Annotated in this window: 96 protein-coding genes and 1 pseudogene (1 of these 97 cut by a window edge); 49 read left to right on the forward strand and 48 right to left on the reverse strand. The window is 67.9% G+C overall.

Annotated features, from left to right (window positions below):
* The first annotated feature begins 100 nt into the window (after window positions 1-100).
* Window positions 101-1195: a replication protein RepA gene (locus tag CNE_RS18115; protein WP_013951727.1), complete on the forward strand. Its 1095-nt coding sequence runs from the start codon at window positions 101-103 to the stop codon at window positions 1193-1195.
* A 178-nt stretch (window positions 1196-1373) separates the two neighbouring features.
* Here the strand turns inward: CNE_RS18115 and CNE_RS18120 are convergent, their stop codons facing one another.
* Entirely contained in the window at window positions 1374-1577 is a 204-nt protein-coding gene (locus CNE_RS18120) for a cold-shock protein (RefSeq protein WP_006159056.1), read from the reverse strand.
* Between the two features lie 389 nt (window positions 1578-1966).
* Here CNE_RS18120 and CNE_RS18125 point away from each other — a divergent pair, with 389 nt between their 5' ends.
* Both CNE_RS18125 and CNE_RS18130 read left to right on the forward strand, forming a co-directional pair.
* Window positions 1967-2614 (forward strand): AAA family ATPase, encoded by a 648-nt coding sequence (locus CNE_RS18125; protein WP_226797974.1) that lies wholly within the window; start codon window positions 1967-1969, stop codon window positions 2612-2614.
* Window positions 2615-2616: 2 nt separating this feature from the next.
* Entirely contained in the window at window positions 2617-3630 is a 1014-nt protein-coding gene (locus CNE_RS18130; protein ID WP_013951728.1) for a ParB/RepB/Spo0J family partition protein, read from the forward strand.
* Between the two features lie 51 nt (window positions 3631-3681).
* Here the strand turns inward: CNE_RS18130 and CNE_RS18135 are convergent, their stop codons facing one another.
* Window positions 3682-5265 carry a phage integrase family protein gene (locus CNE_RS18135; protein WP_041228492.1) on the reverse strand — a complete coding sequence of 528 codons (1584 nt, stop codon included), beginning with the start codon at window positions 5263-5265 and terminating at the stop codon, window positions 3682-3684.
* Between the two features lie 499 nt (window positions 5266-5764).
* Here CNE_RS18135 and CNE_RS18140 point away from each other — a divergent pair, with 499 nt between their 5' ends.
* From CNE_RS18140 to CNE_RS18165, 6 genes are all read left to right on the forward strand, one after another.
* Window positions 5765-6622 (forward strand): helix-turn-helix transcriptional regulator, encoded by an 858-nt coding sequence (locus CNE_RS18140; RefSeq protein WP_013951730.1) that lies wholly within the window; start codon window positions 5765-5767, stop codon window positions 6620-6622.
* Between the two features lie 283 nt (window positions 6623-6905).
* Window positions 6906-7364, forward strand: coding sequence for a response regulator transcription factor (locus CNE_RS18145; protein WP_013951731.1), 459 nt, complete (start codon window positions 6906-6908; stop codon window positions 7362-7364).
* Between the two features lie 123 nt (window positions 7365-7487).
* The gene (locus CNE_RS18150) at window positions 7488-7802 is read left to right on the forward strand and encodes a hypothetical protein (RefSeq protein WP_013951732.1); all 315 of its coding nucleotides are present in this window, start codon (window positions 7488-7490) and stop codon (window positions 7800-7802) included.
* Between the two features lie 664 nt (window positions 7803-8466).
* Window positions 8467-9432, forward strand: coding sequence for a DUF1839 family protein (locus CNE_RS18155; protein ID WP_013951733.1), 966 nt, complete (start codon window positions 8467-8469; stop codon window positions 9430-9432).
* Window positions 9433-9942: 510 nt separating this feature from the next.
* The gene (locus CNE_RS18160) at window positions 9943-10665 is read left to right on the forward strand and encodes a Crp/Fnr family transcriptional regulator (protein ID WP_013951734.1); all 723 of its coding nucleotides are present in this window, start codon (window positions 9943-9945) and stop codon (window positions 10663-10665) included.
* 78 nt (window positions 10666-10743) lie between these two features.
* Window positions 10744-13179 (forward strand): polysaccharide biosynthesis tyrosine autokinase, encoded by a 2436-nt coding sequence (locus CNE_RS18165; RefSeq protein WP_013951735.1) that lies wholly within the window; start codon window positions 10744-10746, stop codon window positions 13177-13179.
* Between the two features lie 120 nt (window positions 13180-13299).
* Here CNE_RS18165 and CNE_RS18170 read toward each other — a convergent pair whose 3' ends face one another.
* From CNE_RS18170 to CNE_RS18185, 4 genes are all read right to left on the reverse strand, one after another.
* Window positions 13300-14922: a right-handed parallel beta-helix repeat-containing protein gene (locus CNE_RS18170; RefSeq protein ID WP_238553108.1), complete on the reverse strand. Its 1623-nt coding sequence runs from the start codon at window positions 14920-14922 to the stop codon at window positions 13300-13302.
* Between the two features lie 171 nt (window positions 14923-15093).
* A complete protein-coding gene (locus tag CNE_RS18175; RefSeq protein WP_013951737.1) occupies window positions 15094-17325 on the reverse strand; it encodes a polysaccharide biosynthesis tyrosine autokinase in 2232 nt (743 codons plus the stop codon).
* On the reverse strand, window positions 17322-17795 hold the full coding sequence (locus CNE_RS18180) for a low molecular weight protein-tyrosine-phosphatase (protein WP_013951738.1): 474 nt from the start codon (window positions 17793-17795) through the stop codon (window positions 17322-17324). Before CNE_RS18180 ends, CNE_RS18175 begins: the two co-directional genes overlap by 4 nt.
* Window positions 17796-17806: 11 nt before the next feature.
* Window positions 17807-18973 (reverse strand): polysaccharide biosynthesis/export family protein, encoded by a 1167-nt coding sequence (locus CNE_RS18185; protein ID WP_013951739.1) that lies wholly within the window; start codon window positions 18971-18973, stop codon window positions 17807-17809.
* Window positions 18974-19624: 651 nt separating this feature from the next.
* On the opposite strand from CNE_RS18185, the gene CNE_RS18190 reads away from it, so the two are divergent.
* Together CNE_RS18190 and CNE_RS18195 are read left to right on the forward strand one after the other, a co-directional pair.
* Complete coding sequence (locus CNE_RS18190; protein WP_013951740.1) at window positions 19625-20878, forward strand: oligosaccharide flippase family protein; 1254 nt, start codon at window positions 19625-19627, stop codon at window positions 20876-20878.
* 47 nt (window positions 20879-20925) lie between these two features.
* Window positions 20926-22107 carry a hypothetical protein gene (locus CNE_RS18195; RefSeq protein WP_013951741.1) on the forward strand — a complete coding sequence of 394 codons (1182 nt, stop codon included), beginning with the start codon at window positions 20926-20928 and terminating at the stop codon, window positions 22105-22107.
* A 135-nt stretch (window positions 22108-22242) separates the two neighbouring features.
* On the opposite strand, the gene CNE_RS18200 is transcribed toward CNE_RS18195, so the two are convergent.
* The 3 genes from CNE_RS18200 to CNE_RS18210 all read right to left on the reverse strand — a co-directional run bounded on the left by CNE_RS18200 (window position 22243) and on the right by CNE_RS18210 (window position 26064).
* Entirely contained in the window at window positions 22243-23406 is a 1164-nt protein-coding gene (locus CNE_RS18200) for an acyltransferase family protein (RefSeq protein ID WP_013951742.1), read from the reverse strand.
* Window positions 23407-23539: 133 nt separating this feature from the next.
* Window positions 23540-24856, reverse strand: coding sequence for an NAD(P)-binding domain-containing protein (locus CNE_RS18205; protein WP_013951743.1), 1317 nt, complete (start codon window positions 24854-24856; stop codon window positions 23540-23542).
* Entirely contained in the window at window positions 24853-26064 is a 1212-nt protein-coding gene (locus CNE_RS18210) for a carboxylate--amine ligase (RefSeq protein ID WP_013951744.1), read from the reverse strand. The genes CNE_RS18205 and CNE_RS18210 overlap by 4 nt, the downstream gene beginning before the upstream one ends.
* 465 nt (window positions 26065-26529) lie before the next feature.
* On the opposite strand from CNE_RS18210, the gene CNE_RS18215 reads away from it, so the two are divergent.
* Window positions 26530-28080 (forward strand): glucosamine inositolphosphorylceramide transferase family protein, encoded by a 1551-nt coding sequence (locus CNE_RS18215; RefSeq protein WP_238553109.1) that lies wholly within the window; start codon window positions 26530-26532, stop codon window positions 28078-28080.
* Here CNE_RS18215 and CNE_RS18220 read toward each other — a convergent pair.
* The 6 genes from CNE_RS18220 to CNE_RS18245 form a co-directional block, all read right to left on the reverse strand.
* Window positions 28043-29161 carry a glycosyltransferase family 4 protein gene (locus CNE_RS18220; RefSeq protein WP_013951746.1) on the reverse strand — a complete coding sequence of 373 codons (1119 nt, stop codon included), beginning with the start codon at window positions 29159-29161 and terminating at the stop codon, window positions 28043-28045. The genes CNE_RS18215 and CNE_RS18220 overlap by 38 nt on opposite strands.
* A complete protein-coding gene (gene asnB / locus CNE_RS18225; RefSeq protein ID WP_013951747.1) occupies window positions 29149-31143 on the reverse strand; it encodes an asparagine synthase (glutamine-hydrolyzing) in 1995 nt (664 codons plus the stop codon). Before asnB ends, CNE_RS18220 begins: the two co-directional genes overlap by 13 nt.
* A 19-nt stretch (window positions 31144-31162) precedes the next feature.
* The gene (locus tag CNE_RS18230; protein WP_013951748.1) at window positions 31163-32248 is read right to left on the reverse strand and encodes an NAD-dependent epimerase/dehydratase family protein; all 1086 of its coding nucleotides are present in this window, start codon (window positions 32246-32248) and stop codon (window positions 31163-31165) included.
* 60 nt (window positions 32249-32308) lie between these two features.
* Entirely contained in the window at window positions 32309-33586 is a 1278-nt protein-coding gene (locus CNE_RS18235) for a nucleotide sugar dehydrogenase (protein ID WP_041228496.1), read from the reverse strand.
* 149 nt (window positions 33587-33735) lie between these two features.
* Entirely contained in the window at window positions 33736-34899 is a 1164-nt protein-coding gene (locus CNE_RS18240) for a glycosyltransferase family 4 protein (RefSeq protein WP_041228497.1), read from the reverse strand.
* Complete coding sequence (locus tag CNE_RS18245) at window positions 34877-36052, reverse strand: glycosyltransferase (protein ID WP_013951751.1); 1176 nt, start codon at window positions 36050-36052, stop codon at window positions 34877-34879. The genes CNE_RS18240 and CNE_RS18245 overlap by 23 nt, the downstream gene beginning before the upstream one ends.
* Window positions 36053-36270: 218 nt before the next feature.
* Here CNE_RS18245 and CNE_RS18250 point away from each other — a divergent pair, with 218 nt between their 5' ends.
* Genes CNE_RS18250 through CNE_RS18270 form a run of 5 tightly spaced genes read left to right on the forward strand, consistent with a single transcriptional unit; the run spans window position 36271 to window position 40940 of the window.
* On the forward strand, window positions 36271-36870 hold the full coding sequence (locus CNE_RS18250) for a sugar transferase (protein WP_013951752.1): 600 nt from the start codon (window positions 36271-36273) through the stop codon (window positions 36868-36870).
* A 47-nt stretch (window positions 36871-36917) separates the two neighbouring features.
* Window positions 36918-38102, forward strand: coding sequence for a DegT/DnrJ/EryC1/StrS family aminotransferase (locus CNE_RS18255; protein WP_013951753.1), 1185 nt, complete (start codon window positions 36918-36920; stop codon window positions 38100-38102).
* Window positions 38102-38854 carry a phosphatase gene (locus CNE_RS18260; protein ID WP_013951754.1) on the forward strand — a complete coding sequence of 251 codons (753 nt, stop codon included), beginning with the start codon at window positions 38102-38104 and terminating at the stop codon, window positions 38852-38854. The genes CNE_RS18255 and CNE_RS18260 overlap by 1 nt, the downstream gene beginning before the upstream one ends.
* Window positions 38851-39918 carry a hypothetical protein gene (locus CNE_RS18265; protein WP_013951755.1) on the forward strand — a complete coding sequence of 356 codons (1068 nt, stop codon included), beginning with the start codon at window positions 38851-38853 and terminating at the stop codon, window positions 39916-39918. The genes CNE_RS18260 and CNE_RS18265 overlap by 4 nt, the downstream gene beginning before the upstream one ends.
* The gene (locus CNE_RS18270) at window positions 39915-40940 is read left to right on the forward strand and encodes a GNAT family N-acetyltransferase (protein ID WP_013951756.1); all 1026 of its coding nucleotides are present in this window, start codon (window positions 39915-39917) and stop codon (window positions 40938-40940) included. The genes CNE_RS18265 and CNE_RS18270 overlap by 4 nt, the downstream gene beginning before the upstream one ends.
* A gap of 90 nt (window positions 40941-41030) precedes the next feature.
* Here the strand turns inward: CNE_RS18270 and CNE_RS18275 are convergent, their stop codons facing one another.
* The 5 genes from CNE_RS18275 to CNE_RS42735 all read right to left on the reverse strand — a co-directional run bounded on the left by CNE_RS18275 (window position 41031) and on the right by CNE_RS42735 (window position 46758).
* A complete protein-coding gene (locus CNE_RS18275; RefSeq protein ID WP_013951757.1) occupies window positions 41031-43100 on the reverse strand; it encodes a polysaccharide biosynthesis protein in 2070 nt (689 codons plus the stop codon).
* Between the two features lie 495 nt (window positions 43101-43595).
* On the reverse strand, window positions 43596-44525 hold the full coding sequence (locus tag CNE_RS18285) for a glycosyltransferase family 2 protein (protein ID WP_013951758.1): 930 nt from the start codon (window positions 44523-44525) through the stop codon (window positions 43596-43598).
* Window positions 44526-44603: 78 nt separating this feature from the next.
* Entirely contained in the window at window positions 44604-45560 is a 957-nt protein-coding gene (locus tag CNE_RS18290) for a LuxR C-terminal-related transcriptional regulator (protein WP_013951759.1), read from the reverse strand.
* Window positions 45561-46278: 718 nt separating this feature from the next.
* Window positions 46279-46596, reverse strand: a complete 318-nt coding sequence (locus CNE_RS18295) for a YXWGXW repeat-containing protein (protein WP_013951760.1) — start codon at window positions 46594-46596, stop codon at window positions 46279-46281.
* A 39-nt stretch (window positions 46597-46635) separates the two neighbouring features.
* The gene (locus tag CNE_RS42735; RefSeq protein ID WP_013951761.1) at window positions 46636-46758 is read right to left on the reverse strand and encodes a hypothetical protein; all 123 of its coding nucleotides are present in this window, start codon (window positions 46756-46758) and stop codon (window positions 46636-46638) included.
* A gap of 497 nt (window positions 46759-47255) precedes the next feature.
* Between CNE_RS42735 and CNE_RS41720 the strand changes: the two genes are divergently transcribed.
* Both CNE_RS41720 and cynS read left to right on the forward strand, forming a co-directional pair.
* Complete coding sequence (locus CNE_RS41720) at window positions 47256-47393, forward strand: hypothetical protein (RefSeq protein WP_013951762.1); 138 nt, start codon at window positions 47256-47258, stop codon at window positions 47391-47393.
* Between the two features lie 88 nt (window positions 47394-47481).
* Window positions 47482-47925 (forward strand): cyanase, encoded by a 444-nt coding sequence (cynS, locus tag CNE_RS18305; RefSeq protein ID WP_041228499.1) that lies wholly within the window; start codon window positions 47482-47484, stop codon window positions 47923-47925.
* Here cynS and CNE_RS18310 read toward each other — a convergent pair.
* Together CNE_RS18310 and CNE_RS18315 are read right to left on the reverse strand one after the other, a co-directional pair.
* A complete protein-coding gene (locus CNE_RS18310) occupies window positions 47919-49181 on the reverse strand; it encodes a cyanate transporter (RefSeq protein ID WP_013951764.1) in 1263 nt (420 codons plus the stop codon). The two genes, cynS and CNE_RS18310, sit on opposite strands and share 7 nt — an antisense overlap.
* Window positions 49174-49632 carry a nucleoside deaminase gene (locus CNE_RS18315; protein WP_080569576.1) on the reverse strand — a complete coding sequence of 153 codons (459 nt, stop codon included), beginning with the start codon at window positions 49630-49632 and terminating at the stop codon, window positions 49174-49176. The genes CNE_RS18310 and CNE_RS18315 overlap by 8 nt, the downstream gene beginning before the upstream one ends.
* A 178-nt stretch (window positions 49633-49810) precedes the next feature.
* Here CNE_RS18315 and CNE_RS18320 point away from each other — a divergent pair, with 178 nt between their 5' ends.
* The gene (locus CNE_RS18320; protein ID WP_041228764.1) at window positions 49811-50713 is read left to right on the forward strand and encodes a LysR family transcriptional regulator; all 903 of its coding nucleotides are present in this window, start codon (window positions 49811-49813) and stop codon (window positions 50711-50713) included.
* Here CNE_RS18320 and CNE_RS18325 read toward each other — a convergent pair.
* Window positions 50692-50880: a hypothetical protein gene (locus tag CNE_RS18325; RefSeq protein WP_041228500.1), complete on the reverse strand. Its 189-nt coding sequence runs from the start codon at window positions 50878-50880 to the stop codon at window positions 50692-50694. The genes CNE_RS18320 and CNE_RS18325 overlap by 22 nt on opposite strands.
* Before the next feature lie 296 nt (window positions 50881-51176).
* Between CNE_RS18325 and CNE_RS18330 the strand changes: the two genes are divergently transcribed.
* Window positions 51177-51872, forward strand: coding sequence for a phosphoribosyltransferase (locus CNE_RS18330; protein ID WP_013951768.1), 696 nt, complete (start codon window positions 51177-51179; stop codon window positions 51870-51872).
* Window positions 51873-51879: 7 nt separating this feature from the next.
* Here the strand turns inward: CNE_RS18330 and CNE_RS18335 are convergent, their stop codons facing one another.
* The 4 genes from CNE_RS18335 to CNE_RS18350 form a co-directional block, all read right to left on the reverse strand.
* Window positions 51880-52401, reverse strand: a complete 522-nt coding sequence (locus tag CNE_RS18335) for a LeuD/DmdB family oxidoreductase small subunit (RefSeq protein ID WP_013951769.1) — start codon at window positions 52399-52401, stop codon at window positions 51880-51882.
* Window positions 52402-52448: 47 nt separating this feature from the next.
* Entirely contained in the window at window positions 52449-53735 is a 1287-nt protein-coding gene (locus tag CNE_RS18340; protein WP_013951770.1) for a 3-isopropylmalate dehydratase large subunit, read from the reverse strand.
* Window positions 53732-54772 (reverse strand): tripartite tricarboxylate transporter substrate binding protein, encoded by a 1041-nt coding sequence (locus CNE_RS18345; protein ID WP_013951771.1) that lies wholly within the window; start codon window positions 54770-54772, stop codon window positions 53732-53734. The genes CNE_RS18340 and CNE_RS18345 overlap by 4 nt, the downstream gene beginning before the upstream one ends.
* A gap of 110 nt (window positions 54773-54882) precedes the next feature.
* A complete protein-coding gene (locus tag CNE_RS18350) occupies window positions 54883-55668 on the reverse strand; it encodes a GntR family transcriptional regulator (RefSeq protein ID WP_013951772.1) in 786 nt (261 codons plus the stop codon).
* Window positions 55669-56380: 712 nt separating this feature from the next.
* On the opposite strand from CNE_RS18350, the gene CNE_RS41555 reads away from it, so the two are divergent.
* The 8 genes from CNE_RS41555 to CNE_RS18390 all read left to right on the forward strand — a co-directional run bounded on the left by CNE_RS41555 (window position 56381) and on the right by CNE_RS18390 (window position 64467).
* Window positions 56381-57808 carry a hypothetical protein gene (locus CNE_RS41555; protein ID WP_013951773.1) on the forward strand — a complete coding sequence of 476 codons (1428 nt, stop codon included), beginning with the start codon at window positions 56381-56383 and terminating at the stop codon, window positions 57806-57808.
* 200 nt (window positions 57809-58008) lie between these two features.
* A complete protein-coding gene (locus CNE_RS18360; RefSeq protein ID WP_013951774.1) occupies window positions 58009-58404 on the forward strand; it encodes a hypothetical protein in 396 nt (131 codons plus the stop codon).
* Window positions 58404-59102: a C39 family peptidase gene (locus CNE_RS18365; protein ID WP_041228501.1), complete on the forward strand. Its 699-nt coding sequence runs from the start codon at window positions 58404-58406 to the stop codon at window positions 59100-59102. Before CNE_RS18360 ends, CNE_RS18365 begins: the two co-directional genes overlap by 1 nt.
* 10 nt (window positions 59103-59112) lie before the next feature.
* Window positions 59113-59976 carry a hypothetical protein gene (locus CNE_RS18370; protein WP_013951776.1) on the forward strand — a complete coding sequence of 288 codons (864 nt, stop codon included), beginning with the start codon at window positions 59113-59115 and terminating at the stop codon, window positions 59974-59976.
* A gap of 85 nt (window positions 59977-60061) precedes the next feature.
* Window positions 60062-61501, forward strand: coding sequence for an acetate kinase (locus CNE_RS18375; protein ID WP_013951777.1), 1440 nt, complete (start codon window positions 60062-60064; stop codon window positions 61499-61501).
* A gap of 215 nt (window positions 61502-61716) precedes the next feature.
* Window positions 61717-62229: a hypothetical protein gene (locus tag CNE_RS18380; protein ID WP_013951778.1), complete on the forward strand. Its 513-nt coding sequence runs from the start codon at window positions 61717-61719 to the stop codon at window positions 62227-62229.
* Window positions 62230-62502: 273 nt separating this feature from the next.
* Complete coding sequence (locus CNE_RS18385; protein ID WP_013951779.1) at window positions 62503-63639, forward strand: ABC transporter substrate-binding protein; 1137 nt, start codon at window positions 62503-62505, stop codon at window positions 63637-63639.
* Between the two features lie 36 nt (window positions 63640-63675).
* A complete protein-coding gene (locus tag CNE_RS18390; protein WP_013951780.1) occupies window positions 63676-64467 on the forward strand; it encodes an SDR family oxidoreductase in 792 nt (263 codons plus the stop codon).
* Between the two features lie 55 nt (window positions 64468-64522).
* On the opposite strand, the gene CNE_RS18395 is transcribed toward CNE_RS18390, so the two are convergent.
* Entirely contained in the window at window positions 64523-65428 is a 906-nt protein-coding gene (locus CNE_RS18395) for a LysR family transcriptional regulator (protein ID WP_013951781.1), read from the reverse strand.
* Between the two features lie 114 nt (window positions 65429-65542).
* Between CNE_RS18395 and CNE_RS18400 the strand changes: the two genes are divergently transcribed.
* From CNE_RS18400 to CNE_RS18420, 5 genes are all read left to right on the forward strand, one after another.
* Complete coding sequence (locus tag CNE_RS18400; RefSeq protein WP_013951782.1) at window positions 65543-66904, forward strand: acyclic terpene utilization AtuA family protein; 1362 nt, start codon at window positions 65543-65545, stop codon at window positions 66902-66904.
* 12 nt (window positions 66905-66916) lie between these two features.
* Window positions 66917-67270: an AtuA-related protein gene (locus CNE_RS18405; RefSeq protein WP_013951783.1), complete on the forward strand. Its 354-nt coding sequence runs from the start codon at window positions 66917-66919 to the stop codon at window positions 67268-67270.
* A gap of 42 nt (window positions 67271-67312) precedes the next feature.
* On the forward strand, window positions 67313-68278 hold the full coding sequence (locus tag CNE_RS18410) for a Bug family tripartite tricarboxylate transporter substrate binding protein (protein WP_013951784.1): 966 nt from the start codon (window positions 67313-67315) through the stop codon (window positions 68276-68278).
* 186 nt (window positions 68279-68464) lie between these two features.
* On the forward strand, window positions 68465-69511 hold the full coding sequence (locus CNE_RS18415) for an MBL fold metallo-hydrolase (protein WP_041228502.1): 1047 nt from the start codon (window positions 68465-68467) through the stop codon (window positions 69509-69511).
* Between the two features lie 97 nt (window positions 69512-69608).
* A complete protein-coding gene (locus CNE_RS18420) occupies window positions 69609-70373 on the forward strand; it encodes an NADPH-dependent F420 reductase (RefSeq protein ID WP_013951786.1) in 765 nt (254 codons plus the stop codon).
* A gap of 25 nt (window positions 70374-70398) precedes the next feature.
* Here the strand turns inward: CNE_RS18420 and CNE_RS18425 are convergent, their stop codons facing one another.
* A complete protein-coding gene (locus CNE_RS18425; protein ID WP_010814084.1) occupies window positions 70399-70788 on the reverse strand; it encodes a GNAT family N-acetyltransferase in 390 nt (129 codons plus the stop codon).
* A gap of 187 nt (window positions 70789-70975) precedes the next feature.
* On the opposite strand from CNE_RS18425, the gene CNE_RS18430 reads away from it, so the two are divergent.
* Window positions 70976-72463, forward strand: a complete 1488-nt coding sequence (locus CNE_RS18430) for an AMP nucleosidase (RefSeq protein ID WP_011616336.1) — start codon at window positions 70976-70978, stop codon at window positions 72461-72463.
* Between the two features lie 77 nt (window positions 72464-72540).
* Here CNE_RS18430 and CNE_RS18435 read toward each other — a convergent pair whose 3' ends face one another.
* Together CNE_RS18435 and leuA are read right to left on the reverse strand one after the other, a co-directional pair.
* Window positions 72541-73185: an OmpW/AlkL family protein gene (locus CNE_RS18435; RefSeq protein WP_013951787.1), complete on the reverse strand. Its 645-nt coding sequence runs from the start codon at window positions 73183-73185 to the stop codon at window positions 72541-72543.
* A 343-nt stretch (window positions 73186-73528) separates the two neighbouring features.
* On the reverse strand, window positions 73529-75226 hold the full coding sequence (leuA, locus tag CNE_RS18440; RefSeq protein WP_013951788.1) for a 2-isopropylmalate synthase: 1698 nt from the start codon (window positions 75224-75226) through the stop codon (window positions 73529-73531).
* Window positions 75227-75820: 594 nt separating this feature from the next.
* Between leuA and CNE_RS18445 the strand changes: the two genes are divergently transcribed.
* Window positions 75821-77179 (forward strand): hypothetical protein, encoded by a 1359-nt coding sequence (locus CNE_RS18445; protein WP_063712347.1) that lies wholly within the window; start codon window positions 75821-75823, stop codon window positions 77177-77179.
* A 389-nt stretch (window positions 77180-77568) separates the two neighbouring features.
* On the opposite strand, the gene CNE_RS18450 is transcribed toward CNE_RS18445, so the two are convergent.
* The 4 genes from CNE_RS18450 to CNE_RS18465 all read right to left on the reverse strand — a co-directional run bounded on the left by CNE_RS18450 (window position 77569) and on the right by CNE_RS18465 (window position 81481).
* Window positions 77569-77886 carry a DUF6587 family protein gene (locus CNE_RS18450; RefSeq protein ID WP_013951790.1) on the reverse strand — a complete coding sequence of 106 codons (318 nt, stop codon included), beginning with the start codon at window positions 77884-77886 and terminating at the stop codon, window positions 77569-77571.
* A 14-nt stretch (window positions 77887-77900) separates the two neighbouring features.
* The gene (gene feoB, locus CNE_RS18455; protein WP_013951791.1) at window positions 77901-79757 is read right to left on the reverse strand and encodes a ferrous iron transport protein B; all 1857 of its coding nucleotides are present in this window, start codon (window positions 79755-79757) and stop codon (window positions 77901-77903) included.
* A gap of 15 nt (window positions 79758-79772) precedes the next feature.
* The gene (locus CNE_RS18460) at window positions 79773-80087 is read right to left on the reverse strand and encodes a FeoA family protein (protein ID WP_041228503.1); all 315 of its coding nucleotides are present in this window, start codon (window positions 80085-80087) and stop codon (window positions 79773-79775) included.
* Window positions 80088-80560: 473 nt separating this feature from the next.
* The gene (locus CNE_RS18465) at window positions 80561-81481 is read right to left on the reverse strand and encodes a LysR substrate-binding domain-containing protein (RefSeq protein ID WP_013951793.1); all 921 of its coding nucleotides are present in this window, start codon (window positions 81479-81481) and stop codon (window positions 80561-80563) included.
* Window positions 81482-81601: 120 nt separating this feature from the next.
* On the opposite strand from CNE_RS18465, the pseudogene CNE_RS18470 reads away from it, so the two are divergent.
* From CNE_RS18470 to CNE_RS18480, 3 genes and pseudogenes are all read left to right on the forward strand, one after another.
* A pseudogene (locus CNE_RS18470) lies at window positions 81602-83397 on the forward strand (acyl-CoA dehydrogenase family protein).
* 81 nt (window positions 83398-83478) lie between these two features.
* Window positions 83479-84453: a Bug family tripartite tricarboxylate transporter substrate binding protein gene (locus CNE_RS18475; RefSeq protein WP_013951795.1), complete on the forward strand. Its 975-nt coding sequence runs from the start codon at window positions 83479-83481 to the stop codon at window positions 84451-84453.
* Window positions 84454-84473: 20 nt separating this feature from the next.
* A complete protein-coding gene (locus CNE_RS18480; protein ID WP_013951796.1) occupies window positions 84474-85595 on the forward strand; it encodes a CaiB/BaiF CoA transferase family protein in 1122 nt (373 codons plus the stop codon).
* Between the two features lie 74 nt (window positions 85596-85669).
* Here the strand turns inward: CNE_RS18480 and CNE_RS18485 are convergent, their stop codons facing one another.
* The 4 genes from CNE_RS18485 to CNE_RS18500 form a co-directional block, all read right to left on the reverse strand.
* Entirely contained in the window at window positions 85670-87370 is a 1701-nt protein-coding gene (locus CNE_RS18485; protein WP_013951797.1) for a lactate permease LctP family transporter, read from the reverse strand.
* Window positions 87371-87437: 67 nt separating this feature from the next.
* Window positions 87438-88883 carry a LutB/LldF family L-lactate oxidation iron-sulfur protein gene (locus CNE_RS18490; protein WP_013951798.1) on the reverse strand — a complete coding sequence of 482 codons (1446 nt, stop codon included), beginning with the start codon at window positions 88881-88883 and terminating at the stop codon, window positions 87438-87440.
* Window positions 88880-89581 carry a LutC/YkgG family protein gene (locus CNE_RS18495; protein ID WP_013951799.1) on the reverse strand — a complete coding sequence of 234 codons (702 nt, stop codon included), beginning with the start codon at window positions 89579-89581 and terminating at the stop codon, window positions 88880-88882. Before CNE_RS18495 ends, CNE_RS18490 begins: the two co-directional genes overlap by 4 nt.
* Window positions 89578-90360 (reverse strand): (Fe-S)-binding protein, encoded by a 783-nt coding sequence (locus CNE_RS18500; protein WP_013951800.1) that lies wholly within the window; start codon window positions 90358-90360, stop codon window positions 89578-89580. The genes CNE_RS18495 and CNE_RS18500 overlap by 4 nt, the downstream gene beginning before the upstream one ends.
* A gap of 126 nt (window positions 90361-90486) precedes the next feature.
* Between CNE_RS18500 and CNE_RS18505 the strand changes: the two genes are divergently transcribed.
* Window positions 90487-91212, forward strand: coding sequence for a FadR/GntR family transcriptional regulator (locus tag CNE_RS18505; protein ID WP_013951801.1), 726 nt, complete (start codon window positions 90487-90489; stop codon window positions 91210-91212).
* A 46-nt stretch (window positions 91213-91258) separates the two neighbouring features.
* Here the strand turns inward: CNE_RS18505 and CNE_RS18510 are convergent, their stop codons facing one another.
* On the reverse strand, window positions 91259-92296 hold the full coding sequence (locus tag CNE_RS18510) for an AI-2E family transporter (protein WP_013951802.1): 1038 nt from the start codon (window positions 92294-92296) through the stop codon (window positions 91259-91261).
* A 203-nt stretch (window positions 92297-92499) separates the two neighbouring features.
* Between CNE_RS18510 and CNE_RS18515 the strand changes: the two genes are divergently transcribed.
* Complete coding sequence (locus CNE_RS18515; RefSeq protein WP_013951803.1) at window positions 92500-93882, forward strand: ethanolamine ammonia-lyase subunit EutB; 1383 nt, start codon at window positions 92500-92502, stop codon at window positions 93880-93882.
* A 10-nt stretch (window positions 93883-93892) separates the two neighbouring features.
* A complete protein-coding gene (gene eutC / locus CNE_RS18520; RefSeq protein ID WP_013951804.1) occupies window positions 93893-94678 on the forward strand; it encodes an ethanolamine ammonia-lyase subunit EutC in 786 nt (261 codons plus the stop codon).
* A 96-nt stretch (window positions 94679-94774) separates the two neighbouring features.
* On the opposite strand, the gene CNE_RS18525 is transcribed toward eutC, so the two are convergent.
* The 4 genes from CNE_RS18525 to CNE_RS18540 all read right to left on the reverse strand — a co-directional run bounded on the left by CNE_RS18525 (window position 94775) and on the right by CNE_RS18540 (window position 99264).
* A complete protein-coding gene (locus CNE_RS18525; RefSeq protein ID WP_013951805.1) occupies window positions 94775-95248 on the reverse strand; it encodes an aminoacyl-tRNA deacylase in 474 nt (157 codons plus the stop codon).
* Window positions 95249-95704: 456 nt separating this feature from the next.
* Window positions 95705-96841 (reverse strand): IS110 family RNA-guided transposase, encoded by a 1137-nt coding sequence (locus CNE_RS18530; RefSeq protein ID WP_013951806.1) that lies wholly within the window; start codon window positions 96839-96841, stop codon window positions 95705-95707.
* Window positions 96842-96922: 81 nt separating this feature from the next.
* Window positions 96923-97858 carry a LysR family transcriptional regulator gene (locus tag CNE_RS18535; protein ID WP_013951807.1) on the reverse strand — a complete coding sequence of 312 codons (936 nt, stop codon included), beginning with the start codon at window positions 97856-97858 and terminating at the stop codon, window positions 96923-96925.
* 92 nt (window positions 97859-97950) lie between these two features.
* On the reverse strand, window positions 97951-99264 hold the full coding sequence (locus tag CNE_RS18540) for an MFS family transporter (protein WP_013951808.1): 1314 nt from the start codon (window positions 99262-99264) through the stop codon (window positions 97951-97953).
* Window positions 99265-99711: 447 nt separating this feature from the next.
* Between CNE_RS18540 and CNE_RS18545 the strand changes: the two genes are divergently transcribed.
* Complete coding sequence (locus CNE_RS18545) at window positions 99712-100029, forward strand: hypothetical protein (protein ID WP_228772747.1); 318 nt, start codon at window positions 99712-99714, stop codon at window positions 100027-100029.
* Window positions 100030-100075: 46 nt separating this feature from the next.
* On the opposite strand, the gene CNE_RS18550 is transcribed toward CNE_RS18545, so the two are convergent.
* Window positions 100076-100825, reverse strand: a complete 750-nt coding sequence (locus CNE_RS18550) for an SDR family oxidoreductase (RefSeq protein WP_013951810.1) — start codon at window positions 100823-100825, stop codon at window positions 100076-100078.
* A 262-nt stretch (window positions 100826-101087) separates the two neighbouring features.
* Between CNE_RS18550 and CNE_RS18555 the strand changes: the two genes are divergently transcribed.
* Complete coding sequence (locus CNE_RS18555; RefSeq protein WP_013951811.1) at window positions 101088-101858, forward strand: ferredoxin--NADP reductase; 771 nt, start codon at window positions 101088-101090, stop codon at window positions 101856-101858.
* Window positions 101859-101919: 61 nt separating this feature from the next.
* On the opposite strand, the gene fumC is transcribed toward CNE_RS18555, so the two are convergent.
* On the reverse strand, window positions 101920-103326 hold the full coding sequence (gene fumC, locus CNE_RS18560) for a class II fumarate hydratase (RefSeq protein WP_013951812.1): 1407 nt from the start codon (window positions 103324-103326) through the stop codon (window positions 101920-101922).
* A 134-nt stretch (window positions 103327-103460) separates the two neighbouring features.
* On the opposite strand from fumC, the gene CNE_RS18565 reads away from it, so the two are divergent.
* The gene (locus CNE_RS18565) at window positions 103461-104351 is read left to right on the forward strand and encodes a LysR family transcriptional regulator (protein ID WP_041228504.1); all 891 of its coding nucleotides are present in this window, start codon (window positions 103461-103463) and stop codon (window positions 104349-104351) included.
* On the opposite strand, the gene CNE_RS18570 is transcribed toward CNE_RS18565, so the two are convergent.
* A complete protein-coding gene (locus CNE_RS18570) occupies window positions 104348-104698 on the reverse strand; it encodes a four-helix bundle copper-binding protein (protein WP_013951814.1) in 351 nt (116 codons plus the stop codon). The two genes, CNE_RS18565 and CNE_RS18570, sit on opposite strands and share 4 nt — an antisense overlap.
* Before the next feature lie 323 nt (window positions 104699-105021).
* On the opposite strand from CNE_RS18570, the gene CNE_RS18575 reads away from it, so the two are divergent.
* Complete coding sequence (locus CNE_RS18575) at window positions 105022-105396, forward strand: hypothetical protein (protein ID WP_010814047.1); 375 nt, start codon at window positions 105022-105024, stop codon at window positions 105394-105396.
* Between the two features lie 18 nt (window positions 105397-105414).
* Here the strand turns inward: CNE_RS18575 and CNE_RS18580 are convergent, their stop codons facing one another.
* Complete coding sequence (locus CNE_RS18580) at window positions 105415-107406, reverse strand: sensor domain-containing diguanylate cyclase (protein WP_041228505.1); 1992 nt, start codon at window positions 107404-107406, stop codon at window positions 105415-105417.
* Between the two features lie 393 nt (window positions 107407-107799).
* Between CNE_RS18580 and CNE_RS18585 the strand changes: the two genes are divergently transcribed.
* The 3 genes from CNE_RS18585 to CNE_RS18595 all read left to right on the forward strand — a co-directional run.
* Window positions 107800-111045 (forward strand): bifunctional diguanylate cyclase/phosphodiesterase, encoded by a 3246-nt coding sequence (locus tag CNE_RS18585; protein WP_013951816.1) that lies wholly within the window; start codon window positions 107800-107802, stop codon window positions 111043-111045.
* 167 nt (window positions 111046-111212) lie between these two features.
* On the forward strand, window positions 111213-112307 hold the full coding sequence (locus CNE_RS18590) for a putative 2-aminoethylphosphonate ABC transporter ATP-binding protein (RefSeq protein ID WP_013951817.1): 1095 nt from the start codon (window positions 111213-111215) through the stop codon (window positions 112305-112307).
* A protein-coding gene (locus CNE_RS18595; protein WP_013951818.1) for a putative 2-aminoethylphosphonate ABC transporter permease subunit crosses the window boundary here: on the forward strand, window positions 112304-113533 show its 5' portion. Its footprint extends 501 nt past the window's final position; 1230 of the gene's 1731 nt are visible here — the first part of the coding sequence; its start codon is at window positions 112304-112306; its stop codon lies beyond the right edge, outside the window. Before CNE_RS18590 ends, CNE_RS18595 begins: the two co-directional genes overlap by 4 nt.

Genomic DNA, 113533 nt, shown 5'->3' on the forward strand with positions numbered 1-113533 from the left:
CAGAAAACAGGCGAGCAGGGCAAAGGCTTTGCGTACCTGTTTCTGCGTGACAACCTTTGCGGCTTCGAGTACAAAGGCGGGTAATCTGAAGCTCGCCAATATGCCCATCAAACGCTCCCCGGCCACCACGGGGGATCGACGCGTCCTCGACCTGGACGCCGAACCCTCCCGCATCATTGTTCCCGGCAACGAGAACAACCTGGTTCCGTCCGAGAAATTCCAGCGTCTGTTCGACGAAGCGCAGGCCATGGAGCGTGAAGACGCCTGGCAAAGCGGCGAAGTCGGCTTCCTGAGCCGCGCCAGCGTTCAGGTGACGCTGCCCTACCGCGCGCCCAAGGGCGCGCCGCCGGTATGGACCCGCACCAGCGGCAATATCTCGCTGATGATCCAGCCTGGCTACTTCACGCAGCAACGCTCCGAGCGTGCCGCCAACGGCCGCCAGAAGCTGGTGTCCGAGACCGTTTCGCTGGGCTACCCCTATGGCTCCTATCCGCGGCTGATGCTGGCCTGGATCGGCAAGGAGATCATGGCGAAGAAAAAGCGCGGCGAATTCACCGGCACGGTAGAGGACCGGCGCATTTCGCTGGGCAATTCGCTGTCCGAGTTCATGTACAACCTCGGTATTCCGATGGCCACCGGCGGCAAGCGCGGCACCATGACGCTGGTGCGACAGCAGATGATCCGCCTGTTCTCGGCCACCATTGCCATCGTGCAGAACAAGTCGACGCCGAGCCAGAACCAGAACCCCAACCACGAGCCGCTGTCGATCGACCGGGTGGGCTACCTGCTGGCCGACCAACTGTCGACCTGGTGGGACCCGATGCAGCCCGGCCAGGGGTCCATGTTCGAGAGCTTCGTGGTGCTGTCCGAGCCGTTCTTCAACGAGCTGGTCAACCGTCCGGTGCCGGTGGACATGCGCGCCCTGAAAGCGCTGAAGCAGTCGCCGTTCGCGCTGGACGTGTATTCGTGGCTGACCTATCGCTTCTTTACGATCCAGCGCCGCACGGAAATCCCGTGGGAAGCACTGCAGATGCAGTTCGGCACCGAGACCGAAAGCGAGCGCAAGTTCCGCGCGCTGTTCCGCAAAGCCCTGAAGGATGTGCTGGTGGTGTACCCCGGTGCCAAGGTCGATGCGGATTCGTCCAAGGCACTGATCCTGCAGCCCTCCCGGACCAGCGTACGCAAGCTGGGCTGATCTCCTGACTACCGGCCCGGGCCGCGCCCGCCATTGCGCGCGCTCTCGGGACGGCAGCAGCGGAAGGCGTCCACCATGCCCGCCCCCCTGAATGCAGAAAAGGCAAGCATTGAACGCTTGCCTTTTTTGGTTTGCCCGCCGCGGACGGGTCCGCAACGGGCGGGTCAGCCGAGGCTGGTCAGGCCGGCTTGATTGCCGAAGCCTGCAGGCCCTTCGGGCCTTGCTTGACTTCAAACGTCACGCGCTGCCCATCCTTCAGGGTCTTGAAGCCCGAGCCCTGGATTTCCGAGAAGTGCGCGAACAGGTCTGCACCACCGTCGTCCGGGGTAATGAAGCCAAAGCCCTTGGTCTCGTTGAACCACTTGACCGTACCGGTTGCCATAGGAATTTCCTTTTCGAAGCAAGTTCTTGTACACAACGCAAACAACCGTTCAAGCACGTTGAGTTCTCGTAGATACCGAACGGAAGCCGACGAGGTTGACACGACTTGACTCGACTGTAGCGCGCATCATAACCACTTTGGATTGCGGTGTCATGTGCGGCGTAATGCGCACTACAGATACTTTAGGCACATTCCGACCTGCTTTTCAAGCAATTTTACGGTCCGGCCTGATTCCGGCTGCCAAATGGCGGCCGGTGCTCCCAGTGGCGGTAACATATATTTTGTAAATTTGAAAAACGGTTGAAGCATCACCTGGTTTTGGCTACAGTTGCGCCTTAAGAATCAACCGCGCTTTCAGCGCTGAAAGAGAGGTCGCAGTGCCAGCCAAAATCATCACAGTCTTTAACCAGAAAGGCGGTTGCGGCAAGACCACGGTCAGCATGCACCTTGCCGGCACGCTCGGCCTGCGCGGCGCCCGCTCGATGCTGGTCGACATGGACGAGCAAGGCACCGCCACCCGATGGGCGGCGCAGGCCAGCGACGAGCGGCCTTTCCCGGCTTCCGTGATCGGCCTGGCGCCCTCGGGCGGCGCCATGCACCGCGAGGTCCGCAAGTTCGTCCAGGATTATGACTATATCGTCGTGGATTGCCCGCCGGCGGTGCATTCGGCAGCGCCATCGAGCGCGCTGCTGATTTCCGATCTTGCCATTATCCCGGTGGTGCCTTCGCCGCCGGATCTGTGGGCGGCGGTAGCGGCCAAGACGCTGGCGCAACACGCCCAGGTCCAGAATGAATCCTTGCTGATCCGCGTGATGGCCAATATGGTCCAGCGCCGCGTCTCGATCGCGCGCCAGGCTATTGAAATCCTTGGCGACGACGGCGACGTACCGTTGTTGAATTCGATGATTGGGTCGCGCTCGGCATTCCGGGAATGCCAGGCGATCGGCTGCACCGTGCATGGCGTTGCCGGCGCACGTGAGGCGGTGCAGGAGGTCGACATGATGGTCGACGAAATACTGTCTTTGATTGAGCACTAGGCATGGCTACCAAACTGAAGAGCCTTAAGGCTGGCATGCTGGCCGGCATGGCGGCCGAAAAGAACCGCAACGAAACGCTGGACCGCTTCGCACGCGCGGAAGCGGCCATTTCCCAGCATCCGAACGGCTTGCTGCAGGGCAGGGGAGCCGATGGCACGCCCGTTTTCAGCGCTGAAAGTCTCGGCGAAGCCGCCAAGGGCCGGCAGCTGATCAGAATCCCGCTGGCGCAACTGCACGACAATCCCCTCAACGCTCGGCGCCTCTACGATCCGGCCGTGGTGCAGGAGCGGGCGGCATCCATCGCCACGCACGGCCAGAAGACACCCGGCCTGGCCGCGCCCGACCCGGCGCGCTCCGGCCATTACATCCTGATCGACGGTCATTACCGCAAGCGAGCCCTGGCCTCCGCCGGCAAGCTCGAGATGGAATGTTTTGTCGAAGACGACCTGAGCGACCTGGACTTCTACCGGCTGTCGTTCATGCTCAACGAGCAACGCTCGGACCAGTCGGCGCTGGACAATGCGATCGCCTGGCGCCAGCTGCTGGACGAGGGCAAGGTCCAGAAGGAAGAGGAAATTTGCGAGCTGACCGGCATCTCGGCCGGCACCGTGAACAAGACGCTGGCGCTGCTGCGCCTGCCCGAGTCCGTGCTGGGCGTGATGCGCGAGCGCCCGAGCGCGATCGGCATCGCCGCGGGCTATGAGCTGACGCTCTACTGCAAGCTGGCGGGCGAGGAGCGCACGCGCGACCTGGCGGCGCGCATCATCAATGACGGCCTGTCGAGCCGCGAGGTTGAAGCCATCCGCAAGCATGCGCAGGAGGGCAAGGCGCGTAAGGTCAAGGAAATCAGCCGGCAATACAAGATCCGGACCGACAGCGGCCAGTTGCTGGGCACCATCAAGGAATGGGACTCGGGACGCGTGATGCTGGACGTGCAGCTGAGCGACCGCAGTGCCCGCGAGGCGCTGGTCGAGGCCCTGAAGGCCCGCTTCGGGCTGGACAAGACGCTGCTCTGAGCCGGACAGGCAAGTCATGATGCTGCGGCGGCAGTACTGCCGCCGCAGAGCTCAGGCCAGCAGGTCGCGCGGCGACCGCGCTCCAAACTCCGGATCACAGGTCTTGCGGTAGCGCTCAAGCATGCTGGACAGCAGGGCGTGAAGGCCGCGCACCGAGTAGCCGGCCTGGGGCAATGCCGCCAGCTTGCGCTGCGCGCGCCGGGTCGGCGGCGCGGCGGGTGGAGCGATCAGCGAGGCGTCTTCGGTGCCCGCGCCATCCCACTGGAGATTGCGGTCACGCCAATGCCGGGCCAGTGCGTGCTGCGTGGCCGGGCCAAAGCCAGGCGTTCCGTCTGGCGCAGCGCTTCCCATACCGTCTTCCCGGCTCCGCACAGGCGGCTGCTTCGGGGCCAGTGAACGCCGCGTGACCGAGGTCAGCCGGTCCAGGCTGAGCCGGTGTTCCCGCAACAGCAGGATTGCCGCATGGGCCGTCCGGTAGCGCTGGCCATCGCCGTCGCCTCCCCGGCGTTCCAGCCATGACAGGAAGGGGGCCAGGCTGGCTGCGGGAACCTGCGTGGCGTCCGGCCGCGCCGCCGCAGTTGCCGCCATTGCTTCGGTACCGTCCGAGACCTGCGCTGGCCAGAGCGCTGCGCCGGGGTACCCGTTGGCATGCATCCAGCGGAAGAGGGCGGCCAGCACCCGCATGCTGTGCCGCACGCTTGCCGGACTAAGCGGGCCGGTGAACGGACGCCATGCGGCCAGGTGGCGCGGTGCGCGCGGTCCGCACCAGCGGCTGGCCGGTTCGGGCTGTGCCAGGAAGCCCAGGTAGGCCCGGCGGTCGTCCAGATCGAGCTGGGACAGGCCCTTGCGACGCTCCAGCGCTGCCCAGAGCAGCAAGCGTTCCGCCTCCTTGCGGTAGGCCGAAAACGTGCTGCCGCTGTCGCCGGCGGCATCGCGCAGCCAGGCCTGGACCACGTCCAGGCCCTGGCTGTACGGGCAACTGGCGTCAAGGTCCAACGCGGGCGACGCGGTCATCCATTCGAGCGGCAACGGCTGGCGCATCCCTGGCCCCAGCCCGCCTTGCTCGACCAAAGTGCGGTTGCCGATATGCGCGCCCAGCAGCGGCTTGCCGTCCGGGTCCCGGAAGGCGGCGCGGTTCTCGCTGAGCCAGCGGTTGACGGCCGCGCCGGCCAGCGCGCCAATGCGCGGGACGGCTCGCCACCAAGCGCCGCCGCGTTGGTTCGCGAGCGCTAAAAGAGTATTAAGCGTCACAATTTCGGCTTTGCGCAGGCGCCGGGCCAAAGCCGGAGCAAACCACAACTCTACGCCATGCTGGGGGCGCGGCGCCGCCGTGCCCAGCCGTTCGAGCTCGGCCAGCGCGTCCACCCGGCGGTCCATGCCGCGGTTGGAGCGGCCGGGGCCGGCCAGCAGCAGTTCGGCCAGGTCTCCCCGGCCATGCAGGTGCGCAAGCTGGACCATCCGGTCGCGCAGGGCAAGCAGGATCCGCAGTGAAGACTCGGCCCCGTCTTCGTCGTCATCGGTTTCGTCGGCCAGGTAGCGGGGCACCACCATGGCCGCCGGCATGCCCTGGACATAGGCGCGCACCGCCGCAAATTCGCTGCGGGTGAGGCTGACCGTCATCATTCCAGGAATCATGGGCATGTATGCGCTGAATGGCTAACTTCTTGATTTATAAGGCACTTGAAGCGAGCGAGAATTCATCCGCCCCAAAATGCATAGCGAAATACAATGCCGATAATTTTATGCGTGTTTTCACTGGAAAGTCATCCCCGCTGGCCTTGTGCGATCCGTATGCTGGCGTCAGGCAGTGCTCGGGGAAAACCCGCCGCAGCGCACCATCACCTTGCATTCGCCCTACGCGTTTCATATGCTGCAGGTCAGGAGTTATAAATACTTAGATCAGACTTCAGTCGCATCTAAGACTGTTTCTACATAAGCGTGTTAACACGCAAAACGGGGCGATCCGGTATCTCCACGGGAAGGACGGACCTGCAGCCAGACGGGAAGGCTGCAAGGCGGTCTGGAGCGATGGCGGATCGTATGGAACTGCAACCGCAAGATAGCGGAGCATTTCCGACAAGCAAGCGCGGATTGTCGCAGGGTCCGTACTTGCCGCAATAATAAGAGAGCGGCCATGGCCACCATCCTCTTGATCGAGCCTCACCCCCTCCTGCGCCTGGGTCTGCGCCATCTGCTGGCCCAAGCACACATTCCTGGTGACCTGATCGATATCGATCCCCTCGCCCCTGTCGATTCGGATTTGTGGCTGTACGATGCCGACCTGCTGATCTATGGTCTGCCTGCCGACCACGCCGGCGGCTGGACCATGCTGGAGGACCTGTGCCAGCGGCTACGCCCGCAGCGCGTGCTGGTCCTGAGCGATCAGGCGGCACCATCGCTGCCGGATGCGGGCTTGCCTGACCCGGTGCGCGGTTGCGTGGCCAAGAGCTGCAGCGCGGATGCGCTCGATGCGGCGGTGCGGCTGGTGCTGGCCGGCGGCGAGTGTTTCCCGGCGCGTGCCCAGGGCAGCCACGCCTGGCAACCGGAACTCGAAGCCGGCCATGCCCCGGTGGCAGGCAGCGCAGGGCAGGGCGAGGCCCGGGTTGTGGCGCTGCGCGCAGGCATCGGCGAAGCCGTGCTCGACCACGCGGTGCCCGCGCCCCAGCGCCATTTCCAGGCGCATGCGACGTACCACGAAACCCCGTCGGCCGGCGCGCACCTGCTGAACATCACCGAACGTCAGTATGAAGTGCTTGCGCTGCTGGCGCGGGGCTATCCCATCAAGACGGTCAGCCGCATGCTGAATATCTCGGTGGCCACCGCGAAGACGCATGCCTGCACGCTGTACCAGCGCCTGCACGTGCGCAACAAAGGCGAAGCCGTCTACGTTGCCCTGCAGAAGGGTGCCACGCTCAACTGGGCCGGGCCCGCCACGCCCGCCAATCCGGTGACCCGCGTGCCGGCGCCCGACCACACCTGCCAGGCTGCATGACTGGTGGCGGCGCGGGGTTCCAAGGGGGGCAGGCGCGGATCAGCGCGTGGCGCCAGAGCGCTCCGGGCCGGCCGCGCCTCATCCATATTGCGCGCGGCTCTCGGCCAAAAGCATGAGGCAATGGCGGCGGCGGCTTGCTACCTTGTGATGAAAGGCATCTGCAGACACTTTTGCCGGCGGCCGGCGCTGCTCTGATGCCCTGCAAGGCGGGCCGCGCCGCGGCCCGGATCCCGACCGGGTGGCAAGCGCATCTGCGGCCCGGGTCCGCTGCCAGACCGAGTCAATGCCGACCTACCTCATCGCCAGCAATGAAATGATGTGCCGTGTCCTGGCGCGTCGCCTGAACGCACTGGACGTGCCACAGCCGATCACGTGGCGCACGCCGCAGTGGCTGCATGAATCCATGAGCGCATCGACGCAGGCCTCGTCATCGGAGCCGTCGCCGGACCCGGCCGATATTGCGCTGATCGACTGCAGCGCGCTGGAGGGCGACCCGCGTGCGTTGCTGGACCAGCTGCAGGCACGCCTGGCGCCACGGCGCTGGCTGGTGCTGTCCGATCGCCTCGATGCCACGCTGATGCTGCATGCCGCGCTGCTCGGTGCCAGCGGGTGTCTCCTGCTGCCGGCTCCGCTCGAACTGGTCTGCGCAGCCACCGCGCTGGTCTGGGCCGGCGGCCAGTGCTTTCCGCGCATGGCGCTGTCACTGACGGGCGCCAACGGGACGACCGCCTCCCTCCTTTGAGCGAGCAGACCTACATCCACCGGAGGAGTGCGCATCGCACCCGATTGCCTATGCTTGATTCGCCCGGAGGCAGAAGCCAGCCCAGTTTGCAGGCAGGCCGCCCCGGGGAAGTAAGGGGGTCATATGGAGGCCGGACTGGAATTCCTCGTCGTTCGCGGCTTTGCTGTGCGCGAAGGCAGAGGCAAGTGGGCGTGCTGCTTTGAGATCAGGCTGGCTGCCAGCCTGGACGATGGTTGCCACGCGGGTGCCAATGAGGGCAGCGATGAGCCGCTGCTCTACCGCGGTGAGCTGCACGGGCGTCAGTTTGACTGCGAGCTGGCCGCCGCCGACGCGGCCCGCGCGGCCGGCGAGCGCGAAGCGCGTCTGCGTGTGGAAAGCCTGAGGGCGCTGATCATTGCTCAGCATCGGCATCGCGTGCCGCCGCCACTCGTAGCCTGAGCCTGCAGGCATCCCGCGAGCATCATGCACAGTGGCACCCGGCGGCCTCGCCGGGTGCCACTGTGCCATTCCCTTCGTGATCGCGCAGCTAGTGTCCTGTTCCGTAGATCGCTTACCAAAATGAAATCGTCCAGTTGGCCGTCAGGCTAGGCGCGAGGAGGCGCCATAGCCGTAGCCATGGCAACGACGAGCAACGACGCATGGCGGGCAACTGGGCGATTTCATGGCAAGGTATTTGCGGAACAGGACACTAGCCGGCGAGCCAAAAAAGAAGCCCGCCGACCGGGGGACCATGCGGGCTTTGAAGGCGTGCGGGCCATACTGCCCGCCCACACGTCTCCTTGACGATAACCAATCGGCTCGCCCTCCTCCATCAACCAGAAGCACCATGCGCGCATATTTGCGGCTGAGTGCCCCTGAACTGCCTGCCTGTTTGTGCGCCGTCCAACAGACTGGCCTGAACTGCGCGCGCCAAGATCGCCATTACGGCCAATGGCAGCAAGAATCTGGCTCGGGTTCAGGGGGAGACGGAAATGACTGATGTCAGCGCTCGGCCTGCCGTATCGCACGTGAGGCACGCGCGCGGGCCCGGCATGGGCCGTCCGTACCCGCTCATGAAACGGCAGGGCAGGCGCGGAGGTCACTAGTGCACGGCGACACCAGGATGCGTGGACGGGGCGGACCGGGGTTGCGCGGCGGCAATCCGGTGTGGTCGCACGTCAACTGCCATATCGACCTTTGGATCGAACTGCTGCACGGGCTGGACCTGCCGCCGGTCGCGGCACTGGCCTGCGCGGTGCGGCAGGACTTCGAGGCCGACCACTTCACGCAGTGCCGCTTTCCGGATGCCGACCTGGAGCGGCTGTACGGCCTCACCGTGCACGCGCTGGCGTTCTACGACTCACTCGAGTCGCACGTCGCGGCACAGACCTCGCGCGGCCATATCGTCGTGATGGAGCTGGACAGCAGCCAGCTGCCGCCACCGCGCGGCGCCGGCTACCTGCGCCATTGCACGCCCACCTGCATTGCCATCGATGTGCTGATCCCGGAGGCCGGCGCGGTCGGCTACTACCACTCCGACGGCTACCACACCGCGACCGGCGAGGACTACGCCGCCATCATTCGCCTGGCACCGGGCGTGCGCAGTGCCGAGGCGCTCCCCTTCATGCATGCCGACGTGGTCCGCCGCAACGGGCACCCGCACGCTGCCGAGACGCTGCTCGAGGCCTCGCTGGCATTGCTGCGCTTTCACCTGAGCAACCGTCCGCGCGAGAACCCCGTCACCCTGTTTCGCGCGGTGTTTCCCCAGCATCTCGAGCGGCTGATGGCGCGCGGCGAGCCGGGCTTTCACCACTACGCGTCGGGCGTGCTGCGCCAGCTGGGCGCCAATTTCGAGCTGCTGGCGCGCTACCTGCGCTGGCTGGTGATGCACGGGCAGGAGGTGCCTGAGAAGGCGGCGCAAGCCTGCTACACCATGGCATCGGAGGCGATGGTGATGCAGTTCCGCCTGATGCGCGCGGTCATCAGCCGCAAGCCGGACCCTTGTGAAGACTGCCTGGACCAGCTCGAAGCCTCATACCTGGCCAGTGTGCCGTTGCTGGCCGCGCATTTCGGCGAGTTCACGCCATGAGCCGGCTGATCGAGCCTGCGGCGGGCAACCGGTGGCCTGCGTGCCGCCTCTGGCGCGCGGCACAGAACCGGTTTGATCCGGCGCCGGCGGCAACCCGGTGCATCCGCCTTTTGCACGATAGCCCGCATCTCATGCCGACAGCGGAGGGCATGCCATGTATCGAGCCTTGCGTGCCTGCCGTGGCTGACTAGCCCGGAACTGCTTCCAGCCGCGGGGCCGCCTCGCCTCGCGCGGCGGCGGCAGACATCGCAGCCGCCGCGGGCGCATGGTGCCTTTGTCAGCGCCCGCTTCACTCTCGCCTTTCCGTCCAACCTCCCGATGGATGACCGTTTCCCAGCCGTTCGCCTACTGTCGGAGCGCGCTGCCATGACGCTAAATAGAGGCACTGGCTTGCAAAGAGCGCCGCATCTGGGTCGGTGGCGCAGCCAGCCGGTTCTCGGATAGCAGTCATGCCGAGCCAGGCCGGCAGAGCGTTGTTCCCGCACACGGGATTGGACAGGGGGTACGAAAATGATTACGCATCGATCGGATCTGCATGTCAATCACCTGCTCAGCGCACTGCCGCGCGGCGAGTGGGAGACGCTGGCGCAGCACTTCGAGCTGGTCCGTCTGCGCGCCGGTGAACTCCTGACTGATTCCGGCCAACGCATCGTCCACGTCTATTTCCCGACCACCGCGGTGGTGTCGCTGCTGTCGCTGCTCGAGGACGGCGCGACGGTCGAGATTGCCGCGGTCGGCAACGAAGGGCTGGTCGGCATCCCCGTGGTCACCGGCGGCGACACCATGCCAAGCCGGGTGGAGGTGCGCAGCCCCGGCATGGCCTATCGCATTCCCGCCCGCCTGCTGCGCGGCGAGCTGCCGCGCCTGCCCACGCTGCAGCGCGTGACGCTGTTGTACGTGCAGGCCATGCTTACGCAGATCGCACAGACCGCGGCCTGCAACCGCCACCACTCCCTGAACAAGCAACTGTGCCGCTGGCTGCTGCTTGCCATCGACCGGCTCAGCTCCAATGAGCTGGTGATCACCCAGCAGGTCATCGCCAACATGCTCGGCGTGCGCCGCGAAGGCGTGACCGAAGCAGCCGGCAAGCTGGAAGACCTGGGCCTGATCCACCACAGCCGCGGCCATATCACCGTGCTCGACCGCTGTGGGCTGGAGAAGCATTCTTGCGAGTGCTACAAGCTCGTCAAGCGCGAGTATGACCGCCTGCTGCCCGCGCTGGCCAGCGCCTGAGCGGCACGCTCCGGCGCGCGTGGCCTGCGAAGCGCGGCGTGCATACGCCGCGCCGATCCCATTTGAGGAGCTGTACTCGTGAGCAGACTGTCATATGCCGGTGGCCCGGCAGAGAGCGCCACCCCGCGCCGTGATGCCCAGCCGGGCGTCACGCAGGCGCGCGCGCTGATGGACCACCTCGGCTGGATCGCCGCGGCTGGCGTGGCCGGTGCGGCCGCAGGCTTGCTGGTGGCGCTGTCGGCGCCGCCGCAGTATCGCGCGCAGGCACTGGTGCAGGTCGAGGGGCGCGATGGCGGCATGCGCAGCGTCGCCCAGATGCAGGGCCCGGCGGCCTTCGACGCGGGCCTGCTCAAGAGCCGCGCCGTGGTCGGTCCGGTGGTGGAGCGGCTGCGGCTCGATATCACCGCGCAGCCGCTGCGTGCGCCGCTGGTGGGCGCGCTGGTCCAGCGCTTTTCCACACCCGGCCAGCCGCGCGGCACCTGGCCCGCCAGCCTGGGCTATGCCTGGGGGGGCGAGCGCCTGGTGATCGCCAGCATGACCGTGCCCGAGGCGCTGGTAGACCAGCAGCTCACGCTCGAGGTGCGCGGCGAGGGCCGCTACCGCCTGAGCCAGCAGGACACCGTGCTGCTCGAAGGGCAGGCCGGCGAGACCGCGATGGCCAACGGCATTGTGCTGCGCGTGGACAAGATCGAGGCCGGGCCCGGTACGCGCTTCCAGCTCACGCGGCACGACCTGGCCCGTACCGCCGAGTCCGTGCGCCGCGGGCTCACGGTGGAAAGCGAACGCAGCGAAACCGTGGCGAGCCTGGGCGGCGCGGCCGACCCCCTGACCGCGCCGGGCGGCACCGTACGCGTGAGCTGGGAATACCCGGACCGCCAGCTTGCCGCCCAACTCGTCAACGGGGTGACGCGCGCCTATATCGACGGCCAGACCGACAAGCGCCGCCAGGACGCGGCCGGCACGCTCGCGTTCCTGTCGGGCGAGCTGCCGCGCGTGCAGAGCGAACTCACGCGCGCCGAAGAGGCGCTCACGCGCTACCGCGCGCGCACGGGTTCGCTGCAGCCCAGCCGCGACGCGCAGTCGTTCCTCAGCAACAGCATGGAGTACCAGCGCCAGATCGCAGCGCTCAGGCTTGAGCGCACGCGGCTGCTCCAGCGCTTCACGCCCGAGGCCAACGAGGTCCGCACCGTTGACAGCCAGATCCAGCAGATGACTCGCGAGCGCGCGGAGATCGACGCGCGCATGCAGACCCTGTCGGCCTCAGAGCGCGAATCGGTGGCGCTCACGCGCGACGTCAAGGTGGCCGAGGACATGTACATGTCCTTGCGCAGCAAGGTCGAGCAGCTGTCGCTGATGCTGTCCGACAGCTCCACCCAGATGCGCGTGGTCGATGCCGCAATCGCGCCGGTCACACCGGTCGGTCTCGGCGCGTGGCCGTTCGCTTCCGCCGGCGCCTTGCTCGGCCTGTGCCTGGGCGTGGCCGCGGTCAACCTGCGCCAGCGCATGCGCCCGTCGGTAGCCAGCGCCGCCGATGCCGAAGAGCGCCTGGGCATGGCCATGCTGGGCGATATCGCCTTCAGCAACGAGCAGACCGAGCTGGAACGGCTGGTCGATGCCAAGCGCCGCCTGGGCATCGCCTCCGGCTTTGTGCTGCCGCCCAATGTGCGCCTCGGCTGGCCCGACTCTGTCACCAGCGTGATCGACGCCGCCACGGCGGCCGCCCCCGAGGACGAGCGCGCGCGCGCCGAACGGCTGCTGCGCCAGGGCCTGCACGACCAGTTCCTGCTGGCGCGGCGCGCCCCGCATTCGCTCGCCGTGGAAGGCCTGCGCACGCTGCGGGCGGCGCTGCATTTCGCGTTGCGTGATGCGCCCAACTGCGTGGTTGCGGTGACCAGCCCCGCCGCCGCCGCCGGCAAGACTTTCGCCGCGGTCAACCTGGCGGTGCTGTTCGCTGAAGCCGGCCAGCGCGTGCTGCTTGTCGACGCGGACCTGCGCCGCGGCCGCGTGGCGGACTGGTTCGACCTGCCTGCCGAACCGGGGCTGGCAGAAGTGCTTGCGGGCCGCAGCGCGATCGCCGACGCGGTCAAGCCGAGCGTGGTCAACGGCCTGTTCCTGCTCAGCCGCGGCGCGGTGCCTGCGAATCCGTCCGAGCTGCTGATGCTGCCCGCGCTGGCTGAATCCCTGCGGCTGTGCGCGGGGCGCTTCGACCTGGTGCTGGTGGACACGCCGCCAGTGATGGCGGTGGCCGATGCCACGCTGGTGGCCAACCTGGCCGGTTCCACGCTGGTGGTGGTGCGCGCCGATGTCACGGCGACGGCGCAGGTCGACGAAACACTCAAGCGCCTGGCGCATGCCAATGCGCGGCTGGCCGGCGGCATCCTCAACGGTGTTATGCCCCGGCGCAGCAACCGGGCGGACTTCAACACCATCAATCCCTATCTGGGCATGCCCCTGCCGCCGCCACAGCTCAGGCATCCGGCGCTGGCAAAGTCAGAAGCGCCCGGGCAATCCTGAGCGGCAGGACGTCGGCCGTACCCATTTCTGCGTGCGGTCCGTTAGTGTCCTGCCGCAGGAATGGGCCGCGGCGGCAACGCGATGGCGTGCAAGTCAGGTCAGCGCGCCGGCGCGAGGCCGCTATGGCGCGAGCAGGATATGGGCACCAACGACGTTGTTTGCAGCATCGGCACCGGCGCCCACCTTGATGGTGTAGTTGCCACCGCTCAGGTCCGTCGTGATCGAGTTGTTCATGAACGTGGCTGCCTTGATGATGCCGACCACCGATCTGGAGCCGAAGTTCTTGTGCGGATAGGAAAGCTTGTTGCCTGAGAAGCTGGCAACCCCGGCCCTGATATTGGGAAAATCGTCGCGGTAGTCAGGCCCGTGCGTGCTGATGAAGGTGTTGTTCTCGATCACGACGCTTGCCCCCGCATCGGCCGCCTGGAGCCCGACGCCACTGCTCCTGATGGTGTTTCCCCTGACGATCGTATTCACTGCCTTCATGTCGCCAATGCCTTCCGAGAAAGAGGGATAAACACCGCCGTCGATGGTATCGATCTGATTGTTTTCAATGACGGCTCCGGGCGCCGACAGGATGATCACGTAAGGGTGCTTGTTCCCGGCCCGGCCGACGAATTCCGAATTCCGGATGGTGACGTTCTCGGTGTTGCGGCCATTGTCGCCGCCGACGAACTGCGAGCCTTTGTTGTTCACGAAGCGGCAGGCATCGAAGACCATGTCTCCGGTTCTTGCGGTCACGCCGTCGGCCGGCGTCCCGTCTGGCTCGATATCCACCCCGGCGGCGGGCGCGTGGGTAGGGTAGGCCCCGTCGGTCAGGCCCGTGTTGCGGAATGAGGAGTTTGTGATGCGGAAGGATCTTGCCTGCATGATGCTCATGCCCTGACGGGCATTGTTGTACGAATCCACCGCGTGGATGGTGCCATTGAGATCGGCGGTGAAGTCGCCGCCGATGAACAGGCCATCGCAGGCAAAGTGATGGATCTTCAGGTGGCTGAGTTCATAGTTGGAACTCGCGTGCGTCTGGATGCCGAAGGAAGGCGTTTCACTCAGGGGCTTGCCATTCGCCGAGGGCGGCCGCGACAGCTTGTCGACGTTGCCGTTGAGCTCCAGGCCCGAGATCCTGAAGTTGCTGGCGTTCCTGATCTCGAACCCGAGCTGGTGCCTGGCCGAATACCATGATCGGCCAGAGAAGTGGTCGTTGGTGATGGTGAAGTTCCCCTTGAAGGAAACCACGGACCCGGTGCAGCCGATCAGGCTGAAGTTGCTGGCTTTCAGCAGCCGGATATTCTGGTTATGGTTCGTCCAGGGACCGCGGGTGACGGCGTAGCGATCGATGTAGTAGGTGCCCTTGGGGAAATATACGATCTGGCGCCTGGTAAACCGTTGATTGGAAATATCCGCCGCCATCATCTGGAAGGCCAGATATTCATCCGTGACGCCATCTCCCCTGGCCCCGTAGGAGGTGATGGACCTCACGGTGGCGCCGGGATAAGCCTGTTTCTCGGCGCTCAGGAGGGGGCAGGGATCCGCGCGTCCGGAAGGCTTCGTGGCCGCGGCGTCTGCCGCGCCTGCGCCCGATGGGTTGCCGGAACCTTGCCGGGTCTCATTCGCACTCCCGCTTGTCGCCCGGGATCCGGCCTGCGCGTAGCTCGGAAGCAGCAGGAACGAAGAACAGGCGACAGCGGAGACTGACGGCCAGAGGCGCTTCGATTTCTTTCGCTTGTGCGGAGCAGACATCATGTCCCCCTGAATGACCGCTGGCTGACCCGGCGGTATTTGCCAGTAGCTGTCACGACTTCACATGGCAAGCCCTCCGGTCCGGTAGCGGACGGAGGGCTTGCATGCCGGCGATAGTCCGGAGTCCTACGTATTTCTACTTCCTTGGTCGTGGTCAATGCCGGCTGAGCTTCCTCAGGCCCGCTTTGGCGGCTTGGCGCTGTACTCGCCAAGGTAACGGTATTTGCCGAAGTAGTAATGCGCCCGGTACCAGCGCCCCTCGATGCGCAGGCCGTTGAGCAGCACACCCTTGACGTCCGCCCCGCTCTGTTTGAGGGCCCGATACGATGCCTGCAGTTCGTTCACGGTGGTCTTCTCGGCGAGCGCCACCAGGAAGACCGCCGCGGCCTTGCCCGCCAGGATGCCGGCGTCGGTGGCGGCCAGGATGGGCGGGGTGTCGATCAGGACCAGGTCGTAGCGCTTGGTGAGTGTGTCGAGCAAGTTCTCCATGGCGGGGCTGAGCAGGACATCCGCCGCATGCGGCGGCTCGCTCCCGGTCGAGATGAAGTCCAGGCCGGGCGCGACCTCTCTCTGCACGACCTGTTCGAACGGCGCGCCCAGCAACAGTTCAGTGAGCCCGGGCGTGCGCTGGGCGCCAAAGCGGCGATGCAGCGATCCGCGCCGCAGGTCGGCGTCAATCAGCAGCACACGCCGGCCGCTGGCGGCGATCGCCGAGAAGTTCGCGCAGATAAAGGACTTGCCGACGCCGGGCGCCGGACCCGTGATGACCACGGTCCGGTTCTTGTTGCCGGCCAGCGCGAACTGCAGGGCGGTGCGGAAACTGCGCAGCGTCTCCACGGCGGGATCGTCCGGCTGCTCGCGTACCAGCAAGCCGCCACCGCTTGCGGCGTCCCGCGTCTGCGCTTCCTGCGGGGCGAAGGGGATCGTGGTGTAGACCACCAGGCCCGTCCTGCGCTCGATCTCGTCGGCGTCCGCGACGCCGCCGTTGAAGGCATGGCGCAGCACCACCGCAGCGAGGCCGGCGATCAGGCCGAGCACGACCGCCAGCGTGGCAATCACCTCGCGGTTCGGGCGGATCGGGCCGAGCGGCACTTCCGCCGCGTCGACCAGGCGCGAGTTGCCCACCTTGCTGGCCTTCATCAGCCTGAGCTGCTGCACATCGTTCAGCAGGGACTGCAGCATTTCGGTGCTGACCTTTACGTCGCGCATCAGGCGCAGCACGTTCTGCTCGACGTCAGGCAGCTTCTGGATGCGGCCCGCCAGGCCGTTGATCTGGGCGTTGACGCTGGCGATCTGGGCGTCGATCAGGGAAATGACAGGGTGGTTGGGCATGAAGCGCGCGTCCAGCTCCTGCCGCTTCTGCCGAAGCTCTTGCAGCTTGGTCTGGAGCTGGACCGACTGGTTCAGCATCAGTTTGGATTCCTCGGGCAGGTCAACCGTGCCGCGCTGGTTGCGCATGGCGTTGTAGCGGTTCTCTGAGGTCTCGACCTGCTGCTTGAGCTGAGGCATTTGCTGTTCCAGGAAGGCCAGCGACTTCTCCGCTTCGGCAGCCTTGCGCAGCACGTTCTGTTCGACATAGGCGTTGCCGATCTCGTTGAGCGTGGCCGCCACCATCGCAGGGTCGTCGCCTTCCAGCGAGATGCCGATCACGCCGCTTTGCCTGCCGCGCTCGGTGATCACGAGCTTGCCCTGCAGGCGTGCGATGGCGGTGCTGCGTGGCAGCCGGCGCAGTTCGAACCTGGCGCCGGGGCGTGCGTCGAGCTGGCTCACCAGCAGGCGGACGGCGCCGGCCGGCGTGGCGATCGACAGGGGCGCGCCGACCTTGCCGCTGGCCCTGGCGTCGCCGCCATTGAACGACACCGAATAACCGCCGTTGCCGGTCGCGGTCAGGTCGATCCTGCGGTCTTCCATCGATTCCGGCACCTCCAGCTCCTTGACCGCAATCGATTCGCTGCCCCAGGCATAGCCACCCCAGCCGAACAGGCCCGGGTTGGACAGTTCGCGCTTGAAGTGCGCGATGGTCTGCCCGATCAACGGAAAGTAGCGCGGCTGCGCCTCGACATCCAGATGCAGGGATGCCACGGCCTTGCCCACCACCATGCGCGAACGCAGCAGCTCCATTTCCGCCGTAGCCGCCGGCTTGATGTCCAGCACCGGCGATATCGACGTGGCCAGCTTGCTGGCACCTCCGCCATTGCTCTCTTCCACCTGGACCACGATGTCGGTGCGGTAGACCGGCGAGGCCACCATGGCGTAGAGCAGGCCCAGCGTGACGACGAAGATGGCGACGCCGCAGAACGTCCAACGGTAGCGGACCAGAATGTCGAGGTAGGCGGTCAGGTCGACAGACTTGTCCTGGTCTGCGGCTTCTTCGATCGCGTCATCTCGGTTGGTTATCGTTCTCATGTCGCCTCCCTGTGGCTGTCAATCGACGCAATGGCGTGTTCCTGTTCCAGTTGCGACGACCAGGACAAGATTCCCTGCTTGATCATCTCCAGGACAATGCTGAACATCTGCTGCGAACTGCCGTACGGGTCGGGCACGTCGAGATCCATGCCTTCGCAAAGCCGGAACGTCTTGCCGCGCGACTGCGGGAAGCGCTGTTCGAGCGCTTCCCGCTGGAGGCTCTCCATGACCAGTACCAGGTCGGCGGATTCCACCAGGACGCTATCGACCGCGCGTGCCCGGTGGCCGGCGAGGTCGCAGCCCTCGTGGGCCAGCAAGCGCACGGCGCGCGGATCGGCCGCGGCGCCGACAGGCGGCGCGAGTCCGGCCGACGTCACGTCGAAACCGGGCAGGGCGCGGTTGAGCAGCACTGCCGCCATCGGGCTGCGGCAGATATTGCCGAGGCAGACAACGAGGATGGTTCTGGGCATGCCTGTTTCACTCACTTGATCCCTGCCGCAGTGCCGATCAGCGACGTGGACGGCAGCAGCAGGCTCATCACGCGGCTCCAGCGAACCAGGTCGCGGGCGTCGACATAGACCACGTCTTTCGGCTCCAGCTCAAAGCCTTCGGCAATGGCCAGCGCCGCCGGCGAAGTGCCGTCCAGGTGGAACACCGAGGGTTCGCCGTTGGGCGCTTTGCGGATGACGAAGATCTGCTCCGCGTTGGCCGTGCCCGGGTTCACGCCACCGGCGTCACCGAGCGCCTCGTTCAGCGTCATGCGGCCATTGCGCATCAGCAGCGATGTCGGTTTCCCCACCTCGCCGGTCACGAAGATCTTGTTGTCCTCGCGCTGCTCCACGCGCACGATGTCACCGGAGCGCAGCATGATGCGGGCCGGATCGGTGCCCCTTGCCAGCAAGGCCGGGATATTGACGTACCAGCTGCGCTCGCCGCGCGTCACGCGTATGCGGCTGTTGTCGCCGGTCAGGTTCAGCACGCCGCCGGCACGGTTGAGCGCCTCGACCAGCGTCATCGGCGCATCGTCGATGGCGAGCATGCCGGGCGTACGCACTTCGCCGTCGACATAGACGCGCTGGCTGCGGAAGCCCAGCACGCGCACGGTCATTTGTGGATTGCGCACCACGCGGGAGAGGATGCGGGCGGTTTCGTCGCGCACCTGGTTGGCGGTCTTGCCAGCGACCTTGAGCGAGCCGGCATAGGGAAACTGGATGTCTCCCTGTGCGCTCACCACGTAGCCGGGCAGGTTGGAGCCACCGGTCGATGCGGGAATTTCGAAGCTCGCGCCGGGGCTGTAGGTCTGGGTCGGGAAGACCAGTTCGGGGTGGTCCCAGACCACCACTGAAATGATGTCGCCCGGGCCGATCCGGTAAGGCTGCGCCGGGGCATACAGCTCTTCGACGCGCTCATTGGCGGGCTTGATCTTGTGGCGCAGTTGGCGCACCAGATCGAGCGTGATCGGCGTCACGGTGGTGGTCGCGTTGGGCCCGACCGCCTTGACCGGTGCGTTGCTGTCGAAAACCATGCCGGGGGAGGCGGCGCATGCCGTCAGCAGTGCACTGGCCAGGAGAGGCAGCAGCGACGCCGCAGGGCCGCGGCGCCGCGGCTGGTTGGAGCGCTGGATGGCACAGCTGTAGATTGATCTCACGGCGATCTCCTCGCGAAGCGGGCAGGCAACCAGGCCGGTACTTCACCCACGATGCATTAATCGTAGGAATGCCGGCTGAAAGTCTCGGTGCGCTGACACACATTGCTTTCAAGCGAGAGCTCCGACTACGGCACGACCGAAAGCAGCACGGCACGGACGGCGGTTCCCCTCCTCCATCAGGAGGAGACGGCCATCTGGATGATGGTGCCGCCACGGCCAGGCTGTAGTCTGCGGGAACACACAGCCGGCACGGCTGCATGTCTGGTCAGCGAATGGAGCATAGGCCACGGCCATGGGGGCAGCCCTGACGGGGCGCCCCGCAGTGTGCGGGGGGCAACAGTGAGCGCGGTTGCTGGGGGGCAGAATACTTAGAATCGGTGCAAGCGCCCGGTCAACCGGGTGGCAGCGCCAGGCGCAGCCGCGGCGACTGAGGTTCAGTGCCGGGAGGCGTCATCAGAACGAAGCGGAGACGGTCCTGGCAAGGCGCGCGGCCCCGGACAGCAACAGTTGTACGGCAGGATCGCGCAACGAAGCCAGCGTGTTTTTGATAGGGGTTCCAACGAAGACCGGCAAGACTGGCAGGTGCGCGCGGCACATCCGGCGGCCCTGCCGGCAACGACTTTTCCGATCTTCTTTCCGGAGAGACCTGGCATGCAAATGCAGATCGCCCGCAATGTATTCTGGCTGGTCTTCGAGCGTGGCCTGCAGGTGGTGTTCGGCATCGTGAGCGTGGCCATGATCGCACGCGCCGTCGGCCCCGAAGGCTTTGCCGAGTTCCAGTACGCTCAGTCGCTGGTGCTGATTGCATCGGCGGTCGCCCTGATCTGTGGCAATGAAGTGGTCATCCCGCGCCTGGTTGCGGACCAGGCGCCGGCCGCGCAACACCGGCTGCTGGCCCATGTATTCGGGCTGCGCGAGATTGCCGCCGTGGTGGGCTACCTGCTGCTTGTGGTGGTCGTGGCAATGACGGAAGACGACGAGGTCATTGTCGTGATCGTTTTCATCACCGGCATCCCCATGCTGTTCCGCGAACCCTTCGGCGCGGTCCGGACCTGGCTGCAGGCGCGTACCGACAGCCGCCCTGCCGTGATCTTCAGCATGGTCGGCCTCGCCTTCCGGATGATTGCGGTCTCCGGGCTCTACCTGGCAGGCACGGACTCCGCGCCGGTCTTTGCCTGGGTGGTGGCGGTGGAGTCGCTGTTGTTTGCCGTGCTGCACGCCCGCTACTACCGCAAGCGCAGCCCCCGCGTGGCGGTCGAGCTTGACTGGTCTCTTGCCAGGAAGCTGTTGCGCGACGGCACGGTGTTCTGGGCGAGCATGATCCTGATGCTCTGCGCCAAGCGCATCGATCAACTCCTGCTCAAGCCGCACATTTCCCTGTTCGAGCTTGGTGGCTATGCCGCCTCCATGCAGGTCCTGGACAACTTCATGATGCTCAGCGCGATCGTCGCGAGCTCGGTGGCGCCGTTGATGATCTACGCGCAGCCGACCTTGACGCTGGTACGGCGCAATGTGCTGTACGTCGTCGCCGGCATGGTCTTCATGGGGGTCGCGGGAGGCGCAGTGTTGGCTTACTGCGCGCCCTGGATCATCGCCCTGATCTACGGCGATCACTATGATGCCGCGGCCAGCCTGCTGCGGCTTTCCGCGATGGCATCCGGGCTGGTGTTCGCTGATGCGGCCCTGTCGCTGCTGGTGATCTACCTGCGCAAGCCGAACTGGCTGGTGGAGAAATGGCTGCTGGTGCTGGGCACCATGATCCTGGTGGATCTGATCGCGATCCCCATCCACGGTGCCCGGGGCGCCGTCTATGGCTATATCGCAGGCAATTTGGTAGCGGTGATTGCCGGCATCGGCTTCTTCATCCGCTCCCGTGAGCCGGTCGCAATGGAGCAGGCGGTGTGACCGGCTGGCGCGCCTGAGGCGGCCAACTCTTGCTTGGGGTTTCGACCATGGAATACGCATCTTCCGCGTGGCATGTCATCAGCGCGACGCTCGTGCTGATGCTGGGCGCACCCGTGGCGGTGAGCATGGGCCGCAAGTTCGGCACCCGGCCGAAATGGGGGCTGTTTCTCTATGTCTGGCACACCATTTTCTGCATCTTCTACGCCAAGCTGGTGATGGAGAGCGGCGGAGACGCCGCGGACTACTTCGAGGCGTCGCTGGCACCGTCACCCGAGTTTGGCATCGGCACGCGCGGCGTGAGCTACTTCACGCATATCTTTTCCATCTACCTCGGCTTCTCGTACGTGGGGGTGTTCTTTGTCTTCAACATCTTCGGGACGATCGGCCTGCTGGCGTTTGACGCGGTGCTGCGCACGGTGACACAGGACAGGAGCCGATTCCTGCGCAGGCTGGCCGTGGTGATCGTGCTGCTGCCGTCGATCAGCTTCTGGAGCGCCGCCATCGGCAAGGATTCGGTCGCCTTCATGGCCACCAGCCTTGCGCTATGGGCAAGCATGTCCATGCCGCGCCGCAGCTGGCTCATGATCATCGCCATCGCCTGCATGTTCCTGATGCGGCCGCACATCGCGGCGATCATGATCCTGTCGCTCGCTGCCTCAATGGTGTTCTCGGCGAAGGTCCCCTGGAAGTGGCGGGCCGCGCTGGTCAGCGTGGCATTGGCCGCCTCCGCGGCTATCGTGCCGTTCACCATCCAGTACGCCGGCCTGGAGATGCCGGCGGACGGCGATTCCATCGAGACCTATGTCGAAAAACGCCAGGGCTACAACCAGCATGGCGGGGGCGGCATCGACATCGGCAGCATGTCGCTGCCGATGCAGCTCTTCACCTATGTCTTCCGGCCCCTGCCGTACGAGGCAAACGGCATCTTCGGCCTGGCGGCGTCGCTGGACAACGTGGTGCTGCTGGTGCTCGCGGTGCTCGGTGTGTGGGGGATGATTCGCCGGCGAGGCGATCGCGTGGTACTGAGGAACGCGGCGTTTCTCTGGATCTACAGCGCCGGCACCTGGCTGATCCTGGCGCCGATGACGGCGAACCTGGGCATCTCCGTGCGGCAGAAGTGGATGTTCGTGCCGATGCTGGTCTGCCTGCTGATCTGCAATGTCAGGGAAAGGCAGGTCAGGCGCCGGGCTTCGGCCGCTGAGTACCAGCCGCTCGGTACCAGCCGCTGAGTTTCAGCCGCTGAGTTTCAGCCGCTGAGTTTCAGCCGCTGAGTTTCAGCCGCTTGCCGCCACGTCGGCCCGCCTGGCCATCACCATCATCCGCCGCCCACGCAACAATCCGCGCAGATGGGCGGCGTTGCCCCCTTACCCAGCCCTTGATCCAGTGCTCCGTGCGCGCCTGCCTTGCTGATCTGAGGCGGCTGCGTACTCCCTGTCTCGCGAATCAGTGGGTCGCTCTGATACCTCCACCGGCTTTGCCCTGGCACCAAAGCGGCGATTGATATAAATCCGCATCGGCTTCTCGACGACGAAATGCAGCAGGATGGCGATGCCGACCGTCAACGCCAGCAGCAACGCTGCCTGCGCTACCCCCGGCAGGGCGGCAAGGCTCGCCATCTTGCCCCGCGCGAAGGCGAACATGTATTGCGGAATGCGCTGCACGATATAAATGCAGTAGGAGACCTCGCCGAGGAAGACGAGGCTGCGCAGCGACAGCACGCGGGTAAGAGCATCCTTTTCGTAGGAGAGGAAGAACACCAGCCCGGCCGCGCCGGCGACGAACAGGACATCCAGCCCCAGTCCGACGCCGAGCACGCAGACAGCCAGCGACAGCATGCCGCCAGCGGCGAAACCGTTGTGGCGCGGCATCGCTTCGCGCAGCCGGCAGAGCAGCACCCCCAGCAGGAATTCCGGAACCAGCCGTGCCACGCCGCCGCTCAGCGACAGATGGTCGGGCGCGGTGGCTTCCACTGCCGCGAGGGCCGCCAGGGCCAGGCAGCCGGCCATGGCGATGCGGGCCTTGTTCAGGCGTGGCGCTGCCAGCAGGAACAGCGGGAAGAAGACATAGGCAAACCATTCGGCGCTGACCGACCAGCCGACGTCATTCCACCCGCTCGGCCCGGCGTACTGCCACGCGCCCAGCATCAGCGCTTCCGGCACGAAGCTGGACAAGGTGTAGTTGCCCGTGCCGACGGTGTGCGTATGCAGGCCCAGGTCGCGGACGATCACAGCAAGCGCGAAGGCGAGCAGGCAGAAGAGGTAGACCGGGTAGATGCGGGCGATCCGCGCCACGATGAACTTTTTCCACTGCAGCTGCTGCCCCGGCGCCGGATCGTAGTTGTAGGCGAGGATGAAGCCGCTCAGGATAAAGAAGCCGTCGACGCCCAGGTAGCCATGATCGAAGTACGTGCTGGTGAAGCCGATGTTGAAGAGCATGGCGTCCTGCTCGTAGACATGGAAATAGTGCCTGCACAATACCCATAGGGCCAGGAACAGCCGCAGGCTGGTGAGTGGCTTGAATTGTTGCATCGAACGCTCCCGTTTCTGTCAATGCCGAAGCCGGCTGGTGGCCGGTCTGATAGTCGTGGGTCTGCGCCTGTTGCTTCCGTCACCGCCGCACGCCGGCCTCGGCTGGCGATGTACCGCCTGCAGGCGCAGAGTGCTAATCGGCGGGGCTTTTCGCCTCCTGGAACGCCGCCGCCGGAGGATGCGGCAAGACCCCGGTGCGGCTCTCGGCCAGGGGCTGCGGCACGGCGGGCGCATCGAAGGCACGGCTGCCGCCTTCCGCGGCGTGGCACCGGCTGATATGCCGCGCGATGCGGGGCGCGGCATACTTGGCGCCATAGACAAAGCGCAGTACCGGCCCAAAGCTCAGCGCCGACGCCGGTCCGGTGATATAGAGTCCCGGCATGGCGGATTCGAAGTTGCGCGACACGTCCGACCAGCCATCGACGAGCGACAGCGCGCTGACGATTTCCGGCGACAGGAAGGCATGCCTGGCCAGGTCGACCTTGAACCCGGTGGCGGCGACGACGTGGTCGCCGGTGATGGTTGCCGGTCCGTTCTCACCGCTTACCTCCAGCACCACCTCGTCGTTGCGGATCGCGACGTGCCGGACCGTGGTGTTCATCCGGAGCTCGATCTTGCCGGCCACCCGGTCACGCAGCCACCACGCCCCGGAGGGGCCGAACGAGGCCTCGGCGATGCGCTTGCGCGTTCGCTGCCCGACACCCCGGAACAGGTACGGGAACTCAGACAGGACATAGGGATACCAGCCCTGGGCCAGCCCGCCCTCGGGACGCAGCATGCGCGACAGCAGGCTGCGTCCGACCTCCGGATCTTCGTTCCAGGAAATGATGCCGCCCCGGACCAGCACACGGACATGGGCGCCCAGTTCGTTGAACAGTGCCGCCAGGCCAAGCGCCGACTGCCCGCCGCCGACGATCACGATGCGCTTGCCCCGGGCCCATGCCAGGTTGCCGATCTCACCTGAGTGCAGCACATGCGGCCTGGGCAGCCCCTGCAGCACCTTCGGCGTCTGCTCGAACCCCTTGAGCCCGAGGGCGACCACCACGCGCCGTGCGGCCAGGGCGCTCCCGTCGCTCAGGGACAGGAGGAAGCCGTCGTCCTGGCGGCGCAACTCCGTGACGTCCACCGGGCGGACGTGGCCAACGAGCTGCGACTGGAACCAGAGCCCGTACTCGACAAACCGTTCAAGCGGCAGGCGCATGCCGATGGGGGCATAGGGCAGGTGCATGAGGCGGCAGTAATCCTCCAGCCGGTAGCCGGCGTGGGGCGCGTACAAGTCGGAGGCGAAGGCCTCCGATCGCATCAGCATCCCGGGCGGCATGAAATTGCGCCAGGCCAGCATGGGTTCCCCCAGCACCTGGTGGGGCACGCCGGCGTCGCTGAGGTGGGCCGAGATCGACAGTCCATACGGGCCAGCCCCGATAATCGCAGTGTCTGTGGTCGAGATCATTGCTGTTCCTGTTGGACCTGGTCGCGGCGCGTGGAAGGAAACCAGCCGCTCCAGTGCAGCAGGAAGCGGTCGAGCGGCATGCTCAGGCAGTAGTGTTGGATGGCAGGCAGCGGGTCATCCCAACGGAAATAACCGTCGAAAATTCGCGCGCCGTGGGGCATCAGGCTGCGCGGCGCGGAACGGAGGAAGGTCGCGCGCCAGACCGCGCCGCCGGGCGGGGGCGTGGCCGCCGGCAGGTCGGGCAGGCCCAGTTCATGCCGGTAGGCCGCCAGCGGGATATTGACCCCGCACAGCGTGGCGATCTCCTCCTGCCAGTCGATCCGCCCGACGGTCGGCTCGATCATCACGAAGCGCCGGTGGATCTCGTCCCACTTGTATTCCATGCTGCCCATGCCGTAGAAGCTGGCGCGCTCGGCGAAGGCCAGCGTGATCGGCTCCAGTTCCTCGCTGGCTTCGGGGGCCGCAACGCAGACGGCGGTGCTGCCGATTTCCGGCGGCCAGCAGGCGAGCTTCCTGCCCGTGAACACCGCCGCGGCCTTGCCATCCATGCCGCGGTAGAAGAGCGTGAAATGGATATTGCTCTGCGGGCCTTCGATCCATTCCTGCGCTACGATGCCGCCAGGGGTGCGCAGCATGGCGCGGGCGTGGGCTTGTCCCTCGGCAAGCGATTGCACGCGGATTGCGCGCTCCTTGTCCCCGGTCAGGGCCTGGCGCTTGTCGTCGGGCTTGATCACGGCGGGATAGCGCAGGCCGGACAGCAGGGGCACGTCGAGTTGTCCGTTCATGATGACCGTGCGCGGCACCGGGAAGCCGTTCTCTTCGGCAAAGCAATGGAAGGCCGACTTGCTGCTGAGCATGCGCACGCCTTGCGCCGGCGGCACGCAGAACCGGAACCATTCCGACAGCTCATCCCGGTTTTCCGAGACGCTGTGCACGGCATCCTCGTCGGTCAGGAACAGGACGGGCCGCTGGCCGAGACGCCGGGCCAGCGCAATCAGGTCTTCGGTGAATTCGCGCCCGACCAGGCTTCGAATGATGTGCCGGCGCGCATGGCGGGACCAGGACGCCGGCGTGGTGTGCCCGGTGTCTGCCAGGAGGACGGGAATCCCCTTGCCCGCCAATGACCGCACTAATCCAAGCCCGCCGAGTTCGCCGCCGACGACTACCGCCGCGGTTGTCTCTGCCGGATCCAGCGTGCTTTTCATCATGATTTCCGGGAAGTGTTAGGCGCTGCACTGAGGCCGGAAGGGGCCAGAAAAAGGGCAGGAAGGGGGTGCCTGGCGAGGTCCGCACGGTCTGCCCGTCGCGTCGATACCGGTGCCCGGCATGCGCACAAGTCGACGAATGCAATCTAGATCGATGCACATGGCTTATCCGTACGAGGACACACACACCGTTTGAAACATCCAGCACGGTCCTGCCGTCCTGTCGACACGGGTGCCGGCAATGCGCACCGGGTCGGCACTGGCAAGCTACCGCGACGCAAACGGGTGATCCGTACGGGGGCACACACATGCCGGCTTTTCCAACACTCGCGCACGGCAGCCGGCGTCACCACAGGCCGGCTACCTACCGAAGGATGATTGCGGCTCCGCCCTAAGGCTAATGTCGGGGCGCTGCATCCCGGCGCCAAATACCAGGAGCCATTGCACCCGATCGCCAGGGAGGAAGACATGTCCTGTCTGTTGCCAGAGACCGCCGCGCGGGAGAGCCTGGTCATCATGGTCACTACAACCGAGCCCGCAGGCTGGGAGCGGTTGGTGGTGCAGCGTCTGCAAGCCTCGGGCACGTGCCGAGTGGTCGAGCGCGCGCTTGGCGCCATGAACGCGCTGGAGGAAGCGAGCGGCACTGCCGATCGGGCGAAGGCGCTGCAGGCGGGCGGGCCGGTGACCGCCATCGTCGACCTGACCGGCAGGCTCGATACCGGCTGGAGCCGCCACGCCGCAGAGGGCGTGTGGCGCCTGTGCGACGCGCGCGGCCTTGCCCCGGGCGACCCGCACCACGGCCTGGAGACCCACGCCAGCGGTGCCGGCATCCGCCTGCACCTGGTGGCCTGGACGCCCTCGCATGCGGTCATGGTCGATACCGCGTCCGGCTATGCCGAACCCTGCGAGAAGGTTCGCCCCGAACGGCTTGCCGTCATGGGTGCGTCGCTGCTTGACGGCGCCCTGCGCGAGATCCGCGCCCTGGGTGGACTGTCGGGGCGCCAGGCGTGGACGGGGTGCCATGGCCGCGTGCCGGCATGGCGGCGCCTGCTCTGGCGCCTGCGCGCCCTCGGCAGTCACGCCATCATCCAGCTCAAGGGATTCGTGCTGGTGGAGGAATGGATGGTGGGCATCGTCGAGATGGCGTTTGCCGACGCCGTGCGCGCGCAGCGCCTGCCGGTGCGCTGGCTCGGCACTCGCATGCCGTCGTACTGCTGGGCCGATCCTTTCGGCGTGCCCGGCAGTCCGGACGAGATCTATTGCGAGGAAGTCGACTTGCGGCAGAACATTGGCCGCATCGTCAGGCTCAAGCTGGACGCGCACGAGGCGCCGTCCAGCGCGGGACAGGTCGATCTCGGGCTGCCGGGGCACCTGTCGTTCCCGTATCTGTTTCGCCATGACGGGGCGCTGTACTGCGTGGCGGAGTCTTCGCAGAGCCGGCGCTGCGTGCTGAACCGGCAGGAGGAAGGCGGGCGCTGGCAGCAGGTCGCGGTGCTGCTGGAGGACGTGGCCGCGGTCGACCCGACCATCTTCGCGCATGAAGGCCGTTTCTGGCTGTTGTACACCGACGTCGCGATGGGGCAGTTCGACAACGTATGCCTGTGCTATGCGGATAACCTGCTCGGCCCCTGGCAGCCGCACCCGCAGAACCCGGTCAAGTTCGACCACGGCTCGGCGCGCGCGGCCGGCTCGGTCATGCGGGAAGCAGACGGGCTGCTGCGCGTGGCGCAGGTCTGCAAGACCGCCTACGGGCAGGCCATCGCCGTCAACCGCATCGTGCACTGCACGCCCGAGTTCTATCGGGAGGAGACGGTGGGGGTCATCAGCCCGGCGGGGGATCGTGTCAACCCGCACGGCTTGCACACCTTGTCGGCGTGGGGCGGGCGCGTCGTGGTGGACGGCAAGCGCCATGGTTTCAATGGCGGCGTGCTGTGGCACAGGATCGTGTCGCGCGCCGCCCGCGCCTTGCGCCTGCCGCTGCCTACTCGAAACCCATCTCGCGCAGCATCACGGCGTTGACCTTGCGCACGTCGTACTTGGACTCGGCGATCTGGCGCGAGCGCTGGCCCATGCGCACGACTTGCTCCCAGTCCTCGATCAGCTGCATCATGGCCTGCTCCAGCGCGCCCACGGACTTGACCGGCACCAGCAGGCCGTTGTCGCCGTCAACCACCGTCTCGCGGCAGCCTGGCGCATCGGTGGTGATGATGGGACGGCCCATCGCCATGGCTTCCAGCACAGAGCGCGGCGTGCCTTCACCGTAGGAAGGCAGCACGTAGACGTTGCAGCCGGCAATGGCGGGGCGCACGTCGGACAGGCGGCCGAGGAAGTCGACGGTTCCGTCCGCGACCCATGCGTCCAGCTCGTCCTGGGCGATGGCGTCGGGGCTGGCATCGATCCAGCCCACCAGGCTGAAGCGCGCACCGGCGCCCCGCGCCCGGATTCTTCGCGCGGCCTCGGCATACTCGCGCACGCCCTTGTCGCCCAGCAGGCGGGCGATCAGCAGGAAGCGCGGGCCGTCGTCGGGCAGGGGCGCGACCTCGAAGCTCGCCACGTCCACGCCGGAACCATTGACAATGCACGAACGCTTGCCGGCCGGCAGGATTTCCGCGCGGCGGAACAGCGCCTCGTCATCGGGATTCTGGAAAAAGGTCGTATGGGCGCGGCTGAGCGCCAGCGCGTAGAGCCGCTGCACCACCGCGCGCAGCCGGCTTCTGCCGCTGTCCTCGCGAAAGGCATAGCCCAGCCCGGTGATCAGCGCGAAGCGGCGCGGCACGCGCGCCAGCCAGCCCGCCAGCATGCCGTAGATCACCGGCTTGATGGTGTAGCTCATCACGCAGGCGGGCCTGACCCGCCGCATCAGCCGATGCAGGGCGAGCAGCGTGCGCGCGTCGGCCAGCGGGTTCATCCCGGTACGCTGGAGCGGGACGTGATGCACGACCACGCCACGCGATTCCAGCGCGGCGCGCACCTGGTGCCCCGCTGGCAGGTCGGGCGCGGCGATATGCACCTCCAGGCCCTTTTGCTGCAGCGCTGCGATGAGCGGGCCGCGAAACGCGATCAGTGACTCGGCATAGCTGGCGATCATCAGGAAACGCATGCGGGACTCCTTTCCTGTGCGGTCTGGTGCGCGAGCCATGCCTGGAACATCAGCACGCACCAGAGCTGATGCTGCCAGTTGCGCCGCCCGGAAAGATGCTCGGCCCAGCGCTTGCGTATCGGCTCCGGGTTCAGGTAGCCCTCGCGCCGCAGGCGCCGGGGATCGATCAGGTCCTCGGCCCAGTCGCGCAGCGGCCCGCGCAGCCACGCGTCGATCGGAATGCCGAAGCCCATCTTGGGCCGCTCGATCAGCGTGCGCGGCACATAGCGGTCCAGCACCTGGCGCAGCACCCATTTGGTGGTATAGCCCCGTGCTTCCCTGCGCAACTTGTACGCCAGCGGCAGGCGCCACGCGAATTCGACCACGCGGTGGTCGAGGAACGGTATGCGGGTCTCAAGGCTGTGATGCATGGCTGCGCGGTCGACCTTGGCCAGGATGTCGTTGGGCAGGTAGCTCAGCATGTCCAGCGCCATCATCCGCTCCACGTCGGTCAAGGCGCTGAAGGCCTGCGCGCTGCCGTCCAGCACCGTGGCCGCCTCCGCGCCGCCGACGACGAGCATCTCCGGGTGGGGCCAGTGGGACACCATGCCGCGGTACAGCTCGGCCGACGAGCGCGCCGCCATGACGCCGGCGCCCTTGTGGATCTTCTCGCCCACATTGGCCCAGCGCGAGGCGACGGGGAACGCAGCTGCGATCCGGTTGATGCGGTCTGGCGGGCATCGTGTCAGGCTCCATGCCGCAGCTGCCCGTAGCGGGGCGGGAATGCGCGAGAGCCGGGGCCACAACTCGGCCGTGATCTGGTAGCGGTTATAGCCGCCGAACAGTTCGTCGCCCGCGTCGCCGGAAAGCGAAACGGTGACATGCCGCCGCGCCAGCTCGCTGACCAGCAGCGTCGGAATCTGCGAAGAGTCGGCGAATGGTTCGTCGTAGATCCGGGGCAGGCCGGGGATGACCGCCATCGCATGTTCGGGCGTGACGTACAGCTCGGTATGGCTCGTGCCAAGATGCCGCGCCACCGCCTTCGCGTGTGGGGCTTCGCTGTAGTCGGAATTATGAAAGCCAATGGAGAAGGTGCGGATAGGCTGCGACGATTGCGACTGCATCAATGCCACCACCGTCGAGGAATCGATCCCGCCGGACAGGAAGGCACCGAGCGGGACGTCCGCCATCATCTGGCGGCTTACCGCATCACGCAACAGCATCTCCAGCTGGTCCACGGCTTCGTCCGGGCTCCCGGCGAAAGGATGCTGAACGCCGTCAAGCGCGGCCTCGGCACCGGACCAGTAGGGCCGCAGCACGGGCTCAGGCGCCCCCAGCGAGACCGTCAGCAGATGCGCCGGCGGCAGCTTGGCGACATTGTGGTAGATCGAATGGCTGCCGCTCACATTGTTGTGGCGCATATACAGGCACAGCGCGTCGCGGTTGATGCGGCCCTCGAACGCCGGGTGCGGGCGCAGCGCCTTGAGTTCCGACCCGAACAGGAAGGCACGGCCCCTGCCGGTTGCCTGCCAGCCGTAGTAGAGCGGCTTTTCGCCGAGCCGGTCGCGCGCCAGTGTCAGCGTGCAGGTCCGCCGGTCCCACAGCGCAAACGCAAACATGCCCACGGCGCGCCGGACCGTGGCCTCGGCGCCCCAGGCGTCGATGCCGGCAAGCAGCGTTTCGGTGTCGGAGTGGCCGCGCCACCGGGGCGCGACGCCGGCACGCTCCAGCTCGGCGCGGATGTCCAGGTGGTTGTAGATCTCGCCGTTGAAGGCAATGACATGGCGGCCGCTGGCGGCGGTCATGGGCTGGTGTCCGGCCGCGGACAGATCGACGATCGCCAGGCGGCGGTGGGCCAGCCCGAACGGCTGGTCCGGATCGCACCAGGTGTCGCCATGGTCCGGTCCGCGGTGGCGGATCTGGTTGGCCATGTCGGCGAGCAAGTCCGCCCGGTCGGCGAGGGTGGCGGGCAAGCCGCCAAGAAATCCTGCAAATCCGCACATGGCTATGTCCCGGTTGTGCTCAGGCGTTCAGTGCCTGCTGCATCTGCACGTACCAAGGCATCGCCTCAGCCAGCCCGTCGCGGACGCGGTGGGTGGGCAGGTATCCCAGCAGGCGTTGTGCCTTGCCGATGTCGGCCTGGCTGTGGCGCACGTCTCCGGCCCGGAAGCCGCGATAGACCGGCTCGGTGCCGGCGGCGACGCCGTAGGGCCGCAGCCCGTCGCGAAGCAGCTCGAACAATGTGGCCAACGTGGTGCGGTCGCCGACCGCCACGTTGTAGACCTGGCTGTCCCCCTCGCAGTGGTCGCTGGCGGCGGCGAGCAGGTTGGCCTGCACGGCGTTCGCGACGTAGCAGAAATCGCGGCTGGTTTCTCCGTCGCCGTTGATGTAGACGGCCTCGTGCCGTAGCAGGGCTGCGATCCATTTGGGAATCACCGCCGCATAGGCACCATTGGGATCCTGGCGCGGCCCGAACACGTTGAAGTAGCGCAGCCCAGTGGCATGCACGCCGTAGCATCGGTGGAAGACGTCGGCATACAGCTCGTTGGCGTACTTGGTGACCGCGTAGGGGCTCAGCGGCTTGCCGATGCGGTCTTCCACTTTCGGCAGGCCCGGGTGGTCGCCGTAGGTGCTGCTGCTCGCCGCATAGACGAAGGTACTGACCTGCGCGTCGCGGGCGGCGACCAGCAGGTTCAGGAATCCGCTGATATTGACGCTGTGAGTCGCGATTGGGTCTTCCAGGCTGCGCGGCACGGAGCCGAGTGCCGCCTGGTGCAGCACGAAGTCCACCGGGTACAGGCCGTTGGCTGCGCCCTCGCGCCCGGGCGCGCAAAAGCGCATGGCGCTGCGGCAGTGCTCGAGGTTGCGGATATCGCCTTCGATAAAGCGGAAATTGGCCCACTGCCGCGGCGACACCAGCGCCTCGACCTCGATGAGGTTGCGGCGGTGCCCGGTGGAGAAGTTGTCCAGGCCGACCACGCGCTGGTCGAGGCGCAACAGCGTTTCCAGCAGGTTGCTGCCGATGAATCCGGCGACGCCGGTGACAAGCCACGTGCGCGGCGTGGCGGCCAGGCGGGCCTTGAGGTGCGCGTAGGCGTTCTCTTGCATGGGGACGGTGGTTCCGTTGCGCCGCTTCCGGCGGGTTTTCCGTGCGTGACCGCAAGGCGGCTACAGGCGTGCGTCGATTTCGCTCCTCGGCAGGATGCCCTTGACGTCGAACAGCACCGCATGCGCCTTGCCGAGGGCCTTGATCGCCCGCACGCCCATGGTGACGAACTGGTGGTGCGCGACCGCCAGCACGATGGCGTCGTACTGGTCGTTGCGCGGGGCCTCGCGCAGGCAGGACAGGCCGTATTCGTGCTCGGCGTCTTCGATATTGATCCACGGGTCGTAGACATCGACCTGAGCGTTGTAGCTGCGCAGCGTGGTCACGATGTCCACGGCCTTGGTGTTGCGCACGTCCGGGCAGTTCTCCTTGAACGTCAGGCCGAGCACCAGCACGCGGCTGTCGAGCACCGGAATGCCCCGGCGCAGCATCAGCTTCACCACCTCGTCGGCAACGTGGATCGCCATCTTGTCGTTGATGCGCCGGCCTGCCAGGATGACCTGCGGGTGATAGCCGACCTCCTGCGCCTTGTGCGTCAGATAGTAGGGATCGACCCCGATGCAGTGCCCGCCGACCAGGCCCGGGCGGAACGGCAGGAAATTCCACTTGGTGCCGGCGGCCCGCAGCACTTCGAGCGTGTCGATGCCCAGCTTGTGGAACAGCAGGCTGAGTTCGTTCATCAGCGCGATGTTGACATCGCGCTGGGTGTTCTCGATGACCTTGGCCGCCTCCGCCACGCGGATGCTGCTGGCGCGGTGCGTGCCGGCCACGATGATCCTGCCGTAGAGCTTGTCGATGGCCTCGCTCGCCTCGGGCGTGCTGCCGCTGGTGACCTTGCGGATATCCGGCAGCCGGTGCTCCTTGTCGCCGGGGTTGATGCGCTCCGGGCTGTAGCCGCAGAAGAAGTCCACGTTGAACTTCAGGCCGCTGTGCCTCTCCAGCACCGGCACGCAGATTTCCTCGGTGGCGCCCGGGTAGACGGTCGATTCGTAGATCACCACGGCGCCCGGCGCCATCGCCCTGCCCACGGTCTCGCTCGCCAGGATCAGCGGCGTCAGGTCGGGGCGCTTGGCCCGGTCCACCGGTGTGGGCACGGTCACGATAAAGACCTGGCAGTCCCTCAGCGCTTCGGGATCGTTGCTGTAGCGCAGGTGGTGCGCGCTGCGCAGCTCGTCCGGGCTGACCTCCAGCGTGGCGTCGTGGCCGGCGCGCAGTGCTTCGATGCGTGCGGCATTGACGTCGAAGCCCAGCACGGGCTGCTGCTTGCCGAACTCCACCGCGAGCGGCAGGCCGACATAGCCCAGCCCTATGATGGCGACTTGTGCGTGACTGAGTTCCATGACCGTGATCTTCCGAGTAGTCGAGCCTGTCGTCGTCGGCATGGAAAGGCAGACTCGTTGAAATTATCGTGCGCGGGCGGCGTGCCGTGCGCGGCGGTTCGTGTCTTGACGTACACAAGCCCGCAGCCGTGCGGCAGTGGTGGCCCGCGTCATGCCATGCCGATTTCGCTGGTGGTGGTTTCTCCGGATGTGCCGGACAGCAGGCGTTCCCAGTGCGTGCCGATTTCGCCCGGCGTGAACCTTTGTGCGTGACGGCGGCCCGCTTCGGACAGGCGGGCCGCCAGTTCGGGACTGGTGATGACCGCCGCGATCCCACGCGCCAGCGCGGCGGGGTCGTCGACCGGACTGAGCTGGGCGTTTTCTCCGTGAGTGAGCATGGCCTTCACCCCGGTCTCGCAGTTGGTGGCGACCACCGGCAGGCCATATGCCATCGCCTCCAGCAACACCAGCGAAAAGCCTTCAAAGCGGGAACTGAGGCACAAGAGAGAGGCGTCGCGGTACACCGACTCGATATCGCTGCGTGCCGGTTCGATGTGTACGCAGTCCTGCAGGCAGAGCCGGTCGCGCAGCTGTGTCAGGGATTCGAGCAACTCGCCGTTGCCCACGATCCGCAGCCGCCAGTCCGGAAACGTCGTGGCGATGGGCACCCACGCTTGCAGCAGCACGTCGAAGCCTTTGACGTCGGCCAGGCGCCCCACGGCAACAGCGGTGCGGGACGTGCGCGCAGCCGGCTCGGCGGGGATGGGGAAGGTCAGGATATTGGGGATGACGTCGATATTGGTGCAATGCAGGCTGCGTACCCATTTCTCGCGGTCCAGCTCGGTCAGCACCACGATCCGCTCGCAGGTGCGTGCGGCGAGGCGGCGCGCGATGCTGCGCAGCGGCAGGCCCAGGTCCTGGTCGAAGTTGCAATGCTCCCAGGCAATGCGGCGCATGCCCAGCCCCAGGCATGCCGGCAGGGTGAACAGCGTCAGCAAGGGGTCGACTTCCACCAGCACCGCAATCTTGTGCTGCCGGAGGTAGCGCCGCAGGCGCGCGATGGTGGGCAGGAATTGCGAACGGAAGGAAGGGCGCCGATCGAACAGGGCGTCGTGCCGGACCGCCGGATCGAGCCGGAAGCAGCTGCGGGGATCGCACAGGCTGAGGATGTGGATGTCGTGGCCGCGCCGCGCCAGCTCGTTCGCCACCGTGGCGGCCATGCGCTCGGCCCCGCCGAATACGTTCAGCGTGCCGGTCAGGAAGCAGATCGCCGGCGCCTCCGTCGCGTCGGCGTCCTGGTGCCGGCCCGGGCTACTGGTAGCGCGCGGCCGCATCGGTGGCCTCCACGTGTGGCGCCGCGCCGGCGCTGGCGAGCCTTGCATACAGGCGCAGCCACTCGCGGGCAATGACCTCGATGTTGAATGCCGCCGCGATATGCTGGTGCCGCGCCGCTTCGTCGACAGGCTCACCGCGCCCGTGCGCGACCGCGTCGCGAATGGCGCGCGCCAATGCCGCGGTATCGCCACGAGGGACCAGGGTGCCGATGGTGCCGAGCATGGCCGGGACGCCCGAGGCATCCGTGGCGACCACCGGGCATCCGCACGCCAGCGCTTCGCCCACGACCAGCGGCATCCCTTCGATCAGGGACGACAGCACGAACAGATCCGCCGCATTCAGCAGCGCCGGCACGTCCGCCCGCTGGCCCAGCAGACGCACGCGCCCGCTCAGCCCGTGCTGTGCGATGCGCTGCGCCAGGGCATCGCGCAGCGGCCCGTCGCCAGCGATCATCAGCACCGTGCCGGGCCCGGGGCACGCCTGCGCGAAGGCATCGATGAGGTCGGCCTGGGCCTTGTCCGGCACCAGCCGGCCAACGTTGAGGACGAACCGGTCGCCCGGGCCCAGGCCGAGCCCGGCACGGGTGGCGGCGCGCTGTTCAGCGCTGGGCCGGTAGCGGGTGGTATCGAAGCCGTTGGGCATGTAGATGATGCGCGTCTCGGGGGCCGCCCGCACCTCGATCATGCGCTGCCGGCCTTCGTTGCTGACCTGGGTGGTGAGATCGGCCCAGCGGTCGGTGAGGCGGTACGCCAGCATGCGCCAGGTGCCGCCCTCCATGTAGTTGTGCGCCGTGCAGATCGTGGCGGGGACCGGGCACACGCGTGTCAGCAGGCGCGCGACCAGGTTGGCGTGAACCAAGTGGGCATGGATGACGTCGGGGCGCCAGCGCAGCACGAACCGCCGGACCTGCATGAGGGTGGCCAGCAATGCCAGCGGGGTCTTGCGTATCGCCAGCATCAGGGTCTCGACGCCTTCCGGAAGCTTCACCTCGCAGCCCGGCATCAGGCTGATCACTGAGACCGCGTGTCCCAGCGACAGGTACTGGCGCGCGAGCGCGGCCACCTGCTGTTCCGCGCCCCCCATCTGCAGGCAGGTGATGAGCAGGGTGATCCGCATTGGCCCGGCTGGCTTTCCGGATTGGCTCTGGTCCATCCTGTCTCCTCGGCATGGTTGATGCGGTCCCAGGCACGCTACCGCTGCCGGAGCGCGGCATCTGTTCGGCGTCGAACGCAGGCGCTTGCCCCCTGCGCCATGACGGCCGGCGAGGTTCTGTGGTGTACGACACGTTCCCGCGCGCTCGGGTGGTTCACAGGGGCGGGCGAATCGGATTTCATATCTCCTGTACATGGCACAGGCGGCGGGAATCGATCATGAAGCGCGTTCTGGATGTTGTCCTCACGTCGGTGGCGCTGGTGGTGCTGGCGCTGCCCTTGCTGGTCGTGATGGGGCTGGTTCGCTGGAAGCTTGGCGGTCCGGTCTTCTTCCGGCAGACGCGGGCAGGCCTCGATGGCAAGCCCTTCGAAGTCATCAAGTTCCGCACCATGACGGATGAGCGCGGTCCCGATGGCGAACTGCTGCCCGACGCGCAACGGATCACGCCGTTCGGCTGGATGATCCGGCGCACCAGCATCGACGAACTGCCGGAGCTCTGGTGCGTCCTGAAGGGCGAGATGAGCCTGGTCGGGCCGCGCCCGCTGCCCACGTTCTACCTGCCCCTCTACTCGCCAGAACAGGCGCGGCGGCTGCTGGTCCTGCCGGGCATCACGGGCTGGGCGCAGGTCAACGGGCGCAATTCGCTGAGCTGGGAGGAGAAGTTCCGGCTGGACGTCTGGTACGTGGATCACCAGTCGTTCTGGCTCGATCTCAGGATCCTGTGGCGAACCATCGGCACGGTGCTGGCCAAGGAAGACATCAGTGCCGCCGGCGAAGTCTCGGCGACCCGCTTCTGCGGGAGCAAGGAGGCGCCATAGACGCCATGGGCGCCGTGGCCCGCACCGCAACCCTTGGGGAATTGCCAATGCTCGATACCGGATTCTCGCCCTGGCCCAGCTTCAGCCGCGAAGAGGCGCAGGCAGTGCAGCGCGTGCTGCTCTCGAACCGTGTCAACTACTGGACCGGCACCGAGTGCCGCGACTTCGAAAAGGAGTTCGCGGCATGGTGCGGCGCCGAGTACGCCGTCACCCTGGCGAACGGAACGCTGGCGCTCGATGTGGCGCTGCATGCGCTGGACATCGGGCCGGGCGACGAGGTGGTCGTCGCGCCCCGCACCTTCCTGGCCAGCGTTTCGTGCGTCGTCAATGCGGGGGCGAAGCCGGTGTTCGCGGACGTCGATCCGGACAGCGGCAACCTCAGCGCCCACACCATCGCGGCCGCGCTGACGCCGCGCACGCGCGCCGTCATCTGCGTGCACCTGGCCGGTATGCCGTGCGACATGGACCCCATCATGGCGCTGGCGCGCGAGCACGGCTTCAAGGTGATCGAGGACTGCGCGCAGGCGCACGGCGCCGTCTACAAGGGACGCATGGTCGGCACCATCGGCCATATCGGGGCCTGGTCCTTCTGCCAGGACAAGATCATGACCACAGGGGGCGAGGGAGGCATGGTCACCACCGACGATCGCGAGCTGTGGTCGCACATGTGGTCATACAAGGATCACGGCAAGAGCTGGGAGGCCATGCATGGCCGCGCGCATCCACCAGGCTTCCGCTGGGTCCACGACGCCTTCGGCACCAACTGGCGCATGACCGAGATGCAGGCCGCGATCGGCCGCATCCAGTTGCGGCGCATGGCTGACTGGCACGAACGGCGCACCGCCAACGCCATGGCGCTGGCAGATGCGCTTGGTGCTTGCGATGCCCTGCACGTGCCGCTGCCGCCCGCCGGGATCGAGCATGCCTGGTACAAGTTCTATGCGTTCGTGCAGCCCAGGGGCCTCGCCGAGGGCTGGAGCCGCGACAGCATCATGGCTGCCATCAATGCCGCCGGCGTGCCCTGTTATGCGGGCATCTGTGCCGAGGTCTACCTCGAGAAGGCCTTCGACGGCACCGGATTGCGCCCGCCTGCACGGCTGCCGGCAGCGCGCGCGCTGGGCGAGACCAGCCTGATGTTCCTTGTGCATCCCACGCTCACGGATGATGAAGTGCGCATGACCGGGCAGGTGGTGCGCAGCGTGATGCAACAGGCAACGCGCGTGGCGGCTTGATGGCGACTTTCCTGTGGAACCACTACCTCTATTTCGGCGAAAGCCGCGTGGCATTGCCGCTGGTGGCCTGGGTCGCGGTCTGCTTCGTCGTGGCCGGGCAAGGCTGGCGCGCGCTGCGCTGGGCGGTATCGTTCGGCGTCGGCGGCGCATTGCTGATAGCGGCCAAGTCCGCGTTCAGCTACGCCGGCTGGTCCCTTCCGACCATCGGCGTCTACAGCGTCAGCGGGCACGCCATGCTGACCGCAGCGGTATACCCGGTGCTGCTGATGCTGCTGGGTTCCGTGCTGGGCAGGCAGATGGCATGGCTCGGACTGGCGACTGGGGTGGGGCTGGCCTTGTTCATGCCCGTGGTGCTGGTGACGGATTTTCACCATACGATCGGTGAGTCGCTCATCGGGCTGGGGGTCGGGTTTGCCGTTGCCGGGGTGACCCTGTGGCGCTGGCGGCCGGTTGGCTTTCTGCACGTCGGCGCGGCCGTTGCATTGCTGGTGCCGGTGGCGCTGCTGTTCGACCCGCGCGACGCCGTCGAAGACTTGCAGGGCGCGTTGCGAAGCCGCGTCATGCTCTGGACGGGAGCGACCGGCGAATACTGGCGCAGCATCGACCCGGATCCGGCAACGGGAAGGCGGGTCATCTCCGTCGGGTTTTGGAGTGAGAGAGACACGTCAGGGCAGGTCCCCCATCGGCGCCGGCATCACAGCGCATGGCCGTCGTATGAAGTTCTCATTGAGCGCGCTGGACGGCACCCATGAAATCTGCCACGGAATTCGGCTCATTCTTCCCGCTCGACCCCGCCGTCCCCCTGGGCGGTGAGGCCTGGCTGCGCCCGGGCGACCTGCTGACCGGCACCGGCCGCGATGCGCTGCGCGCGATGGTGGCGCACGGGCGCTCGCACGGATGGCGGCGGCTCTATGCGCCCAGCTACTACTGCCATGCGGTGCTGGACGACATCGCCCGCGACATCGACGTGCGCATGTATCTGCATGCTCCGTTCGGCGGCCCGGCGCAGCTTGCGCTGGGCGACGACGAGGCCGCGATCGTTCCGGAATACTTTGGCCTGCAGGCCGAGGTGGAGGTGCAGGGCGGCAGCGTCCTGCTCGACCGCTCCCACGACCTGCTCGCCACCTGGTCCTACGCGCGGGCGCCGGACTATGTGTTTGCGTCGCTGCGCAAGACCCTGCCGGTGCCCGACGGGGGACTGGTGCGGCCGCCGCCCGGGCAGCCGTTTGCACGTTCGCTTGCGCCCACGCCGGCACATGTGCGCGCCGCCGCCAGCATGGCCGCAGCCATGGCGATGAAGGCGGCGTACCTGGCCGGCGCGCAGGTCGCCAAGGCGGCCTACCTGGCGCTGGCCGCCGAGGCCGAGGGCAATCTGCGCAGCGATGCCGAAATCTCCGGGCCATCGGCGCTGACGCGCGTGCTGGCGCCGGCCGTCGATCTTGGCTGGATGCGGCAGCGGCGGCAGGAGAACCTGGCGCTGCTGGCCCGCTGTTTCGCCGGCCCGCACGCCGCCCTGCCCGCCGGCATGCAATGGCGGGAAACGCCGGCCTTTGGCATCCTGCTGTGCGCCGATGCGCCGCAGCGCGAGCGCGTCCGGCAACGGCTGATCGGCGCGGATGTCTATCCGGCGGTGCTCTGGCCCATGACCTGGCCCGGCGTCCCCGAGGACAACCACCGCCTGTGCGGGCGCATACTGGTCCTTCATGCCGACTACCGCTACGGCCTGCACGACATCGGGCGCCTCGGCGAGATCATCTTGCAGATCGCCGCCAGCATTGCCGCAAATCCCGATACTTCCGACGAGGACCGACGATGATGAAGATCAATCTGCTGGAGACCTCCAGCGCCGAGTGGCTCGACGTGCTGCAGCGTTGCCGGCACGACAGCCACCATATGCCGGGATGGCTGCGGGCGGCGCAACATGAAGGCAGTGGCAAGGCGTTTGCCATCCACGTCATGGATGACGGCCATGAACTGTTCGTGCCGCTGCTGAACCGCGACATCAACGGCAAGGACTGGGATGCAAGTTCGCCCTACGGGTTTGCCGGCCCGCTCGTCAGCGACGACGCGCCGGACGCGTTCATTGACACCGCCTTGTCCGAGGCCCTGGAACTGCTGCGCGGGCGCGGCTGTGTTTCATGCTTCATCCGGCTGAATCCGATTGTCAACGCGCCATGGCGCAGCGCCGTCGGCACGCTGATCGATCATGGCATGACGATCTCGATCGACCTCTCCAAGAGCGAGGCCGAGCATTGGCACGACACCTCGCACGGGCACAGGCTGGAGATCTCCAAGGCCATGCGCGCGGGGGTCACGGTGCGGCTGGACGAGACGCTGGAAACGCTGCCGCATTTCATCCGTCTCTACAACGCGTCGATGGACCGGCTGCGTGCTTCCGACTACTACTTCTTCGACGACGCTTACCACTACACCCTGGCCCGGGAGCTCGGCGACCGGCTGCGGCTGTTCGTGGCGGAGGAGGATGGCGTCATCATCGGCGGGGCGACCGTCACGGTGTCTGACGGCACCGGCATTCTGCAGGGCCACTTGATGGGTATCGACGCACGCTACCGGCACCGTCAGCCCAGCAAGATCATGCTGCACGCTATCCGGCAGTGGGGACGGGAGCAGGGCCACCGCTATTACCACCTCGGCGGTGGCCTCGGCGGCTCGGCCGAGGATTCGCTGTTCCGCTTCAAGCGCGGGTTTTCGCCGGACACCCATGTATTCCGCACGCAGCGGGTGGTAGTGGATCCCGGCAAGTACCTGGCGCTGTGCGACGGCACGCCCTCGGTGCTTGAGGATCTGAGCGGATACTTCCCTGCCTATCGACGGTAGGCCCGGCAGGGCCGGGGCACGGATGACGAACGACAGCCGCCCTTTGAGGCGGCTGTCGTGTCTGGCAAGCAGCGCTCGGGGGATGGCGAATCAGAGCTTGCCCGGGCTCGAGAGCGACACCGGCTTCGCTTCGCTGGCCAGCTCGGGCTGGCCCAGCGCGTGGGACGCGACCCGGCGCAGCACGACCTGGCGCGGCACCCTGGCGTCGTCCGGCGTGTCCTGGATGGCCTGGCCGCTTTCGGCGGGCACGGCGGCAGGCACCGGCTTGCGGCTGGCGTCGTCGAGCGAGGTATACGGGGCGTATTCCGGCACGATCGCCTGCACCATCGTCTGGATCTTCAGTTCGTCGCGGGCGTCGCAGGCCGCGTAGAGCCGGGTCAGCATCTCCCGCAGCTCCGCCTCCTCCAGGCTTGGCTCCTGGGAGCACATGATGCGTTCGTGGTCGCTGGGCGTGACATTGCCGCCGATCAGCAGCTCCTCGTAGAGCTTCTCGCCCGGGCGCAGGCCGACGAACTTGACCTCGATGTCCCCGTTCGGGTTCTTGGGGGTGCGCTCCACCAGCCCGGCCATCTCGATCATGGTCCGGGCCAGATCCACGATCCGCACCGGCTGCCCCATGTCCAGCACGAACACCTCGCCGCCGCGGGCCATCGCGCCCGCCTGGATCACCAGCTGCGAGGCTTCGGGGATCAGCATGAAGAAGCGGATGACATCGGGGTGTGTGATCGTGATCGGCCCGCCCGCTTCAATCTGGCTGCGAAACAGGGGAACCACGGAGCCGGAAGACCCCAGCACATTGCCGAAGCGGACCATCGCGAAGACCGTGCGGGTGCCGGGCCGTGCCGCCGCGGCCTGGAAGATCAGCTCCGCGATGCGCTTGCTCGCGCCCATCACGTTGGTGGGGCGGACGGCCTTGTCGGTCGAGATCAGCACACAGGTCTGCACGCCGAAGCGGTCAGCCATGTTGGCGATGGTGAGCGAGCCCAGTACGTTGTTGCGAATGCCCTCGGGCATGTTGCTCTCGACCAGGGGCACGTGCTTGTAGGCCGCGGCGTGATAGATGGTATCGACCTGCTGGCCCTGCATGGCGGCGGCCACGGCATTGGCGTCGCACACCGAGCCGATGCGCGCCAGCAATGGCACCCCGGGGAAGTTCCGGCGCAGGTCCTGCTCCACCATGTACAGCGCCCATTCGGAATGGTCGAACAGGATCAGCTTGCGCGGCTGCTGCGTGGCAACCTGGCGGCACAGCTCGCTGCCGATGGAGCCGCCCGCGCCGGTCACCATGACGACCTTGCGGTGCGTGCACTTGGCGAACAGCGCCTCGCGCGGCGGCACGGCTGGCCGGCCAAGCAGGTCCTCGACCTTGACCTCGCGGATCGACTGCATGGTGATCTTGCGGTCCACCAGCTCGAGCAGCGTGGGCAGGGTGCGCACGCTCACGGCGTATCGATGCAGCTTGTCCAGGATGCGCTTGCGCCGGTCCGGCGACAGCGAAGGCACCGCCAGCACCACTTCGTCGATGCCCAGCCGCTGCAGCTGCTCCCGCATGCGCGAGGTATGGAACACCGGCAGGTCGGTGAAGGTGTGGTTGTCCAGCGAAAGGTCGTCGTCGAAGAAGCACACGGCCTCATGGTCGACGCTGGCGCGCATGGCGTTGGCGAGCTGGAAGCCGGCCTCGCCGGCGCCAAAGATGCCCACGCGCCGGGTCGGGCGCCCGCGGGCGCTGCGCCACAGCTCAGTGCGCCGCAGCATGGCGCGGATCAGGAAGCGCGAGATCACGACGTAGGCGAAGGCGATGAACCAGTAGATCAGCAGGCCGGCGCGCGGCAGCCGGCTGTCATTCATGAGAAAGGACACGGCGTAGGTCAGCCCGACCATGGCTGCCATGCTGATGCCGGCGGCCCACAGCACCTTGAGGTCGATGTAGCGCAGCACGGTCCGGTACAGGCCGCTGAACGAAAACACCGGGATCGTGCACGCCGCGATGAACAGCGGCGGCAGCAGGCCGTACTGGACGATCAGCTCCTGATTGCCGGAGCGCAGCAGCAGGGCCAGCGCGAAGCACAGGGGCAGGGCCAGCAGGTCGACCGTCATCATCAGCACGATCTTCTGGCGGCGCGAAAGGGATAGCAGGCGCAGGGAGCGCGGGGCTGTCATGCCCGGAACTCCTGCAACACCACCGCTGCCATTGTCACTGCTACCCGCATGGCCCACAGGCTCTGGCTGGCGGGAACCGCTCGATGCATCCATATCGGTGTGTCCATTGCACGGCTCTTCTGCCCGGAAGGCGCCGGCGTCAGCCTGCGACTGGCTGTGATGCCATGGGTCGCCGTGGGTTCACGCATCACCGTGTGCCGGCGTGAATCCGCTTTCCTGCAAAGCTATCGTTTCTGCGTGGTGTGGCGCAATCGGGCTACGTGCGCTGCCGAACGTGGAATGGCGATGGGCCAGGGCACGCAGAAACGGGTACGCATGCCATTGCCGCCAGCTGGTGTCGTCATCGATCGCGCCATGGCAGGCTGGCGCAGAGGGAGCACGGGGAAAGGGCGTTATTGCCGCGGCGCAGGCGCTGCAATGCGGGTACGTGCGTTGCAGCACAGGCGCTGGCGAGGGAGCGCAGAAATGGGTACGCTCCCCGGGCCTGCGTGGCGGTCAGTCGCGCGGCAGTGGCGCGCTGAGGCCGGTCCCTGACCCCTGGCGCCCGGCTGGTCGCGGGCCGCGTAGCAGCTGCCACAGGCAAGTCGCCGTGTCATAGAAGGTGCCGGCGCCGCGCAGGCCGGCTGCGCGCAGGTGGTGCGCAAGGTCGTGCGGCAGGGCCAACAGCAGGAACAATGCCGTCTTCAGCGGGTGCTCCGGGCCATGGTCATAGCGCCGGCAGGCCACATACAGCCGTGAGGCGTCGCTGGCGGGGCACGGCCGGTCGGCCGACACCGATGGCAGGCGCTGGTTGACTGCGCTCGGGACCATCTCAATGCGGTAGCCGAATTCCTGCACCGCGCGTGCGGCCAGTTCCAGGTCGTCGTAGCCGACGGCAAGGTGCTCGTCGAACGACAGGTTCTCGAACAGCTCGCGCGGGAACACCGCGCTGTGCAACAGCACCGAGCACAGGCGCTCGCCGCGGCGGTAGTCCAGTGTCGGGTAGCCCAGGAACGCCGGCTTGCGCGGAGCGCCGCGCCGCCCCTGGCAGACCTCGGTCCCGGTCAGGATGAGCGGCGTCGCGCAGCCGGCGGTGGCCCGCCGGAGATGGTCGTCGGCTACGGACTCGGTCATCTGCTGCAGGAAGGTTGCGCCCAGCAGGGTCTGGTCATCCAGGAACAGTACGTGCGAGCCGGTGGCCGCGCGCAGGGCGCGGTTGCGGTTGGCGGCCCTGGAGCGGCGCGGGCCTTCCAGGTAGGTGATGTCCGGATAGTCCCGGCGCATCATCTCGCGCGTGTCGTAGCCGCTGCTGTCGTCGGTGACGATGAGCTGGTGCGGCGGCATGGTGGAATCAGCGACCGATTGCAGCGTGTGCCGCAGCTGCTCGGGATGGTCGCACGTGGAGATGCACACCGAAACGGTGGGCAGGAAAGAGCTTGCCGGCATGGTGACCCCTCCAATGTTCGGCAGATGGCAGACGCCTGCGCCGGCCCGTCTGGTGCGGGCGCGGCGCAGGGTCCTGAATTACAGCACCGGGCTGGCGGCCTGGAACGCGGCGTCGCTGGTGCGGGATGCAACCACCGGGCGCGCGTTGCTGCCGCGCGTGAGGCGTTCATCGCCGCTGACCCACTCGAGCGTCGCGCCACGCTGCAGGGCGGCATAGACGGCCTCGCCCTTGTTGCGTACCTTCAGGCGCTGGTACAGCGTGCAGGCGTGGCTCTTGACCGTGGCCACCGAGATATTGAGCATGCGGCTGACGGTCTTGATCGGGTAGCCGCGTGCCAGCAGCACCAGCACCTCGTACTGGCGCGGCGTGATCTTCAGCATTTCGGCTTCGTCGTAGCTGGGCTCTTCCTCGACCAGCGGCGCTGGGCTGGTGGAAGCCGGGGCCGACAGCGGCTGCCCCGGCCGCAGGCAGGTGAGGTCGCGCACCGCCACGGTGGTGCGCGCGGCTCCGGGCGTGCCGGCGCATGCCACCAGCGACAGTTGCTCGCCTGTGAGCGCGTGCGCAGGGTTCAGCGGCAGCGGCGCGGCCGAGGCCAGCGACTGCACCGCCGGCATGGCCGAGCGCGACGCCGACGGCATGGAGCCGGTCTCGGCCGAGAACAGCAGCCCCTGCACGCCTGACACCGCCAGCCGGATGGCCGCCTCGATCACCGCAAGCGAAGCGGATTTCGGCAGGCAGCCGCATACGCCGCGTGCGCTGTCCGCGTTGGGCACATGCAATGGCAAGATGTCCGCCAGGATCAGGATGCGGTGCGGCGACAGGGCTTCGCGGGCCTGTTCGAGTTGCGGCCAGCCAGACCCCACATCGGCGGGCATGCCGAATACCAGCAGGTCGGCATTGTGGTGCCGGGAATCCAGCCTGGCGATGTCCGCAGGCGCAATGGCGGCAACCTGGGCGGACTCCTGGATGTTCTCGAGCATCTGCAGCAGCCCGAGCCGGAGCAGTGGATGCTCCTCGATCAGCAACGCATTCATTGTCTTCACTCCCCGTTACTCGGGAGCGGACTGCGGGGCGCTTTGCGTATGGAGGGGCATTGCAGGACAGCAGTCACCCGCGGCGACTGGCTGCTTGTCTGACCCCCATGCTTCCATGCTCCCGCAGTCCCGTTCTTCTGGATGGAACTTGTCGGCGGCTGGAAGGTTGACCCGAACCCGGACCCGAAAGATTCTCGCTCCTAAATCGGCTTAAATTCATCTTATGGGCTGGTTGAATGGAATGCAAGCAGGCCGGTCTGGGACGAGTAGGGGTGGGAATGAAAGGACATACATAATCCTTTCAAAAATCACCCAAATGCGCCGGTCCAGGTTCCGCAAACGCCGCGCTGGCGCGGGGTCCAGGAGGTTTCATGGATGTGACATCCGGATTTAATTTGGTTGCAGCACTGAAACAGATAGCATTATTGACACCCCTCGTAAGTAGTGTTCTTAACCCCATCGTGGGGTATCGGTAATATATCTGCGGCGGATTGCTCCAATCATGAAACGCCGCTTTCATATGTGTTTTCGAAATAGGCCTGCCTGATTTTCAGGCAGGTCGGGCGCATGGCCTAATGCTTCTGGATGAGAGACGTCTCCCACCTCGGGATGAGCCCTGCGGCGTCGGCTGCACCGGCCTGCACCGGGCTTGCCACCGCCTGCCGGGAGGGCAGGGCGGCGGGCCCGGGGCCGGCCGGCAGGTCCGCCCGCGGAGGCGTCAGCGGGCCCAGTGGCCGGGGCGCATGACCCAGCCGTGCGGGCCGCGCACCCAGCGCTCGGGCACATAGCGGTAGCCTGGACGCTGCGCCTGCCAGTAGCCGCCACGCCAGTCGTAGCGCCCGCCGGTGGCGGCCCAGTGGCCCGGCACCCAGACCTGGCCGCGGCGCGCGGCGGGGTGCGGTTCATAGCGCGGCGGCGGGGGCGGATGGCCATAGCCGTGGGCGACCACCACCGGCTGGGCCTCGGCGGGGGCGGTCAGTCCGAAGACGCCGCTCGTGGCGAGGACGGCTGCGGCAAGCAGGAGCTGGCGTTTCATGTGGATTCTCCTTGGGGCGGTTGGAAGTGGCTGGATCGATCAATAGCGGTCGTAGTGGTGGTAGCGCGGCGGCGGCCCGCCGCGCGGTGGCACTACGATGCAGGCGGACAGCAGTGCGGCCGTGGTGGACAGCAGCACCACCAGCGAGAGGGCGCGTTTCATATGGACTCCTGGCGGGTTCGCGTTGGACACGGCTTCAATGTAGCGAGCCGGCCCCGCACTGCGCGCTTGCACTTGTAAGGCTGTCTCACATGGGCTTGTCCCGCTGGCGCAGGCCTGCGCCGAGCGCGCGGCATCCCGGAAGCCCTTGCGTATCAAGGCATTGCGCGCATGGCGGCAGGCCCATGGCGTGGTGTTCGCGTGCCGGGTCGGAGGTAATGTGACGTTACACCGGAAATAATTCTCGCAAGGCAATGGGCCCCGGCGCGGGCGTTGCACGCTTTGTGGGCGGCCTGGCTGGGCACGCAGAAACGGGTACGCCGCGATGGTGCGCGATGCCTCGGCATGGCCCGGTGAAGGGCGTACTGGTAGCGTCACGGCGCCATCGTGGTGCCGTCACGGGACTTCAGGCGCGCATTTCAGTGGGGCGGAAATGGCATGAAGCTTGCGCCATGGGCTATACCAGTCGGAAGTGGCCTCGTGTGCTTGAAGGAGGCGTCATGCCGGTCATGCTCATCGTGCTTGCCCTGCAATGGCTGCAGGGGTTGTCGCCGCCCGCCGCGGCGTTGTTCGCGCTGCCTCAGGAGATGGCGCCCGTGGACGCCGCGGCCATCATCGAACCCGCGCTGACACGCTGACATGGGCTGACGCCGGGGTGGTATGACCACCCTGCCGCCGTGGCAGTCCGAGTGGTTCCATCCAACCTACCACTGTCATGGAGTCAGCATGAACCGCAGCGACGTCACCGACCTCATCATCGAAGCCAAGGTCACCCGCGGCATTACCTGGGCGCAGGTGGCCGAGCGCGTCGGCCGCAGCAAGGAATGGACAACCGCGGCGTGCCTGGGCCAGATGGCATTCGACGCCGCCGGCGCGCGCGCGGTGATGGAGGCGTTCGGGCTGCCGCCCGAGGCCGAGCCCTGGCTGCGCGAGGTGCCGTACAAGGGCTCGCTGCCGACGCAGGTGCCGGCCGATCCGCTGATCTACCGCTTCTACGAACTCATCAGCGTGTACGGCACCACGTTCAAGGCGCTGATCCATGAAGAGTTTGGCGACGGCATCATGAGCGCGATCGACTTCCGCATGGACCTGCAGCGCGAGCCCGATCCCAACGGGGACCGGGTGCGCATCGAGATGTCGGGCAAGTTCCTGCCCTACAAGACTTACTGAGGGGCGACTGCGCGCACGGGCGGCAGCGCAAAGGACACGTCATAGCGCGCCGGGTCCAGGCGCATGGTCAGCACGCCCACCAGCGCGGCGCAGGCCAGGTGGTACCACCAGCCGGCGGCGAAGTCGCCGGTGCGTTCGTGCAGCATGGCGGTGATCCAGGGCGCCAGCGACGCCAGCAGGAAGCCGCCGCCCTGCATCAGGGCGCTCAGCGCGCCGGCGCTGTCGGGGTCCGGCAGGTGGTCCAGCGCCACCACCAGGTACAAGGCAAAGCAGCCGCCCAGGCCGGCGCCGCCGATCACGGCCCACGCGTGCGGCGCGGCGTCGGGCCACAGCGCCAGTCCGCCGAAGCCCGCCACCTGCATGGCCAGCGCCAGCGCCATCCAGGCGCGGCGGTCCAGGCTGCGTGCGGCCAGCACCGGCAGCAGCAGTGCCGCGGCGGCCTGCGCCACCGCCATCAGCGCCACCAGCGACCCGCTCGCCGAAGCGCTCCAGCCGTGGTCCTGGTAGAACGGCGCAAGCCACGCCACCAGCGACGCATAGCCGCCGTTCATGACGCCAAAGCAAGCCATCAGCAGCCAGGTGCGCGGACGCCGCAACAGCGCGCGAGTTGCCCCCGCCGGGCGGCTTGCCGGTACCCCGGGGCCGCGCGCCGCGGCGCGCGGCAGCGCCACCCAGGCCAGCGCCAAGGCTGCCAGCGCGGGCATGGCCCACAGCGCCAGCGCATCGCGCCAGCTGCCGGCCAGCGCCGTCACGTAGGGCGACAGCTGCGCGCCGAGCGCGCCGCCGCCCATCAGTGCGGCGGAGTACAGCCCCATCACCGGCGCCACGCGCCCCGGGAATTCCTGCTTGACCAGGCCCGGGCAGGCGGCCTGCACCACGGCCACGCCCAGCCCGCACAGCGCGGCCGAGGCGATCAGCCAGGTGCCGTCCGCCACGCCCAGCCGCAGCGCACAGCCGGCACCCAGCAAGGCCAGCGCGCCCAGCACCGCAGCGCGCGCACCCAGCCGTTCGCGGATGGCCGGCCCGAAGAAGGCGCCCACGCCCATCAGCAGCATCGGCAGCAAGGTCAGCCAGGCCATGCCCTGGTAGCTGAGGCCGGTGCCGGTGCGGATGGCCGGGGCCAGCGGCCCCACCGCGGTCAGGAACGGCCGCAGGTTCAGGCCGATGCCGGCGACCGCGGCCAGCACCAGCCAGCGCGGGGTGGTGCGGATGTTGCGGACCGCGCTGCCGTTGGCGCCGCGCGCGCCCTCAGCCACGGGGCGCGCGCGGGCCGTAGAGCTGCGCCGCAGAGAGATCGACCGGCACCCGCGTGAGCGGCAGTGGCGGCGAGTTCAGCGACAGGCGCAGCGCCTGGTAGGCGGCGTCGCTCGACATGCCGTAGGGCGCCGCATCTTGGTTGTCGAAGGCGTAGTAGACCGCCTGCACGCCGGCCATGGTCATCGCCGCCAGACACATCGGGCAGGGGTGGCCGCTGGCGTAGATCACGCTGCCGCGCAGGTCGGGACGGCCCAGCTTGCGTGCGGCGGCGCGCACCGCCTCCATCTCGGCATGGGTGGTGGGGTCGTGGCTGTGGACGATGTCGTTGACGCCGGTGGCGACGGCCTCGCCGTCGAGCACCAGCACCGCGCCGAAGGGGCGCGCGCCACGGTCACGGTTGGCCGCTGCAAGGCGAATCGCCTCGCGCATGAATTCCTGGTGAGTGGTCATGGTTGGCAAAGAAGTGAGTGCATGCTCTCGAACAGGGCGGCATGGGTCTTTGAGGGGCGTTCCCGGCGGCTGCAGGGCGCGGGCCGGGGCAGCGTGCCAACTGTACGCGGGGGCTTGGTAATTGGGAAATTAAATGATGAAATCGCCGGCAGTGGAAAAATCAATGGATAAACCGGCCATGCACGACCCTCGCCTCGATCCCGTGCTGCTGCAGAGCTTTGTCGCGGTGGCGGAAAGCGGCAGTTTTACCCGCGCCGCGCAGCGCGTGCACCTGACCCAGTCTACGGTCAGCCAGCAGGTGCGCCGGCTGGAAGACCAGCTCGGCTGCGTGCTGCTGGACCGCGGCGGCCGCTATGTCACCACCACGCCCGAGGGCGAGCGCCTGCTGGGCTACGCGCGCCGCCTCCAGCAGCTGATGGCCGAGGCGGTGGGGCAGCTGCGCCAGAGCGCTGGCCAGGGCGAGATCCGCATCGGCGTGCCCGAGGACTTTGCTGCGCGGCCGCTGACGCCGGTGCTGGCCGGGTTTGCCGATGACTGGCCGGGCATGCGGCTGGAGGTGACCAGCGGCATGAGCCATGAGCTGTGGCAGCGCTTCCAGGACCGGGAACTGGACTTGGTGCTGGTCAAGCAGCGGGTTGGGCAGGCGCCGGGGCTGGCCAGCTGGCCCGAGCCCCTGTGCTGGTTCGACAGCCGCGGCCGCCCGGCGGTGGCGCGCGACCCGGTACCGCTGGTGGCGTTTCCGGTGGGCGGGCTGTACCGCGGCGAGATGACGCACGCGCTCGACGCCGGCGGACGGCGCTGGCGCGTGGCTTTTGTCAGTGCCAGCCTGGCCAGCATCCTGGCCGCGGTGGCCGACGGCCTGGGCGTGACGCTGCTGCCGCGGCGCCTGGCCACGGCCCAGCACCAGGTGCTGGAGGACGACGGCTGGCCCGCCGCGGTGCCCGACGTCGAGCTCAGCCTGCACGCGCAGCCGGATCTGCCGGCTGCGGCGCGCGACATGGCCGCACGGCTGGCCGCGCTATGCGAGACCGTGATGGGACCGGGCGAGCCGCCCGCGGATCAGCCGAAGAACTCGTTGTAGTAGCGGGTGCAGGTGCCGGCCGGGCGGAAGGTGTAGGGCAGCTCGGCCATTGCCGCGGCTTCCAGCGAGCCGAACGGGATGTCGGGCGCGGCCAGGGGGCCGGCTTCGGGGGCGGATTGGTGGTCGGGGCGCGCAAGCTGGGCGCGGGGGTTGGATGGCGAAGTCATGTCAGGCTCATTCTCAAGGGCCGGGCACTGCACCCGGAAATTGCGGATCGGCGTTGTCAACGCGTGCAGCCATCCTAATGCTGCAGCGCGGCGCAGTCAGCCACCCCAGCCTGAACACACTGTTGCGCAATCGGGCCCAATCGGGGCGACTTGCCCGGCGTTGCCCGCGCCTGGGTGCCGCCGGCGACTTGTGCCAACGCCTTGCGCGGCAGGGTCTATATTTGGCTGAGGGTTGCCTGCGCCGCTTGCCTTGCGGCCAGCGCGGCCCGAGTGCCGCCGACCTTTCGGAGCGTGCCATGTCGATGCCACCATGCTTTGCCGATCGCCGCGAGGCTGGCCTGTACCTGGGCCGCCGCCTGGCTGAGCTGGGTTTCGGCGCCGCACAACTGGGCCAGCCCGCGCTGGTGCTGGCGCTGCCGCGCGGCGGGGTGCCGGTCGCGTTCGAGGTGGTGCGCGCGCTCGACGCGCAGCTGGATGTGCTGCTGGTGCGCAAGATCGGCGCTGCCGGCTATCCCGAGCTGGCGCTGGGCGCGGTGGTGGAGGGCGATGCCGGCGGCGGCGGCCCGCACACGGTGGTCAATAACGATCCCTGGGCGCGGCGCGCCGTGGAAAGCGGCAGCTTCGATGCCGAGCGCGGCCGCCAGCTCGACGAGATCGCGCGGCGCCAGCAGCGCTATCGCGGCGGTGCGCCGGTGCCGGCGCGCGCCGGGCGCACGGTGATCGTGGTCGATGACGGCGTGGCCACCGGCGCCACCATGCGCGCCGCGCTTGAAAGCGTGCGCATGGCCGGGGCGGCGCGCGTGGTGGCGGCCACGCCGGTGGGGTCGGGGGAGGGGCTGGCTAGCCTGTCGGCCGCGGCCGACGAGGTGATCTGCCTGAACACGCCACCCAGTTTCGGCGCGGTTGGCGCGTTCTACCTGGATTTCTCCCAGACCAGCGACGAAGAGGCGCTGGCCCTGCTGCGCGCGGCGGCGGCGCCGCCTGCGCGCTGAGGTTCGCTCAGCCCTGGTCCGCCTGGCCCTTGCCCAGGCGCGCCTTCAGGTGCGGCACCAGCCCGCCGGCGGCCAGGATCGCGCGCAGGAAGTCAGGGATGGGCTCGCACGCGACCAGGCTGCCGTCGTCCAGGCGCAGTTGTGCCGACGCCAGGTCCAGCACCGCGTGCGCGCCGTCGGCCAGGCGGCTGGTGTCGGCGCAGACCAGCACCGGCAGGCCCAGGTTGATGGCATTGCGATAGAACAGCCCGCCGAAGGACTGCGCCACCACGGCGCCCACGCCCAGTTCGCGCAGTGCCTGGGGCGCCTGCTCGCGCGAGGAGCCGATGCCGAAGTTGGCACCCGCCACCAGCACGTCGCCGGCGCGCACGCTGCCGGGAAACTCCGGGCGCAGCGAGGCCAGGCAATGCCGGGCCAGCACCGGCAGTGGCGATTTCATCAGCACGGCGGGGGCCATGGCATCGGTGTCGATGTTGTCGCCGAAGCGCCAGAGGCGGCCAGCGGGGGCGGGGGCGATAGCAGAGGTCATGCAAGAAGTCTGTCCCGCCAGGCGGGCACGAAGTCAGGCCCGCAGCGTTACTCCAGCAGGGTGCGGGGATCGGTAATGCGGCCGGTGACGGCGCTGGCGGCCACGGTCATCGGCGAGCCCAGCCACACGGCGCTGCCGACGTCGCCCATGCGCCCGGAGAAATTGCGCGCCGTCGACGCAATCGCGCGGCTGCCCGCCGGGAAGCGCGCCGCGCCATAGCCGGCGCAGGCGCCGCAGGCGTTGGGAAGCAACGTGGCGCCGGCGTCAGTCAGGATGCCAAGCGTGCCCTCCTGCTCGGCCAGCAGCTGGTCGCGGCGCGAGGCCGGCGCCACCTGCAGGGTCACGCCCGCGGCCACGTGGCGCCCGCGCAGCACGCGCGCGGCCATGCGCAGGTCTTCCAGTTTGGCGCCGGTGCAGGCACCCAGGTAGGCGATCTGCACGGGCTCGCCGGCGGCCTGGCCTACCGGCGCGCTGTTGGCCGGGGAGTGCGGCGCCGCCACCTGCGGCACCAGTGCCGCGGCGTCGAAGCGGTGGGTGGCCAGCACCGGCGCGTCGGGGTCGGTGCGCCAGTGGGCCAGGTCGATCGCGGCCAGCGTCTGTGCCGGCACGCCGGCCTCGGCCAGCCAGCCGAGCGTGACCGCATCGGGGGCCACCAGGCCGGTCTGCGCGCCGAGCTCGGCGCTCATATTGGCCAGCGTCATGCGCTCCTGCATCGGCAGCGCGGCGACGGCGCTGCCGGTGTACTCCAGCGCCTCGTAGCGGCCGCCGCCCATGCCGAGCGTGGCGCACAGGAACAGCATCATGTCCTTGGCGCAGACGCCCGGTGCAAGCTGGCCGTCCCATTGCAGCCGGATGGTATGGGGCACGCGCAGCCAGATCTCGCCGGTGGCCAGCACGCCGGCCATCTCGGTCGCGCCCACGCCGAACATATAGGCGCCGAAGGCGCCGCCGGTGGGGCTGTGGCTGTCGCCGCCAACAATCAGGCGGCCCGGCAGCACATGGCCGCGCTCGGGCAGCACCACATGGCAGATGCCTTCGGCGTCGATGAAGTGGGCGCCGGACTGGCGCGTCCAGTCGCGCGTGAACCGCAGGATCGACTCGGCCTGGGCATCGCCGCCCGGCACGAAATGGTCGGTCACCACCACGTAGCGCGACGGGTCCCACACGCCGGTGCCAAGCTCCTGCAATAGCGGCGCCACGCGGCGCGGGCCGCTGGAGTCGTGCGACATCGCCAGGTCGACCCGGCAGATCACCACCGTGCCGATCTCTGCATGCGCCAGCCCGGCGGCGCGCGCCACCAGCTTCTGCGCCAGCGTGGCGGGGGTGTGGCTCATTCCGGCGAGGCTCCCGAGTACTTGACCACGGCGGCCCAGCGCTTGACGTCCTGCTTCACGAATGCGGCGAAGGCTTCGGGCGTCGTGCCCATCGGCTGCGCGCCGTCGTTCTCCAGGCGCTTGCGCACCGCAGGTGTTTCCAGCCCCTTGCGCGCGGCCTGGTACAGCGCCTGGGTGACGTCGTGCGGCATGCCGGCCGGACCGAACAGGCCGAACCATGCGCTCGACTCGAATCCCTTCACGGTGGCGCCGATCGGCGCCGCGCCCGGGAACTGCGGCAGCGGCGCGGGGCTGGTCACCCCCAGCACCTTGAGCTTGCCCGCGCGCACGTGCGGCAGCACGTTGATGGTGCTGGCGAACATCAGGTCGCACTGGCCCGCCAGCACGTCGGTGAGCGCGGGCGCGGTGCCCTTGTACGGAATATTGACGATGTAGGTGCCGGTCATCATCTTGAACATGTCGCCAGCCATGTGCAGCGACGAGCCCACCGAGCCGATGGCAAAGTTCAGCTTGCCCGGTTCGGAACGCGCCAGGCGGATCAGCTCGGGCACGTTGCTGGCCGCCAGCTTCGGCGTGGCCACCAGCACGCTCGGCACGGTGGCCACCAGCGTGATCGGGGTGAAGTCCTGCACCGGGTCGAACGGCAGCTTCTTGTACAGCGTGGCGTTGATGGTGTGGCTGGTGAAGCTCATCAGCAGTGTGCTGCCGTCCGGCGCGCTCTTGGCGACCAGGTCGGCGGCGATATTGCCGCCGGCGCCGGGGCGGTTCTCGACCACCACCGGCTGGCCCAGCTCCTGGGACATTTCCTGGGCGATGGTGCGCGCCAGCGTGTCGGTGGTGCCGCCGGCGGGCGCGCCCACCAGGATCCGGATCGGCTTGCCGCCTGCCACCTGAGGATGCCCCTGGGCGGCGGCGGACAGCGGCAGGGCCAGCGCGCACGCTGCCAGGCTGGCCATGGCCAGGCGCTGCACCGCGGCGCGGCGGGGGATCGAAGGCGAACGGGTCGGGCTGGACGGGACCAGGCGGAACACTGGCATGGCAACGGCTCCTCGCTTGATGTGATCAGAGATGCGCAGTATCGCCCGGAACGTTACGTGGCGCATCCCTGGCAGCGCCGCCCGCGGGAAATCGGCGGCGGTCCGCGGGGTCAGTCGCGCAGGCCCGGGCGGGTTTCGCTTTCCACCCAGACGTTGGCGCTGTCCACGCCGGCCGGCGACAACTCCATCCGGTATTCATAGCGGTCCGGGCGGTACTGGCCGAGCAGCAGTTGCACCGGGCGCCCGGCCGCGTCCTTGACCACGCGGCGCACCGCCAGCAGCGCGCCGCCTACGGGCACGTCAAGCAGCGGCGCCACCACCACGTCGGCCAGGCGCGCTGACAGCACCTGGGTGGCACGGCCCAGCTTCACGCCGCCGGCCTCCAGCAGGCGCAGCACCGGCCGCTCTTCCAGGGACTGGCGCGTGATCGGCCGGCCCAGGTCGGCGGGCAGGTAGACCGTGATATGCGACAGCGGCCGGTTGCGGTAGTGGCGCACGCGCACGATCTTCACCACCGGATCGCCCGGCTCGATCTGCAGCGATTCGGCCACATCGGGCGTGGCATGGACTTCGTCGATCGAGATCACCTTCACCGACGTCTTCTGGCCCATGTCGATGATGTTGTCGAGCAGGCTGGTGCCGCGTTCCTCGCCGGCCGCCGCCGCCGGGCGTACCGGATGCGGATTGACGAAGGTGCCAAGCCCGCGGTGGCGGCGCACCAGTCCCTCCTGCACCAGGCGGTCGAACACGCGCCGCATGGTCACGCGCGAGGCGTGGAACTGCTTGGCCAGGTCGATCTCGCCCGGCAAGGGGCCCTGGCCGAAGCGGCCTTCCACGATCTGCTGGCGCAATACGACGTAAATCTGGTGATACAGGGGAACGACGGCTTCACTCATGGTTTCCCTTGCGGAGAGATGACAAGTCTGTAATGCCTCTAATGTACTTTAAATCAGACATAGAGCCTAGCATGGATAGCCGCAGTGGCGCTTGCGGAACAACGTCGCCGGCGCAGTGTTGCGGCGATGCATCCCGTCTCCGCCAAGGCCCCTTGGCTGATTGCGCCAGTGCGGGTGAAGTCGGTTCGGCGCCGCTGCATGCGTTGCAGGGCGGACCAGGCCGGCGCGGCGGACCGGGCTTGTGCCGGGCGGCGAGAACATGACATCGGGGCGGCGCTGCTGCAATGTGGGATGCCTGACACGGGCGGCGGTGACGGCACCCTCGGTGTCGTGTTTCAGTCCCGATACGTACGGTCGCGCCTCGGGCAAATCCTGACTGCCTGCATAAGGCACTGAAAAATAAGGCGTTTTCCTACCACTCCGGACCCCCTCCAGGCGGGCTGGGAGTGGCCGTGTCACAGCGATGTGACATGTCGGCTGCCGTGCACAGCAGCGAGGGCGATGGCGATCGCGCAAAGCAGCGGAAAGTTCCCGCCAGGGTGCCGGGCAGGCCTTGTAATACAAGGAGTTGGCGCCTCAGGTGGCGCAGCTGGCACCGATTATGCGCAGGGGGAGTCTGGTTTGGCAGGGTGCCGGACCTAACCTCCAGCCGTCGTTCGGCACGAGCGCCGGCCGGAGGCTGAGCCGCTGTACATCTTCCTGGGAGCTTCGTATGAATAAGACCTTACTGGCATCGGCGATTGCGCTGGCATTTGGCGCTGGCCAAGCCTTGGCGAACCCGACCAACAACGCCGACGATAGCGGGACCACTAATACCCAAAACGCGACCGCGACTTCCACGCAGAGCGGCAGTGGCGCCGCAGCCAACGAAAACTCGACTGCTGTGCAGGCCAATGACAGCAGCACCACCACGAAAACCAGTACCCGGACCTCAACCCGGACCAGCACAAATACCAACTCCAAGAACCGCACAGATCAGGATATGCGCGGTTATGGCAATGCGGCCGCAGCCAATGGCAGCACGGCTACCGCCAACTTCTCCAACGCGTTCAACACCAGCAAGGCGCTGGCGATCAGCAAGCTGGAGGGCTATGTATCCGGTAACACCATCGCAGCGATGGGCAACCGTGCCGGCAACTGGGGTGACGCCAATGGCGGCCTCGGTGGCAAGGGCGGCAGGGGCATTGGCGGCGTAGGCAACGGCGGCAACGGCGGCAACGGCGGCAACGGCGGCAACGGCGGTAGCGGCGGCAGCGCCACCAACGGCAGCGCCACCAACGGCGCAGCCACCAACTATGGCGCACGCGCGGGTAGCGGCGGCGACGGCGGCAAGGCGGTTGGCTGGGCTGGCGATGGCGGAAACGCCAAGTCGTATGGCGGCGACGCGCTCAGCGCGGCGGCCACCCGGGGCGGCAGCGGCGGCGACGCTATTGGCGCGGGCGGACGCGCACTGAGCGCTTCACTTGGCGCCGGCGGTCGCGGCGGCAGCGCACTCGGTGCCAGCCTTGGCCTGGGCGGCGCTGCGGGCTCGGCAGGTGGGTCCAGCGGCAACGGTGGCGCGGGTAACGACACGGTCGGCGCGGGCGGCGCAGCCGGTGCGGCGACTGCCGCCGGTTCTGCTGGCGCGGGCACGGGGACTGGCGGTGCGGGCGGCGCCGGAACGTCGTCGGCTAGCGCAACCGGCGGTGCCGGCTCCGGTACCGGCGGCGCGGGTGGCGCAGGCGGCACAGGGACCTCGACGGCCGCGGGTGGCGCATCCACCAGCACGGGCGGCGCTGGCGGCACGCAAGCGAGCGTTGGCGGTGCGGGCGGCGCAGGTGGTGCGGCCACGAACGGCAGCGCTTCGAGCTCGGCGACCAACGGTAGCGCCACGGCTGGCAATGGTGCGACGGGTGCTGTCGGTGCAACCGGTGGCGCTGGCGGCGTTGGCAACGGCGGCACCGGCAACGGTGCAGTCGGCGGCGCTGGCGGCGCAGGCGGAACTGTCGCGGTTTCTGCCGGCTCGTTCAGCCTGTCCAACGTGATGACCAGCGTCGGCCAGACCGCCGCGGGCATCATGGTCGCCAACCAGAATCTTGGTGCAGCTTCGCTGGTTCAACAGAGCGTCAACGTCCAGGCCAACCTGAGCGTCGGCCGCTAAGACGTGAGCCGGGCCGGCCGGCCAGCCATATCCAGCCTCTGGCGGATGGGCGGGCCGGTCGGTGCCGGTGCAAGTCTTCAAGCCGACGGGGGGCATCCCGGCGAGCGATTCGCGCTGGGATGCCTGCCTGGCACAACCTGTAAGTTCCGCTGCGGCTGGCTGGATGGGGCTGGGCGCGGCGGGCATGGAGGAGACGCATCATGCAACCGATCCACACTGCTGTCACGGCGCTGACGGCAGCATTTCTGGCCTGGCCGTTCATGCAGGCTCAGGCAGGACCGCTGGCGGGCGATGCCGCCGTGCCAGCGCCTGTCGCTGCGGTGGCCCCAGCGGCGAGCAATCCTTTTGGCACGGCCGCGGTAGCTGTCGCGAGCGACAAGCTTGATGACGTGCGCGGTGGTGCGGAAGTGGTTGTCAACGACATGCGGCTGCATGGCACGGTGGCGGACAACGCCGCGGTCCATACGCTGTCCGGCACCAACATGATCACGGAGGGCGCCTTCGCGAATGCTGCGGGCATCCCGACGGCCATCCAGAACTCGGGCAACAACGTGTTGATCCAGAACGCCACCATAGTCAACGTCCAGTTCAAGTGATGAAGATGCTTCAAAGACTGCTGCGGGCGCTGCCCTTTGTCCTGGCCCTGGGTGGTACCCCGCCGGCACTGGCTGACCGGATCAGCATCTACGGGCCTGTCGGCGAGTACTACAGCGTGCCGGTGACCAGCCTGCGCGAAGCACGCTTCAAGACAACGATCCGTCAGCAATACGATTTCAGCTGCGGCTCGGCCGCGGTGGCAACCCTGCTGACCTACCAGTACGGCCAACCGGTCAGCGAGGAACTGGTCTTTGCCAACATGTTCGTCAATGGCGACCAGGCCAAGATCCGGCAGGAGGGATTCTCCCTGCTGGATATGAAGCGCTATCTGGCGTCGCAGGGGTTCCTGGCCGACGGGTATGAACTGCCCCTGTCGAAGCTCGAGGAAACAAAGATACCCGCGATCGTGCTGATCGCCGAGAACGGCTACCACCATTTCGTGGTGGTGAAAGGGGTCCGCGGCGATCGCGTGCTGATCGGCGATCCGGCGCGCGGCACGCGCTCCATCTCGCGCGAACACTTCGAGAGCATCTGGGAAAGCCAGTTGCTGTTCGTGATCCATAACCGGACCGAGCAGGCCCGGTTCAACCTGGCGGCCGACTGGCGCGTAGCGCCATCGGGCCCTTACTGGATGGGAGTCAACCGGGACAGCCTGTTCTTCACCGTCATGCCAAAGCATGGCGCCAGCGATTTCTGAGGAACACATCATGTTCGAGACATCCGCCCCGAATACCACCGCTTGCCGCAGCAGGGGAGCCGGTACGGCGACTGCAGCGGTCCTGTTCGGCGCCGGCATGGCATGTGCCACCGCCGCGCAGGCGAGCGAGCAGCCGCTGCCGGACGCCCTTGACGCGGCCGCGGTTCCTGCACAGACTGTATTGGACACGCAAGAGAACAAGCAAGACCAAACACTGGCTGCCGCTACCCAGGGCAGCATGGCCGGCTGGAAACCGGTCTCGGAAGACAAGCTGGATGAAATGCGCGGCGGCTTCGACGCCGGCGGACTGCAGGTTTCGTTCGGAATCGAACGCGCGGTGTACGTCAATGGCGCCCTGGTGGTGGCCACCAGCATTAACATACCGGACATTGCGCGCATCACCAGCGACCAGGCCGCGAAGCTGGCTTCTGCGCTTGCGCCGGCCATTGTGAGCAATACGTATGCTGACGTGAACAGCGCGATGGCGGGCAACCCGGCCACGGCGGGCGTTCAGCTAGGCAGCAATGGCAGCAGCAGCGCAGGTGCCGCGGGAACGGCCACGGCGGTGGCATCGAACGGAGCATCGGCAAGCAGCGCCGGTGCGGCCGGCCTGCCGTCAACCGCGGTGACAACGCCAACCGGCCAGGTCGTTACCAACGGGCTGCTGGCGGTAATCCAGAACGGCGCGGGCAATTCCGCGGCGGTGGCCAATGGGACGTCGCCGATGACCGTAATCCAGAACACCTTGAACAATCAGAGTATCCGGAGCCTGATGACAATCGACACGAGTGTGAATACGCTCCAGGCATTCCGGTCACAGGTCGCCAACGCAACGCTGAACAACGTGCTGCTGCGAGCCGCCAGCATGAGGTAGGAGTAGCCGTAACCGTAGCTTTGATGCGCAGGAGGTAGCGCGCGCCTGCAAGGTCCAGTCTGCCGTCCCGGGGGAGGAAGACGTCATGAAGAAGCGGTCGATGCAGGGCATCCGCAGCGCGGGGTGCTCGACGTTGCTGTTGCTTGGAGGCCTGGCGCACGCCCAGACCACACTCGACGCGGGGCCACCCGCCGCCGGGCTGGAGTCCTTGCAGAACCAGCTGGCCGAGCAGGCCAGCCAGCTCGACGCCATGAAGCGCGCGCTCGCTGAGCAGGAAGCGTTGATCCGTGAGCTGCGCAGCGTGATCGGGCCGGAGGTGCTGTCCCGCAAGCGCGGCGGCGCCGGGCCCGGCGTCACGCCGATGGATAACGCCACCAACGCCGCGGCCGCCGCGGCCGGCGCCAGCGCAACGCAGGGCGTGCCCAACGCGGTCACGTCGCCGCAGGCGACCCAGGGTGACCAGCCGCCGCAGATGGTGGTGCAGCCGGGGCAGCCGCAGCAGGGCGAGTCGACGTACCAGCAGGTGGTCGCGGACGAGCCCGTGGGCAAGCCGCCCGAGCGCGATACGCGCCCGCCCGAAATCGCGCCGATCACGGAACAGCCGGGCGTGCTGACGGCGCAGGGCAAGCTCGTGATCGAGCCCGGCTTCCAGTACGGCTATTCGTCGAACAACCGCGTGGCGCTGGTCGGCTATTCGATCATCCCGGCCCTCCTCATCGGCCTGATCGATGTGCGTGAGGTCAAGACCTCGACTTACATCCCATCGGTTGCGTTCCGCTACGGCATCACCAAGCGGCTGGAGATCGAAGCCAAGGTACCCTATGTGCATAGCTCCGGTTCCACCGTCAGCCGCGAAGTGTTCACCGGTACCGCAGTCGACCGCGTGTTCAATGCCAGCGGCAGCGGCATTGGCGATGTCGAGGCGACGGTGCGCTACCAGCTCAACTATGGCAGCGAGAAGCTCCCCTACTTCATCGGCTGGCTGCGCTACAAGTCGAATACCGGCAAGGACCCGTTTGAAGTCGTCACCGACTGCGTGACGCGCTGCGTGGGCAATGCCACCGGCACCGGGTTGCCGCTGGGGCTGCCAACCGGCACCGGCTTCCAGGCGATCCAGCCCGGCGTCACCTGGCTGCTGCCGACCGATCCGGCCGTGTTCTTCGGCACCTTCAGCTATCTGCACAACTTCGCGCGCGACAACGTGAGCCGCACCGTGCTGAACGGCGAGAAGGAACCGCTGGGCAAGATCGCGCCGGGGGACATCTTCGAGTTCAGTTTCGGCATGGGCCTGGCGCTGAACGAGCGCGCCTCGTTCAGTATTGGCTATGACCAGAGCATCATCTGGCCCACCAAGCAGAACGGCCAGACCGTGCCGGGTTCGGTGCGCGTGACGCAGGGCACCCTGCTGGTGGGCTACTCGTACCGCTTCAGCAACCGCTACACTCTGAACCTTTCAGTGGGTGCGGGGCTGACGCGCGACACCCCCGACCTGCAGGTAAATGTGCGCCTGCCGATCACTTTCTGACGCGCTTCTCTGCGCATTTCCGCGCGACGTGACGCGTGCCCCGCATATGCGGGGCACGCGTGCGCATCACATCCGCGGCCAGGGTGCGCAGGTACGGAAACGCGCCTTGCGCTGGCCCCTTGAACGGCGTACAAAGAAATAACCCCGCGCCGCCAGCGGTACTTTCTCACCAGGTTCAAACTCACCGGTGGTGCGGCCTGAAAAAGGAGAGAGACATGCGCAAACGCATCTTCTGGTTGTTGCCCGACCTGGCGAGTGCCCGTCGCACCATGGACGACCTGCTACTTGCCCGCCTCGAGAACAGCCACATCCACTTCGTGGCGCGCGACGGCTCCGACATGACGGGCCTGCATGAAGCCAACCTGTTCCAGACCTCCGACATCGTGCATGCCGCCGAGATGGGCCTGATGGTGGGCGGCGGCGTGGGCGTCGTGGCCGGCGTGGTGGTGGCGATGTTCCCGATTGTCAGCGACACCCCGCAGTGGGGCCTCGTCGGCGTGCTGGCGGTGCTGGGCGCGGTATTTGGCGCATGGGCCTCGAGCATGATTGGCAGCTCGGCACCCAACAGCCGGCTGCGTGCATTCGAGAAGGACATCGAGGCCGGCAAGATCCTGCTGATGGTCGACGTTCCGCGCAGCCGTGTCGAGGAAATCGAAACCCTGCTCGCGAACGCGCATCCGGAAGCCAGCTTTGCGGGGTTGGACCCGGCTGTACCGGCTTTCCCCTGAGCCATCGGCTTATCGCCGCTGGTTGTTGTTCAGCGCTGTCGCATCTCTTTCCGCGCGCCCTTGTGGCGCGCCCTGACGCGCATCCTTTCGCGCGCCCCGGCTCACACCGGAACTGCCTGCGCGGTTCCGGTGTGATGCTGCTGCAACACTCCGATCTTTCCCGGTTTGCCCCCATGAGACGCATGCGGTAACTTGCGTGACGGCACACGGCCGTGCATGCCGTGCCGCAATAAAACGATGAAGTCAGCCGGACAGGCGCAGGGGGTCGAGACAATGAAAGCGAAATGGATCGCGTGCGGCATGCTGGCCGCCACGCTGGGATGGGCCGCGCAGACGGCCCTGGCGGAAACGGGCGTGACCCGCAATACCATCCGCATCGGCCAGTCGGCCGGCATCACCGGTCCGGTGGCCGGTTCGGTCAAGGAGCAGATCGCCGGCGCGCAGGTGTACCTGCGCACCATCAACGCCAGCGGCGGCGTGGCCGGGCGGCGCATCGAGCTGGTGACCCACGATGACGGCTTCGATGCCAAGCGCACGCCCGACAATGTGCGCAAGCTGATCGACGAGGACAAGGTGTTCGCGCTCTTCATGGTGCGCGGCACGCCGCAGAACGAAAGCATCCTGCCCATCATCGCCGCGCAGAAGGTGCCGCTGGTGGCGCCGCTGACCGGCGCCATCACGCTGCACCGGCCGGTGAACCGCTACGTGTTCAACGTGCGCGCCAAGTACCAGGACGAGGTGGCGCGTGCGATCAACCACCTGGCCACATCGGGCATGAGCCGCATCGGCATCTTCTACGCCAACGACGGCTTTGGCCGGGACGTGCTGGAAGGCTACAGTGCCGCGCTGCAGGCGCGCGGCGTGCAGCCGGCGGCGACGGCAAGCTTTGCCCGGCCCATGGGCGATATCACCCAGAGCGTGGCCGCCATGAACAAGGCCAACCCGCAGGCGGTATTGGTGATCGGCTCGGGCTCGGAGGCGGCGCGCATCATCCGCGAGCTGCGCCGCGCCGGCAGCGAGGCACAGTTCGTCACGCTGTCCAACAACGCGGCCGATTCCTTTATCCGTGAACTGGGCGCCGATGCGCGCGGGCTGATCATCACGCAGGTGGTGCCGGGCACCAACTCCAGCCAGATGACGCTGGCCAGCGAATACCGCAGCCTGGCCAAGCAGCAGGGCGTGGAGCCGTCGAACGCCGGCATGGAGGGTTTCATGTCGGCCAAGGTGCTGGTCGAAGGGCTGCGCCGCGCCGGCCCCGACCTGACGCGCGAGCGCCTGGTCACGGCGCTGGAAGGCATGCGCGACTACGACCTTGGCGGCATCCTGATCAGCTACAGCGCCGAGCGCCATACCGGCTCGTCGTTCGTGGAAATGTCGATCGTCTCGTCCACCGGCAAGCTGATCCGCTGAATCCCGCAGGCAGGGGGCTGCGGTATAGTCCCCCGCATGGCTACTCCTACCCCCTCCCCCGATTCCCGTACCCCGTTCTCGCTGCACGGCCGCGTGGCGCTGGTGACCGGCGGCGCGCAGGGCCTGGGCCTGGCGATTGCCGCCGGGCTGGCCGATGCCGGTGCCCATGTGCTGGTGGTGGCGCGCAATGCGCAGCGCGTGCAAGCGGCCGTCGCGGCGCTGGCCGCGCGCGGCGGCAGCGCCGAGGCGCTGGTGCTCGATATCACCGATGAAGCCGCCGTGGCGGCCGCGTTCGACCGCATCGACGCCGCCCATGGCCGGCTCGACATCCTCGTCAACAACGCCGGCGCGCGCAACCGCAGCACCATGGCACAGCTCGATGCCGGCGACCTGCGCGCCATGCTCGAGACTAACCTGGTGGCGCCCTACACGCTGTGCCGGCTCGCCGCGCAGCGCATGCGCCGCGGCGACTACGGGCGCATCGTCAATGTGAGCTCGATCGCGGGCCAGGTCGCGCGCGCCGGCGACGTGCTCTACCCTGCCACCAAGGGCGCCCTGGACGCGCTCACGCGCGCCATGGCGGCCGACCTGGGGCGGCACGGCGTCACCGTCAACGCGATCGCCCCGGGCTACTTCGCCACCGAGCCCAACCAGGCCATGGTCGAGGACGAGGGCGTGGCCGAGTGGCTGCGCCAGCGCACCTCGCTGGGCCGCTGGGGCCAGCCAGAGGAAGTGGCGGGGGCGGTGGTATTCCTGGCGTCGCCGGCCGCATCCTATGTCACCGGGCAGGTGCTGGCCGTCGACGGCGGCTATCTCGGGCACTTCTGAGGGCGCCGCCGGCAGCAAAGCGTACCCAATTCTGCGTGCCGCTTTTGCCGGGTTTTCAGCGCCGCGCGGGCGGCTTGCCGCCGCGGTAGAACGCCTGCAGGCAGTCGATCATCGCGGCTGCCGCGGCCGAGTCGCCGCGGTCCTTGAGCCGCACCAGGCAAATATCGCGCACCAGCGACGGCAGCTGCAGCGGCCGGATCGCCAGCCCCTCGCGCCGGAACTGAAACAGCGCCAGTGACGGCACGGCGCTCACGCCCAGCCCCGCCTGCACCAGCGCCGCCACCGTCGCCAGGTGCTCCACCTCCATCACGCTGGTCAGGCGCAACGGATGCAGCGCGGCGTCCAAGTGCTGGCGCACGCTGGTCGTGCGCGACAGCTGGATAAACGGCAGGCCCGCCAGCATCTCCGGCGTGATGCGGCGCTTGCGTGCCAGTGGGTGGTCCGCCGGGCACACCAGGTGGAAGGTGTCGCGCACCAGTGGCTCCACGCGCAGGTCGTCGTCCTGGGCCGGCGCCGGGGCCAGCGCAAAGTCGGCGCGGCCCTGGCGGACCAGTTCGATGCAGCCGTCGGCGAGCTGGTCGAACAGTTCCAGCGCGATGCCCGGATACAGCGCGCGGAACTGCGCCAGCAGCGGCGGCAAGTCGCCGGCGGCCAGCGATGGCAGCGCCGCGATCGACACGCGCCCCTTGCGCCGCTCGGCGTGCGCGCGCAGGTCCTCGAACGCGGTTTCGAAATCGGCCAGCAGCCGGCGCGCGGTCTGCTCGAAGCGCACGCCGTCGCTGCTCAGCTCCACGTGCCGCGTGGTGCGTTCGAACAGCCGGCTGCCGGCCTGTTCCTCCAGCGTCTGCACCAGCGCGCTGAAGGCCGACTGCGACAGGTGGCAGGCACGCGCCGCGCGCGTGAAATTGCGGTAGGTGGCCAGCGCCACGAAGGCGCGCAGGTGCTTGACCGAGAGGTTCATGGGGCCCTGGCGGATTTATCCAGCAAGTCGATAGATTAATCCAAATAATCCGTTTTTTGGCTGGACGTCCCCGCTCTAGAATGGGATCGAGTCCACCAACAACCTGCCCCCACCATGACTGCTCCCTTGCTGATCGGCTCCGGCGCCGGCTTCTCCGGCGACCGCACCGATGCCGCGCTGCCGGTGGTGCGCACGCTGATTGCCTGCGGCCAGCCGGCCGCGCTGATCTTCGAGACCCTGGCCGAACGCACGCTGGCGCTGGCGCAGCTGGCGCGGCGCAACGATCCCGCGCAGGGCTACGAGCCGCTGCTCGATGCGCTGCTGGTGCCGGTGCTGGGCCTGTGCCTGCAACACCGCATTCCCATCGTCGGCAATTTCGGAGCCGCCAACCCGCGCGCTGCGGCGCGGCGCGTGCTGCAGCTGGCGCAGGAACTGGGCCTGCCCGCGCCGCGCGTTGCAGTCGTTGAGGGCGATGACCTGTCCGACGATGCGGGGCGCGCGCGCTTGCACGGCATTCTTGGCGATGCCTTTGAGGCCGATCGCTTCGTCTGCGCCAATGCCTATATCGGCGCGCAAGGCATCGCCGAGGCGATCGCTGCCGATGCCCAGGTGGTGGTGTGCGGGCGGGTGGCCGATCCGGCGCTGGCCGTGGGGCCGGCGATGGCGCACTTCGGCTGGTCATGGGATGACTGGGACCGCCTGGCCGCCGCCACCATGGCCGGCCACCTGCTGGAATGCGGGGCGCAGGTCACCGGCGGCTACTTTGCCGATCCCGGCATGAAGGACGTACCCGATGTGCATGCACTGGGCTTCCCGATCGCGCAGCTCGATGCCGACGGCGGCATCGAGATCTTCAAGGCCGCCAATACCGGCGGCTGCGTGGACCTGCGCACGGTCAAGGAGCAGCTGCTGTATGAGGTCCACGACCCGGCCGCCTACCTGACGCCGGACGTGGTGGCCGACATAGGCGCCGTCACCGTGGCGCAGCTGGGTCCGGACCGGGTGGCGGTGCGCAATGTGCGCGGCCATCCCCGTCCGGCGCAGCTCAAGGCCAATGTGTTCAGCCACGGCGGCTGGCTGGCCGAGGGCGAGATCTCGTACGCCGGCCCCAATGCCGCCGCCCGCGCGCGGCTGGCCGCCGACATCCTGTGCCGGCGCATGCAGCTGCTGGGCCATGACGCGCCCATCCGCTTCGACCTGATCGGCGTGCTCAGCGTGCTGGCCGACGATGGCGGCGCGATGTTCGCCCAGCGCCAGCCGCATGAGCAAGCGGCGCAGGACGTGCGCCTGCGCGCTGCGCTGGCGCACGACGACCTGGCGGTGGCGCAGGCCCTGCAGCGCGAGGTCAATGCGCTCTATACCTGCGGCCCGGCCGGCGGCGGCGGCGTGCGCACCGCGCAGCGCGCGCGCCTGAATGCCGTGTCGTGCCTGGTGCCGCGCGAGGCCGTGACGGCCACGCATAGTTTCATCGCCTGAGGAGGTCCGACCATGACTGACACTGCTGCGCTCTACCAGTTCGCCCACGGCCGCACCGGCGACAAGGGCAACCGTTCCAACATCAGCGTGATCGCCTACGACGCGCGCAACTACGACCACCTGGTCACGCACGTGACCGAAGACGCCGTGCGCGCGCTGTTCCGCGAGCGCCGGCCCACGTCCGTCACGCGCTACCTGGTGCCATCGCTGCAGGCGATGAACTTCGTCCTCGACGGCGTGCTCGATGGCGGCGTCAACGACGCGCTCAACCTCGACACGCACGGCAAGGCACTGTCGTTCCGACTGCTGCAGCTTGAGATCCCTGTGCCGCCGCGGCTCGCGTCCGGCGCCGCGGATAGCCACTGATCCATCGCTTCACACCGACAACAAGTTCTACAGGAGACCACGATGTACCCATTTCTCAAGCCACTGGCCGTTGCCGCGCTGGCGCTGATCCTGCCCGCGGGGCTGGCCTGGGCCGAGTTCCCGGACAAGCCGATCCGCTTCGTGGTGCCGTTCGCGGCCGGCAGCGCCACCGACCAGCTGGCGCGCGCCATCGGCCAGGCCATCACCGTGGACAGCAAGACCACCGTGGTGGTCGACAACAAGCCGGGCGCCAACGGCTTCATCGCCGCATCGGACGTGGCCAAGGCCGCGCCGGACGGCTACACCGTGCTGATCAGCACCAACACCACGCATGCGGCCAACGAGCACCTGTTCAAGAAGCTGCCCTACGACCCGGTCAAGGACTACGCGCCGATCACCACGCTGGGCCGCGGCGGCCAGATCATGGTGGTCAACCCGCAGGTGCCGGCCAAGACCGTGGGCGAGTTCATCGCGCTGGCAAAACAGCAGCCGGGCAAGCTCAGCTTCGGCAGCGGCAGCTCGTCGTCGCGCATTGCCGGCGAGCTGTTCCAGCAGATGGCGCATGTGGAGTTGCTGCACGTGCCGTACAAGAGCAACCCGCTGGCCATCACCGACCTGCTCGGCAACCAGATCCAGATGATGATCACCGACACGGCCACCGGCCTGCCGCAGGTCAAGAGCGGCAAGCTGCGCGCGCTGGGGGTGTCGGGCAAGACGCGCTCGCCGCTGGCGCCGGACGTGCCGACCATCGACGAAGCCGGCGTCAAGGGCTATGAGATGAGCTACTGGTTCGCGGCCTATGCGCCCGCCGGCACGCCGCAGCCGGTGGTGGCGAAGCTCAATGCGATGATGGTCAAGGCCGCGCGCGGCGATACCGCGGCCGGTTTCTACAAGTCGACCGGCACGGAGGTGTTCACCAGCACGCCCGCGGAGCTGGCGAAGTTCCAGTTGCAGGAGTCCGGCAAGTGGGGGCGCATCATCAAGGCGGCGAATATCCAGCCAGAGTGAACGCAGGGCAGCGCAAGCTCCCATGCATGGAAAACGGGGCCAAACGGCCCCGTTTTTTACGCAGAAGTAGGTACGCTTTGGTGCTTGCGGCCTTGATGGACAAGGGCCGGCTAAGATATGCCTGGCAGCGCGGCCTTGCCGCTCCGGCCTACTCCTCGACAACACCAACCAGAACAGGAACAGGATATGAAGCAGCAGTCCGTGGTGTGCCATGCAACCTTACGTCCGGGCCGTCGCCCGGTGCTGCGCCAGGCCGTATTGCGTGCCGCCATCGCCGTCACCATCGGGGCCGCCGTGCTTCCCGCCATTGCCACTGCGCAGACCACCACGCCGCCGGCCCAGCAGAAGACCCAGGTGCCGGGCTACTACCGCATGATGGTCGGCCAGCTCGAGGTCACGGCGCTCTATGACGGCTACATCGACCTGGACCCGAAGATCCTCAAGTACACCAGCGCGCGCGAGGTGCAGAGCCTGCTGGCGCGGATGTTCGTCGAATCGACGCCGGGCATGCAGACCGCGGTCAACGCCTACCTGATCCATACCGGCAGCCACCTGGTGCTGGTCGATACGGGCGCGGCAGCCTGCTTCGGGCCCACCCTCGGGCGCATCGGCGAAAACCTGCGCGCGGCGGGCTACGCGCCGGAACAGATCGACACCGTGCTGCTGACCCACCTGCACGGCGACCACGCCTGCGGCCTGGCCACGGACGGCAAGGCGGCGTTCCCGAACGCAACCGTCTATGTCGACAAGGCCGATGCCGACTACTGGCTCAGCGAAGCCAATGCCGCCGCCGCGCCGAAGGAGGCGCAGGGCCTGTTCGCCATGGCGCGCGCCGCGGTCGCGCCGTACCAGGCGGCGCAGCGCTTCCGCCCCTTCAGCGGCGGCGCCGGTGTCGAGCCCGTTCCCGGTGTGCGCGCGGTGCCGGCCAATGGCCATACTCCGGGCCACAGTGGCTACCTGTTCACCTCGGGCAAGGACAGCCTGCTGCTGTGGGGCGACATCGTGCACAGCCATGCGGTGCAGTTCCGCCGCCCGCAGGTGGCGATCGAGTTTGACGTGGACAGCCACCAGGCCGTGATCACGCGCCAGCGCATCCTGGCCGATGCCGCCAAGGGCCGGCTGTGGGTGGGGGGCGCGCATATGCCCTTCCCGGGCCTTGGCCATGTGCGCCGCGATGTGGCCGGATATGCGTGGGTGCCGGCGGAATTCGGGCCGATCCGCAACGACCGCTAGCCGACCACGCCGGGCCGTCGCTTTTTCGCCTAGAGTCATCCCAGCGGCCCGTATGACGTACGGGACGGATGGTCGTGTCCACTGCGGAGGATTTGCGATGAACGCCAGGGCATCCCGCTTCGATCCTGCCCGCCGCCGCTGGCTTGGCGCCGGCGCCGCGGCCCTGGTGCTGGCCGCGCCCCTGCCACGCGCCGCGTGCGCCCAGCCTGGCCCGGCGGCCGGCCGCGAGGCTGCCGCGCAGCGCATCGGCGTGATCGGCTCGGGCCGCATCGGCGGCACCGTGGGCGGGCTGTGGGTCAAGGCCGGACACCCGGTCCTGTTCTCGTCGCGGCACCCGGAGGCACTCAAGCCGCTGGTCGAAGAATTGGGTACGCTGGCGCGCGCCGGCACCGTGGCCGAAGCCATTGCGTTCTCTAACGTGCTGTTCCTGGCCACGCCCTACGGCGCGCTGCCGCAGCTCAGCCGCGACCATGCCGAGGCCTGGCGGGGCAAGATCGTGCTTGATGCCACCAACGCCTACGAGCACCGCGACGGCCCGATCACCGAGGAGGCCAGGCGTGACGGCATCGGCATCACCACCGCGCGCTACCTGCGCGGCGCGCGCGTGGTGCGGGCCTTCAACTTCATGGGGGCGGCGCAGTTTGCCAGCGAGCATCACCGGGCGGGCGGCCTGGTGGCGGTGCCCATCGCCGGCGACGACAAGGCCGCGCTCGACGTGGCCGCGCAACTGGTGCGCGATGCGGGATTTGAACCGGTGGTGGTGGGGCCGCTGGCCAGCGCGGATCGCTTCGCACCGGGCGGGCCGCTGTTCCGGCAGGTGGGTACGGCCGAGGAGTTCCGGCGCAAGATGGGCGCACGCTGACGCTGCGCCCGGGGGTGCTGGCGGATCAGGGCCGGCGCCGCTCCATTGCCACCATCGACGGCGTGAAGCCGAGCTGGCCGAAGAATGCGGCTTCGGAGGAACGCGCCGCGCGCAGCATCCAGGTGATGTCGGGGTCGTTGCCCACGATGTGCCGCACCAGGGCGCGGCCGATGCCGCGCCGGCGGTGGCTGGGCGCGACGGCAACCATCGACAGGAAGCCGTCGCAGACGTCGTCGCACAGCGCGCGGGCAAAACCGACGATCTCGCCGTGCTCCACCGCCACGACCACGCGTTGGGAGTTGGCCACCAGCCGTGCGAATTTCTCCGGGCCGCCCACCCGGTGGGCCCAGCCGTTGGCGATCAGTAGTTGTCTGGCTGCCTCGATGTCGTCGGGCAACAGGTTACGGATTTCCATCGGCGGCTCTCCCAGTAAAGCGTGTACGGCCCCTCGCCGCCCCTTGCCACGAGGGGCGCCGCGAGTCGAGAACAGCACGGGAACCCGTGCCGCGCAATTGGCGGAGTGTAGCGAGCGGGCGCGGGCGCGTCAATTTGGCTTCCGGCGGGGTCGGGTGCTGCTCACGCCAGCGCGCCGGCGCGGTATCATGGCCTCCATGAACGCCCCCGTCTTTTCCTCCGCACATCCGGCCGACCAGCTTGCCGAGTTCACCGACGCGGATGCGGCGATCGCGCGCATCCGCGACATCTACGAAGCTTCGGTGGGCGCCGTGCGCGCGCGCTTCGACGCCTTCGCCAGCGGCAAGCCGCTGCCCTCGGCCGCGCATGCGTGCTATCCGTACCTGGGCATCTCGGTCAACATCGAGACCATGGTCACCGACAGTCGGCCGTCATGGGGCACCGTGGCCTACCCGGGGGTGTATGGCACCACCGTGACCCGCCCCGACCTGCTGGCGGACTACTACCGCGACCAGATCGAGCGGCTGATGCGCTATCACCGCGTGCCGGTGGTGGTAGGGCTGAGCCGGCGCCCGATCCCGCTGCCGTTCGTGATCGAGGCTTCGACCACCGACATCAGCTACACCCAGGCGCGCGAGCTGGAGGCATCGTTCGTGCTGCCCGAGCTGAGCCGCATCGACGACGGCATCGCCAACGGCACCTATGAGCCGATCCCGGGCGAGGCCTGGCCGCTGTCGCTGTTCCCGGCCGAGCGCGTGGACCTGGCCCTGCAGCGGCTGTACCACTACACCGGCACGGCACCGCAGCATTTCCAGCGCTTCGTGCTGTTCACCAACTACCAGCGCTATGTCGACGAGTTTGTCGAGCTGGGCCGGGGCCTGATGGCCAGCAGCGACGGCGGCGGCTACACCCGCTTTGTCGAGCCCGGCGACGTGATGCAGGAACTGGGCGGCGCGGAACCCGACGACGCCTCACGCCCGCGCGCGCTGCCGCAGATGCCGGCCTATCACCTGGTGCGCGAAGACAAGCTGGGGGTGACGCTGGTCAATATCGGCGTGGGCCCGTCCAACGCCAAGACCATGACCGACCACCTAGCCGTGCTGCGCCCGCATTGCTGGCTGATGGTGGGCCACTGCGGCGGCCTGCGCCGCTCGCAGCAGCTGGGCGACTACGTGCTGGCGCACGCCTATGTGCGCGACGACCACGTGCTCGACCATGACCTGCCGCCGTGGGTGCCGGTGCCGCCGATCGCCGAGATCCAGGTGGCCCTGCAGGAGGCCGTGGCGCGCGTGACCGGGCTGTCCGGCAACGAGATGAAGACCCGCATGCGTACCGGCACGGTGGTCTCGACCGATGACCGCAACTGGGAACTGAAGTCCAAGTCGCTGTATGCGCGCTTCAACCAGTCGCGCGCGATTGCCATCGATATGGAAAGCGCGGCGGTGGCTGCCAACGGCTTCCGGCTGCGCGTGCCCTATGGCACGTTGCTATGCGTGTCGGACAAGCCGCTGCATGGCGAGCTCAAGCTGCGCGGCATGGCTAACGCCTTCTATCGCCAGCGCGTCAGCCAGCATATGACCATCGGGCTGGAGGCGATCCGCATCCTGCGTGAGAACGGGGTGGAGCAGCTGCATTCGCGCAAGCTGCGCAGCTTTGATGAGCCGGCGTTCCGGTAGGTCCGCATCCTCGCTCATCCGGAAAAGCAAAAGGCCGGCGCCTGATTGGCGCCGGCCTTTTGCATGGCACTGCAGGATCAGAAGCGATACCCCACACCCATGCTGAACAGCCACGGATCCAGGTTCACCTTGGACACCTTGACATCGCCGGCCTTCACATCGCTCGACAGCCAGATCTTCTTGATGTCGGCGTTCAGGAACCAGTTCTTGGTCAGCTTGTAGTCCATGCCGATCTGCAGCGCGGGACCGACGCTCCAGCTATCGAGCTGCAGCGCGTTGTTGGCAATGTTCTCGCCCCAGATGCGGGTGAAGTTCAGGCCCGCGCCGATATACGGGCGGAAGGTGCCGTTGGGAATGAAGTGGTACTGCACCAGCAGCGTCGGCGGCAGATGCTTGAAGGTGCCGACCTTGTTGCCGTCCAGGTAGACGTTCTGCTTCTGCGGCACGGTCAGCACCAGTTCGGCGGCGATGTTCGGCGTGAAGAAGTAGGTGACGTCGAACTCGGGAATCCACTTGTTGTTGACCGTAATGCGGTCCGACGGGCCGACGCCGCCGACGGGGTCGGAGCTCTTGGCCATGTCGAGATAGGTGCCGCGCAGGCGCACCATCCAGTTGCCCTGGGCATCGTCCGCGGCGGCGGCAGGGGTGGCAAAGGCGCCCAGCATGGCGCAGGCGGCGATGGCGGAACAGGTGACCCGGGTGCGAAGAGAGATTGTTTTCATGAGGTTCTGCTTGGTCTGGTATCAAATCCGGATCCAGTTTGGCCGAGCAGGCCGGGCTGGGCTTTGACCCAAAACAAGTAGCGGGGAACGGGGCTGGCTGGGTCGCGCAGGCGCTACAGCGAGGAAGGCGCCACGGTGCCCAGTTGCGCCGACGCTTCTAAACACATGCGGAATTATTCGTGGCGCGGTGCGATGCTGCCCCTTACGCTGTGCGAAAGATCCGAGCACGCCAGCAGCGTGTGCGGATCGGCACCGAGCATGTCGTGGGCGTCCGCAAGGGCGTCTTTCCGGGTGTGCCCCGTGGGGGCGGGGCACACCGGTTTTCTTGCGGCGGCTTGCGGTGTCAGGCCTCGGCGGCCTCTGCTGACTGCGAGGCTTGCGCCACGCCAAAGCCGGCCTGCAGGTGCCGGTTCACGCCCGAGATCACCGCGCGCAGCGAGGCCGTGACCAGATTGGCGTCGATGCCGGCGCCGAACCCTGTCGGCGAATCGCCCACGCGCACTTCCACATAGCAGGCCGCGCGCGCATCGGCGCCGGCGGTCATTGCATGCTCGTGGTAGTCCATCACGCGTACCGGCAAGTCCAGCGCATTGACGAAGGCATCGATGGGCCCGTTGCCGGTGCCGCGCACGCTGCGCTGCTTGCCGTCGCGCACCATCTGCACTTCGATCTCCGTGGCGCCGCCGCTGTCAGACACCAGCTGGTGCGATACATAGCGCAGCGGTGTCTGCTGCGCGAGGTACTCGCGTTGGAACAAACCATAAAGATCATCGGCACTTGCCTCAAGCCCGGTGTCGTCGGTCATGGCCTGCACTGCGCGGCTGAATTCGATCTGCAGGCGGCGCGGCATGTAGATGCCATGCACCTGCTCCAGCAGGTAGGCCATGCCGCCCTTGCCGGACTGGCTGTTGACGCGGATCACTGCGTCATAGCTGCGGCCGAGATCGGCCGGGTCGATCGGCAGGTAGGGCACTTCCCAGATGCTGTCCGGCTGCTGCTGCGCAAAGCCCTTGCGGATCGCATCCTGGTGCGAGCCCGAGAACGCGGTGAACACCAGGTCGCCCACATACGGGTGGCGCGGATGCACCGGCAGCTGGTTGCAGTGCTCCACGCACTGGCGCACCGCGTCGATATCGGAGAAGTCCAGTCCGGGCGCCACGCCCTGCGTATAGAGGTTGAGCGCCAGCGTCACCAGGTCGACATTGCCGGTGCGCTCGCCGTTGCCGAACAGGCAGCCTTCGACGCGGTCCGCGCCTGCCATCAGCGCCAGTTCCGCGGCGGCCACCGCGGTGCCACGGTCGTTGTGCGGGTGCACTGACAGCGCGATGTGTTCGCGCCGTGCCAGGCGGCGGTGCATCCATTCGATCTGGTCGGCGAACACGTTGGGCGTGCTGCATTCGACTGTGGTCGGCAGGTTCAGGATCATCGGCCGGCCCGGGCCGGCCTGCCAGGCGGCAGAGACGGCGTCGCTGACTTCCAGCGAGAAGTCGAGCTCGGCCAGGCTGAAAGTCTCGGGTGAATACTCATAGGTCCATGCCGTCCCGGGCATGGCATCGGTCAGCGCCTTGATCAGGCGCGTGCCCGAGACCGCGACTTCCTTGATCTCTTCACGCGAGGCATTGAAGACAATGCGCCGCCAGGCCGGTGCGATCGGGTTGTACAGGTGCACCGTGGCCCGCGCTGCGCCGCGCACGGACTGGACGGTGCGGCGGATCAGGTCTTCGCGCGATTGCGTCAGCACCACGATGTTGACGTCGTCGGGGATGCGCTGCTCTTCGATCAGCATGCGCACGAAGTCGAAATCGGTCTGCGAGGCGGCGGGGAATGCGACTTCGATTTCCTTCAGGCCGATCTTCACCAGTTGCTCGAAGAAGCGCAGCTTGCGCGCCGGGTTCATCGGCTCGATCAGGGCCTGGTTGCCGTCGCGCAGGTCGGTGCTCATCCAGCGCGGTGCGCGCGTGATGGTGCGGCCGGGCCAAGTGCGGTCAGGGATGTCGACGGTAGCGGCGGGCTGGTACTTGGTGGCGGGATTGCTGAGCATACGGGGTCTCCTTCCTCGCTAAGGGAAGCAAAAAAAAGAAAAACGGGAAAAGGGTGGCGAAAGGCTGCCGAACTGCCACGGGGCACTAGGCCCGGCAACCGATCGATAGGCTTAGCAGTGGCGAGGAAGCGCGCAGGGCGCGGCCCGATGCCTGGGCAGCCAACACGCGAGCGCGGGCAGCGATGCGGGACGCATCGGCAGCCTGGCTGAGTGTGCTGGTGTAACGGTTCATCGTGCCTGGAGGAGGAGGGCGGGGAGCCGCTCGTGGTTGGTGCGCATCCGGCAGGCGCCGGATGGCCTGCAAAGGTTAGTCGACAAGGCTGGCCCCGGTCAAGCGTGGGAGCGCGCCGGGTGCGGGCGTGGCCCGATCGGGGGACTGCCATGCGCGGGTTGCGCCAAACGGCTGGGTCCGGCTTGCGGGCGAAACCCTGCCGGTCTTATTTGCCTCGCCCGAATGGCGGTGCCGCTGCGCTGAAAGGATGAACCACGCGCATGCTCTGTGCGCCGCACCTCAGTCCTCTGGCCGGTATTGCGCTGGCACCTTTGTGCCTAGGCTGGTAGCGCGGGAAAAAACACACGACTGGGGGGAACATCATGAGACTGAGAACGTGGGCATCCTGGCTGGCAGGCGCTGCCATGACCTTGCTGCTGGCAGCGTGCGGCGGTGGCGGCGGCGGTTCGGGCACGCCCACCACGCCAAACGCAGGCGGCACCACGCCGCTGACCTATACGGTGAAGATGAGCGTGACCTCCGGCGAGGTCGGCGTCGGCCGCACGATCACCATCAGCGCGCTGGCGGTGGACAGCAACGGCATCGACGTGTCCGGCAACACCACCTTCAACTGGACCAGTACCGACAGCGGCATTGCCACCGTGGAGCCGAGTGCCACCACGCCGGGCAGCGCCGTGGTCAAGGGCATTGCAACCGGGACGACCACCGTCCAGGTGGTGGCGAGCGTCAAGGGCGCCGACAACACCACGGTGCAGCTGCCCGCGCAATCCGCCACCATCACCGTGGTGCCGGCCTCGGCGCTGAGCTACAGCCTGTCGATCCCGAACAGCAGCCTGTCGATGAGCGACGGGCAGACGCTGCCGGTCAGGGTATCGCTGGTCGACAGCAATGGCGCCGATGTGTCCGCCAGCGTCAACAGCTGGGCATGGTCCAGCAGCGGCACCGCGGTCCAGGTCACGGCCAGCCAGAACAGCGCCACGCTGAAGGCGAGCAACAGCTCACCCACCGCCGTGGCCACGGCCAGTGTCTCGGTGTCGGTGACCGCGCCGGACGGGCATGCCATTGCCGGGGTGATCGCGGTGACGGTGCAGAAGAACGGCGCTGCCGCCTATCGCGTGGTGACGACCAAGGGCGGCCGCGAGGTGAATGCGCTGCAGGTCTTCAGCAACCGTCCGGAAACCTTCACCTCGCGTGTGCTGCGCCACGATGGCCAGGACGTGACCGCGGACTTCGACGGCGCCTGGACCTACAATGCGACCTCGGCCACGCTGTCCGCATCGGAAGCGGCGGGTACGCATGACGCCACGGTGAGCACCAGCCTGGCCAGCGACAAGGGCCCGGTCCAGAGCAGCCTGACGGTGACCGCAGTCAGCACCAGGCTGGGCGAGCGCCGCAGCGCCACGCTGACGGTGACCGAGAACCCGGTCTGGGCGCTGGTTGGCGACAACCAGGATCCAATGACGCTGCTGCTGATGCCGCCGACGACGGTCGAGGTGACCGCACGCATGAAGCACCTGGGTGATGACGCGCAGTACACCGCGTGCAACAACTGGGCTTGGGACAAGACCGGTCCGGTGACACTGAGCCCAAGCATGGTCATGCTGCCGAACCAGGTGCGCGCCGCCGGCACCGCGGCTGGCGACTTCACCATTACCGCGACCTGCACTGCGGCCGCCGACAATACGCCGCTGAAGCTGGTCTTCTACGGTACGGTCAAGTAAGCAGCAGGTTCCCGCGCCTGACGAAACGCCCTCCATCCGGAGGGCGTTTCGTTTTGGGGCACACCAGCGGCCGTCGGGAGGGAAGCCGTCAAAGCGTACCCGTTTCTGCGTGACTGGCGCCGAGCGTTCCAGGCGCTGCCGGGGCCTGCCGACAAAGGCGTCCGGACAAGGCTGGGCCTGCCTTTGCGGGACGTGCCCGAGATGCGTGCCAGGCCAGCCAGTGCGCAAAGCGTACCCGTTTCTGCGTGCCCACGGCGCAAGCCTTTCCAGGCGGGTTCTCTCTCCGCCAGGCCGTCAACAGGCGAGCGCAAACCGCTGCTTCCGCGCCGGGCGGAAGCAGCGGGCGTACCCGTTTCTGCGTGGATATGTAGAGGGGGAAAGCGCGCCGCTCAGCGCTTGCGCACGAAGCGAACCACCTGTTCGGCAGTCTGGCCCTGCGCGCCGGAGGTGGTGTTGGCGGTGTTGGATCCGCAGGTATTGCAGCCGCCGTCGTCGCAGCCGCTGGCACAGCCCGCGGCGGCCTGCGGGGCCAGCCAGCGCGCCAGCCGGGCGCGCCAGCCGGCGGCGGCGCTGCCGCCCAGGCGCGCGGCGAGTGCCGCCTTGACGCGCTCGCGCGTGCGCGGCGCGTAGCGCGCGATCACCTGCACCGCGCACGCCAGCACGATCAGCGGGACCAGCAGCGTTTCGATGGCGTGGTAGAGGGACATGGCGGCGTGGTGCCTCAGCTGAACATCAGCGCGACGCGGTAGGTCACGAAGGCCGCCAGGTAAGCCAGCCCGGTCAGGTAGGCCGCCGACAGCGCCATTACCTTCCACGAGTCGGTCTCGCGCCGGATCACTGCCAGCGTGGAGATGCACTGCGGTGCGAACACGTACCAGGCCAGCAGCGACAGCGCGGTGGCCAGCGACCATTGCGCGGAGATCATCGGCGCCAGCTGCGTGGCCACGGCCTCTTCGCTGCCCGACAGCGCATAGACGGTTGCCAGCGCGCCCACGGCCACCTCGCGCGCGGCCAGGCCCGGCACGAGCGCGATGCAGATCTGCCAGTTGAAGCCCACCGGTGCGAACACCTTCTGCAGCGCATGGCCGATCATGCCGGCAAAGCTGTAGTCGATGGCCGGCGCGGTCGCGCCCACGGGCGCGGACGGGAAGGTCGACAGGAACCACAGCAGCACCGTCAGCGCCAGGATCACCTTGCCCACCCGCGACAGGAAGATGCGGGCACGCTCCCACAGGCCGATGGCCACGTCGCGCGGATTGGGGATGCGGTACGACGGCAGCTCCATCAGCAGCGGATGGTCGGTGCGGTCGCGGCGGAAGAACTTGAGCGCGTAGGCCACCACCAGCGCGCTGACGATGCCCGCCACGTACAGCGCGAACAGCACCAGCCCCTGCAGGTTGAACAGGCCCATCACGGTGCGTTCGGGGATGAAGGCGCCGATCAGCAGCGCATACACCGGCAGCCGTGCCGAGCAGGTCATCAGCGGCGCCACCAGGATGGTGGTGAGCCGGTCGCGCGGATCCTGGATGGTGCGGGTGGCCATGATGCCGGGGATGGCGCAGGCAAAGCTGGACAGCAGCGGGATGAACGAGCGCCCCGACAGCCCCGCGCCCATCATCAGGCGGTCCAGCAGGAAGGCCGCGCGCGGCAGGTAGCCGGATTCCTCCAGCGTCAGGATGAACAGAAACAGGATCAGGATCTGCGGCAGGAACACCACTACGCTGCCCAGGCCAGCGATCAGGCCGTCGACCAGCAGGCTCTTGAGCATGCCGTCGGGCAGGTGGGCACCCAGCATCTCGCCGGCCCAGTGCACGCCGCCCTCGATGCCGTCCATCAATGGCTGGGCCCAGGAGAACACGGCCTGGAACATCAGGAACAGCAGCACCGCCAGCAGCAGCAGGCCGATCACCGGATGCAGCACGATGCGGTCGAGGCGGTCATCCAGCGCGGCGGTGCGCGCCGGCATGCTCACCGCGGCCGCCAGCAGGCGGTTGACCTCGGCATGCACGTCAATGTCGTTGGCGGGTTCCGGCGTGGCCGGCGGGGCCGGCGGCAGGGTGTCGTCGAGCAGGCTGACCAGCGCCGCGGCACCGTCGTGCTTCACCGCCACGGTGCTGACCACCGGTACGCCGAGCGCGGCCGATAGCTTGTCGCGGTCGATCCGGATGCCGCGCCGCGCGGCGGCGTCGCTCATATTGAGCACCACCACCATGGGCAGGCCCAGGCGGCGCAGTTCCAGCACGAAGCGCAGGTGCAGGCGCAGGTTGGTCGCATCGACCACCGACACCAGCAGGTCCGGGCGCTGCTCGCCGGCGCGCATGCCCAGGCAGACATCGCGCGTGATGGCTTCATCGAGGCTGGCCGCGTGCAGGCTGTAGGCGCCCGGCAGATCCAGGATGCGCACCTGGCGCCCCGCCGGCGACACGAAGTAGCCTTCCTTGCGCTCGACGGTCACGCCCGCATAGTTGGCCACCTTCTGGCGGCTGCCGGTCAGGCGGTTGAACAGTGCGGTCTTGCCGCAATTGGGATTGCCGACCAGCGCAATGCGCAGGGCAGAAGTGGAAGGAGCTGCAGACATAATCCGGGGGAAGGCTCAGGCAGTCCGTTTTGCGGACGGTTTGGCGGTCTGGTCGCCGCCCTGCGTGGCGGGGGCGATGCTGGTGACCGAGGCGCTGGCGACCTCTACGCCGATGCGCGACGCTTCCGAGCGGCGCAGCGCAAAGCGGGTGAAGCCTACCTGCGCCACCAGCGGGTCCATGCCGAAGGGGCCGTAGGCGATGATCTGCACGGCTTCACCGGGGACGAAGCCCAGTTCGCGCAGGCGGCGCGCGACCGGGTCTCCCGGGGTGGCGTCGTCCACCGATTGCACAACGGCGGGCGTGCGCCGTGGAAGTTCAGACAACCGCATCATGCTTCCAGTCCGTGGCGCGGTCTGCCGCCAAGCGGCCAGCGCGACCACGCCGGGGTATGTAAATGAAAATCGTTTTCATTGTATCGCAAATTAGGCATGACGTTGCCCCCTCAAAGGGCGGGGCACGCCGGCCTGCTGCCGCGTCATTGCGCCGCAGGAGGCAAATGATAACCGCTCGGGATGGGGGTGACGGGGGGTGCGCGGGCGGGTAATGCTGCCCAGGTAACGTTTCTTTCGCCTACCGTCATCCCCGCGCGAGCGGGGCCGCGGGCGGCCCGGCTGAAGTGTAGAACGCCGCGCATGAATTCAACCCGATGCAGCGCAGTTCGGCTTTGCGAAGCCGAATGCAACCAGCTTCATGCAGCGCCGATCAATTACTACATTTGCGTTATTGGATGCCGTAAGCGGGCAGGGTTAAGCTCCAAGCACGCTGAACACCCCGTTCCACGCGTACTTCACAAGCCATCGGTCTATCGGCCGGTGGCTTTTTCTTTGTGGCTGCCCTGCGCGGCGGCTGTCATCTCCCGCACCATGCCGACAAAGTGATCGCGCGCCGGATGGTCCGGCGCCGTCTTCCACGCGCAGTAGACCTCCGAGCGCACCGCCGCGTCTGCCAGCGGCCGGAACGCGGCTCCGGCCATGCCGGAGCGCGCCAGCGCCGCGGGCACCACCGCCACGCCCATCCCCTGCGACACCAGCGACACCACCGACAGCCAGTGCCGGACTTCATGCCGGATCTGCGGATAGAAGCCCTGCGCCGCGCACATGTCGAAGATGCGGCTGTAGTAGTCCGGCGAGGCCTTGCGCGAGAACAGCACGAACGGCTCGCCGCGCAATGCCGCCAGCGGCAACTCCGGGAGCGCGGCCAGCGCATGGTCGGCCGGCAGGCAGCAGACAAAGGGTTCGCTGTGCACCAGCGTCGCCTGCAGCGTGTCCGGCACGCGGCCGGTGTGGATAAAGGCGGCGTCGAGCTCGTCGTGCAGCAGCGCGTCGATCTGCTCCTGTGAGTTGAGCTCGGTCAGCGCCACCTGAATGCCGGGATAGGCCGCCTGGAACCCGCGCAGCGTCTGCGGCAGCCCGCGATACAGCATCGAGCCGACAAAGCCCACCCGCAGCCGCCCGACTGCGCCCGCTTCGATCTCGCGTGCCAGCACCCGCGCCGCCTCGGCCTGCGCCAGCAGCGCCATGGCCGATTCGCGGAAGGCCCGCCCGGCCGCGGTCAGCCGCACCCCGCGGCTGTCGCGGTCGAACAGCCGGGCCCCGACCGAGGCCTCCAGCTGCTGGATATTGAGCGACAGCGGCGGCTGGGAAATGGCAAGCCGGCGCGCGGCCCGGCCGAAGTGCAGTTCCTCGGCCAGCACGAGGAAGTAACGCAGGTGGCGGAATTCCATGGCGATACAGAAATTATATGGATCAAGCCAATTTTAGAATTAGACGCGAATCTTTGGGGTTCCAATAATGGAGGCCAAAGGGGCCGCAAGCCGGCACCAGCCAATTCCAGGAGACCAGCCATGCCGTCCAGCGCCGTGCGCGACACCACACTTCAAGCCCACTCCACCGCACCGGCCGCTGCCCACCCGGTACCCGACCGCCAGGGCGGCAGCCTGTTTGCCGCCGACCCGGACCTGCGCGCGCTGCTGCCGCTCTACCTGCCGCCGGACCTGTTCAACCACCTGCTGCCGCACCTGGAGCGCATGGGTGCGCTGGCCGGCGGCGTGCTCGACGAACTGGCCGGCGTGGCCGACCGCCATCCCCCCGAACTCACCTACCGCACCCGCGCGGGCGTCGATGCGCAGCGCATCGACAAGCATCCGGCCTATGTGGAGATGGAGCGCGTGGCCTTTGCCGAATTCGGCCTCGCGGCGGCGTCGCACCGCGGCGGCGTGCTGGGCTGGGACAAGCCCATGCCGCCAGCAGCTAAGTACGCACTCACATATCTGTTTGTGCAAGCTGAGTTCGGCCTGTGCTGCCCGCTGTCGATGACCGATTCGCTGACGCGCACGCTGCGCAAGTTCGGCGACCCGGCGCTGGTCGAGCGCTTCCTGCCCAACCTGACCACCCAGGTCTTTGACGATCTCTACCAGGGCGCGATGTTCATGACCGAGCAGGGTGCCGGCTCCGACGTCGCCGCCACCGCCACCCGCGCGGTGCGCGACGCTTCGGCCGAGGGCGGCTGGCGCCTGCAGGGCGACAAGTGGTTCTGCTCCAACCCCGATGCCACGCTGGCGATGGTGCTGGCCCGCGTGGAGGATGAGGCCGGCAACGCCGTGCCGGGCCACAAGGGCGTGTCGCTGTTCCTGCTGCCGCGCAAGCTGGCCGATGGCAGCGACAACCACTACCGCATCATCCGCCTGAAGGACAAGCTGGGCACGCGCTCGATGGCCAGCGGCGAGATCCGGCTGGAAGGCGCGCATGCCTGGCTGGTCGGCGAACCCGGCCGCGGCTTCGTGCAGATGGCTGACATGATCAATAACTCGCGCCTGTCCAACGGCGTGCGCGCCGCCGGCCTGATGCGCCGCGCGCTGACCGAGGGCCTGTTCATCGCGCGCGAGCGCCAGGCCTTCGGCAAGCGCCTGCAGGACATGCCGCTGATGCGCCGCCAGCTGCTCAAGCTGACCCTGCCCACCGAGCAGGCGCGCACCATGGTGTTCCAGACCGCCGAAGCACTGCGCCGCGCCGATGCCGGCGAGGCCGACGCCTACCCGCTGATGCGCATCCTGACGCCGCTGATCAAGTTCCGCGCCTGCCGCGACGCGCGCAAGGTCACCGGCGACGCCATGGAGATCCGCGGCGGCTGCGGCTATATCGAGGAATGGAGCGATCCGCGCCTGGTGCGCGATGCCCATCTCGGCTCGATCTGGGAAGGCACCAGCAATATCGTCGCGCTTGACGTGCTGCGCGCGGTCCGCCGTGAAGGCGCGCTGCCGGTGCTGCAGGCACACCTGGCCGGCCTGCTGGCCGATACGCCGATGCATGCGGCGGCGCGTGCCGTGTTCGAAGGCGCCATCGCCGCAGCGGCGAAGCTGGCCGCGCAAGCCGCTGAGGCCGGCGCCGACGGCGAACTGCTGGCGCGCCAGGCGGCTTCGGCGCTGTACCACGTCACCAGCGCGGTGGCGATGGCCTGGGAGGCCGGGCTATCGGCTCGGTGCGCCGCATGCGGCTGGCGCAGCTGGTGCTGCGCCATCGCGTGCTGCCGCAGGATCCGCTTGCAGCGCAGGCCGAGCCCGAGTGGCTGGCCGAGACCGTCGCGCCGGCTGACGGCACCGTGCATGCCGCTGGCGCGGTCGACCAGGTCAACGTGTTCTAACCGGATCCACGTCCGGCAACCATCCTCCGCAACACCATCCCGCCACCAGCGGGAGACGTCCTATACCCAGGAGACAACGCCATGAAACTCTGGCACCGCGTAGCGGCCATCGCCGCCTGCTCGCTCTGTATCGCCCCCGCCTTCGCGCAGAAGGACTTTCCGTCCAAGCCGATCATGATGGTCGTCACCTACCCGCCGGGCGGCCCTACCGATGCCATGGCGCGCACGCTTGCCGCCGCGCTCAAGACCAGCCTGGGCCAGCCGGTGGTGGTGGAGAACCGCGCCGGCGCCGGCGGCAATATCGGCGCCGAGGTGGTGGCGCGCGCCGAGCCCGACGGCTACACGCTGATGTTCGGCACCTCCGCGCCGCTGGCGATCAATGTGAGCCTGTACCGCAAGATCAACTACGACCCGGTCAAGAGCTTCGCGCCGGTGATCCAGATCGGCCAGCTGCCCAATGTGCTGGTGGTCAACCCGTCCGTGCCGGCGAAGAACGTCACGGAGCTGATCGCCTATGGCAAGGCGCACCCGGGCAAGCTGACCTATGCCTCGTCCGGCAACGGCGCGTCGTCGCACTTGGCCGGGGTGCTGTTCAACAACGTCACCGGCACCGACTTCCAGCACATCCCGTACAAGGGCACCGGCCCCGCACTGAACGACCTGCTGGGCGGGCAGGTCAGCATGACCTTCACCGACGTGCTCACCGCGATGCCCTTCATCAAGAGCGGCAAGGTGCGCGCGCTGGGCGTCACCACCAAGGCGCGCTCGCAGGCGCTGCCGGATGTGCCGACCGTGGCCGAGCAGGGCGTGCCAGGCTTCGATGTATCGGTGTTCTTCGGCGTGGTCGCACCCGCCGGCACGCCGCCCGAAGTGATCGGCAAGCTCAACCGTGCCTTTGCCGATGCGCTCAAGCAGCCCGAGGTGCGCAAGACCCTGCAGGCGCAGGGCCTGGAGTTCGCGCCGTCGACCACGCCCGAGCAGCTTGGCGGCTTCGTCAAGGCCGAGGTCGGCAAGTGGCGCGCCGTGGTGCAGAAGTCCGGCGCCCAGCTTGACTGAACCGCACAGGAAAACCAGCCATGACCCAAACCAGCCCCGGCGCGCTCGCCGGCATCCGCGTGGTCGACCTGTCGCGCATCCTGGGCGGCCCATACTGCGGCCAGATCCTGGGCGACCACGGCGCCGACGTGCTCAAGATCGAACCGCCGCAAGGCGACGACACCCGCACCTGGGGGCCGCCGTTCAAGGACGGCGTGGCGTCTTACTACTTCGGCCTGAACCGCAACAAGCGCGTGATGCGGCTGGACCTGACCGCCGACGCGGATCGTGAGGTCCTGCTTGTGCTGCTGGCCGAGGCTGACGTGCTGGTCGAGAACTTCAAGACCGGCACCATGGAGAAGTGGGGGCTGGGCTACGACACGTTGTCCGCGCGCTTCCCTCGGCTGGTCCATTGCCGCGTATCCGGCTTCGGCGCCGATGGCCCGCTGGGCGGCCTGCCCGGCTACGACGCCGCCATCCAGGCCATGTCCGGCATCATGAGCATCAACGGCGAGGCCGATGGCGATCCGCTGCGCGTGGGTTTGCCGGTGGTGGACATGGTGACCGGCCTGAACGCCGTGATCGGCGTGCTGCTGGCACTGCAGGAGCGCGCGCGCAGCGGGCGCGGCCAGTTCGTCGAGGCCGCGCTCTATGACTCCGGCCTGTCGCTGCTGCATCCGCATGCGGCCAACTGGTTCATGAGCGGCAAGACGCCGCAGCGCACCGGCAATGCGCATCCCAACATCTACCCGTACGACACGGTGGCGACCGCCACGGACCCGATCTTCCTGGCGGTGGGCAACGACCGGCAGTTCCGCATCCTGTGCGAGCACCTGCGGCTGCCTGCGCTGGCCGATGACGAGCGCTATGGCACGGCGGGCGCGCGCTCGGTGAACCGCGTGGCGCTGAAGGCGGAGCTGGAAGCCAGGCTGCGCGAGTTCGATGGCAAGGTGCTGGCCGACGAACTGGTGGCAGCAGGCGTGCCCTGCGCGCCGGTGCTGTCCGTGGCCGATGCCTTGCAGCATCCGCATACGCAGCACCGCGAGATGGTGGTGGAGATGGAAGGTGGCTACCAGGGGCTGGGTGCGCCGGTCAAGCTGAGCCGGACGCCGGCGACATACAGGTATGCGCCGCTCACCGAAGGGGACGAGTTCCTGGATTAGACGCGACGTTGCCGCGCGGCAAACGAGAAAGGCGGCCATATGGCCGCCTTTCTTCATGGATTTCGGCTAGCCCATCACCCCGGAATCATCCCCGGCAACAGGTAAGCCTGCACCACCGTCATGATGCCGATGATCACGGCAAACAGCAGGCTGTGCCTGACCGTGAAGCGGAACAGCTCCGACTCCTTGCCCACCAGCCCGGTCGCCGCGCAGGCCACGGCGATCGATTGCGGCGAGATCATCTTGGCCGTGACGCCGCCGGTGGTGTTGGCGGCGACCAGCAGCGTGTCCGACACGCCGATCTGATGCGCCGTGGTGTTCTGCAGCGCGCAGAACAGCGCGTTGGACGAAGTGTCAGAACCAGTCAGGAACACCCCCAGCCAGCCCAGGAACGGCGAGAAGAACGGGAACGCCGCGCCGGTGCCGGCCAGCAGCAGCGCCAGTGTCGACGACATGCCGGAGTAGTTGGCGACAAAGGCGAACGCCAGCACCAGGCCGATTGACAGCACCGGGCGCGCCAGTTCCACCAGGGTCTCGGCAAAGGTAGCCAGCAGCATGCGCGGCTTCATGCGCAGCAGCACCGCCGAGATCAGCGCGGTCAGCAGGATGGCGGTGCCGACGGCGGAGAGCAGGTCGAGCTTCAGCACCGCGTCATAGGCCTTGGGCGTGGCCACGATCGGCGCGGCCTTGATTACCATCTGGTCCAGCCCCGGGATCTTGAACTTCAGCACCGTGCCCGCCAGCGCGCCGTTGGCTGCGAACAGCGCCTTGAACGGCTGCAGGCTCCACACGGTGACGATGGCGGTCAGGATGCCGAACGGCGCCCACGCGCGCAGCGTCTGCGCCAGGGTGTAGGGCGACGCCTTGCGCCCGGACATCGCGCCGCCGAAGCCGCCGCCGAAGCCGGCCAGCGCGACGGTGCCGCCGCTGACATTGCCACCGGCGCGCTGCGACGCGCCGCGCGGCTGCCATACCTTCAGGAACGCGGCCAGCGACACCAGGCTGACCAGCGCCGAAGTGATGTCCGGCAGTTCGGGCCCGATATGGTTGGACGTGAAGTACTGCGTCACGGCAAAGCAGCCGCCGCACACCAGCGCCGCCGGCCACGTTTCGCGCACGCCTTTGGCGCCGTCCATCATGAACACCAGCCAGAACGGCACCAGCAGCGACAACAGCGGCAGCTGGCGGCCGGCCATCGCGCCGATATGGAAGGGATCGATGCCCGTCACCTGCCCGGCCACGATGATGGGGATCCCCATCGCGCCAAACGCCACCGGCGCGGTATTGGCGATCAGGCACAGGCCCGCCGCATACAGCGGGTTGAAGCCCAGGCCCACCAGCAGCGCCGCGGTGATCGCCACCGGCGCGCCGAAGCCCGCGGCGCCTTCCAGGAAGGCGCCGAAGGCAAAGCCGATCAGCAGCATCTGCAGGCGCTGGTCGTCGGTGATCGACAGCACCGAGGCGCGGATCACGTCGAACTGGCCGGTCTTGACCACGATCTTGTAGAGGAACACCGCGGTCACGATGATCCATGCAATCGGCCACAGCCCATAGGCAAAGCCGAAGCCGGCCGAGGCCAGCGCCTGCTGCGCGGGCATGCCGTAGGCGAAGATCGCCACGGCCAGCGCCAATAGCAGCGTCACGGCCGCGGCGACATGGCCCTTCATGCGCCAGACGGCCAGCGCAATGAAGAAGAACAGGATGGGAATGGCTGCCGCCAGCGACGACAGCCACAGGCTGCCCAGCGGCGTATAGAGTTGGGTCCAGGGTTGCACGGTTAGTCTCCTGCTTTGGTGGTGTTTCGGGAAATCTTTGTTTTGTTTGCAAGCACTGCGTGAAGGCCTACTCCGGCTGTCCCTTCTCCTTCAGCAAATCCGCCAGGCTCTTCGCCGCCGGCTTCAGCGGCGTGCGGTGCTGCGTCCAGCCCATCTGCTTCGACGGCGTCAGCGCGCGCAGCCGCGTGGCGGCCCAGCGGAACAGCCGGTACGTCGCCGGGTGCGAATACGCGCCGCTCCAGAAGCGCCACACCAGGTGCTCGCCGCGGCTGTACTTCGCGCCCTGGCCGCGCAGCGGGTTGGCGACCTGCTCTTCCGGATCGCGGTTCGCCTCGGTGCGCAGGCGCACCAGCAGTTGCGGGATCGGGATGCGTACCGGGCATACCTCGCCGCAGGCGCCGCACAGGCTCGACGCGGTGGCCAGGTCGGCGGTGGCGTCCAGCCCCAGCAGGTGTGGCGAGATGATCTTGCCGATGGGGCCGGGATAGGTCGTGCCGTAGGCGTGGCCGCCGATGCGCGTGTAGACCGGGCAGTGGTTCATGCACGCGCCGCAGCGGATGCATTGCAGCGTGGCGCGCAGCTGCGTGTCGGCATAGGCCTGGGTGCGGCCGTTGTCGAGCAGCACCAGGTGGACCTCGCGCGGGCCATCGCGCTCGCCCGCGCGGCGCGGCCCTGAGATCAGGTTGAAGTAGGTGGTGATGGCCTGCCCGGTGGCCGAGCGCGTCAGCAGCGTGGACAGCGGCACGATGTGCTCCAGCCGGGCCACGACCTTCTCCATGCCCATGATGGCGATATGCACGTCGGGCACGGTGGTGGAAAGCCGGCCGTTGCCCTCGTTCTCCACCAGCCACAGCGTGCCGGTGTCGGCGGCGGCGAAGTTCACGCCGGACAGGCCGATATCCGCTTCGACAAAGGCTTGGCGCAGCGCACGGCGGCCGGTCTGGATCAGCGCGTCGACATCCTCGGTATAGGGCGTGTCGGGGATATGCGCCTGGAATAGCTGCGCGATATCGCCCTTGGTCTTGTGGATCGCCGGCATCACGATATGCGAGGGCTTCTCGCCGGCCAGCTGGACGATGTACTCGCCCATGTCCGACTCGATGCAGTCCACGCCGCGCTCGGCCAGGTAATGGTTCAGCTCGATTTCCTCGCTGGCCATCGACTTGCCCTTGATCACGCGCTGCGCCTGCTTCGATGCCGCGATGCGGTGGATGATCGCGTTGGCTTCGTCGGCGTTCTCGGCCCAGTGCACCTGCACGCCGGCGGCGGTGAGCTTTGCCTCCAGCTGCACCAGCAGGTCCGGCAGGTTGGCCAGCGCGTGCTGGCGCACCGCCTCGCCCAGGTCGCGCAGGCGTTCCAGCTCATCCGCGTCGGGGAACTGCGCCAGGCGCTTGCCCTGCAGGAAGTCCATCGCGCCGCGGAAGCTCTGGCGCAGCTTGGGATCGTCCAGCGCCTCGCGGGCGCGTGCCTTGAAGTCCTGCGGCGGAACAAAATTGAGTGTGTGCTGGCTCATTGCCCGGCCTCCGCAGTGTCGGTCTCGATGATGACCCACAGCCGGCGCGGACCATGCGCGCCGTAGGCCAGCGTCTGCTGGATGTCGGAGGTCTTGGACGGGCCGGAGATCAGCACCAGGTTGGTCGGCATGCCGTCGGACCAGCGTTCGGTGCGCGCGGCCATATGCAGGTCGGTGTGCAGCGTCGAGGCGCGCACCAGCGCGACATGCAGCGGCGGCACCAGCGACACCGTGCGTGGCGAGCCCGCATCGGGCGCGACCACCAGCGTGCCGGTGGCGGCAATGCCGGAGCGCGCCACAGTGAAGCCGGCATCGATGGTGTCGAACAGCTCCGCCTTCCAGGCTTCGATCGGGCGGTCGTAGCCGATGGCTTCGATATGGGCCGGCAGGGCGGCCGCCAGCGCGGCACCGGCCTGGCTGGCGGGATCAAGCAGCAGGCGCTTCACGCCGGCATTGGCCAGCTCGGTGGCCAGCAATGCCGGCCAGGCCGCCTCGCTGGCGCACCAGACCTCGGCATGCAGGCCTTGCAGTGCCGCCAGCATCGCGCCGGTCAGTTCGCCAATGGCGGGCGCGCCGTGGCGGCGTGCCTCGAAATGGCCGTCGATGCGGCGGTCGAGTTCCGCGGTGCGTGGGGAAGGTGCAGGCGCGGCAGCGCGCAGCCGGCCGAGCATGCGTTCGCGGGCGCCGGGCGTGCTCATGCGGCACCTCCGGTACGGCGCCACAGGAAGGTGGCCAGGTGCTCCACCTGCAGCGGGGCGTGGTCATGCGCCGCGGTATGGCCGATATTGAGCAGGCAGCCGCAGTCGGCCGAGACCAGCCGGTCGCAGCCGGTGGCGCAGGCCGAGGCCACCTTGTCGCGCACCATGGCGCCGGAGATATCGGGATGCTTGAGCGAGAAGGTGCCGCCAAAGCCGCAGCATTCTGACTCGCGTTCATGCTCCACGCGGGTCACGCCCGGCAGCGTGTCGACCAGGGCCACGCCGTGCTGGCGCGTACCCATTTCTCGACGGGCGCCGCACGAGGTATGCAGCACGATGCGCTCCTGCGGCTGGCCCGCCGGTGCGGCATCGCCAAAATCCAGCTTCAGCACATGGAGCAGGAACTCGCCCAGTTCATAGATGCGTCCGGCCAGTTCCAGTGCCTTGGGGCCGGCCACCGGATCGTCGGCAAAGAGCTGCGGCCAGTGGTGGCGCATCATGCCCGCGCACGAGCCCGACGGCACGATCACCGGCCAGGGCTGGCTGAACAGGTCGAGCTGGGCGCGCGCCACCGCACGGGCCGCGTCGGGGTTGCCGCTGCTGTAGGCGGGCTGGCCGCAGCAACTCTGGCCGCGCGGGAAGTGCACGGTGAGCCCTTCGCGTTCAAGCAGCCGCACGGCGTCGAGGCCGGCCTGCGGCACGAACATGTCGACCAGGCAGGTGGCAAACAGGTAGGCCTGCGCGGGGGCAGGGCCGGTGGGGTACTGACGATCCATCATGTCTCGCTCCGGACGTGCTGGGGTCGCACGTTTCGGCGCATAATTCCCGCTTCTGCGCGGCGGTACAAATTGGTTGGACCAATCTGCCCGGCGACCCGCGCAAGCTCAGGAGCGAGGACATACGGCATGACGGCAGCGGCAGCAAGGCACGGGCGCACCCGCGGACGCGTGGAGTCGGTCATGCGCCGGATCGAGACCGCGCTGCTCGACGGCACCTGGCCGCCCGGCACGCGGCTGCCGGCCGAGCGGGTGCTGGCCGGGCAATACGAGGTGGCGCGCAACACCGTGCGCGAGGCGATCCAGCGCCTGGCCGCGCGCGGCCTGCTGCAGAGCCGGCGCGGTGCCGGGGTCTACGCCACCGACCAGCTGCGCGCCGGCATTGCCTCGCCCTGGGGCCAGCTGGTGGCCGACCACCCCGCGCTGCGCGACGACATCCTGGAGTTCCGCCGCGTGCTGGAGGGCGCGACCGCGTATTTTGCGGCGCTGCGCGCGGATGCCGCTGACGTGAAACGGATCCGCGCCCTGATGGCCGAGCTGGAACGCGCGCGTGCCGCCGACGACAAGCAGGCAGAGGCCGATGCCGATGCGCAGTTGCATGACGCCATCGCCCAGGCCTCGCACAACACCATGTTCCTGCACCTGCATACCAGCGTGATCGGCATGCTGCGCGAGCACATCACCATCAACGGCACCGGCCTGCGCGAACAGGACGACGGCGCCTCAGACCTTCTGTTGCTGCAGCACCGCACGCTGTGCGATGCGATTTGCGCGCGCCGCCCGGAAGAGGCGCGCACCGCCATGCAGACCCATATCGACTTCGTGCGCAGCCGGGTGGAGCAGGACGGCGCCTGAATCAGGTATTGGTCCTACCAACGCTGCGGCATGCCGGCCGCGGCACTCAGATCAGCCCGGCGCCGGCAAGCTCCCGCTTCAGGTAGGCGTAGAAGATCGGTCCGGCGATCACGCCCGGGATGCCGAACAGCGTTTCCATCAGCAGCATCACCGTCAGCAGTTCCCACGCCGCGGCCTGGATGCGCGCACCGATGATGCGTGCGTTCAGGAAGTACTCCAGCTTGTGGATCACCACCAGGAACACCAGCGACGCCACCGCGATCGGCAACGACACCGACAGCGAGGCCACCACGATGGCGGTGTTGGAAATCAGGTTGCCCAGCACCGGCAGCAGCCCGGCCACGAAAGTGATCACCAGCAGCGTCTTGGTCAGCGGCAGGTGCACGCCAAAGAGCGGCAGCACCAGCAGCAGGTAGATCGCCGTCAGCACGGTGTTGATGGTCGAGATCTGGATCTGCGCGAAGATGAACTGCGAGAACGCCTGCTGCAGCGTGCGTGCGCGCGCCACCAGCGCCGCGGCCAGCGGCCGGCGGTTGGGCCGCACCACCGCGCGGTACAGCGCCACCATCGCGCCGATCACCAGCCCGATCAGGATATGCACCAGCGTGCGCAGCACCTCGGCACCCAGCTTCTGCGCCATCGCGGCATGCTCGCGCAGCGTCTCGATCAGCGTGTTGGCCAGCTCGTCCACGCCGTTGGGCAGCGCATCGCTGAGCCACGGCGGCATCTGCCCACGCGAGCGGTCGATGATGTCGGCCACATGGTTGAGCAGCCCGTCCAGGGTATTGCCCTCGCCACTGACAAAGCGCACCAGCAGCCAGCCCGCCAGCGTCAGCGCCAGCAGGATCAGCGCCGACAGGATGGCCACGGCCAGGGCGTCGTGGCGCTGGTTCAGGCGCTTCAGGCGCGGCGCCAGCACGTCCACCAGCGAGTACAGCAGCAGCCCGGACAGCAATGCCGCCACCAGGTTGGCGTGGAGCACGGTCCAGAGCGCCAGGGCGGTCAGCAGGTAAGCGACGGTGCCGACGCTGTACCACGCGGCCGGCAGCAGGCGCGGGGTGGTGGTCGGGTCGGGGTCTTTCATCGGGGTCTCCGGCATGCAATTTGCTCAAATTTATTCTGAATTCTCGCCGATCCAGATGTTGTTCCTGAGTCAGGCCGTGTGCGCTGAGGCGATGTTGGCATCACGGCACACGCAAAGGCTGTCTATATTAGGGGGAATCGTGCCCGGCAAGGCGCCTGGCGCACCGCTGTCATCGTTTTCCCCAGAGCCCAGGAACGGAGCGCATGGCCTACACCCACACCATCGGCACCCACCGCCACGTCTTTGCCGACCTGCGCACGCTGCTGGCCCGGGCCAGCCCTGCGCGCTCCGGCGACGCGCTGGCGGGCGTTGCCGCGGCCAGCGAGCAGGAGCGGATGGCCGCGCGGCTGGCGCTGGCAGAGGTGCCGCTCAAGCAGTTCCTGACCGAGGCGCTGGTGCCGTATGAGGACGACGAGGTCACGCGCCTGATCCTGGACCGGCACGATGGCGCGGCCTTTGCCGCCATCGGCGCCACCACCGTGGGCGACCTGCGCAACTGGCTGCTGCTGCATGAGACCGACAGCGCCACGCTGGCGCGGGTGGCGCCGGGGATCACCCCGGAGATGGCCGCCGCGGTCAGCAAGCTGATGCGCAACCAGGACCTGGTGGCGGTGGCGCGCAAGTGCCAGGTGGTGACGCGATTTCGCAGCACGGTGGGGCTGCCGGGCCGGCTCTCGGTGCGGCTGCAGCCCAACCACCCGACTGACGATCCCAAGGGCATTGCCGCGTCGATCATCGACGGGCTGCTCTATGGCTGCGGCGATGCCACCATCGGCGTCAACCCGGCTTCGGACAACCTGGGCGCCATCGTCTCGCTGCTGCGCATGATCGATGAGCTGCGCAGCCGCTTCGACATCCCCACGCAATCCTGCGTGCTGACCCATGTCACCAACACGCTGCGCGCGATCGGGCAGGGCGCGCCGGTGGACCTGGTGTTCCAGTCGGTGGCCGGCAGCGAGCGCGCCAATGCGGCCTTTGGCATCAGCCTGTCGCTGCTGGCCGAGGCGCACGATGCCGCGCAGGCGCTCGCGCGCGGCACCGTTGGCGACAACCTGATGTACTTTGAGACCGGGCAGGGCAGCGCGCTGTCGGCCAATGCGCACCACGGCGTCGACCAGCAGACCATGGAGGCGCGCGCCTACGCGGTGGCGCGCGCGTTCTCGCCGCTGCTGGTCAATACGGTGGTGGGCTTTATCGGTCCCGAATACCTGTACGATGGCAAGCAGATCATCCGCGCCGGGCTGGAAGACCACTTCTGCGGCAAGTTGATGGGGGTGCCGATGGGCTGCGACGTCTGCTACACCAACCATGCCGAGGCCGACCAGGACGACATGGACACGCTGCTGACGCTGTTCGGCGTGGCCGGCATCAATTTCATCATGGGCGTGCCCGGCGCCGACGACATCATGCTGAACTACCAGAGCACCTCGTTCCACGATGCGCTGTACCTGCGCGAGGTGCTGGGGCTGCGCCCCGCGCCGGAGTTCGAGGCCTGGCTGCAGCGCATGGGCATTGCCGATGCCAGCGGCAGGCTGCTCGAGCCCGCCGCGCGCCAGCCGCTGCTGCAGATGGCCCACAGCCTGTAAGGTGCAGCCGATGACGGCCAGACGCCCGCCTCCCGCCGCTCCTGCCAACGCCGATGCCGACCCGTGGCAACGCCTGCGCCAGTTCACGCGCGCGCGCGTAGCGCTGGGCCGTACCGGCCACAGCCAGACCACCGATGCGGTGCTGGCCTTCGGGCTGGCCCATGCGCAGGCGCGCGATGCGGTGCACCTGCCGCTGGACGTGGGCGCGGTCACCGCGGCGCTGGATGCGGCGGGGGTACAGAACCTCGCCGTGCACAGCGCGGCGCCGGACCGCGCGCACTACCTGCGGCGCCCCGACCTGGGCCGGCGCCTGGACGATGCCAGCCGCGCGCGGCTGGCCGCGGCACGGCCGGGCGACGCGCCCGATGTGGTGTTCGTGGTTGCCGACGGCCTGTCCGCGCTGGCCACGCAGACGCACGCGCTGCCGTTGCTCGATGCCACCCGCGCGCGCTTGCCGCAGACATGGCGCATCGGCCCGGTGGTGGTGGCCGAGCAGTCGCGCGTGGCGCTGGGCGACGAGATCGGCGAGCTGCTTGGCGCGCGCCAGGTGGTGATGCTGATCGGCGAACGGCCCGGCCTGAGCTCGCCCGACAGCCTTGGCATCTACCTGACCCATGCGCCGCGCACGGGCCGCACCGATGCCGAGCGCAACTGCATCTCCAACGTGCGCCCCGAAGGCCTGCCGTATGCGCAGGCCGCCGACCGGCTCGCCTTCCTGCTGCGCGGCGCGGCGGCATTGGGCCGCTCGGGCGTGGACCTGAAGGACGACAGCGTGCCGGCGTTGCCTGAAGGCTGAAGCGTCTGCATCCCCCACCCGCCAGCATGCAAAACGGCCACCACGCGGGTTCGCAACCCGCGTGGTGGCCGTTCAGTGGCCAATAAAAAGCGCCGCTTACATCATGCGGCGCGAAAACTGCCCGTGCCCAGCGTCCGACATCAGCCGCGAGAACTGTTCGCCGCTCATGTGCACCAGTTCCTGGTGGTCGCCGCCTTCGAAATACACGTCGGGCTGCGCCATCAGGCTGTCGTCCACATAGGTCTGCATGCCGTAGGCCATCGCCACCGGCGGGATCGCGCCGAGGTCGCAATCCTTGAAGATCTCGCGGATCTCGTCCTCATGCGCCAGTACCAGGTTGCGCCCGGTCTGTTCGCAGATGGCGGCCATGTGCAGATGGTGGCTTGAAGGAATCACGGCGGCGACATAGCCGCGGTCATCCTCCAGCAACAGCGTCTTGGCCAGCCGGTCCCCGGGAACATGCGCGGCCTCGGCAGTGGCCATGCTGCTGAGGGTGTAGGGGTGGCGGATGATGTCGTACTGGGTGTTCTTGCTGCTCAGGCAGCTTGCAAGCGTGCTAGCCAGGGCCATGGTAGCTCCTCAGGTGCGGATGCGCCGACGGTTATCCTTGTGCTCCTACTATAGTCCGTGGCGCCGCTGCCGAAGGCGACGCGCCCAGGGTCTGTTCCCCCATGGGAACAGACCCTTCTATGAGGGCGAGGATGTCAAGCTCCTCCGGGATTGAATTTCCATAGACATGACTGGCGCGATGCTTTCTCCTTGCAAGCCTCGAATCTTCGTGGGCTGACACGGCGTGAAACCGAGGTCGGGGTTACTTAAGGCCGGGACCCAGCCCCGGTCTACCTTCTATCCGTGCCCGGCGCAAGGCCGGGTCACCACATACCGCATGCGCGAAGCGCTGGAACACCCCTGTTACCTGCGCGCGCCCCATCTAGAAGAACGGCTACCCGCTGGGGGCAGCCCGAGTCTGTTACGGGCGCGCTGACCTGCGATCGTTACCGCTTAGCCTTCCATACTCAGGCGGCATCACGTTGCGACTGGTTTGAAGCTGGCCTGGACTGGAATCTCGCCGTACTCGAGATAGCGCCACAGGCCAATAGCCAATCGCCGTGCCAGTGCCACAATACCGATGCGCCGCATGCGCTTGCCACCTGGCGCAAAGCGCTCATTGAACCATTGGGTGAGCTGACTTGCAGGCTGGTAGCGTAACCAGCTCCACGCCAGTTCAATCATCAGCCAGCGGGCTCGTTTGTTGCCAGCCTTGCTGATGCCTTGCTCGACCTGGCTTTCGCCGCTGCTGTAGGGCGTCGGCGCCAAGCCCAGGGAGCTGGCGACTTCGCGTCGGTTGTGAAAGTTCCGCCAGCCAAACAGTTCCTTGACCAGGATCCAGGCACTGCCGACGCCAATCCCGCGCAGCCGCGCGAGCAGGGCGATCGCCGGCTGCGCGCCGGTCTTTACGGTCGCGTGCTGCTGGGCTTCGATCGTCCTGATCTGCGTAACCGCCAGTGACAGTCGCGCGACACTGCGCTCGATCTCGGCGCGCAGCCCCACAGGCAGTTGCGCGCCATGATCGTTCCACCAGTGCGCCCAGGAACGGCCGCCGACGTGGGCGACCCGCAGGTTGTGCAATACCAGCAGCGAGCGAATTCGGTTGCTGAGGGCGGTGCGTTCCTGCCTGAGTCGCCCCAGTTCCCGGTGCAACCGCCGCTCGTCTTCTTGCTCCGGGGTGGGAACCCGCGCGACGCCCCACACGCGTCGCTCCCCCGCGTGATAACGCAGCAGCATCGAGAGCAGCTTGTCGCCGTCGAGCCGGTCGGTCTTGGCACGTCGTGCACGCCGGTTGACTTCGATACTGGACGAGTCCACCACCAGGTTATCAATGCCTTGTTCGGTCAGCCAGCGGTGCAGCCAGAAGCCATCGCGGCCAGCCTCGTAACAGCTGCGGACCGGCACCTGCGATGTCAGTCCGCAGCGTGCTTTGGCCTTGGCAATCGCTCGCAGGACCGCGTCCTTGTCACCGGCCGCCACCGTATACCGGCTCGGCCCGCGTACGCCGTCGCCAAGCGACAGCTTCCAACTCTTCTCGCCCAGTTCGAAGGCCATATACAGTCGACCAATAACTGCCCTATCCTGTCCTTGAAGGGCTGTGTCAGGCGCATTCATTTGCAGGCTCCTTTCGTAAAACGGGTTCGTGAAGCTTCGTTTTACTCCAGGGGGCTTATCTGTCCAGCCCTTCCATAGTATCTAGCGGTGCAGGCGCGGCCACACTGCCTGCAGCTCGGTCTTCAGGAAGTTCAGCAGATAGCGCGTGGCCAGCGTCTGGTAGCGGTTGGGCATGGTCAGCATATAGAGCTTGCTGCCGAACACGCTGATGCGGTAGTCACAGAGCAGCGGCACCAGCGCGCCGCTGTCCAGTTCGGCGCCGATCGCATAGATCGGGAGAATGCCGATCCCCAGGCCTGCCAGCACCGACTCCTTCAGGAAAGCAAAGTTTTCCGAGGTCAGCGTCGGTTCGAGCACCACCTGCTCGCGCGTTTCGTTCGCGTCATGGCCTTCATCGGCATCCAGCCGCGTGCCCGATGCCTTGAGTTTCTGGCCCACCGGCGACGCGCACACCATCGCATGTCCTTGCAGCCCGGTGAGTGTTTTCGGCGCAGGATGCGCGGCGAGATACCCCGGCGACGCGCACACGATCCAGTCGACTTCGCCAATCTCCGTGGCGACCACCGAATCGGGCGGGGTGGAGATAATGCGCAGCGCCACGTCCACGTCCTCGGACACCAGGTTGTGCACGCGGTTGTCGAACATGACGTCAAGCGTGATGTCGGGATAGCGCTGCTTGAACAGCACCAGCAGCGGCGACAGTAGCGTATGCCCCAGCCCTGTGGGCACCGAGAGCCGCACATGGCCCTGCAGGCTCTTGCCCATATTGCTGATCAGCGCATTGGCGGCCGCTACTTCGCCCAGGATGTTGCGGCCGTGCTCGTACAGGCCGGCGCCGACCGGGGTCGGCTCGACATGGCGCGTGGTCCGGCGCAGCAGCTGCACGCCCAGCTCTTCTTCGAGCGCCTTGAGCCGGTAGCTCACATTGGCGCGCGTCATCTTGAGCTTGCGCGCGGCCGCGCTCAGGTTGCCCGCATCGACGATGTCGACGAACAGGCGCAGGGCGTTCAGGTCCATGGGGTGATCAATGAAAGACGGGGGCAATTGCGGCCCCCGTATATTGCCATGCTCGTGGCGGCGTCCCGCGGCATTGCACCGCGGGGTGCGCATCAATGCTCGTGATGCAGGTATTTGGCCTGGCGCGGCAGGCGCAGGCTGACGAAGAAGGCAATCACCATCATCGCCGTCACATACCAGTAGAACGCGGTCTCGTGGCCGAGCGTCTTCATGCCCAGCGCCACGTATTCGGCGGAGCCGCCGAAGATCGCGTTGGCGATGGCATAGGCCAGGCCCACGCCCAGCGCGCGCACCTCGGGCGGGAACATCTCGGCCTTCACGATGCCGCTGATCGAGGTGTAGAAGCTGACGATGGCCAGCGCCACGGCGATCAGCACAAAGGCAAGCTCGGGGCTGCTGACCTTGCCCAGTGCGGTCAGGATCGGCACCGTGCAGAGCGCACCCAGCGCGCCGAACAGCAGCATGTTGGTGCGCCGGCCGATGCGGTCGGACAGCGCGCCGAACACCGGCTGCATGCACATGTACAGGAACAGGCATCCCGTCATCACATAGCTGGCGGTCTTGATCGACATGCCGGCGGTGTTGACCAGGTACTTCTGCATATACGTGGTGAAGGTGTAGAAGATCAGCGAGCCGCCCGCGGTATAGCCGAGCACCGTGAAGAAGGCGGCCTTGTGGTTGCGGAACAGCGCGGCCACGCTGCCGGCTTCCTTGCTGCCGCGGGTGGCTGCCGACGAGGTCTCGTGCAGCGTGCGGCGCAGGAACAGCGCCACCACCGCGGTGACCGCGCCGACCACGAACGGGATGCGCCAGCCCCAAGCCTTCAGTTCGGCCTCGTCCAGCAGTTGCTGCAGGATCACCACCACCAGCACCGCCAGCAACTGGCCGCCGATCAGCGTCACATACTGGAACGACGAGAAGAAGCCGCGCCGGCCGCGCAGCGCCACCTCGCTCATATAGGTGGCGGTGGTGCCGTATTCGCCGCCGACCGACAGGCCCTGGATCAGGCGCGCGAGCAGCAGCAGCGCCGGCGCCCAGTTGCCGATGCTGGCATAGGTGGGCAGGCAGGCGATCAGCAGCGAGCCGGCGCACATCATGATCACCGAGATCAGCATCGAGTTCTTGCGGCCGTGGCGGTCGGCGATGGTGCCGAACAGCCAGCCGCCGATGGGCCGCATCAGGAAGCCGGCGGCAAACACGCCGGCGGTGTTCAGCAGTTGCGCGGTGGGATCGGACTTGGGGAAGAATGACGGCGCAAAGTAGATCGCGCAGAAGGCGTAGACGTAGAAGTCGAACCATTCGACCAGGTTGCCCGACGAGGCGGCGACGATGGCGTAGATGCGCTTGCGCACCTCCTCGCGGCTCGGGGCGGCCGTCTGGGCTAGGGTAGCGGGGAGATCGGTCATGTTGTTGTCTTGCAGTCAGGGCGGCGCAGGGCAGCCGCGGGTCAGGTCGCGCTGCGCAGTGCTGGCGGCAGATGCCGGAAACATGGCGGCCGCAGGCCACCGGAACGGTGGGCGGCAAGGGGGAACACGGGGAAGGCCGGGCGGGAGCCCGTCGGTCTGGGGCGTGAACTGGCGCGCACTGCGGCGCATTTGCCATCGAAGCGTAGCCCGATCCGCCGGACCTGCACACCCCTTGGGTGTGCTGCGGTGCAGCATAGGCCTGCCGGTCGACGCAGCCATCAGGGTTTGCGGGCGATTGTCCACGTGGCTGGACACTGAATCCGGCTGCGGCCCGTCTGGCGCCCGGCCGCAACAGGGTGTTGCGTGCGCTGCGGCTTGCACTGTGCGCGGGTCTGGGCAATGATGCGAGCCGGACCCTCAACTGGCCTACTGCGCCCCCCGTTTGCCATGCACCGCTCGTTGCGTCGATGGCTGTGCCTGCCGTTGCTCTTTGCCGCCGCCAGCGCCCCTGCCCAGGACCTGGTCGAATGCAAGCGGATCGAGCACGACCAACTGATCACAGCCTCGCAGGAAACGCTGCTGTTCCTGCGCTGCCGCGCGCGCCGGGTCGCGTATGAAGCGCCGCGCCTGAAGGGCGTTTCGCAGCGCGTAAAGGACGACCTGGTCTTCGCCTGCCTGGACCAGGCCGACGCCGTGGAGCACCAGCTGCGCGTGCGCCACGGCTACTCGCGCGAGGCGCTGGCGCGCCTGCGCTGCGAACTGTGAGGGCCGACGCCGGGGGGCTGAATTCCGGCCGGCGCGGACGGTCTGCTCAGGCAAAGCCGCCATTGACGCGCACCACCTGAGCATTGACCCACGCCCCATCCGGCCCGGCCAGGAACGACACCGCCGCGGCAATGTCCTCGGGCGTGCCCAGCCGCTCCAGTGGCGCCACTTTGGACAGCTGCGCCACCTGCGCTTCCGATTTGCCATCGAGGAACAGTTCGGTCGCGACCGGCCCCGGCGCTACCGCATTGACGGTGATGCCGCGCCCGCGCAGTTCGCTGGCCAGGACCCGCACCAGCCCTTCCACGCCTGCCTTGGCGGCGATATAGGGACCATATCCGGGGAAGGAGCGCGCGATCACGCTAGTCGACAGCGCAATGATGCGTCCGCCTTCGCCCAGCCGCGCGGCGGCTTCGCCCAGCACCAGGAAAGCGCCGCGCAGGTTGGTGGCGATGGTCTGGTCGAAGGCGTCCAGGCTGGCCGGCGCAACCGGCGCCATCTGCATGATGCCGGCGCTGTTGACGACCACGTCGAGCCGGCCGAACGCCTGCTGCGCGGCATCGAACAGCCGTGCCACGTCTGACGCCTGCGCCACATCGCCCTGGATAGCGATGGCATTCACGCCGCTCTCGCGCGCCGCCGCCACCGTCGCTTCGGCCCGGGCGGCGTTGCCGGCGTAGCCAATGGCTACGTCGAAGCCGTCGGCGGCCAGCCGCAACGCGATGGCGCGGCCGATGCCGCGGGAGGCGCCGGTGACGAGCGCGGCGCGGCGGGAGATGGCTGGGGTGGAGGTCATGGCAGTTTCCTTGGGAGCGAATGGAAGATGACCTCATGATGGATGTTGGCTGTCTTTGGATAAATTCGCGAAAAGTAGTTTGATTAGCCAGAATTTCTTAACAATATCGGGCGTGCCGCATGCGCCGCACCGCATTGCACATCCCGGAAATCCCGCGCTGGCGTTGCAGGCTCCGCCTGCGCCGCCCCCAGGCATGCGTTAAGATTCTTCCTTTCCAGCCGTCTTTGGCGCTGCATCCTGCCGCTGTATCCCGCGTTTCGCCATGAGCAACCTGAACCAGCAATCCATCCTCTCCGTCCATCACTGGACCGACACCCTTTTCAGCTTCACCTGCACGCGCGACCCTGGTTTTCGCTTTGAAAATGGCCAGTTCGCCATGGTCGGGCTGGAAGTGAACGGCCGCCCGCTGCTGCGCGCCTACAGCATCGCCAGCGCCAACTATGAGGAAACGCTGGAATTCTTCAGCATCAAGGTGCCCGATGGCCCGCTGACCTCGCGCCTGCAGCACCTGCGCGAGGGCGACCAGATCTTCGTCGGCAAGAAGCCGACCGGCACGCTGCTGGTGGACAACCTGCTGCCCGGCAAGACGCTGTGGCTGCTGGCCACCGGCACCGGCCTGGCGCCGTTCCTGTCGATCATCCGCGATCCGGAGGTCTACGAGCGCTACGACAAGGTCGTGCTGACCCACACCTGCCGCTTCGTTGAAGAGCTGGCCTATCGCGAGCTGATCCAGGAACACCTGCCGCAGCACGAGCACCTGGGCGATCTGGTGCGCGAAAAGCTGGTGTACTTCCCGACCGTGACGCGCGAAGAGTTCGACAACCGCGGCCGCATCACCGACCTGATCGCCTCGGGCGAGCTGTTCGAGCGACTGGGCGTGGAGCCGTTCTCGCTGGAGAACGACCGCATCATGCTGTGCGGCAGCCCGGACATGCTCAAGGACGTCCGCGGCATCCTGGAAGCGCGCGGATTCGCCGAAGGCAATATGAGCCATCCCGGCCATTTCGTGCTGGAAAAGGCCTTCGTCGGCTAAGGCCGGCCTGCCCCGGCGCGGCTCGTTCCGTGCCGGGGCGCACCCTTGCTGTACCCCCCGGCTATACCTCCCGCGTCATCCCCTTCAGGTCGATCCACTCGGCAAACTGCGCCTCGGTGACATGCCCCGACGCGATCGCCGCCTCGCGCAGCGACAGGTTGCGCTTGACCGCCAGCTTGGCGATCTCTGCGGCCTTGTCGTAGCCGATATGCGGATTGAGCGCCGTCACCGGCATCAGCGAACGCTCCAGCAGTTCGGCGATGCGCTCGCGGTCGGCCTCGACGCCTTCGACCATATGCTCGGCAAAGCTCGACGCGGCCCCCGCCAGCAGGCTCACCGACTGCAGCAGGCTGTAGATGATCACCGGCTTGTAGGCGTTCAGCTCCAGCGTGCCCAGCCCGTTGGCCAGCGTCACCGTGGTGTGGTTGCCGATCACGCGGCAGCACACCATCGCCAGCGCCTCGGCCTGGGTCGGGTTGACCTTGCCCGGCATGATCGATGAGCCCGGCTCGTTGGCCGGCAGCACCAGCTCGGCAAAGCCGGCACGCGGGCCTGAGCCCAGCAGCATGAAGTCGCGCGCGATCTTCAGGAACGACGAGGCCGTGGTGCTGAGCGCGCCGGACAGGTCGGCCAGCGCATCGTGCGAGGCCTGCAGCGCATAGCGGTTGGGCGCGGGCTCGAACGGCAGGCCGGTGTAGTCGGCCAGCGCCCGCGCGAAGGCCGCGGCGAAGCCGTGCGGGGCGTTCAGGCCGGTGCCCACCGCGGTGCCGCCCTGTGCCACCGGCATCGCGCGCAGCATGGCCTGCTGCAGGCGCGACTGCGCATCGGCCACTTGCGTCATGTAGCCCGAGAACTCCTGCCCCAGCGTCAGCGGCACAGCATCCTGCAGGTGGGTGCGGCCGACCTTGACGATATCGGCAAAGGCTTCCACCTTGCGCGCGAAGGTCTGCTGCAGCTGCTCCAGTGCCGGCAGCAGTTCCTGCTGGATCGCGCGCGTGGCGGCGATATGCATCGCGGTGGGGAAGCTGTCATTGGAAGACTGGCTGGCGTTGACGTGGTCGTTGGGGTGCACCGGCGTCTTGCTGCCGACCTTGCCGCCCAGCAACTGAATCGCGCGGTTCGCGATGACCTCGTTCAGGTTCATGTTGGTCTGCGTACCGGACCCGGTCTGCCAGACCGACAGCGGGAACTCATCGGGCCAGCGGCCTTCGATGACTTCGGTCGCGGCCTGTTCGATCGCGTGCGCCAGTTCGGGCTTGAGCACGCCAAGCTCGCCGTTGGCGCGCGCCGCGCAAAGTTTCAGGATGGCGAAGGCCTCGATCAGTGCCGGCGGCATCTTCTCGTTGCCGATGCGGAAGTTCTGGCGCGAGCGCTCGGTCTGCGCCCCCCACAGGTGATCGGCGGGCACGGGCACGTCGCCCAGGCTGTCTTTCTCGATGCGGGTGGCGGAGGTGGACGGGGCAGACATGGGCAGACTCCTATGCAAGGCAGCGGACGGTTGGGCCGGGTGGCCTGGTGCAGTCCATTAGAATACCGCTTCACCGCGGCCGGCGCCCAGGCGCCCGCCGCCTTGCCTTGCCCTTAGCGACATCCCTCGGCCGCATGCTCATCGCCCAGCTCAAGTCCTTCTTCATGGTGGCCCGCATCGGCAGCGTCACGCAGGCCGCCAAGCGCCTGGGCCTGTCGCAGCCCACCATCACCGCGCAGATCCGCGCGCTGGAAGAAGCCTACGGGGTCGAGCTGTTCCACCGCGGCGGGCGCCGCCTGGCGCTGTCAGACGCGGGGCTGGCATTGCTGCCGCGCGTCGAGGCGCTGGTGCAGCAGGAAACCGAGATCGATTTCTTCCTGCGCCATTCGGGCGACCTGCGCACCGGCAGCCTGCGCGTGGGTGCGACCGCGCCCTACTATGTGCTGGAGCTGATCCGCAGCTTCAGCGAGCGCTTTCCCGCCATCGATGTCAGCGTGGTGACCGGCAATTCGCAGGAAGTGCTGGAAGCGCTGCAGGAATACCGCGTCGATATCGCCACCTCGTCGCAGCGGGTGGACGATGCGCGCCTGTCGCGCGTGCTGCTGGGCGTGGATCCGCTGATGCTGGTGGTGCACCGCACCCATGCGCTGGCCGGGCACACCGAAGTGGCCGTCAGTGCGCTGGCAGGCTGCCGCCTGCTGATGCGCGAACTCGGGTCGACCACGCGCATCGCCACCGAAGACATGCTGGCGCAGGCGCGCGTGAGCCCCGCGGCGCAGATGGAGATCGGCAGCCGGGAGTCGATCCGCGAGGCGGTGATACGCAACCTGGGCGTATCGGTGATTGCCCGGCACGAGGTGCCGAGCCATCCGGACCTGCGCGTGCTGGGCTTCACCGATGCCTCGCCCTGCCTGCACGAGTATCTCTATTGCCTGCGCGAGCGGCGTGGCGCCAGGCTGATCGATGCCTTCGTCGCGCTGGCCGAACCGCCGCAGGGGCAGCAGGAATCGGGCTGGGACCGCTAAGCCGTCATCTTCAGGCACTGCTCCATGCAGGCTGCGCAGGCGCGGGCGCAATCCTGGCAGTGCTCGTTGTCATGGTGCTCGCATTCCTCCTTGCACCACTTGCAGACTTCGGCGCAGTCTTCACACACCAGCGGCGCGAACTCGCTGTTGCGCAGCATGTAGGACGCGGCCAGCTGGGCGATGCCGGCGCAATCCATGTCCAGCGCGATGCAGCGCGCCATCTTGCGCACGTCCTGTTCTTCCAGGCAGGCCGCGGCGCACTTGAGTGCGGCAGCGGCTGCGGCATTGCAGGCGGCAATGCAGTCGGCGTAGCGGGCGGCGTTTTCCTGCACGGTGGGTCGGATCATGGAACGTCCTCCTTCGGGGGTAGGTGGATGGGACCAGCATGCACCACGGTGCCGGAAGCGGCGCATCCGCACGCGCACGGGGCATCGTTATCCACAATAGCAGGCGCTGGCGGTTCCTGTCGGCCCGGTATTTGCTGCGTCGCGCTGGTTACAATGCCATCTGAGCGCAGCAGATCGGCGACGGCGCGCACGCAACGTGGCCGTCACCTGCGACAATGGTCGGGCACCACCAGCACGCATTGCGCATCTAACGGGCACGGTCCCGCCGCACTGGCGGGGCCGATGCAAACACACACCGGCAGCACGGGGAAGGAAGGCACATCATGGGCGAGGCAAAACGGCGGGGTACCCCCGAGGAGCGTGCGGCACAGGCACGCGCAAAGATTGAGGCCTTGCGCCCCGCCCAGCTGGTCTGCGGGCACTGCAAGACCGCGTTCGCGCAATTCGACGCGCTCGACGTGCCGGGCCTGCCCGGCATCGATGCCGTGTTCGGCGGCGAATGCCCCGGCTGCGGCAACGACGTGGTGGTGTTCAAGGGCGCGCCCGATGCGGTGGCCCAGGCCATGATCGCGTGGGAGAAGATGCTGGGCGCCGATGCGCAGCTGGGCTACCAGTCCAGCGACGGCCGCCACGTACCGTTCGAGCCCGAGGGGGCCGGCGGCGCGGCGTCGGACAAGCCCGGCGGCACCATCCACTGAGCCCTCGGCCGGGGCTGCCTACTGCGCGCTGAGCTCGCCCGCCAGTTCCGGCGGGCCGATCTCATAGCGCCCGCGGCCCGCGCCCTTGGCGCGGTATAGCAGCACGTCCGCCAGGCGCATCAGTTCGCGGTCCTGCGCCGGACCGCCGTTGTAGAGCGCCACGCCGATGCTGACGTCCACGTCGGCGGACACGCCCTCGAAGTCGAAGGGCTCGTCCATTGCCTGCAGGATGGCCTGCGCCACGCGGCGTGCCGCGGCGGGCCGGGTCATGTCTTCGAGCACCACCGCGAACTCGTCGCCACCCTGCCGGGCGACGGTGTCGCGCTCGCGCACGCAGCGGCGCACGCGCTGGGCAAAGGTCTGCAGCAGCTGGTCGCCGGCGGCGTGGCCGTGAATATCGTTGACGGCCTTGAAGCGGTCCATGTCCAGGTACAGCAGGGCCATCAGCGTGCCATGCTCGCGGCTGCGCACCATCGCCGCGTGCAGCTGGCCCTCGAAAGCGCTGCGGTTCATCAGCTGCGTCAGGTGGTCGGTGCGCGACATGCGCGCCAGGCGCTGCGTCTCCAGCTTGCGCTGCGTGATGTCCTGCACGTGGATATGCACGCCCACCACCTCGCTGCCGTCGGCGCTCCATTCCGGGCGCAGGCTGCTCTCCATGCAGTGGTATTCGAGGTCGCTGTCTTCGGTTTCGAAGGTCACCGCAGTGCCCGCCAGCGCGCGCTGCATGAATGGCTGCACGCGCGCGTAGCGGGCCTCGCCCAGGATCTCGCGCACGTGCCTGCCGCGCAGTTCCTCCGGCTTCAGGCCGAAGACACGCTCGTAGGCCTGGTTGTTGAACACATAGCGCTCATCGGTGTCGATAAAGGCCAGCAGCGACGGCAGCGTGTCGGTCACCGCGCGCAGGCGCCGTTCGCTGCGGTCCAGCGCCTGGCGGCGCTCGCGCACGTCGCGCATCAGCTTGATGAAGGCGCGCGTCACGTCGCCGATCTCGTCGCGCTGCTGCCGTGTCGGCAGCCGCTCGAACGCGGACAGGTCGTTGGCGCTGGCCTGCACCACCTTGTGCAGGCGCGCCAGCGGCGCCAGCTGGCGCCGCACAGCCAGCCAGATCAGCAGGGCCACCGCCGCCATGGCCATCCCGGCCATGCTCAGGAAGCGCTGCTGCATCTGGTGCAGCGGTGCGTAGGCCTCGCGCGCGGGCAGCAGCGCCACCAGTTCCCAGCCGGTGCTCGACATCAGGTAGCGTGCGATCACCGGCCGCGCCGGCGTGAGGAATTCCAGCGGCGCGGGGCTGTCATCCTCGCCGCAGGTATCGGCCACGGCCTGCGCCGGCTGGCGCGCCTGCGCGGGATCGGGATGGCGGATGTAGACCGGCTCGGGGCCGGCCGACACCAGGCAGTAGTAGCCGGTGGTGCCGAGGCGGTTGTGCAGGATCTCGACCAGGAAGTTGGCGCTGGACAGGTCCAGCCAGCCGCCCACCAGGCCGACGAAGGCCTGGTTCGGCGCCAGCACCGGCACCGCCACCATCACCCCCATCTGGCCGTTGGTGCGCGAGCGGATGGGCGGCGACACCACGGGCGCGAGCGAGCGGGCGGCCTCGCGGAAATAGCTGCGGTCGCCAATGTCCGCCCCGCTGCCGCGGTTACTGACGATGTTGCCCTGCATGTCGGCGACCAGCAGCGCGTTGAACGCGGCCGGCACCGGGATCGCTGCGGACAGCGCATCCAGCGCCCGCTCGCGCACCGCGGCGGCTTGCGCGCCATGCGCCTGCGCCAGCAGGCCGCTGAGTTGCGCAGCCTGGTGCGAGAGCAGCACGATGCGGTCGCTCATGGCGGTGTCGAGCTGGCTGGCGGTCAGCTTGACGACGGAGTCCTGCTGGACCTGCAGCGCATCGTGCAGGTCGCGGTGGGCATCGTACAGGGCGGTCAGTACGATGCCGGTGCCGAACACCGCGGCCAGCACGGTGGTGATGATCGCAATGCGCGCTTTCAGCGTGGGTGTGTAGACGGGCATGTAGGGCGCAGTTGGGGCGTTAGTGTCCTGTTCCGCAGATACCTTTCCATGAAATCGCCCAGTTGCCCGCCATGCGTCGTTGCTCGTCGTTGCCATAGCTACTGCTATGGCGCCTCCTCGCGCCTAGCCTGACAGTCAACTGGACGATTACATTTTGGCAAGTTATCTACGGAACAGGACACTAGTGGCGCGGACTGTCGCGTACTTGGAGGGGGCATCTCCGGTGGAACCCTACCATACCCCGCCGTGGTGGGGCATGCGGTCTTTCCCCCGAACGGGTTCATCCCCGGCGGGGGTGTGCGGGCTGCCTGTGCCACGGTATAGTCCCCCGTTAATGCGAAGGCAAGTCCACGCAGACGGCATGCCCCTGCTGCATGCCGGAACCGATCGACCATGAGACTGACTTCGCTTTCCCCTGCCTTGTTGTCATTGCTGGTCGCGGCCAGCGGCGCGCTGTTGACGGCAGGGGCATGGCTGCAGGCGGAGCGGCTCGAGCGCCGCGAGGCGCAGCAGCATTTCGACGCACTGCTGGGACAGGCCGGCAGCGTGCTGCGCGAGCGCATGCTGGAGAACGAACGCCTGCTGCGCGGCGTGGCCGCCGTGCTGAGCGCCAACCCGGACACCTCGCGCGCGCAGTGGCGCGACTATCTCTATACCGCCCAGCTCGACGACCTGCCCGCCGGCACCCAGTCGATCGGCTACGCGCCGCTCACGCCGTTGCAGCGGGTGCCACGGCTGGTGCAGGCCGCCCGTGCCGACGGCCTTGCCGACTACGACATTCATCCCGGCGGCACGCGCGACCTGTACGCACCCATCTTCTATATCGAACCGCTGGATGGGCGCAACACGCGCGCCGCCGGCTTTGACATGCTGTCCGAGCCGACGCGCCGGGCGACGCTGGAAGCCGCCCGCGACAGCGGCGAACCGCGGCTCACGCCCGGCCTGGCACTGGTCCGCGAAGCCGAGGCGGCGCAGCGCCAGCACGGCGCGCTGATATTCCTGCCGGTCTACGCCGGGGAGGCGGCGGTCAGCACGGTGGCGCAGCGGCGCCACGCGGTGCTCGGCTATGTCTACGTGTCGCTGCGCCTGGGCGACCTGATGCGCGCGGCCGGAGCCCCGGCCGCGGCGGAACTGGAACTGTCGCTGTATGAGGGCTCCCCGGCCGCTCCCGGGCCGATGCTGTCCGGCGGGCCGACCGAGGGCGAGCGCCGTGAGGACGGCAGTGCCGCGCTGCTGCAGGGCGAGCGCCAGCTCCAGTATGGCGGCGTCACCTGGACGCTGCGCGGCGCCACGCGCCCCGCCTTCGAAGCCGCACATGGCCCGCGGCAGGCGTACCTGGTGCTGGCCGCGGGCACGCTGGCCACGCTGCTGCTGGCGTGGCTCACCCATGCACTGGCATGCCGGGGCCGCGCCGCGCGCCAGCGCGAAGCGCAGGCCGTCCATGCCTGGGAAGATGACAACGCCATGCTGCAGGCGTGCATGGCGCAGTCGGCCGACGGCTTCCTGCTCGCCGATGCCCAGGGCGTGGTGGTGCGCGCGAGCGAGCGGGCGGGGCAACTGTTCGGCGCCGATCCGGCGGCACTGGCCGGGCGCAGCCTGGACACCCTGGTACCCGGCGCCACCGGCGTAGTCCCCAGCGGCGCTGCGGCCGGGGTCGAGGCCCACCGTGAACTGGCGGGCGTGCGCGCAGACGGCAGCCGCTTCGCGCTGCGCGCCGGCGCCGCGCGCCTGCCTGTGGCCGACGGCGGCACCGCGCACTGGCTGTGGGCGGTCACGGACCTGGAGCCGGAACGGCGCGCCCAGCAGGCCGCCGCGGTGCAGGCCGCGCGCTATGCCGGGCTGCTCGACCATGCCGCCTTCTGCGTGATCACCTTCGATGAGGACGGGCTGATCACCGGCATCAACGCGGCTGGCCAGCGCATGCTCTGGTACAACACCGCGGAGCTGGTCGGGCACATGCACATGACCGGCCTGCATATTGCCGACGAACTGGCCGACCATGCCCGCATGCTCAGTGGCGAACTGGGCGAGCCGGTGCCGCCGGGGCTGCCCGCCCTGGTGGCCAAGGCACGGCTTGGCCTGACCGACGAGCGCGAATGGACCTGGGTGCGCAAGGGCGGCTCGCGCATGCCGGTGCAACTGGCGGTGTTCGCCTTGCCGGCGCCCATCGAGGCTGCGGCCGCCGACGCCGCGCCAGCCGGTCCCGCCGATGGTGCCGAGCCCCGGTCCGCGCCGTCGCCTGGCTACCAGGCCATCGGCTACGATCTGACCGAGCGCCTGCGCGTCGACGAGTACATCCGCCACCTGGCGCTGCACGACCCGCTGACCGGCCTGCCCAACCGCGCCGAGCTGAGCGAGCGCGCGCAGGCGTTGCTGCTGCACGCGCGCAGCCACGGCGAGCGCGTGGCCCTGCTGCTGCTCGACCTGGACCATTTCAAGCACATCAACGACTCGCTCGGCCACCCGGTTGGCGACGACGTGCTGCGCACCATGGCCGACCGCCTCAAGGGCACGGTACGACAGGGCGACCTGGTGGCGCGCATGGGCGGCGATGAATTCGGCGTGGTGCTGGGCGGCCTGCGCCACGACAGCGAAGCCGAGCTGATTGCCGCCAAGATCCAGGTGCGCGTCAATGAAGAACTGCAGGCCGGCGGCCAGCGCCTGCGCGTGACGCCGTCAATCGGCATGGCGATCTTCCCGGACGATGGCGATAGCCTGACCGAGCTGCTCAAGGCTGCCGACTCGGCCGTCTACGCGGCCAAGCACGACGGCCGCGCGCAGTTGCGCCGCTTTGCCAGCGCCATGGCCGAGGCCTCGCTGGCGCGCTTCACCATCGAAGGGCTGCTGCGGCGCGCGCTCGCCCGCGATGAGTTCCGGCTGCGCTACCAGCCGATCGTCGATGCCGCGACGCTGGCCATCACCGGCGTCGAGGCGCTGATTACCTGGAACACCCCGGAACGCGGCGCCATGCAGCCGGCCGAGTTCATCCCCATCGCCGAGCAGAGCGGCCTGGTGGCGCCGCTGGGCGAATGGACCCTGGCCACCGCCTGCCGCGAAATCCAGGCGCTGCGCCAGGCGCTGGGCAGCGAGATCGAGGTCGCGGTCAATATCTCGCCGCTGCAGCTGCGCCAGGCCAACTTCCCCGATACCGTGGCGCACTGCCTGCAGCAGGCCGGCCTGCCGCCGCAGGGGCTGGTGATCGAGGTCACCGAAGGCATCCTGGTCGACGGCGGCGAGACCACCATCGAGACCTTCCGCCGGTTGCGCGAGCTGGGTGTGGGGCTGTCGATCGACGACTTCGGCACCGGCTACTCCGGGCTCAATTACCTGACCCGGCTGCCGATCAGCCGCCTCAAGATCGACAAGTCCTTTGTCGACGACGTGGCCACGCCCGGCCACGACCAGGCGGTGGCCGCGGCGATCATCGCACTGGGTCACCAGCTGCACCTCAAGGTGATTGCCGAAGGGGTGGAGACGGCGGCGCAGTTCGAGTTCCTGCGGGCGCAGGGGTGCGACGGGCTGCAGGGGTTCCTGTTCAGCCAGGCGGTACCGCACGAGGTGCTGCGGGAGATCCTGGAAAAGGGGATTCGGGCGCCGACCCCCACGTCTGCGGGCGCCACTGCGCTGCGCGAGTCATAATCGCCCAGGGGCACCATTCCTAACTTGCCGGCGGGCCCCCCGGTGCCGCTGCCCCATCTCAAATTCCCCGATACTTCCATCGAAATACTTTGCCGATCTGCCACACGGCTGGCATCTGCGCTGCCTATGCTGGCGACCGATTCCATTGAGATTGCGGAGATTCGGTCATGCAGGCAGGCAAGTCCGGGGAGGGCCGGGCGTTCCTGGCGGTGGAGCAGGTCAGCAAGCGCTTTGGCAGCTTCATGGCGCTGGACGGCGTGTCGCTGTCGGTCGGGCAGGGCGAGCTGCTGTGCCTGCTGGGCCCGTCCGGCTGCGGCAAGACCACGCTGCTGCGCATCATCGCGGGACTTGAGCGCGAGGACGCAGGACGCATCCATGCCGGCGCGCGTGAACTGACCGGGTTGCCGCCGCAGGCACGCGACTACGGCATCCTGTTCCAGTCCTATGCGCTGTTTCCCAACCTGACCGTGGCGCAGAACGTGGCCTATGGCCTGCACGGGCGCGGCATGGGACGCACGCACCGCGACGCGCGCGTGGCCGAGATGCTCGGCCTGGTCGGCCTGGCCGGCAGCGAGCGCAAGTTTCCGGGCCAGCTCTCCGGTGGTCAGCAGCAGCGCGTGGCGATGGCCCGTGCGCTGGCGCCGGCGCCTTCGCTGCTGTTGCTGGATGAGCCGATGTCGGCGCTCGACGCGCGCGTGCGCGAACACCTGCGGCTGGAGCTGCGCCAGCTGCAGCGCCGCCTGAACATCACCACCGTGATGGTCACCCACGACCAGGAAGAGGCCATGACCATGGCCGACCGCATTGCCGTGATGGACGGCGGGCGCATCGTGCAGGCCGGCACCCCCGCCGAGATCTATGAGCAGCCGGCGTCGGCCTTTGTCGCCGGCTTTGTCGGGCAGGCCAACTGGCTGCCGGGGCGCAGCGCGCAGGCCGGGCGCTTCACCGTTGGCGAGGGCAGCCAGGCCGTCGATTTCCTGGTCGACACGCCGCAGCCTGCGGCATCCGCCGGCCGGCTGTGCTGCCGCCCGGAAGCGGTGCGGCTGGACCCGGATCCCGCCGAGTCCAACCGGCTGCTGGCGCGCGTGGTCGACCAGACCTACCTTGGCAACCGCTACCGGCTGGCGCTGGAAGCGGACCGACTGCCAGGGCTGACCCTGTTTGCCGACGTGGCGCGCGAGGCGCGGCACCGGCTGCCCGACGCCGGCGGCCACAAGTTCTGGATTGCGCTGCCCGCGCAGGCGTTGCGGGTGTTTGCATGATGCGCGCCGCAGCCACGGTCGAGTCGCACCCGGGCACGCAGGCCGCCTCCTCGCGCGGCACCGGCCTGGCCTCCCGGCTGGCACACGGTGCCCCGGCCGCGATGAAGTGGATCTGGCTGGCCGGGCTGGCCGTCGGCTTGCTGCTGCCGTTGCTGGCGCTGTTCCGCCAGGCCTGGTTCGATGCGGCGGGCCAATGGGCGCTGGGCGCGCGCATGGCGGCGCTGGTGACCAGCCCCAACTTCCTGCCGATGCTCGGCCGCAGCGTGGCGGTGTCGCTGGCGGTGGTGGCGCTGGTGGTGCCGCTGGCATTTGGCTTTGCCTATGCGCTGCAGCGTTCCTGCATCGCACTGCGGCCGCTGTGGCGCGGCATTGCGCTGCTGCCGCTGTTTGCGCCGTCGCTGCTGCCGGCGATCGCGCTGGTCTACCTGTTCGGCAACCAGGGCATTTTTCGCGGCGCCTTCGGGCAGGGCGGCATCTATGGCTTCTGGGGCATCGTGCTGGGCGAGGCCTTCTACACCTTCCCGCATGCGCTGATGGTGCTGGTGGCGACGCTGTCGCTGGCCGATGCGCGCCTCTATGAAGCGGCGCGCGCGATGGGCGCCAGCCCGTGGCGCACCTTCTGCACGGTCACGCTACCGGGCGCGCGCCAGGGCCTGTTCGCCGCCGCCTGCCTGGTGCTGACGCTCGTGATCACGGACTTTGGCGTACCCAAGGTGGTGGGCGGCGGTTACCCGGTGCTGGCGCTGGAAGCATACAAGTCCGTGGTCGGGCAGCAGCAGTTTGACCGTGGCGCGCTCATCGGCATGCTGCTGCTGGCGCCCGCGCTGCTGACCTTTGCGGTGGACATGGCAATGCAGCAGCGCCAGCGCACGCAGATGGGCAGCCGCGCGCAGGTGTATGTGCCGGCGCCCGAGCGCGGCCGCGACGGCGCGTGCCTGCTGCTGGTGGCGCTGGTCAGTGCCGCGCTGCTGGCAGTGATCGCCACCGCGGTGGGCGCGTCGCTGGTCAAGCTGTGGCCGTACAACCTGGGCCTGACGCTGGCGCATTACGACTTCGACAACATGGACGGCGGCGGCTGGCTGGCCTACCGCAACAGCCTGAAGCTGTCGGCGCTGACCGCGCTGGCGGGCACGGCGGCGATCTTCCTGGGCGCTTGGCTGACGCTGCGCACGCGCGGCCCGGCCTGGCTGCACGGGGTGCTGCGCGCGAGTTTCCTGTTGCCGATG

The sequence above is a fragment of the Cupriavidus necator N-1 genome (genome assembly GCF_000219215.1).
GTDB lineage: Bacteria > Pseudomonadota > Gammaproteobacteria > Burkholderiales > Burkholderiaceae > Cupriavidus > Cupriavidus necator.

Excerpts from the sequence above, each read along its gene's own strand:
- CNE_RS18315 (WP_080569576.1), bottom strand. The coding sequence starts at position 49,632 with ATGACCACTCACCAGGAATTCATGCGCGAGGCGATTCGCCTTGCAGCG.
- CNE_RS18120 (WP_006159056.1), bottom strand. The coding sequence starts at position 1,577 with ATGGCAACCGGTACGGTCAAGTGGTTCAACGAGACCAAGGGCTTTGGC.
- CNE_RS18390 (WP_013951780.1), top strand. The coding sequence starts at position 63,676 with ATGGCTACTCCTACCCCCTCCCCCGATTCCCGTACCCCGTTCTCGCTG.
- CNE_RS18395 (WP_013951781.1), bottom strand. The coding sequence starts at position 65,428 with ATGAACCTCTCGGTCAAGCACCTGCGCGCCTTCGTGGCGCTGGCCACC.
- CNE_RS18145 (WP_013951731.1), top strand. The coding sequence starts at position 6,906 with ATGCCGACCTACCTCATCGCCAGCAATGAAATGATGTGCCGTGTCCTG.
- CNE_RS18530 (WP_013951806.1), bottom strand. The coding sequence starts at position 96,841 with ATGAATGCGCCTGACACAGCCCTTCAAGGACAGGATAGGGCAGTTATT.
- CNE_RS18155 (WP_013951733.1), top strand. The coding sequence starts at position 8,467 with ATGCGTGGACGGGGCGGACCGGGGTTGCGCGGCGGCAATCCGGTGTGG.
- CNE_RS18265 (WP_013951755.1), top strand. The coding sequence starts at position 38,851 with ATGAAATCTGCCACGGAATTCGGCTCATTCTTCCCGCTCGACCCCGCC.
- CNE_RS18570 (WP_013951814.1), bottom strand. The coding sequence starts at position 104,698 with ATGATCCGACCCACCGTGCAGGAAAACGCCGCCCGCTACGCCGACTGC.
- asnB (WP_013951747.1), bottom strand. The coding sequence starts at position 31,143 with ATGTGCGGATTTGCAGGATTTCTTGGCGGCTTGCCCGCCACCCTCGCC.
- CNE_RS18295 (WP_013951760.1), bottom strand. The coding sequence starts at position 46,596 with ATGAAACGCCAGCTCCTGCTTGCCGCAGCCGTCCTCGCCACGAGCGGC.
- CNE_RS18480 (WP_013951796.1), top strand. The coding sequence starts at position 84,474 with ATGACCCAAACCAGCCCCGGCGCGCTCGCCGGCATCCGCGTGGTCGAC.
- CNE_RS18255 (WP_013951753.1), top strand. The coding sequence starts at position 36,918 with ATGCTCGATACCGGATTCTCGCCCTGGCCCAGCTTCAGCCGCGAAGAG.
- CNE_RS18405 (WP_013951783.1), top strand. The coding sequence starts at position 66,917 with ATGACTGACACTGCTGCGCTCTACCAGTTCGCCCACGGCCGCACCGGC.
- CNE_RS18270 (WP_013951756.1), top strand. The coding sequence starts at position 39,915 with ATGATGAAGATCAATCTGCTGGAGACCTCCAGCGCCGAGTGGCTCGAC.
- feoB (WP_013951791.1), bottom strand. The coding sequence starts at position 79,757 with ATGTCTGCAGCTCCTTCCACTTCTGCCCTGCGCATTGCGCTGGTCGGC.
- CNE_RS18475 (WP_013951795.1), top strand. The coding sequence starts at position 83,479 with ATGAAACTCTGGCACCGCGTAGCGGCCATCGCCGCCTGCTCGCTCTGT.
- CNE_RS18170 (WP_238553108.1), bottom strand. The coding sequence starts at position 14,922 with ATGATGTCTGCTCCGCACAAGCGAAAGAAATCGAAGCGCCTCTGGCCG.
- CNE_RS18410 (WP_013951784.1), top strand. The coding sequence starts at position 67,313 with ATGTACCCATTTCTCAAGCCACTGGCCGTTGCCGCGCTGGCGCTGATC.
- CNE_RS41720 (WP_013951762.1), top strand. The coding sequence starts at position 47,256 with ATGCCGGTCATGCTCATCGTGCTTGCCCTGCAATGGCTGCAGGGGTTG.
- CNE_RS18250 (WP_013951752.1), top strand. The coding sequence starts at position 36,271 with ATGAAGCGCGTTCTGGATGTTGTCCTCACGTCGGTGGCGCTGGTGGTG.
- CNE_RS18415 (WP_041228502.1), top strand. The coding sequence starts at position 68,465 with ATGAAGCAGCAGTCCGTGGTGTGCCATGCAACCTTACGTCCGGGCCGT.
- CNE_RS18150 (WP_013951732.1), top strand. The coding sequence starts at position 7,488 with ATGGAGGCCGGACTGGAATTCCTCGTCGTTCGCGGCTTTGCTGTGCGC.
- fumC (WP_013951812.1), bottom strand. The coding sequence starts at position 103,326 with ATGTCTGCCCCGTCCACCTCCGCCACCCGCATCGAGAAAGACAGCCTG.
- CNE_RS18550 (WP_013951810.1), bottom strand. The coding sequence starts at position 100,825 with ATGACCTCCACCCCAGCCATCTCCCGCCGCGCCGCGCTCGTCACCGGC.
- CNE_RS18400 (WP_013951782.1), top strand. The coding sequence starts at position 65,543 with ATGACTGCTCCCTTGCTGATCGGCTCCGGCGCCGGCTTCTCCGGCGAC.
- CNE_RS18175 (WP_013951737.1), bottom strand. The coding sequence starts at position 17,325 with ATGAGAACGATAACCAACCGAGATGACGCGATCGAAGAAGCCGCAGAC.
- CNE_RS18450 (WP_013951790.1), bottom strand. The coding sequence starts at position 77,886 with ATGTCCCTCTACCACGCCATCGAAACGCTGCTGGTCCCGCTGATCGTG.
- eutC (WP_013951804.1), top strand. The coding sequence starts at position 93,893 with ATGACGGCCAGACGCCCGCCTCCCGCCGCTCCTGCCAACGCCGATGCC.
- CNE_RS18195 (WP_013951741.1), top strand. The coding sequence starts at position 20,926 with ATGGAATACGCATCTTCCGCGTGGCATGTCATCAGCGCGACGCTCGTG.
- CNE_RS18370 (WP_013951776.1), top strand. The coding sequence starts at position 59,113 with ATGTTCGAGACATCCGCCCCGAATACCACCGCTTGCCGCAGCAGGGGA.
- CNE_RS18260 (WP_013951754.1), top strand. The coding sequence starts at position 38,102 with ATGGCGACTTTCCTGTGGAACCACTACCTCTATTTCGGCGAAAGCCGC.
- CNE_RS18435 (WP_013951787.1), bottom strand. The coding sequence starts at position 73,185 with ATGAAAACAATCTCTCTTCGCACCCGGGTCACCTGTTCCGCCATCGCC.
- CNE_RS18585 (WP_013951816.1), top strand. The coding sequence starts at position 107,800 with ATGAGACTGACTTCGCTTTCCCCTGCCTTGTTGTCATTGCTGGTCGCG.
- CNE_RS18240 (WP_041228497.1), bottom strand. The coding sequence starts at position 34,899 with ATGCGGCCGCGCGCTACCAGTAGCCCGGGCCGGCACCAGGACGCCGAC.
- CNE_RS18460 (WP_041228503.1), bottom strand. The coding sequence starts at position 80,087 with ATGCGGTTGTCTGAACTTCCACGGCGCACGCCCGCCGTTGTGCAATCG.
- CNE_RS18540 (WP_013951808.1), bottom strand. The coding sequence starts at position 99,264 with ATGACCGATCTCCCCGCTACCCTAGCCCAGACGGCCGCCCCGAGCCGC.
- CNE_RS18135 (WP_041228492.1), bottom strand. The coding sequence starts at position 5,265 with ATGATTCCTGGAATGATGACGGTCAGCCTCACCCGCAGCGAATTTGCG.
- CNE_RS18350 (WP_013951772.1), bottom strand. The coding sequence starts at position 55,668 with ATGAGTGAAGCCGTCGTTCCCCTGTATCACCAGATTTACGTCGTATTG.
- CNE_RS18500 (WP_013951800.1), bottom strand. The coding sequence starts at position 90,360 with ATGATGGATCGTCAGTACCCCACCGGCCCTGCCCCCGCGCAGGCCTAC.
- CNE_RS18160 (WP_013951734.1), top strand. The coding sequence starts at position 9,943 with ATGATTACGCATCGATCGGATCTGCATGTCAATCACCTGCTCAGCGCA.
- CNE_RS18335 (WP_013951769.1), bottom strand. The coding sequence starts at position 52,401 with ATGACCTCTGCTATCGCCCCCGCCCCCGCTGGCCGCCTCTGGCGCTTC.
- leuA (WP_013951788.1), bottom strand. The coding sequence starts at position 75,226 with ATGCTCAGCAATCCCGCCACCAAGTACCAGCCCGCCGCTACCGTCGAC.
- CNE_RS18245 (WP_013951751.1), bottom strand. The coding sequence starts at position 36,052 with ATGGACCAGAGCCAATCCGGAAAGCCAGCCGGGCCAATGCGGATCACC.
- CNE_RS18230 (WP_013951748.1), bottom strand. The coding sequence starts at position 32,248 with ATGCAAGAGAACGCCTACGCGCACCTCAAGGCCCGCCTGGCCGCCACG.
- CNE_RS18190 (WP_013951740.1), top strand. The coding sequence starts at position 19,625 with ATGCAAATGCAGATCGCCCGCAATGTATTCTGGCTGGTCTTCGAGCGT.
- CNE_RS18495 (WP_013951799.1), bottom strand. The coding sequence starts at position 89,581 with ATGAGCACGCCCGGCGCCCGCGAACGCATGCTCGGCCGGCTGCGCGCT.
- CNE_RS18275 (WP_013951757.1), bottom strand. The coding sequence starts at position 43,100 with ATGACAGCCCCGCGCTCCCTGCGCCTGCTATCCCTTTCGCGCCGCCAG.
- CNE_RS18465 (WP_013951793.1), bottom strand. The coding sequence starts at position 81,481 with ATGGAATTCCGCCACCTGCGTTACTTCCTCGTGCTGGCCGAGGAACTG.
- CNE_RS18345 (WP_013951771.1), bottom strand. The coding sequence starts at position 54,772 with ATGCCAGTGTTCCGCCTGGTCCCGTCCAGCCCGACCCGTTCGCCTTCG.
- CNE_RS18220 (WP_013951746.1), bottom strand. The coding sequence starts at position 29,161 with ATGCGTTTCCTGATGATCGCCAGCTATGCCGAGTCACTGATCGCGTTT.
- CNE_RS18325 (WP_041228500.1), bottom strand. The coding sequence starts at position 50,880 with ATGACTTCGCCATCCAACCCCCGCGCCCAGCTTGCGCGCCCCGACCAC.
- CNE_RS18575 (WP_010814047.1), top strand. The coding sequence starts at position 105,022 with ATGGGCGAGGCAAAACGGCGGGGTACCCCCGAGGAGCGTGCGGCACAG.
- CNE_RS18555 (WP_013951811.1), top strand. The coding sequence starts at position 101,088 with ATGAGCAACCTGAACCAGCAATCCATCCTCTCCGTCCATCACTGGACC.
- CNE_RS18180 (WP_013951738.1), bottom strand. The coding sequence starts at position 17,795 with ATGCCCAGAACCATCCTCGTTGTCTGCCTCGGCAATATCTGCCGCAGC.
- CNE_RS18565 (WP_041228504.1), top strand. The coding sequence starts at position 103,461 with ATGCTCATCGCCCAGCTCAAGTCCTTCTTCATGGTGGCCCGCATCGGC.
- CNE_RS18140 (WP_013951730.1), top strand. The coding sequence starts at position 5,765 with ATGGCCACCATCCTCTTGATCGAGCCTCACCCCCTCCTGCGCCTGGGT.
- CNE_RS18365 (WP_041228501.1), top strand. The coding sequence starts at position 58,404 with ATGAAGATGCTTCAAAGACTGCTGCGGGCGCTGCCCTTTGTCCTGGCC.
- CNE_RS18205 (WP_013951743.1), bottom strand. The coding sequence starts at position 24,856 with ATGATCTCGACCACAGACACTGCGATTATCGGGGCTGGCCCGTATGGA.
- CNE_RS18525 (WP_013951805.1), bottom strand. The coding sequence starts at position 95,248 with ATGGCCCTGGCTAGCACGCTTGCAAGCTGCCTGAGCAGCAAGAACACC.
- CNE_RS18290 (WP_013951759.1), bottom strand. The coding sequence starts at position 45,560 with ATGAATGCGTTGCTGATCGAGGAGCATCCACTGCTCCGGCTCGGGCTG.
- CNE_RS18360 (WP_013951774.1), top strand. The coding sequence starts at position 58,009 with ATGCAACCGATCCACACTGCTGTCACGGCGCTGACGGCAGCATTTCTG.
- CNE_RS18385 (WP_013951779.1), top strand. The coding sequence starts at position 62,503 with ATGAAAGCGAAATGGATCGCGTGCGGCATGCTGGCCGCCACGCTGGGA.
- CNE_RS18285 (WP_013951758.1), bottom strand. The coding sequence starts at position 44,525 with ATGCCGGCAAGCTCTTTCCTGCCCACCGTTTCGGTGTGCATCTCCACG.
- CNE_RS41555 (WP_013951773.1), top strand. The coding sequence starts at position 56,381 with ATGAATAAGACCTTACTGGCATCGGCGATTGCGCTGGCATTTGGCGCT.
- CNE_RS18505 (WP_013951801.1), top strand. The coding sequence starts at position 90,487 with ATGACGGCAGCGGCAGCAAGGCACGGGCGCACCCGCGGACGCGTGGAG.
- CNE_RS18200 (WP_013951742.1), bottom strand. The coding sequence starts at position 23,406 with ATGCAACAATTCAAGCCACTCACCAGCCTGCGGCTGTTCCTGGCCCTA.
- CNE_RS18210 (WP_013951744.1), bottom strand. The coding sequence starts at position 26,064 with ATGATGAAAAGCACGCTGGATCCGGCAGAGACAACCGCGGCGGTAGTC.
- CNE_RS18425 (WP_010814084.1), bottom strand. The coding sequence starts at position 70,788 with ATGGAAATCCGTAACCTGTTGCCCGACGACATCGAGGCAGCCAGACAA.
- CNE_RS18115 (WP_013951727.1), top strand. The coding sequence starts at position 101 with ATGCCCATCAAACGCTCCCCGGCCACCACGGGGGATCGACGCGTCCTC.
- CNE_RS18515 (WP_013951803.1), top strand. The coding sequence starts at position 92,500 with ATGGCCTACACCCACACCATCGGCACCCACCGCCACGTCTTTGCCGAC.
- CNE_RS18590 (WP_013951817.1), top strand. The coding sequence starts at position 111,213 with ATGCAGGCAGGCAAGTCCGGGGAGGGCCGGGCGTTCCTGGCGGTGGAG.
- CNE_RS18510 (WP_013951802.1), bottom strand. The coding sequence starts at position 92,296 with ATGAAAGACCCCGACCCGACCACCACCCCGCGCCTGCTGCCGGCCGCG.
- CNE_RS18320 (WP_041228764.1), top strand. The coding sequence starts at position 49,811 with ATGCACGACCCTCGCCTCGATCCCGTGCTGCTGCAGAGCTTTGTCGCG.
- CNE_RS18580 (WP_041228505.1), bottom strand. The coding sequence starts at position 107,406 with ATGCCCGTCTACACACCCACGCTGAAAGCGCGCATTGCGATCATCACC.
- CNE_RS18340 (WP_013951770.1), bottom strand. The coding sequence starts at position 53,735 with ATGAGCCACACCCCCGCCACGCTGGCGCAGAAGCTGGTGGCGCGCGCC.
- CNE_RS18420 (WP_013951786.1), top strand. The coding sequence starts at position 69,609 with ATGAACGCCAGGGCATCCCGCTTCGATCCTGCCCGCCGCCGCTGGCTT.
- CNE_RS18445 (WP_063712347.1), top strand. The coding sequence starts at position 75,821 with ATGAGACTGAGAACGTGGGCATCCTGGCTGGCAGGCGCTGCCATGACC.
- CNE_RS18490 (WP_013951798.1), bottom strand. The coding sequence starts at position 88,883 with ATGAGCCAGCACACACTCAATTTTGTTCCGCCGCAGGACTTCAAGGCA.
- CNE_RS18215 (WP_238553109.1), top strand. The coding sequence starts at position 26,530 with ATGTCCTGTCTGTTGCCAGAGACCGCCGCGCGGGAGAGCCTGGTCATC.
- CNE_RS18535 (WP_013951807.1), bottom strand. The coding sequence starts at position 97,858 with ATGGACCTGAACGCCCTGCGCCTGTTCGTCGACATCGTCGATGCGGGC.
- cynS (WP_041228499.1), top strand. The coding sequence starts at position 47,482 with ATGAACCGCAGCGACGTCACCGACCTCATCATCGAAGCCAAGGTCACC.
- CNE_RS18545 (WP_228772747.1), top strand. The coding sequence starts at position 99,712 with ATGCACCGCTCGTTGCGTCGATGGCTGTGCCTGCCGTTGCTCTTTGCC.
- CNE_RS18235 (WP_041228496.1), bottom strand. The coding sequence starts at position 33,586 with ATGGAACTCAGTCACGCACAAGTCGCCATCATAGGGCTGGGCTATGTC.
- CNE_RS42735 (WP_013951761.1), bottom strand. The coding sequence starts at position 46,758 with ATGAAACGCGCCCTCTCGCTGGTGGTGCTGCTGTCCACCACGGCCGCA.
- CNE_RS18130 (WP_013951728.1), top strand. The coding sequence starts at position 2,617 with ATGGCTACCAAACTGAAGAGCCTTAAGGCTGGCATGCTGGCCGGCATG.
- CNE_RS18330 (WP_013951768.1), top strand. The coding sequence starts at position 51,177 with ATGTCGATGCCACCATGCTTTGCCGATCGCCGCGAGGCTGGCCTGTAC.
- CNE_RS18375 (WP_013951777.1), top strand. The coding sequence starts at position 60,062 with ATGAAGAAGCGGTCGATGCAGGGCATCCGCAGCGCGGGGTGCTCGACG.
- CNE_RS18380 (WP_013951778.1), top strand. The coding sequence starts at position 61,717 with ATGCGCAAACGCATCTTCTGGTTGTTGCCCGACCTGGCGAGTGCCCGT.
- CNE_RS18430 (WP_011616336.1), top strand. The coding sequence starts at position 70,976 with ATGGCCTCCATGAACGCCCCCGTCTTTTCCTCCGCACATCCGGCCGAC.